The following is a 114,093-nucleotide window of genomic DNA, read 5'->3' as shown; positions in this document are numbered from 1 at the left end:
GCTGGAGGGCTACGCCACCGTCCAGGTCGAGAACACCGGTCCCGTCGTGCCCGCCTACGAGGTGGAGCGGCTGTTCGAGCCGTTCCGGCGGCTGAACGCCGACCGGGTCGAGTCGTCCAAGGGCGCGGGCCTCGGCCTGTCGATCGTCCGCTCGGTGGTCCTGGCGCACCGCGGCGCCGTGTACGCGGCGCCGCGCCCGGGCGGCGGGCTGATCGTCACCGTCCGCCTCCCGCCGGGCTGACCGGCCGCGACCGCCTCCCTTATTTGAGGGCGGCGGTCGCCACGGTCGGGTCGCCGTCGTAGTCCATCCCGAGCCCGGTGTACCTGCCGGGCCGGGCGGCGGCGACACGGCCGTCGTTCAGGAGCGGGATGACGGCCAGGTCGCTCAGCGCCAGCTTCTCGGCCTGCTGGAACGCGACGGTGCGGCCGCCGGGCGACGTGTTCTTGAGGGCGCCGGACATCAGCCCGTCGAAACTGGCGTTCTTCCACTTGCCCAGGTTGTAGAAGGGGTCCGTGCTGCCCGTCGAGCCGCCGCCCAGGAGCGGCCACAGCATCGTGTAAGCCCCCGGGTAGTCGGGGCCGTAGGGGAGGAAGGCCAGCCCGGACGCGTCGCCGGAGGTGACCTCGTCGCGGTACTTCGTGAAGTCGGCGATCGGATACGCCTTCATCTCGACCTGCAGACCGAGCACCGACTTCAGTTGCGCGCTGACGACCTCGGCGAGGCGCTGGTCGACGGGCGACTGCCGGAAGTAGATCCGGATCGCCGTGCCCGTCTTGAGCCCGGCCTGTGTGGCGAGCGTCTTCGCCTTGTCCGGATCCGTCTTGTCGCAGGACGGGCAGGGCCCGGGCTTGCCGAACCCGGGGATCGGCACCGGGACGATCCCGTGCGCCGGCTTGGAGAAGCCGCCGAGCCTCGCGCTGAGCTGGGCACGGTCGATGGCGTAGGAGACGGCCTCCCGCGCCTCCCGCGACTTCATCGGGCCCCTGGCCGTGATCGGGACGAGCATCCTGGTGAACGGCACGGGGCGGGAGACGAGGCCGGTCCTCGAAGTCGACGACAGCAGCTCGGTGCCCACCGTGTACCAGTCCACCTCGCCGGCCGTGTACGCGGCGCGCCCCTTGGCGTCGTCGCTGCTGAGCATGACGGTGACGCCGTCCAGCTTGGCCTTGCCGAACGCCCAGGAGTCGTTGCGGACGAGCGAGACCGACGCGTCCTTGCGGTAGTCCTTCAGCGTGAACGGCCCGTTGCCGACGGGACGGGTGTTGAACGTCGTGTTGTCCGCCCTGCCCGCCTCCCGCGGTACGGGCATGAACACCGGCTCCGACAGCCGCGCCCCGAAGTCGCAGTTGGGCTGGGTCAGGCTCACCTCGAAGGCGGTGCCCGACACCACCTTGACCCCCGGCAGATTTCCGGTCCCGTCGTCCGGCGCCGAGGGGTATCCCTCGATGTCGTTCATCAGGTAGGACGCAGGGCCGTCCTTCGCCGCCGCGCTGCGCGCCCAGCCGCGGGCGAACGCCTGCGCGTCGACGGGCTCGCCGTTGCCGAAGGACGTGCCGCTCTTGATCGTGATGGTCCAGCGCCGGCATTCCGCGTCCGGCTTGATCCCGGTGGCGAGGCGGTTGCGCGCGGCGCCGTCGGGGCCGACCTCGGTGAGGCCGGTGAACAGCTGCTTGGTGAGGAACCGCTCGGTGCCGCCGTAGGCGTGCGACGGGTCGATCTCGCCGTCCGTGGTGGTCGGTGCGGACATCGCCATCGGCAGCGTCCCGCCGATCCGCCCGCGCGCGGTGGTCGTGTCGCCTTCGCCGTTCCCGCGGAACTGGACCCAGGCCAGAGCGGCGGCGAGCGTCAGCACGGCCAGCCCGGCGCCGCCCACGCTCGCGAGCACCCCGATGCCCCGCCCACCGCCCTTGCCTCCGGTCCCGCCCGGGTGGGTGAGGCCGCCGCCCGGACCGGACGGCCAGGTGGACCCGCCGTTTCCGTTGTGCGGCGGGACGGGAGGGGACCACGCGGCCCCGGGCGCCATCCCGGGCATGTTCCCGCCCGGAGGCGGAGGCCCCGGGAGCGGAACGCCGGGCACGGGCCCGCCGGGCATCTGCGGCGGCGTGTTCGGCCCGGGCGGAAACGGCGAGGGCGCCCCCAGGGCGCGCAGCCGTGCGGACTCCATGGCCGCCGTCTGGGCGCCCTGCGTCAGCATCACGGCGGCCTCGCCGTCCTCCGGGGCGCCCGGCTGCGGCAGGCTCCCCGCCAGCTCCAGCAGGTGCGCGAGGACCTGCTGGGACGCGGGACGCAGCGCCGGGTCCTTGCTGAGGCAGTTCGCCACGATCCCGCGCAGCGGCTCGGGAAGGGCGCCGAGATCCGGCGCCATGTTGAGGATGCGGTGCATGACCGCGGGGATCGAGTCCTGCCCGAACGCCGGGCGCGCGGTGGCCGCGTACACCATCGTCGCGCCCCAGGAGAACACGTCCGCCGCCGGCCCGACCCGCGACCCGGAGATCTGCTCGGGCGCCATATAGGCGGGCGTGCCGACGGCCGTGCTCGACATCGTCCCGGTCGCGTCCAGCGCCCGGGCGATGCCGAAGTCGATCACCCGCGGGCCGTCCGGCGCGAGCAGCACGTTGGCGGGCTTGAAGTCGCGGTGCACGACCCCCGCCTGGTGGATCGCGGCGAGCGCCGTCATCGTGCCGATCGCCAGCCGGTCCAGGTCGGCGCCCCGCCGAGGGCCCTCCGCGGACAGCACCTGCGACAGCGGCGGGCCGTCGATGTACTCGCTGACGATGTACGGGCGGTCGCCCTCGACGTCGGAGTCCAGGACGCGGGCCGTGCAGAACGCCGACACGCGCTTGGCGACGTCGACCTCGGCCGCGAACCGGGACCTGGCCTTCGGGTCGCCGCTGAAGCGCGCGTGCAGCAGCTTCACGGCGACCCGGTGGCCCGGCTCGTCCTCCCCGAGGTAGACGGCACCCTGACCGCCCTCCCCGAGGAGGCCGGTCAGCCGGTAAGCGCCCAGCCGGGACGGGTCGCCCTCACGGAGAGGGGCGACGTCCGTCATGACTTGGACACGGTCCCGTACGCCGTCGGGCTCGGGTCGGACTGGACGGTGCGCCACTCCCACCGCATCGAGACGCCGGACGAGGGAATGAACGTCACGTAGCCGGCCGCGCACTCCTTCGGATCCATGCCCGCGAAGGGGGTCTCCCGGTACTCGACCTTCGAGCTGCTCTCGTCACCGGAGATCAGCGAGAGCCGCGTGTAGCACGTCGACTGGGATCCGGACGGGTAGGTGTAGGTCGCGACGCCGCTGGAGTACAGCAGGGAGAACTTGGCGTTGAACGAGGTGTGGCCGGCGCCGGCGCCCGGCTGGTTCCCGGTGCCCGTGAAGTTCCCGAGCAGCCCGCCGGTCGTCGACGTCGTCGGCGTCTCGCTCGGCGTGTAGGTGTTCGGCGGGGTGTAGGGAGGCGTCGGCGGGTCGTCGTCGCTGTTGGCGCCGATGATGGCGAGCACCACGACCACAAGGATCACGATCAGCGCCAGCGCGCCGCAGCCGATCGCGATGATCGGCCCGGCGGAGCTGGACCGCTTCGGCGGCCCGTACCCCGGCCCCGGCGGGATCGGCTGCTGCATCGGCGCCCGCGGCTGCGTCTGCGGCGGGGGCGGCATCGCCGCGCCCTGGTACATCGGCATCGGCGGCGGCGTGATCGGCTGCGGCGGCGGCGTGGCCGGGCCCATCCCGCCCTGGTGCAGCGGCATGGGCGGCGGGGTGACCGGCTGCTGCTGCGGCTGGGGCCGCGGCGCCGGCGGCACCGGGGGCGGCGGCGGAAGCTGCGAGGCGATCCGGGTGCCCTGGTTGAGCAGTTCCTCCTGGCCGCCGCCCTGGCCGGCCGGCGCGGCGCCGACGTGGCCGAGGAGGTTCAGCAGCAGCTGCGGGGCCGGCGGGCGCAGGCCCGCGTCCTTGGACAGGCAGCGTCCGACCAGGTCGCGCAGCGGCCCCGCGGGCAGCGCGGACAGGTCGGGCTCCTCGTTGAGGATCCGGTTGATGATGACCGGCAGCGTGTCGGCCTCGAACGGCGACTGCCCGGTGGCGGCGAACACCATGGTCGCGCCCCAGGCGAAGATGTCCACGGCCGGCGTCAGCGGCGCGCCGGTGAGCTGCTCGGGCGCCAGGTAGCCGGGCGTGCCCACCACCATGCCGGTGGCGGTGACGGCGCTCTCCTGCGAGTTGACCGTCCGGGCGATACCGAAGTCGACGACGCGCGGGCCGTCCGAGGCCAGCATGACGTTGTTCGGCTTGAAGTCGCGGTGCACGATGCCGGCCTCGTGGATGGCCGCGAGCGCGGTCACCGTGCCGATCGCGAGCCGTTCCAGCTCGGCGGCGCCGCGCGGCCCGTCGTGCGCGACCACGTCGTGCAGCGAGGGCCCGTCGATGAACTCGCTGACGACGTAGGGCTGGTCGCCCTGGACGTCGGCCTCCAGCACCCGGGCCGTGCAGAAGGGCTCGACCTTCTGCGCCGCCGCCACCTCGCGGGTGAACCGGGCACGCGCGGCCGGATCGTTGGCCATCTGCGCGTGCAGCAGCTTGACCGCGACGTACTCTCCTCCGGGCGCCTTGCCCAGGAAGACGGCGCCCTGACCGCCGGCCCCCAGCCGTCCGATGACCTCGTACTGTCCGAGTGCCCTAGGATCGCCCGGCTCCAGCGGAGCGGCATCCGGCATCTGACCCTCCAGTGACCCGCAGTGATGTCTGCGACATTGTGCGCGGGACCCGCCCCGGGGTCTCGCGCCGGCGATCGCCGGGCTGCCCCCGCAGGGGGCCCGCCCCCCAACCTCAGGCGGGCACGATATCGCGTTAGTTCAGACGTTTCACCGAAGCGTCTGGTTCGGTGTTCCGGTAGCCGGATCAGGCCGTCCCGCCGCGCCGGGCCGGTCGGCGCGCGGAACGCCCCCGGGACCGATATGATCCCCGCCGCCGCGGGATCCCCGGCAGGCGTCCCGGCCCCCGGACCAGGGCCGTGACATCCGCCGGGTATGTGACGGAAGACACAGTACGAGGAAGGATCCGGGTGATGGGTGTCACTCGTGGGAACGGTCGCGCCTCGTGTGTCGCAGGTCACCAACCGTGACAGAATTTCCGGCCCGGATCGGGCACAAGAACGGTCCCCCGAGCGTTAGATCCGCGCGACGGGGCGCATAAAGCACTGAGGGGGATGGAGATAGAAGATGGCGACCGACTACGACAGCCCACGCAAGACAGACGACGACCTGAGCGAGGACAGCCTCCAGGAGCTCCAGGCCCGGCGGGCCGACAAGGCCGCCAGCATCATCGACGAGGACCTGGACGCCGGTGAGGTCGCCGAGCTGCCCGGCGCCGACCTGTCGAACGAGGAGCTCACCTTCCGGGTGGTTCCGCGGCAGGCCGACGAGTTCACCTGCACGCGCTGCTTCCTGGTGCACCACCGCAGCCAGCTGGCCACCGAGAAGAACGGCCGGCCGATCTGCCGCGAGTGCGCCGCCTGACCGGGAGTGGCCGCGGGGTGACGGGAGATCTGGAGAAACGTGATGACGAGGTGGAGCCGGCGCCCGGCGACGGCTCCACGGAGCTCGGTGAGCTGATCGGCCGGCTCACCGCCGACGAGGACATGGACCGCGAGACCCGCGGCCGCCTGCTCGGGCGACTGGCCAGACTGCTCGGCCAGAGCGCCCGCAGAGTGGGCGCCGCGGGTGTCGGGCGCGGCAGGTGGCTCGCCGACCTGCTCGTGGAGGCCGCCCCGCACATTCCGATCCGCGACCTGGAGACCCTGCAGGCGCACCATCACGGGCTGATGGGCGAGGAGCTCGCCGACCGGATCGTCAAGGTGGCCGGCAACGGCACCACCGCAGTCGGCGCGGCCGGCGGCGCGCTCGCCGCGGTGGAGTTCGCGGCGCCGCCGCTCCTGCTCACGGCGCCCGCCCAGCTCGCCGCCGAGACGCTCGTCGTCGCGGCCATCGAGGTCAAGATGATCGCCGAGCTGCACGAGGTGTACGGCTTGCGCGTCCAGGGCAACGGCACCGCCCGCGGTGCCGCGTTCGTGACGTCCTGGGCCCGGCAGCGCGGTGTCAACCCCCTGGAGACCGGCTCCCTCACCAGTGCTCTCGGGACGGCCGCCAAGTCCGCCCTGCGCAAGCGCATGCTCCGCACCTTCGGCCGCACCCTCGGCACCATGGGCCCCTTCCTCACCGGCGCCGCCGCGGGCGCGGCGCTCAACCGCTCCGCGACCCGGGTCCTGGCGACGAAGGTCCGCAACGACCTGCGTGAGGCCGCCGGCATCCCGCCGCGGCTTCCCGGCGACGACACCCGCGGCCTCACGTCCTAGCCGGAGCCGGGGTCAGACGTCCGCCTTGAGGTGGGACGGCAGCTCTCCGGTGCCCTTGGCCCACTGGCGGGCGGCGGCGCGGGTGGCGAGCAGGCGCGCGATCTCCATGCCGACGCCCATCACCACGGCCCATCCGAGCGCCTCCGTCAGCGCGACGTCCGGGGACTCGGGATTCGTCGGCGGCTCCTTGCCGGTGCTCTTCTTCCAGGCCAGCGTGATCACTTTCTTCGCGACGAAGCCGCCCGCGAATGCCGCCGCGCCGGCCATCACCCGCCAGCCGATGTCGCCCTTGTCCGCCATATTCGTCCTCCACTCGTCCTGTCGTCTCCGACGCTACCGGAACGGCCCGCCCCCGGCGGCGGAGGTGATAGCGCGTCGGCACCGTCCTCCAGCCCCGTTAATCGGCATGCGTCCTGGGTGGATGTCAATACGATTGGTTCATGACAGAGCAGCCGCGTATCCCGAACGTCCCTCCGAAGCCCTCCCTGGACGGCCTGGAGGACAAATGGGTACGCGTCTGGGAGGACAAGGGCGTCTACCGCTTCGACCGGACGCGGCCGCGCGCCGAGGTCTACTCGATCGACACCCCGCCGCCCACCGTGAGCGGGTCCCTCCACGTCGGCCACGTCTTCTCCTACACCCACACCGACACCGTCGCGCGGTTCCACCGCATGCGCGGTCGGGCGGTCTTCTACCCGATGGGCTGGGACGATAACGGGCTGCCCACCGAGCGCCGGGTGCAGAACCATTTCGGAGTCCGCTGCGACCCGTCCCTTCCGTACGACCCGGACTATGAGCCGCCCGCCGAGCCGGACCCGAAACGGCAGCTCCCGGTGTCCCGGCGCAACTTCATCGAACTGTGCGAACGGCTCACGGAGGTCGATGAGAAGGCGTTCGAGGAAATGTGGCGCCAGGTCGGCCTGTCGGTCGACTGGAACCACCTCTACACGACCATCGGGGATGTCTCCCGGGCGGCGTCCCAGCGCGCTTTCCTGCGGAACCTGGCGCGGGGCGAGGCGTACGTCTCCGAGGCGCCGACACTGTGGGACGTCACGTTCCGCACCGCCGTCGCGCAGGCCGAACTGGAGGACCGCGAGCATCCCGGCGCGTTCTACCGGATCCGCTTCCACGGCGACGAGCGTCCCGTCTACATCGAGACGACGCGGCCCGAACTGCTGCCGGCGTGCGTCGCGCTCGTCGCGCATCCCGACGACGAGCGGTACCGGGAGCTGGTCGGGACGACCGTCCGCACGCCGCTCTTCGGCGTGGACGTCCCGGTCGTCGCGCACCGGCTGGCCGAGCCCGACAAGGGCTCCGGCATCGCGATGATCTGCACGTTCGGCGACATCACGGACGTCACGTGGTGGCGGGAGCTGAATCTCCCCACCCGCGCGATCATCGACTGGGACGGCCGGCTCGCCGCCGACCCGCCGCAGGGCGTCCCCGCGCGGCCCTACGGCGAGCTGGCCGGCAAGACGGTCTTCTCCGCCAAGGAGCGCGTGGTCGAACTGCTGCGCGAGTCCGGCGACCTGGACGGCGAGCCCCGCAAGATCAGCCGGCCGGTGAAGTTCTACGAGAAGGGCAACAAGCCCCTGGAGATCGTCACGACCCGGCAGTGGTACATCCGCAACGGCGGCCGTGACGAGGGCGTCCGCGCGGAGCTCCTCGCCCGCGGTCGTGAGCTGGCGTGGCACCCCGGCTACATGCGGGCCCGCTACGAGAACTGGGTCGAGGGCCTGAACGGCGACTGGCTGATCTCGCGGCAGCGGTTCTTCGGCGTGCCGATCCCGGTCTGGTACCGGCTGGACGACTCCGGCGAGCCGGTGTACGGCGAGCCGATCGTCCCGTCCGAGGACGCGCTGCCGGTCGACCCCTCGTCCGACGTCCCGCCGGGCTTCACCGAGGACCGGCGCGGCAGGCCGGGCGGTTTCGCCGGCGACCCCGACGTGATGGACACGTGGGCGACGTCGTCGCTGACTCCGCAGATCGCGGGCGGCTGGGAGCACGACACCGACCTGTTCGCCCGGGTCTTCCCCTACGACCTGCGTCCCCAGGCGCACGACATCATCCGGACGTGGCTGTTCTCCACGGTCGTCCGCTCGCATCTCGAACACGGCTCGCTGCCGTGGAAGGGCACCGCGCTGTCCGGATGGATCCTCGACCCGGACCGCAAGAAGATGTCGAAGTCGAAGGGGAACGTCGTCACGCCGATCGACCTGCTGCGCGAGTACGGCTCCGACGCGGTCCGCTACTGGTCGGCGAGCGGGCGTCCCGGCACCGACACGGCGTTCGACACGGGCCAGATCAAGGTCGGCCGCCGCCTCGCTATCAAGATCCTCAACGCCTCGAAGTTCGTTCTGGGCCTGGGGGAGGTCTCTGTGGACGCGGCGGTCTCCGAGCCGCTGGACCGGGCGATGCTGGCGGCGCTGTCCGGTGTCGTCGACGAGGCGACGGAGGCTTTCGAGGGTTACGACTACGCGCGCGCCCTGGAACGCACAGAGCGGTTCTTCTGGGAGTTCTGCGACGACTACCTGGAACTGGTCAAGGCGCGCGCTTACGGCGACGGCCCGGAGGCGCAGTCCGCGCGGGCGGCGCTGCGCACGGCGCTGTCGGTCCTGCTGCGGCTGTTCGCGCCCGTCCTGCCGTTCGTGACCGAGGAGGTCTGGTCGTGGTGGCGGCGCGGGTCGGTGCACGCGGCGGCCTGGCCGTCCGCCGCCGAGCTGCCGCGGGGCGGCGACCCGGCGGTCCTCACGGCGACGGGCGAGGCGCTCCGGCAGGTCCGCAAGGCCAAGTCGGAGGCGAAGGCGTCGATGCGCGCCGACGTGTCCCGCGCGGTCGTCCGCGGTGCCGAGGTCATGCGGATCGCGCGGCCGGACCTGGCCGCGGCCGGGCGGATCGCCGAGCTCACCCTGGAGGACGCGCCCGCCGCCCTGACCGTCGACGTCGTCCTCGCCCCCGCGACATAGATCACGCCCGGCGGGCCCGGATCGCTCTTGACCCGGGCCTCGGCCGTCAGCATATTGGATCGCAAGTCCAATTGTAGGGGCGGACATGAGCGAGATCGACGAGCGGCACCCCGTCATCACCCCCCGGCGGGTGAAGTTCGACTGGGCGGACACGCCGCTGCACTGGATCCCGGACGAGCCGGTCGCCACGCACTTCATCAACGTGCTGCACCTCCTGCTGCCCGCCGGCGAACGGTGGTTCGTGCACGTCTACAAGCAGGCGCTCCCTCTCGTCGAGGACGACGAGCGCCTGTACCAGGAGGTCAAGGGCTTCATGGGCCAGGAGGCCGTGCACGCCTACTCCCACCAGGGCGTCCTCGACCGGCAGATGCGCGCGCAGGGCCTCGACCCGCGCCCGCTCACCGACCGGATCGAGTGGCTGTTCAAGCGGATCCTCGGCGACCGGCCCCCGCTGCCGCTGATCTCCCGCAGGCACTGGCTGCTCGTCAGGATCGGCACCATCGCCGGGATCGAGCACTACACGGCGGTGCTCGGCCAGTGGATCCTGGACGCCCGCGCGCTGGACGAGGCCGGCGCCGACCCGACGATGATGGACCTGCTCCGCTGGCACGGCGCCGAGGAGGTCGAGCACCGCTCCGTCGCGTTCGACGTGTACGAGCACGTGTCAGGGCTGTACTGGAGGCGGTTCATCGCGTTCTTCGCCGGCGTCCTCGCGCTGCCGCTGACGGTGTACGTCGGGGCGGCGTTCCTGTGCCGGGCCGACCCGACGCTGCACGGCGTCAGCCCGCGCGTCCGCGACTACCGGCGGGCCGTGCGGCGCGGGCTGTTCCCGGGCAACCGCTTCATGCTGGCCGCCGCCCGCGCGTACCTGCGGCGCGACTACCACCCGTCCCGCGAGTGCTCGACTCAGCGCGCCCTCGACTACCTGGCCGTGTCGCCGGCCGCGCGGGCCGCCGGGTACCGGGCGTCCTGAGCCGCTCAGAGCGCGCAGGGCAGGTGCTTGATGCCGTTGATGAAGTTCGAATAGAGCATCTGCGGCTCGCCGCTCGCCCGGATGTCCGGGACGCGGGTGAACAGTTCCCGGAACATCACCGTGATCTCCTGCCGGGCCAGGTTCGCGCCGAGGCAGAAGTGCGGGCCCGGCCCGCCGAACCCGACGTGCGGGTTGGGGGAGCGGGTGATGTCGAAGACGTCCGGGTCCTCGAACACCTCCGCGTCACGGTTGGCGGAGTTGTAGAACAGCAGGACCTTGTCGCCCGCCTTGTACTCCTGGCCGTTCATCTCGTGGTCGCGGGTCACCGTCCGGCGGAACTGGATGACCGGCGTCGCCATCCGGACGATCTCCTCCACCGCGCCCGGGATGTGCGCCTCGAAGTCCTCCATCAGCAGCGCCCGCTGCTCCGGGTTGTCGGTGAACAGCTTCAGCCCGTGCGTCATGGCGTTGCGGGTCGTCTCGTTGCCGGCGACGACGAGCAGGATGAAGAACGAGCCGATCTCCTGGTCGGTCAGCGACTCCCCGTCCACGTTGGCGGAGACGAGTCTCGAAACGAGGTCGTCGCCGGGATGCCGGCGCCGCCTGCGGGCCAGCTTCATCGCCAGATGGTTCAGCTCGTACCCGGCCGTCATCGCCTTGAGCAGCCCGTACAGGACGCCGATCCGGGTGATGCCGTCGCGGTTGAAGTCCTTGCCGCCGGTGTACTCGGGGTCGCCGAGCCCCAGGATGATGTTCGTCCGGTCGTACACCATCGGGCGGACCCGCTCGGGGATGCCCATCATGTCGCAGATGACCTGGACGGGGAGCCGGGCCGCGACGTCGGTGACGAAGTCGGCCGCGCCCCTGCGCTGCAGGTCGTCCACGATCCGCGTGGCGGTCGTCTGCAGGTCGGCGTCCAGCTTGGCGAGGACGCGCGGGGTGAACGCCCGCGACACGATCCGGCGGATCTTGGCGTGCCGCGGATCGTCCATGTTGATCATCGAGCCGAAGTAGCGGGCCATGTACCGGGGCAGGTCGGCGATGCTGTTGGAGCACGGCTCGCTGCTGAAGACCTCCGGCGTCCGGCTGGCCTCCACGACGTCCGCGTGCCGGGCGAGCGCGTAGTAGCCGGGGCCCGTCCTGATGAACGGCAGCTTCAGCTCCGGGAAGAACGCCGGGGTCTCGCGCTCCCGGAGCCGCGCGAACGCCTCCAGCCGCCGGGCCTGGGGCAGGGACCAGAAGGCGAGGTCCGACAGGTCGTCTCCGGCGGTCGCCCGTACCGTCGTCACCGCACACCGTCCTCACGATTCTGAACGCCGTTCGGTTTCTATCGAACCGACCCTTCCGGACATTCGTCAAGGGCGATCAGGCGTTACAAGGTCAGGAGAGCGAGGGCGAGAAGGGACGCCGTCGCCGTGGTGGTCTTCATGTGGGGGATCCGGAGGGCCACTGCAGCGTCCCGGTGGTCGTCCCGGGCCAGGTAGGTGAGGGCGGCGCTCAGGGCGCGGCCGAGGCCGAAGGCGGCACCGGCCAGGAGGGTGACCGGCAGGTCCTCGTGGACGAGGAGCAGGGCCAGGGCCAGGACGTAGGGGGCGGTGGCGGAGACGTAGGTCCGGACGCCGGTGCCCAGTTCGAAGCCGAACTGGAGGGCGCCCCGGCGCAGGTGGGTCTGGAGGACTTCCTGGGGGATCTGGCGGGCGTTCTGGGGGAGGGGCAGGCGGATCAGGCCGAACTCGCGGGCGGCGCCCAGGGCGGCGACGGCCAGGATCGCGGCCGTGCGCGCGGGCGACGGCAGCGGCGCGGAGAGGCCCGAGAGCAGCCAGATGACCGTCGCGCCGAGCGTGCCCCCGAGCAGGAGCCCGAGGGTGAAGACGGCCAGGACCTCGCCCTGCCGTATCGGAGCCCGCCAACCTGGCGAGAACAGCACGGATTCGCTGTTGCGCGTTCAAACGCTGCCCGACAGCGAGAACCCGGCGAGCGCGCCGATCGACGACCAGCACAGGACGGTGGCGTCCAGGGCGGCCGACGCGATCGCGAGCAGTGCGAGGGCGGCCACCGGGATGAGCGGATCGGTCGTGCCCCGCCGCAGCCGTCCCGCGGTCAGTTCTTGCACGCCATCGCTTTGCGGCAGATGGTCTTGTACCAGTTGCCCGCCTTGGACTTCTTCCACCCGTCGTGGCAGCGCCAGGTGACGCCCTTCTCGCAACTGCCGCAACTCTTGGCGTAGGCCCAGATCCAGCCGTCGTATCCGCCGCCGTAGCACTGGTTGGGGCGCAGCTTGTAGCGCCCCGGGTCCGACACGCCGGACTTGTGGAACCCCTTGTACTTTCCGCTCGTCCGGCAGCACACGCTGCACACCAGGCTCGGCCCGCAGCCGGGAGAGCAGTTGTGGTTCGCCGCATACGACGGGCAGCGCGGATAGATGTCGTAGTAGCCGACGAGCTGGAATCCGGACGCGAGCGCCTCCCGCGCGGGCGGGAAGACGCCGAGGGCCTTCAGGCCCGCGGTGGCGCCGGCCGCGGCGAGGCCGGTGAGGACGCTGCGCCGCACCGGGCGGAACCTCGGCTCGTCCGCGGGGGCGGGACGCCGCCGGGCGCGCTCTGCGCCGGCCGGGCGCGGCCCGCGCAGCGGAGGGACGTCTTCGAGCTCGATCATCGTGCCTTCCGGGGTCACCGTGCCGCCTCCAGGGTGAGTTCGCGGAGGGCTTCGGGGGAGCCGACGGGTTCGGTGGCCCGCACCCGCCCGTCGGCGCCGACGAGCACTGCGAACGGGGTGGCCGGGACGCGGTAGTCGGCGAACAGGCCGTCCTGCTCGCCGCCCAGCACCGTCATGCCGGGACGGGACGCGTCGCCGGGCGGCGGGCCCGCGAAGATCGCGTGCAGCGGCCCGTCCAGCGAACCGGCGGCGGCCAGCACGTCGCCGCAGACGCCGCAGTCGCGGTCCAGGAAGAGCAGCAGGCCCGGCCCGAGCCGGTCGAACGCGGGCGCCCGGGCGCCCGGCGCGAGGCCGAGGCCGGCGGGCGGGGACGTTCCCCGGCCGAGCGCGTGGACCTGCCGGACGAGGCCGGCGACGACCAGAGCGAGCAGCAGGATCGCCACCCACGACAGCAGCAGCGCGCTGTTCTGGAAGCTCATCCGGCCGTCCTCCTCTCCTGGGCCATGCTTTCCCGTGCCATGGCGTGCGGGAGCGTCCAGAGGATCGCCGCGAACCCCAGCCCCGCCACCACGGCGATGAACAACTCGTATGCGGTCGAACCAGCAGGAAGGCCGTGGAGGGCGCCGACCACGGCGAGCCCGGAGAAGGCGGCGGCCCGCCCCGCGACCCAGCCGGTCATCGGGGTGCCGGCGCCCGCGCAGCCGCAGGGGGCACCGCGCCGAGTGCGGGACACATACGCCCCGTAGAGCGCGTACAGGCCGAGCAGCACGGCCGCCGCACCACTGGTCACGCGCATGGGGCCGTCGAGCCAGAGCAGCAGCGCCACCGCGCCGGCGAGGCCCGCCACCGCCTCCGCGGCGATCACGGCCGCCGCCACCGCACCGGCGAAGGGGGCCGGGAACACGCGCTGCGCCCGCAGCGCCCCGGCCACCGCCGACGGCCGCCTGACCTGCCCGAACAGCGACGTCAGCAGCACGAGCGGGACCGCGACCGCCGCGATGCCGGCGAGCAGCGCGATCAACGGATCGCCTCCACCTTCAGCCCGCCGAGCCGCCGCGGGACGTCCCGTGCCCGATCCTCTTCGGGCAGGACGGTCACCAGCAGCGACTTCAGCGCGAGCAGGAAGTACGGGCCCTGGCCCTCCACCGTGTCCTGGAACAGCTCGCCGCCCGCGACCGAGGCGCCGCGCCACGGCGGCAGCCGCTTGCGCGTCCCCGACGTCAGCGCGGTGATCTCCAGGAGGCCGAGCCCGGGGATCTCCTTGACCAGCTCGGCGGGTTCGGGACGCCGCGCGCGGCCGCGCGGGACGGCGGTGATCCCGTCGCCGTGCTCGGTCAGCCGCACCTTGTCGAAGAACGCCACGGCGTCCGCCGGGCGCCCGTGGTAGAGGTGCGTGAACACCGCGTGGCGGCGTCCCTCCCACACGGCCCCGAGCACCGGGTCGCTGAGCCCGGTCTCGGCGTCCCGCGTCGCCGTCCGGCCGACCCGCAGCCGTCCGCCCTGGATGCGGAACTCCTGCTCGAAGGGGCCGAGACCGATGTCGTCGGCCCAGCCCAGCGCGTCCTCGCGGGTACCGCTGGAGATCTCGTGCAGCCGTCCGCCGTCGGCGATCCGAGCCACCGAGGTGCACGGACGTCCGAGATCATGGTCGCCGGCGAGCCGGACCCGGACGCCGTCCAGCGACCGATGCGTGACCTCGCGCTCGGGAGTGGCCATGTCGTCCCCTTCCTGCGGGACGCAACTCCCACAGAAGCACCGCGGGTAACAGAAGCGACGCTACGCGTAATCCGTCGGTTCAGGAGCAAACCTTCCGGAAGTGGTCACTCCCGGGAACGGGTAGGGTCAACTGCCGGACTCGCGCGGCGGCGGCGTTTCGGCGGCCGCCGGACACTGTGACCTGGGTAGGGTCGTGTGGTTTTCCGGCAGGTACGCGCGTGAGGTGGAGCCCGTGAGCAAGGTCGATGTGCTGATCCAGCGGCTGGATCCGGAGCTGCCCCTGCCGCGGTACGCCCATCCGGGCGACGCGGGCGCCGATCTGGTCACGGCCGTGGACGTCGAGCTGCCGCCGGGGGAGCGCGCCGTCGTTCCCACCGGGGTGGCCATCGCGCTGCCTGACGGCTACGCGGCTTTCATTCACCCGAGGTCCGGATTGGGCGCTAGGTTGGGAGTGACCATAGTCAATGCACCCGGTACGGTCGACGCCGGCTATCGGGGTGAGATCAAGGTGACCCTGCTGAACACCGACCCCCGCGCCACGGTCACGCTGCGGCGCGGAGACCGCATTGCGCAGATGGTCGTGCAGCGGGTGGAGCAGGCGGTGTTCCACGAGGTCACCGGCCTTCCCGGGTCGGCCCGCGGGACGAACGGCCTCGGCTCCACCGGCGGATTCGGTCCGGCGCCTGGTTTCGGGAACAATGAGCACAGTCGAGAAGGAGTGTGAGTCGTGGCTTTTGGACGTCGCCGGCAGGCCGAGGAGCCCGCGAAGGGCGCCGAGGTGACCGAGGAGCCGGCGGAGACCGCCGAGGAGGCTCCCGCCGAGGCGGAGTCGGCCACGGGCGGCCCGTGGGATTCCGCGGACTCTTTCCCCGAGATGCAGCGGCTTGATTTCGGGTGCATCCGGGTGCCGGTCGCCCCGGGGCTGGGCTTCCAGGTGAACCTGGAGCCGACCCAGGTGGACGACGAGGGCAACGCGCTGGACGCGCGACCCGTCGCCGTGCTGGTGCAGTACGAGGAGAGCGCCATGCAACTCCAGGCGTTCGCCGCGCCGAAGCGCAGCGGCATCTGGGACGACGTGCGCCGTGAGACCGCCAAGGACATCCAGGAGGAGGCGCAGGGGCAGACCCAGGAGGGCGAGGGCCCGTTCGGCCCCGAACTTCTGGCGATGGTCCCCGCGGCGCTGACCGAGGAGGTCCTCGCGGAGATGCCGCCGGAGGTCCGCGAGCAGATCCCGGAGGAGTTCGTCGAGCAGGGCTGGGCGCCGCAGATCATCCGGTTCCTCGGCGTGGACGGCCCCCGCTGGTTCCTGCAGGCCGTGGTGCAGGGCGCCGCGATCGAGGACGAGGAGCAGTGGCAGGTCCTGGAGGACGTGCTGCGCGGCGTGGTCGTGCACCGCGGCGACGCGCCGATGCCGCCGCGCGACCTGCTGGAGCTGCAGATCCCCAAGGAGTTCAGCGAGGCCGGCGAGGAGGAGGAAGAGGAGGCCGTGCAGACCTTCGCCCCCTTCGAACGCGGCCCCGAGATCACCGAGGTCCGCTGACCCGGACCAAGGCTGAGCCGGACTTTCATCCGCCCGCCCGCGCGCCCTTTTCGGACGTGCGGGCGGGCGGGTTTCCGCTGTCTGCGGGCGCACGAACCCTTGCCTCGGACGCCCCGCGGGTGGTCAATCGGGGCATGTCGAAGAAGACGCGCAAACGCCGGGCCCGCAAGCGGAGCAAGCACAACAAGGGCAAGCGGCCCAACGCCCGCCGCTAGCCGCCGATCATCTCGAACGTCATCGCGTGCTCGACGCCGGCGGCGCGCCCGCCCGTCTCGGCCATCCCGGTGAGGAACGCCGCCGCGTCGAACCCTTCGCCCAGGTTCGAGAAGTACACGCGGTGGGCGAGCAGCGAGTCGATGCCCGCCTGCAGGTGATCGCCGACGTCCACGTGGTGGGTGGCCTGCGGTGATCCGCCGAACAGCGCGAACCGGACGCCCTGCCACGGTTCGAGGTCGAGGTCGCGGAACACCCACCGGTTCGCCGCGTCCCGGATCGCGTCCGCGACGGCGAGGCCGAGCACCCGGTGGTCGGCCATGTTGAACCCGCCGCCGGGGAACGTCTCCCGGAAGTTCACCGACAGCACCACCTCGGGCCGGTGCCACCGGATCGCGGCGGCGAGGGCGCGGCGCAGCGGCAGCCCGTACTCTAGCATGCCGTCCGGCATGTCGAGGAACTCGACGGTCTCGACGCCGACGATCCGCGCCGCCTCGATCTGCTCCGCGCTGCGGATCCGGCGCACCTCGTCCGGGTCCATCGAGTCGATCCCGGCCTCGCCGCGGGTGGCGAGCACCTCCGTCACCGTCTTGCCCTGGCCCGTCCACTTGGCGACCGCCGTCGACGTCCCGTACTCCAGGTCGTCGGGGTGCGCCACGATCGCGAGCGCCCGGTCCCAGTCCTCGGGCACCGCCGGCATGTTCGGATTCGCGTCCATGCCGCCATCCTCGCCGATCGGCACGGCCGCCGCGGCCCTATCATCGCGGCATGATCGACGAGCCGCCGGTTCCCGCGCGGATCGTCCGGCTGACGGCGAGGATCGCCGACGATCCCCGGGTGCTGCGGGACGAGCCGGGCGGTGAGCCGCTCTACCAGGCCGTGCACGCCCTCGACGTCCTCGACCTGGAGGAGCCGGAGACACTCGCCCGCGAACTGGCGGAACGCGACGATCCCGCGCTCCGGGCCGAGGCGGTGCGGATCACCCGGGCGGCCCTCCACGCGGGGGTGCTGGCACCGGCCCGTGCGCGGGCGCTTCTCGCCGGGCCGCTCGCCGACGTCCCCGGCGCTCTGCGCGAACTTGCCGAGCCGTGGGCGGCCCTCGATCCGCTGCCGCACGACCGGGTCCGCCGGCTGCTCGGATCCGGGGCGGCGGACGCGGCGGACGCAGCGGTCGAGGCCGCCGCCCGGCACGGTCACCGGGACCTGCTCCTCGGCGTCGCGGCCGATCCGGACCGGCCTCCGAGGCTGCGGCGGCGCGCCCTGGAACTGTTCGGCGACGTGGCGGCCCGCGAGGACGTCGGCGATGTCGTGGCCGTCGCCGCCTCGGACCCGCTGCTGCTCGCGCGGCCCGCCTTCGACTGCCTCGGCGGCCTGCACCGGCGCGGCCACTTTCCGGACGAGCGGCACGTGCCGGACATCGTGCGCCTGGCGCTGGCCGACCACGGCGTTCCCGCCGAGGACGTGGCCGTGCTCCTCTACACCCGGCGGCACGAGACGCTCCGGGAACTGACGGCGGCGGGCTCCGGCACCGCACGACGCCTCGAACTGCTGGTCGCGCTCGACGCGCAGGGCGGTACCGGGCTGGACGCGGGTGCCGCGGTCTGCGATGGGGCGCGGGCCGCCGCCAATCCGGTTCCGTATCTGAGGGCGATCCGCGAACTCCGCCACGAGGCGGGCGAGGAGACCGTCATCGGCCTTATGGAGCGCGCGCCCCGTGCCGCCCTGGACGCGCTCGAAGCCGTCGGCGGGGACCGTACGGTGGCCGTCCTGCGGGAGGGGCTCGGACTGGACGGCGGGGAGATCGCCCCGCACCTGCGCCCCTTCGCGCACCGGGCCCTGGAACTGCTCTGGCACCTCGGCGGCGACCCTGCGGTGCGGCACTCCATCCTGGACCGGCTCGACCCGCGCGATCTGCCCCGGCGGATCGCCGCCGACCTCGGCGGCCCGGATCCGCGGGAACTCGCCCTGCTCCGCGCGCACCTGGACCCGGACGAGCCGGCCGAGTCGCTGTGCAGGCTGGCCCGCAACGGCGACGCCGCCGCGCTTCCCGCCGTCGCCGACCTGCTGCTCCGGGTGGTGTCCGACCTTGCCGGCGGCCCGGACGAGGGCGCGCGGCCGTCCGTTCCCGAGGAGGTGGAGACGGCCCTCCGGGAACTCGGCGGCCGGCTCTTCCGCCGCGGTGCGATCCGGCCGCGCTGCCTGCTGGACGCGGCCGGCGCGGACGAGGCCGGGCACGTCCTCGTCGCGGACATGGCCCTGGATCTCCTGGAACGTCCGGGGCTCGGGGCGCGCGAATCGGCGATCCTGCTGGACCTCGTCCGCCGGAATCCGCACCGCCGGGCCAGGGCGCGCGTTCACCCGCTGCTGCGGCACCGGGACCGGCATGTCCGCGGCGGCGCGATCGCGGTGATCGCCGGGGACGCCGGCGACGCGCGGGCGCTGTCGGCGAGCCTGATACCGCTGACCGCGGCGGGCGACGCGCAGACCGTCCGGCAGGCGCTGCTCGCTCTCGCGGAGGCCGGGGCGGACGGGGCCGCGCCCGCGATCGCGGCCTGTCTCGACCATCCGAACATGAACGTCAAGAAGACGGCGGCGGGCGCGCTCGCCCGGGCCGGCGGGCCGGCCGCGGTCCCGAAGCTGCTGTTCTGGCTCGGCCATCACGACAACCCGGGGTTCCGGGAGGAGTTGACGGCGGCGTTGCGGGCCGTCCTCGGCGGCGCGTTCGCCGCCACGGTCCTCGCGGCGGCGGAGCGCGCCACGGAGGACCGTTCCCGGTCCCTGCTGCTGGAGAGCCTCACCGGCCTGCTCGACGGACGGGCGGCCGCCGCCCTGGCCCGCGACGGCATCGTGGTCGAGCCCGCGGAGCGGGCGGCGGACGCGCTGCTCCTCGCCGGTGGCTGGAACGCCGGAACGGCGCGCCGCGTCCTGGCCGATCATGACGAACGGGGACGCCGCGGACCGGCGGTCGGCCTGGGCCCGCGGTCCCTCCTGCCCCGCTGGCTCGACCTGGCCGGTTCGGACCACCGGGCGCTGCGGCTGGTCGTCGATCTCTGCCCGCCGCCCTGGGCCGACGTCGAACTGGAGATCTTCGCGCGCTCGGCGGAGACGCTGGCCGGCGGGCTCGCGGTCGTCGGACGGCAGCGGCAGGGCCGCCTGCTCGCACTGCTGGAGAAGGTCGTCCCGCGGCTGGAACCGGCGGGCCGATCGCGGGTCGCCGCGCGGGTACGCGGGCTGGATCTGGGCGCGGCGCGGCTCGTCGTCCTGCGGCTGTGCGGGGCCGTCCCGGAACGGGACGACCTCGATCAGGCGCTCGCCGCGGCCCGCCGGGGCCCGGCACCGGCGGACGAGGAGCGGGCCGTCCTGCGTGAGGCGTTCGGCCGGCCACCGGTGGCGGACCCGGCGCCCCTCCGGGAGTCCCTCCTGCGGGTCGTCCATGATCCCGAAGCTCTGCGCGCGTGGTGCGCCCGCACGGACGTGACCTCGCGGGCGCGCATCGACGCGATGATCGACGCCTTCCCGGAGGTGCCGTCCCCCGCACGCGGGGCCCTGCTCGGCCGGATGCTCGAAACGCAGCCGCTCGGTGCCCCGCCGTGGACCCTCGCCGAAGCCTCCCGGCCGGCGCCGCAAGCCCGGGCCCCGCGGCCGGACGATCTCGACCAGCCGCGCTCCGAGGTGCAACGGCGCCGCCTTCTGGCGATGCTGGACGGCGAGCCGGCGGACCGCCGCGAGAAGGCCGCGCGCATTCTGCTCGGCTGGCCGGAGCCCGCCGCCCGGGCCGCGGTCCTGCGCGCCTACCTGCGAGGTCGCGTCGAGGCCGGGCCGGGCGACGCCCCGGCGCTCGCCGCGGCTCTGGCGGACCAGGCCGGCACCGATCCGCCCTGGGCGGATGAACCGGGTGAGCGCTTCGCCCGCCTGGCCGCCCACATCGAGCCGGACGGGCTGGACCGGCTCGTCCCCGCCCTCGTCTCCTGCTGGGAGCACGGGAGCGCCGTGGCGCGGGAGGCGGCCGCGCGGGCGCTGCGCCGGGCCCCCGCCGACCTGGTGGCCGAGGCCGTCGCGGGCCGGCTCGCCGGCGGCGCGTGGGGATTCCTCGACCTGCTCGCGGGACGGCCGTTGCTGCGCACCTCCGCTCTGGCGGCGACGGTCCGGACCCTCCATGACGAGGGACGCGCCGACCTGGCGGAAAGTCTCCATCTGGTCGACGGCCCGCTCCGGGACCCCCGCACGGCCGCGCGCGCCGACGAGGCCGCCCTGCGGTCGCTCCGCGAACGCGACCCCGCCGCCGCCCGGGAGCCGTCGCGGGACGAGTTGTTCGAGCGCGCCCGCACCGGGGGCCCGAAGGAGGTCCGGCGGGCGCTCACCAGGCTGGCCGAACGGCACGAGGAGGGGGCGTCCGGCCGCGACCCGGAACTGGAGGCGCTCATCGGCGAGCTCGCCGGGCATCGTGAGACGGGCATCAGGCTCCTCGCCCACCGCGTCTCTCGGCGGGTCCTGGACCGGACCGCCTACCTGGAGCAGACCACGCGGCTCCTGGACGACCGGGAGCCCGGCGTCGTGCGCTCGGCGATCAGGACGGTGAGCCACGCGCGCTGGGAGCCCGCGATCCCGCGGCTCGTCGAGCTGCTCGGCCACCCGCGCGCGCCCGTCCGGGAGGCCGCCGTGGACGGGCTGGTCCTCTTCGGCGGCGCGGCGGTCTCGGCGTTGCGGCACGCCGAGGGACGGGCCCGCCCGGACCGGCGCCCCCGCTATGCCTCCGTGCTCCAGCGGATCGGCCCGCCCGGTCAGAGGTAGCGCCGCTCAGAGGTAGCGGAGCCAGATGTACGGAGTGCACAGGGCGACCGTGACCAGGGTGACGACGATGCCGTAGCGGGTGAAGTGCCAGAAGCTGATCGGCGTGCCGTTGCGGGCGGCGATGCCGAGGACGACGACGTTGGCGCTGGCGCCGATGGCGGTGGCGTTGCCGCCGAGGTCGGCTCCGAGGGCGAGGGCCCACCACAGGACGTGCCCGTCGCCGCCCGGGTGCCGCTGGACGAGGTCGGACACGATCGGGCTCATCGTCGCGACGTAGGGGATGTTGTCCACGATCGCCGACAGCCCCGCCGACGCCCACAGCAGCAGCATCGCGGCGGTCCCGAGCCGGCCGCCGGTGGCGTCGGCGGCGGCCTCGGAGATCGTGTCGATGACGCCGGTCCGCACGAGCCCGCCGACCATCACGAACAGGCCGGCGAAGAACACCAGCGTGGGCCATTCGACCTCGCTGAGCGCCTCCTCGGTGGTGACCCTGGTGGCGGCCACGAGCAGCCCGGCGCCGAGCAGCGCGACCACGGACGGCTCGTAGTGCAGGACGGGGTGGAGCACGAACGCCGCGATCACGATGCCGAGGACGGCGAGGCCCTGGGCGAGGAGCCGCCGGTCGGTGATGGCCTCCCGTTCCTCCAGGGACATCACCTCGGCGGCGAGATCGGGGTCGTAGGTGAAGGCGGAGCGGAACAGCCACCGGCCCAGCCCGCAGAACACGATCACGAGCAGCACGATGAGCGGCGCCAGGTGGACCAGGAAGTCGTTGAACGACAGGCCGCCGCGGCTGGCGATGATGATGTTCGGGGGGTCGCCGACCAGCGTCGCGGTGCCGCCGATGTTGGACGCCATGATCTCGGCGATCAGGTACGGCTCGGGTCCCAGGCCGAGCCGCTCGCAGACGAGGAACGTGACGGGCGCGATGAGCAGGACGGTGGTGACGTTGTCCAGCAGCGCGGACGCCGCCGCCGTGAGGACGATCAGCATGACCATCAGCCGGTAGGGGCGTCCCCGCGCGCGCTTGGCGGCCCAGATGGCCACGTACTCGAACACGCCGGTGCGCCGCAGCACCGAGACGATCACCATCATGCCGAGCAGCAGGAAGACGACGTTCCAGTCGATCCCGGACTCGGAGGAGAAGAAGGCGCCCTCGGCGTCGGTGATGTGCAGGAGGAGCATCAGGCCCGCGCCGCCGAGCGCCACCGCCGTCCGGTGCACCTTCTCCGACGCGATCATCACGTACGCGCAGACGAAGACGATGACCGCGGCGGTGGCCTGCACGGAACCTCCTGGTCGGCATGCGTGTGACGGGACCTGCCGACCAGACTTCCCGGCGCACCGGCAGCGACTCTAGCGGTCTCCCGGCGTCCCGGCGAAGGCGAAGGCCTGCCGATGGTGGGGTTTTGCCTACCCCGACCGGTGTGCTGGACCCATCCTCGGCGGCCGCCGGCGTCCGTAATTTCGTTCCCGAGGCGCCCCGCGAGGGGGCGCCGGGCGGAGGTGAGGACGATGTTCGGACGCAAGGAGCCGCGGACGGCGCCCCAGGCGCCGGGTGAGGCGCTCCGGCTTGAGAACGTGCGCAGGGTCTACGGCGCCGAGGGCAACCAGGTGGTCGCGCTGGACGGTGTGTCGCTGTCGCTGCCGACCGGGTCGTTCACCGCGGTGATGGGCCCGTCGGGGTCGGGCAAGAGCACGCTGCTGCAGTGCGCGGCGGGCCTGGACCGCCCCACCGGCGGCCGGGTCTTCGTGGACGGCGCGGAACTGGCGGGCGATGGGGAGGCCGCGCTGACGAAATTCCGGCGGCAGCGGATCGGCTTCGTCTTCCAGCAGTTCAACCTGCTCCCGACGCTGACCGTCATGCAGAACGTGGTGCTGCCCCTGAAACTGGCGGGCCGCAGGGTCGACCGGGCACGGGCGCGGGAGGTCCTGGAACGCGTGGGGCTGGGGGAGCGGCTTGACCACCTGCCTTCCGAGCTCTCCGGCGGGCAGCAGCAGCGGGTGGCGATCGCGCGGGCGCTGGTCACCGGCCCGCGGGTGGTGTTCGCGGACGAGCCGACCGGCGCGCTCGACACCCGCAGTGCCCGGGACGTGCTGGGCCTGCTCCGGGAGTCGGTGCGGATGTCCGGGCAGACGGTGGTGATGGTCACGCACGACCCGGTCGCCGCGTCCTACGCGAACGCGGTCCTCTACCTGGCGGACGGGCGGATCGTCGGCCACCAGGCGGCGCCGACCGCCGAGGCCGTCGCGGAGCGGATGACGCACCTGGCCGACGAGGTCGAGCGTCAGCGGACGATGGCGGGGGCGTGACATGTTCGGTCTGGCGATCCGTTCCCTGCGCCGGCGCGCGAGCGCGTTCACGGCGAGCTTCCTCGCGATGTTCCTCGGCTCGGCGATCATCATGGCGTTCGCCTCGATGCTCGACACGGCGTCGGCGAGCGGCGCGACCGGCACCGCCGAGGAGACGCTCACCACGATGGCGACCGTGGTCGGCGGCTGGGGACTGCTGCTGGTGGTCTTCGCGGTCACCTCCATGCTCACCCTGTCGGTCCGCCAGCGGGCGGCGGAGACGGCGCTGCTGAAGAGCGTCGGCGCGACCCCCGGCCAGCTCGCCCGGATGATCGTCGGGGAGGCGGCGGGCCTGGCCGGCGCGGCGGCGCTGCTCGGGATCGTCCCGGCGATGCTGATCGGGCGGGGCCTGCTGGGGCTGCTGCACGACACCGGCCAGGTGCCCGCGGGGATCGGCTACCACTTCGGTCCGGTCGCGCTGTCGATGGGGACCGGCGTCACGCTGGTGTCGGCGGTCGCGGCCGCCCTGATCAGCGCGCGCCGCGCCACCCGCGTCCGGGTGGCGGAGTCGATGACGGCCGCCGCCACCGACCGCGGCCGGCTCGGCCGGAAGCGGATCGTCTTCGCGGTCCTGTTCCTGTTCCTCGCGGTGGGCGAGGCGGTCGTCACCGTCACCGTGATGGACGGCAAGGGCAGCGACGCGATGGCGACGTCCGGGCAGGCCGACATCTTCGCCGGGATCGGCCTGTCCCTGCTGGCCCCGGCGATCGTGCGCCGGGTGACCCGCCTGCTGGGCCGGCCGCTGCGGGCGCTCGGCGGGACGGCCGGGGACCTCGCGATCAGCACCATGCGGCACCGGACCGGCGCGCTGGCCTCGGCGGTCACCCCGATCATCCTGTTCGTCGGCATCGCCGTCGGGACGGTGTTCCTCCAGGCCGCCGAGAACGCGGCGACGGACGCCGCTGGGCTGGCCAAGACGGCGGAGCAGAAGAGCATCGAGACGCTCAACTTCGTCGTCACCGGCATGGTGGTGCTGTTCACCGCGATCATGCTGGTCAACACGCTGATCGCGGCGACCGCGCACCGGCGCCGCGAGTTCGGCCAGACCCGGCTCGCCGGCGCGACCCCGCGCCAGGTGCTCGGCGCGGTGGCGGTGGAGTCGGCGGTGCTGACGGTCACCGGCGTGATCTGCGGGACGGTCGCCGCGGTCTTCACGGTCGTGCCGTTCGGCCTCGCCCGCCGCGACTCGCTCGTCCCGGACGGGAACCTGCCGACCTACCTCGCGGTCGTCGCGCTCGCCGCCGTGCTGACCGGCGTGACGGCGCACGGCGCGACCCGCCGCGCGATCCGGGTCCCGGCCGTGGAGGCGGCGCTCCGTTGACCGGCCGGTTGCGTTCCGGGTGGGTGCTCATCCAAACTGGGTGAGCACCCACTCATTCTTGGAGGCGGACATGGCCGGTACGGCCGAGATCGCGCACGGCGGGTTTCCCGGCGCCGTCCGCGGCCTGCGCACGTTCTGGACGGCCGGACGCCGCGTCGAGCGCGCCGCCTACGCGGTCGGGGCCGCGCTCATGCTGTCCGGCCTGCTGCACCTAGTCGTGTTCGCCGTGGACGGCGGCCCGTGGACCGGACCCGTCTCCTGGCGCAAGCCCGTCACCTTCGGGCTCTCGTTCGGGCTGACGCTCGTCACGATCGCGTGGGTGAGCACCTTCGTCCGGCTCGGCGACCGCGCCCGGAACGCCGTCCTCGGCGTGTTCGCCGCCGACTGCGTCGCCGAGGTCGCCCTCATCACCCTCCAGGCATGGCGGAAGGTGCCGTCCCACTTCAACGAGGAGACGGTCTTCGACACCACCGTCACCCGGATGCTCGCGGCGGGCGGCGGCATCCTCGTCGTCACACTGGTCACGCTCGCCGTCGCGTCGTTCCGGCGGAACGACGGGACCGCGCCCAGCATGCGGCTGGCGGTGCGCGCCGGATTCGTGGCGCTGATGTTCGCGCTGGCCTCGGGCGCCGTGATGATCGCCCGCGGCGTGGCGAAGGTGGAGTCCGGCGACCAGCAGGCCGCCTACCGCGTGGTCGCGGCCCTGAAGCCCGCGCACTTCGTGACCATGCACGCGATCCTCGTCCTGCCGCTGCTGGCCTGGCTGCTCGCCTTCACCGGCCTCGCGGAGGCCCGCCGCGTCCGCGGCGTCGCGCTCGCCTCCGCCGCCTACGGGGTGGTGGCCGCGACGGTCGTCATCGTCTCCGCCATCCGGTTCGCGACCGCCTGAACCGTCCGTTCGGCCGAGGACGGCCACCCGGAACCGCGGGCATACTGACCCGTCCGGGGGTGGTGCCGATGGGCGAGCGCGAAAGACGCCGGATCCTCATGCCGGGCGTTCTCGACGAGGCGGAGCGCGCGGAGCCGCCGGGCGATCCCGAGCCCGGGCTCGTCCCCGTCCGCGACCCCGGCGACGTCGGCGACCCGGGGACCGCCGACCGGCCGGGATCCGAGCGCGACGAGATCGGCGGCGCCGCGCAGGCCGCCCCGCCGGGCGTCGCGCACTCCAGCGCGGTCATGGCGGTCGGGACGGTCTTCGCCCGGCTGACCGGCTTCCTGCGCACCGTGGTGATCGGCGCGGCGCTCGGCACCGCGCTGCTCGGCGACGCCTACCAGGCCGCCGAGATGATCCCCTACACGGTGTACGAGCTGCTCCTCGGCGGGATGCTGGCGAGCGTCTTTGTCCCGTTCCTGGTCAAACGCCGGATGCGGGACGCCGACGGGGGAGCGGCGACCGAGAACCGGCTGCTCGGCGTGGCGCTCGCCGCCCTCGCCGTGCTGACCGTGGTCGCCGTGCTGGCGGCCGACCTGCTGATCTCGCTCTACGCGGGCGAGTACACCGGACGGCAGCGCGAGGTCACGGTGCTGCTCACGCGCCTGCTGCTCGTGCAGATCTTCTTCATCGGCGTCAGCGGCCTCGCGAGCACGCTGCTGAACGTCCGGCACCGGTTCGGCGCGCCGATGTGGGCGCCGGTCGTCAACAACCTGATCACGATGGGCGCCGGGCTGCTGTTCCTGTGGGTCGCCGGACGCGGGCGGACCGCGGAGACCGTGACCGACGGCCAGCTGACCCTTCTCGGGCTCGGCTCGGCGTTCGGCACGGTCGCGCAGAGCGGAGTCCTCGCCTGGACGCTGAGGTCGGCGGGGTTCCGCTGGCGCCCGCGCCTCGACCTGCGCGGCTCCGGCTTCCGCGAGGCCGCCCGGACGGCGACATGGATGCTGCTCTACATCGTCATCGCGCAGGCCGGTGTCCTGGTGACCGCCAACGTCGCGACCCGGGCCGGCGACCGGGCCCACGCCGCCGGGAGCGGGCTCGCCACCTACAAGTTCGCCCTCGTCGTCTTCCAGCTCCCGTACGCGATCATCGCGGTCTCGGTCATCACGGCGCTGCTGCCGAGGATGAGCGCCCATGTCGCTGACGGGCGCCGCGACCTCGTCCGCGACGACTTCTCCCGCGGCCTCCGGCTGGCCTGCGCGCTGCTCGTCCCGCTCTGGCTCGGCATGCTGGTGTTCGCGATCCCGGGCTCCGTCACGTTCTTCGCCTACGGCAGCCTCCCCCCGGACGGGGCGCGCCGCATCGGCGTCGTCCTCATGGTGTTCGCCGTGATGGTGCTGCCGTTCACCCTCCACCAGCTGCTCATGCGCGTCCTCTACGCCCTCGGCGACACCCGCACGCCCGGCCTGATCGCCGTCCCCGCCGGGATCGCGCAGGCGGTCACCGCGTTCGCGCTGCTCTGGTTCGTCCCGGCGCGGCAGGTCGTGCTCGGCCTGCCGGTCGCGTACGGGCTGTTCTACGCGGTCGGCGCCACCGGTGCCGCGCTCGTCCTGCGCAGGCGGCTCGGCGGGATGGACGGCCGCCGTATCCTCCGCGCGCTCATCCGCCTGCACGTGGCCGCCCTGCCAGCCCTCGCCTTCGCGGCGGCGGCCGTCTGGGCGTTCGGCCACCTGCCCGGCGACCGCGTCCCCAGCCTGCTGGCGCTGCTCGTCGGCGGGCTCGGCGGGGGCACGCTCTATCTCCTCACGGCCCGCCTGATGAACGTCCCGGAGATCGGCTACTTCACCGCGATGGCCTCCAATCGACTGCGGCGTTCCTGATCTCGCTCACGGGGCCGTTCGTTCCAGGCCGGGCGGCAGGCCGGCCAGGGCCTCGCCGCCGAGCGCCTCGCGGAGCGCGACGGCCGTCGCCTCCGCGCCCGTCCCGTGCACGGCGACGTGGACGGCCGTCCCGAGCGCCGGGTGCTGGACGATGTGGAGGGCGGCCTCCTCGTCCGTCGTCGTGTAGATGGCCTCCGTCCAGCCCGAGCCGTCGGTGTCCCTGCCGATGACGGCGATGTCCCAGTCCTCCGTGTAGGCCCAGATGGCGGGCTTCTCGGCGTCGTCGGTGGCGAGCCGCAGCCAGGCGACCGGGCGCGGGACGGCCCGGTCCGGGATCCCCGGCCGGACCGTGACCCAGTCCTCCTCACCCTCCACCGGCCGCTCGGGCGCGAGGACGCCCGTCGGCTTCTCCCGGGGCGCATCCCGCATCACCACGGGCGGATGGACCAGTTCCCCCGCGACCTCCCTCGCGTACTCGGCGGCCTCCCGGACGTCATCGTCACCGTGGTCGAGCGCGCGCTGGAGCAGATCCATGGTCTCCGGCTCGGGCGTTGCACCGCCCACGGCCATCATCATCGCGACGAGCGTCCAGGGGGCCTCGGTGAGCGACGACTCCAGTTGGGCGCGCAGCATCTGCTCGGTCCAGACCCTGAACCGCTCGCCCACGACCGAGCGGATCGCGACGGCCCGCTCCGCCGACTCGGACCGGACGAGCATCGCCTTCGCCCCGACCTCGTCGGCCATCACCTCGATCAGCAGGTTCCGGCCGGACGCGTCGGCGTACACGTCCGCGAGCGTCTCGCCGCCGAAACCGCCGTTGCCGTAGTACTCGAAGGTCAGGCCAGTCGCGTCGGCGAGCGCGCCCAGGAGCGCCTCGTCGGCCTCGTCCTCGTAGCGCACCACGAGCGCGCACCGGTAGGGTCCGCCGTCCACAGGAGTGATCATCCGCGCCACGGTAGCGGCGGCCATGATCACCTGTCAGGCGAGCGCCCGCAGCCGTTCCATGAGGCGCAGGCGCTCGGCGGGCTCGATGTCGCTCATCCACAGGACATGCCGGACGTCCAGCTCGTCCAGGGCCGCCAGGTCGCCGGCCACCTGCTCGGGCGATCCGGTCAGGGGCGCCCGCTCGTCCAGCGGCTTGTCGGTGACGTCGCCGTTGACCTGCACGACCACCGGAAGGGCGGACGGGTCGTGCCCGGACTCCTCGGCGGTGCGGCGGAACCGGGCGATGGTCTCGCGCAGCATGTCCCAGTCGAAGATCACCAGGCTCAGGCCGGTGCCGAGCCGCGCCGCCCGCTCGACCGCGGCCGGGGCCACGCAGCCGACCAGGACCGCCGGGCCGTCCGGACGCGCCGGCTTCGGCCCGATCTCGCTCTCCGGGATCCGGTAGAACCTGCCCTCGAAGCGGACCGGGTCGGGGCCCCACACCGCCCGCATGGCCTGGATGTGCTCGCCGAACCCGGCACCGCGCCGGCTCAGCGGCACGCCCGCCGCCTCGAACTCCTGCGACATCCAGCCCTGGCCGAGCCCGGCCAGCAGCCGTCCGCCGCTCAGCCGGTCGAGCGTCGCGATCCGGCGGGCGAGGACGACCGGGTTCTGGAACAGGGCGTCCAGCACGCTCGTCCCCAGCCGGATCCGGCTCGTCCGGGCGGCGACGTACGTGAGCGTCTCCAGCGGGTCGTAGACCGTGCCGAACGCCTCCGGCGGGTCCATCACCGGCCCGCCCGCACCGCCCATCGCGATCGGGACGGTCGGCCGGAGCAGCCGGTCGAACGTCCAGACCGAGCCGAGCCCGATCCGCTCCGCGCCCTCCGCGACCTGCGCGATGGTCTCCGGCGAGGCGTTCCGGCCGGACGTGGGGAGGCCGATCCCGAGTTCCACGCGGCTCATGTCCTTCTCCTTCGTGTAGGGGAGCCTGTGATGGAGACCCGCCGGCCGGGCGGAACTCATCGGCCCCTGAAACGCCGGACTCGCCGTCCGGGCCGGACGGCGAGCCGGGCGCCGCGGGTCAGTGCGCCCGGGCGTGGCGGGGGAGAAGGAAGGCGACGAGGAACGCGGCGGCGGTGAGGCCGGCCGTCAGGACGGTCACCTGCTTCGCGGCGTCCAGCGCGGCCGCCGCGGCGAAGTGCCCGGCCACCGGGGCGCCGATCGCGCCGAAGAAGACGGTGCCGAGGATCGCGATGCCGAGGGACGCGCCGAGCTGCTGGACCGACTCCAGCGCGGCCGAGCCGGACCCGACCTCGTGGTCGGCGATGCCCGCGACGATGATGTCGAACAGCGGGACGAAGATCATGCCCATTCCGGCGCCGAACAGCAGCAGCGGCGCGGCCAGGTGCCAGCCGCCGACGCCCGTCCCGGCCGCCTCGAACACCGCGTAGAGCGCGACCAGCCCGGCGGCCATCAGCGCCAGGCCGAGGTGCAGGATCTTCCGGCCCAGGGTGGTCATCGTCATGCCGCTGAAGGCCGACCCCGCGAACGCGCCGATCGCCCAGGACGACATCGCCAGGCTCGCCGCGAGCGGCGTGTAACCGAGGCCGAGCTGCAGGAACAGGCCGGTGGCGAGGGAGAAGCCGGTGATCGTGCCGAAGAAGACGAGGACGAACACGACGCCGGAGCCGTAGGAGCGGTTCGCGAACACGCTCAGCCGGACCAGCGGCGTGCGGCCGTCGCGGGTGCGGCGGAGCTGGTGCAGCGCGAACAGGGCCAGGACGGGCACCGAGCCGGCGAGCAGCGCCAGGGCCCACGCGGGCCAGCCGAGCTCGCGGCCCTGGACGAGCGGGTAGACCAGCATGCTCATGCCGAGGCCGCCGAGCAGCATCCCGGTGAAGTCCAGTCCGCCGGAACGGTCCGCGGTGACCGGCGCCGGCAGCACCCGGGCGCCCATGACCAGCGCGTACGCGCCGACCGGCAGGTTCACCAGGAAGATCGCGCGCCATCCGGTGCCGAACACGTCCGCGTCGATCAGCAGGCCCGCGACCACCGGGCCGAGGATCGTGGCCAGCCCGATCACCGGCCCGAACAGCGCGAACGCCTTGCCGGTGTCCGCGCCGAACAGGTCCCGGATCAGCCCGAAGCCCTGCGGGATCATCACCGCGGCGAACAGCCCCTGCGCCACCCGGGCGGTGATCAGGCTCTCCGGCGACCAGGCGAGCGCGCAGGCCACCGACATGGCGGTGAACCCGGCCGCGCCCGCGAGCAGGACGGGCCGCCGGCCGAACATGTCGCCGAGCCGCCCGCCGGTCAGCAGCGCGACGGCGAGGGCGAGCGTGTAGCCGGCCGCCGTCCACTGCAGCGCGGAGAAGGACCCGCCGAGGTCCGCGCGGATCGCGGGGGCGGCCACGTTCACAACGGTGGAGTCGAGCAGGTTCAGCAGCGTGGCGGCCAGGATCGCCGACAGGCCGAGCCAGCGGCGGGGGTGCTGCGCGGCCGTGTTGCCCGGGCGCGTCTCCGGGGCGGCCTCGGCCGGAGTCGACGGCGTTTCGAAGGTGGCGGTCACGGCTCTTCCTTTCGATCGGAGCGGAATGCTCTGTTCCCAGAATAGCAGAACGGAACGCTTCATTCCACAGTTGGACCCGCCTCGATTTTCATCGGCGGGGCAAGGGGTCCGGTTCGTCCGGGGATGCCATACGCTTCGAGGTATGGACGAGGTTTCGGCCAGTACGCCACCTGGGGCGGGCCCCGCCGAGCGCCGGCGCGGCAAGGGCGGGCTGCGGCGCTTCCTGCGGCGCATGGCGTCCAGCACGGCCGAGCTCGAGGCCGAGGAACTGCAGAAGACCACCGGTGACGAGGGCGCGACGCCGATCACCGACTGTGCCGCGCGCAAGCGGCACTGCGTGGCGGGTACGCTACGTACCGTGACCCTTCGTCCCCGGGGCGGCGCTCCCGCGCTGGAGGCCGAGCTCTACGACGGCACCGACGTGATCAACCTGGTCTGGCTCGGCCGCCGCAAGATCGCCGGCATCGACCCGGGGCGCCGGCTGCGCGCCGAGGGACTGGTCAGCGAGCAGGACGGACGCAAGGTCATGTTCAATCCGCGATACGAGCTGCGCGGCGGTTCATGAGGCCGCGGCGACCCGCCGGGAGAGCGACGTGAGCGAAGTGAAAGCGGGCGCCGAGCCGGAGAGCACGGCGCACGACACGGTGGAGGCGGCCGTCCGCGCCCAGCTCAACAAGGCGCTCGGCGGCGTCCGCGGCATGGCCGAGGCGGCCGTGCCCACGATCGCCTTCACCGGCACCTACGTCGCCGTCAAGGACGTCAAGACCGCCGTCGCCGCCGGGGTCGGCGCGGCGGTGCTGCTGCTGATCGTCCGGCTCGTGCAGCGCTCCAGCCCCCAGTTCGTCCTGAACAGCCTCATCGGCATCGCGATCGCCGCGTTCTTCGCGCTGCGCTCGGGCAAGGCCGAGAACGCCTTCCTGCCCGGCATCATGCTCAACGCCGGCTACGCCGCCGCGATGATCTTCTCGATCGTGGTCCGCTGGCCGGTCGTCGGCTTCATCATCGGCTCGGTCACCGGCGACCCGACCGCGTGGCGCGCCGACCCCGGGATCGTGCGGCTCTGCTCCCGGCTCACCTGGCTGCTGGTGCTGCCCTGCGTCGTGCGCGTCGCCGTGCAGTACCCGATCTACCTCGCGGACGGCGACCAGAGCGGGCTGCTCGGCCCCGCCAAGATCGTGATGGGCTGGCCGCTGCAGGTGGCGGCGCTGGCCGCGATGGTCTGGCTGCTCGCCCGCGGCCGCACCCCCATCAAACGCGAAGAACCCGCCTGACCGGACGGCCGGGCGGGTTCGCGGCGCCGGCGGTCAGTTGCCGCCGAGGAGCTCGGCGAGCTCGTCCTCCACGTCCTGGCTGGCGACGAACATCAGCTCGTCGCCCGCTTCCAGCGTGTCGTCGGACGAGGGGACCAGCACCCGGCCCTCGCGCAGGATCGCCACCAGCGCGGTGTCGCGCGGCCAGTCCACCGACCCGACCCGCTCGCCGCCGAGCGGGGCGTCCTCCGGCAGCGTCAGCTCCACCAGGTTCGCCTCGCCCTGCCGGAACGTCATCAGCCGGACGAGGTCGCCGACGCTGACGGCCTCCTCCACGAGCGCCGACAGCAGCCGCGGCGTGGACACGGCCACGTCCACGCCCCACGACTCGTTGAACAGCCACTCGTTGTTCGGATGGTTGATCCGCGCCACCACCCGCGGCACCCCGTACTCGGTCTTGGCCAGCAGCGACACCACCAGGTTGACCTTGTCGTCCCCGGACGAGGCGACGACCACCTGGCAGCGCTCCAGCGCCGCGTCGTCCAGCGCGGAGATCTCGCACGCGTCGGCCAGCAGCCACTCCGCGCGCGGCACCATCTCGACCTTGATGGCCTTGGGGTCCTTGTCGATCAGGAGCACCTCATGCCCGTTCTCCAGCAGCTCCTGGGCGATGGAGCGGCCCACCGCGCCCGCCCCGGCGATCGCGACCCGCATCAGGCGTCCTCCCCGTTCCGCGCCGCGACCGCGGCGTTGACGCGCTCCAGATCGTCGGCGCCCGCCATGATGTGCACGATGTCGCCGTCCTGGATCACCGTGTCCCGCTCGGGGACGAGCGCCTCGCCCATCCGGGACAGGAACGCCACCCGCGTCCTCGCGTGCTCCTCCAGCGCCTCGACCTTCTCGCCCACCCACAGGTGGCCGGAGTCCAGCTCGGCGAGGACGACCGCTCCGGTCGGATCGCGCCACAGCGGTTCGGCGCCCTCGGGAAGCAGCCGGCGCATGATCTGGTCGGCCGTCCACCGGACGGTCGCGACCGTGGGGATCCCGAGCCGCTGGTAGACCTCCGCCCGGCGCGGGTCGTAGATCCGGGCCACCACGTTGTCGACGCCGAACGTCTCCCGCGCCACCCGGGCGGAGATGATGTTGGAGTTGTCGCCGCTGCTGACGGCCACGAACGCCGACGCGCGCTCGATGCCCGCCTCGGCGATCACATCGCGGTCGAACCCGAACCCGGTGATGCGGCGGCCCTTGAACCCGCTGCGCAGCCTTCGGAACGCCTCCGGGCTCTGGTCGATGATGGCGACCGAATGGCCCTTGTCCTCCAGGATGTGGGCGAGCGTCGAGCCGACCCGCCCGCATCCCATGATCACGATATGCACGGCCGTTCCTTCTTCCGTCCAGGGGGACGCACCCCCTGTACCCCCGCGCCGTGCACGGCGTTCGCCGCCGACACCGTGCCGCACCCGAGGACCGTTTCCTGTGAATGATCCCTGCCGGGCTGCAAACCTACACATCCCCCCAGGCGAGTACTACCCAACCAGGTGGTCGTGAGGGGTGGCGAGAGGGGAGCATGCCGCCGCCGGCAGGGCGGCGGGCGGCCGTCAGGGGCGTCGTCCGCAGCGGCTAGAGTCTCGTTGCGTGTCAAAGGTTCCGGACCTCGCGAAGCGGCTGCTCCTAGGCCGCGCGCTGAGCAGTTCCCAGCAGCACGAGCAGTTGCTGAAGAAACGCATCGCGCTCCCGGTCTTCGCGAGTGACGCGCTGTCGTCGGTCGCCTACGCCCCGCAGGAGATCCTCCTCGCGCTCGGCGCGGGCGGCCTGGTGATGTACCACTACACCCCCTGGGTCGCCGCGGCCGTGGTGGTGATCCTGCTCACCGTGGTCGCCTCGTACCGGCAGAACGTCCGGGCCTACCAGAGCGGCGGCGGCGACTTCGAGGTCGCCACCACCAACCTCGGGAGCAACTGGGGCGTCGTCGTCGCGAGCGCGCTGCTGGTCGACTACGTCCTCACCGTCGCGGTGTCGGTCTCGTCCGGCGTGGAGAACCTCGGCGCGCTGCTGAAGTTCCTGCAGCCGCACGAGGTCGCCGTCGCGATCGGCATCGTCGTGCTGCTCACGATCGGCAACCTGCGCGGCCTCAAGGAGGCCGGGATCGCCTTCGCGATCCCCACCTACCTGTTCATGTTCGCGGTCATCAGCATGCTGGCTTGGGGCCTGGTCCGGCTGGTCGCGGGCACCGACCTGCAGGCCGAGACGGCGAACTACGAGATCCGCGGCGACGAGATGGGGGTCGGCGGCTTCGCGCTCGTGTTCCTGCTGCTGCGGGCGTTCTCCTCCGGCTGCGCCGCGCTGACCGGAGTCGAGGCGATCAGCAACGGGGTGCCCGCGTTCCGCAAGCCCAAGGGCGAGAACGCCGCCCGCACCCTGCTGATGCTCGGCCTGGTCGCCATGACGATGTTCGGCGGCGTGACCGCGTTCGCCCACATCACCGACGCCAAGTTCGCCGAGCCCGACCAGGGCACCCGGCTGATCGACCCGGCCACCGGGAAGACCGTGACCGACGCCGACCCGGTGATCGCGCAGGTGGCGCACACCGTGTTCAGCAACTTCGGCCTCGGCTTCGCGCTGGTCACCGCGATGACCGCGCTGATCCTGTTCCTCGCCGCCAACACCGCCTTCAACGGGTTCCCGGTGCTCGGCTCGGTCCTCGCGCAGAACCGCTACCTCCCGCGCCAGCTGCACACCCGCGGCGACCGGCTCGCCTTCAGCAACGGCATCATCATCCTCGCCACCATGGCGGGCCTGCTGATCTACGCCTACGACGCGTCCGTCAGCCGGCTGATCCCGCTCTACACCGTCGGCGTCTTCGTGTCGTTCACCGTCAGCCAGGTCGGCATGGTCCGGCACTGGAACCGGCTGCTGGCCGCCGAGACCGACCCGGCGCAGCGGCGCCGGATGATGACCTCGCGGGGGATCAACGCGTTCGGCGCCACCCTCACCGGCATCGTCCTCGTCGTCGTCCTGATCACGAAGTTCGCGCTCGGCGCCTACATCGTCTGCATCGCGATGCCGGTGCTGTTCCTGCTGATGAAGGCGATCAGGCGGCACTACGACCGGATCGCCGCGGAGCTGGTGCCCTCCGGCGAGGACGTCGCGCTGCCCGCCCGCAACCACGGCATCGTGCTGGTCTCCAAGATCCACAAGCCGACGCTGCGGGCCCTCGCCTACGCCCGCGCCACCCGCCCGTCCACGCTGGAGGCGGTGACCGTGGCCGTGGACGCCGAGGAGTCCCAGCGGCTCCAGGACGAGTGGGACGCCCTCGACATACCGGTTCCGCTGAAGATCCTCGACTCCCCGTACCGGGAGATCACCCGCCCGGTCCTGTCCTACGTCAAGAGCGTCCGCCGCAAGAGCCCGCGCGACGTCGTGACCGTGTTCATCCCCGAGTACGTCGTCGGCCACTGGTGGGAGCAGCTGCTGCACAACCAGAGCGCCCTGCGGCTGAAGGGCCGGCTGCTGTTCCAGCCGGGCGTCATGGTGACGAGCGTCGCGTGGCAGCTGCACTCCTCCGACCGGCTCAAGGGACGGGTCGAGCCGCCCGGCCCGGGCGCGTCCCGGCGCCCGCCGCGGGCCGGGACGCGCCCCGGTGCCGGTAGTGTTTCGGACCGTGACTGAACTCGAACCCGACGTCCTCGACCTGGAGGTCGGCAACGTCGCCAACGGCGGTTTCTGCGTCGCCCGGCACGAGGGCCGCGTGGTCTTCGTCCGGCACGCCCTGCCCGGCGAACGGGTGAGGGCCCGCGTCACCGACCGCACCAAGAACTTCCTGCGCGCCGACGCCGTGGAGATCATCGAGGCGTCCCCGGACCGCGTCGAGCCGCCCTGCCCGTTCGCGGGTCCCGGCCGCTGCGGCGGCTGCGACTGGCAGCACGCCTCCCTGCCCGCGCAGCGGGCGCTCAAGGCCGCCGTGGTCGAGGAGCAGCTCCAGCGGCTCGCCGGGATCACCCGCACGGTGACCGTCGAGGAGGTCCCGTACCCGGTGGACGCCGAGGTGGTCCCGCCGCCCGGGCTCGGCTGGCGCACCCGCGTCCAGTTCGCCGTCTCGTCCGGCGCCGTCGGCCTGCGCCGGCACCGCTCCCACGACATCGAACCCATCGACGAATGCCTGATCGCCCACCCGGGCGTCGAGCTGATGGGCATCGAGCGCAAGCGCTGGCCGGGCGCGACCGGCGTGGAGGGCATCGTCTCCGCGACCACCGGTGACCGCCTGGTCGTGCTGCGCGGGCGCGACCGCCGCAAGATCCGGGTGCCGCGCCTGGACGTGCCGGTCCGGCTCGTCCGGGGCAAGCCGGAGCCGGGCGCCGGGCTCCCGTACGTCCGCGAGGAGGTCTCCGGGCGGCTGTTCCAGATCAGCGGCAGCGGCTTCTGGCAGGTGCACCCGGGCGCGGCGCAGCTGCTCGCCGACGCCGTGCTCGACGCCCTCGAACCGAAGCCGGGCGACATCGCCCTCGACCTGTACTGCGGCGTCGGGCTGTTCGCCGGCGTCCTCGCCGACCGGGTCGGGCCGGACGGCCTCGTCGTCGGCGTCGAGTCCGACGGGCAGGCGGTCCGGGACGCCCGGCACAACCTGCGCGGCCTGCCGAACGTCTCCATCGAGCGCGGTCCGGTGGAGGAGGTCGTCGCCGACCTGGAGTTCGGGCGCGCGACCAGTTCGTCCCGCACGCAGAACAAGCGCGGCACCGGCCATCAGGGCGGCTCCCGCGTCCGGCGCGCCGACCTCGTCGTCCTCGACCCGCCCCGCACCGGCGCGGGCCGCGAGGTCGTCGAGCAGATCACCCGGCTGGCCGGCCGCAAGATCGCCTACGTGTCGTGCGATCCCGCGACCCTGGCCCGCGACCTGGCCTACTTCGGCGAGCGCGGCTGGACGCTGGAGACCCTCCGCGCCTTCGACGCGTTCCCCATGACCCAGCACGTGGAGTGCCTCGCGACCCTCGTGCGCGGCTGACCCCCACCTGGGAAAACCGGTTGCGCCGGGGGCATAGCGTGGTCGTGTGATCGAGATCAGGGACGTCCCCGAGGCCGAGATCGGGCGCATGTTCGACCTGGCCGGAACGGTCTTCCACACCCGCATCGAGGAGGGCGACCAGGAGCGGGACGGCTGGCTGCTCCGCCGTGCCGAGCGCGTCGGCGGCTACGACGGCGGCACCCTGGCCGGCCAGCTCGCCGCCCTGCCGATGCGGCTCGCGGTCCCGGGTGCGCTGCTCGACTGCTCCGCGGTCACGTTCGTCGGCGTCCTGCCGACCCACCGCCGCCAAGGGATCCTGACGGCCATGATGGACCGGATGGACGCCGACGCCATCGCGGCGGGCCGTCCGGTGGCCGCGCTGTGGGCGTCCGAAGGCGTCATCTACGGCCGCTACGGTTTCGGGCTGGCCACGCGCGCGATCGTCATGGAAGTGGACTCGTCCCGTCCGCTGGAGCTCCGCACGCCCCCGGACGACCGGCCGCTGCGGCTGGTCGACGCCGCGTCCGCGCCCGAGCTGATCGACCCGATCCACCGCCGCGCGCTGTCGGCCCGCCCGGGCGGCCTGGTCCGCGACACCGAATGGTGGACCCGCGGGATCCTGAGCCCGACGGACCGGGAGGCGCCCCGCTACAGCGCGCCGCGCGTCGTCGTCCACCCCGCCGGCTACGCCGTCTACCGGGCGCACGAGAGGACGATCAGGGTCGCCGACCTCGTCGCCGAGACCCCGCGGGCCGAGGCCGCGCTCTGGCGGTTCCTGGCCTCCGTCGACCTGTCGTCCCGCATCGTGGCGCAGAACCGCCCGGTGGACGATCTGCTCCCGCACATGGTCGCCGACCCGGACCGGGTCGCCGTCACGAAGGACACCGGCGCGCTCTGGCTCCGGCTGATCGACGTGCCGGCCGCCCTCCGGGCCCGTTCCTGGGCCACCGGCGACACCTTCGTCCTGCAGGTCGGCGATGCGCGCATCGCGGGCAACGACGGCCGCTGGCGCCTCACCACCGGCGCCACCGCCTCCTGCGACCCGACGGCCGAGCGGCCCGACCTGAGCCTGACCGCCGCGGACCTCGCCGCCGTCTACCTCGGCGGCCAGAGCCCGGTAACGCTGGCCCGGATCGGCGCCGTCACCGAGCACACGCCCGGCGCCGCCGCCCGGCTGGCCGCGGCCCTGGCCGTCCCGCTGGCCCCCTACCTCAACGACGAGTTCTAGCGCCCTACCGCCAGAAGAAGACCTTGGCGCTGGCCTTGGTGAGGGTGGCGGCGGCGGCTCCGTGCTGGAGCAGCTGGAAGCGCACCCGCCTGCCCGACTCGACGGTGTCGGCGGCGAGGCCGTAGACGATGTTGGTCGTGTCGCCGGAGGACGGGAAGTCCTGGACGGGGCCGACCTGGTACTTGCTCGTGTCCTCGATGTCCACCTCGACCACGCGGGCCTGGATGAGCGTCCCGGCGGGGACGCCGCTGACGGTCGCGCCGACCGACAGGCTGTACCGGGCGGATCCGGTCAGCAGGCTCGGGCCGCCCGGGTCGTTGTGCTGGTGATCCTTGTCGGAGTACTCCTCGTTCCAGGTGACGTTCGTCCATTTCCCGGGGGCGAGCTGCTGCTTCCCGTCGCCGGTGCCGACGGACACGTAGTCGGGCATGTCGTCTCCCTCGGGCGAGGCGCCGACGCGCCACTGCCCGTAGTCGCTCTTGACGCCGCGGTCGTAGTCGACGCCGACGCCGTTGATGGTGTGGTCGTTGGAGTACTGCTGCAGCTGCGCCCGGGCGTCCCAGCTGCCGCCCGACCAGGCATAGGTCTGCCAGCCGTAAGTGATCTTCTTGGCGTCGAAGGCGCGCTTGACCGGCCCGTAGCCGGCGTAGAGCCCGACGCGGCCGCGGCCGATGACGCTCGCCGCGCCGTCCAGGTAGGCGTTGATCTCGTCCTGCTGGCCGGCGGAGGCGTCCCAGTCGGCGGCGAAGTAAATGGGCCGGTCGTCCGGCATTCCGCACGCCTCGGCCTGCGCGGCCGCCGCCCTGGCGTCCGCCACGCCGGCGGACCGTCCGGCCAGCGGGCGCTGCGCGCCCGACTCCCAGACGACCACCAGCCAGATGCCCGCGCCGGACAGCTCGTCGGCTTCGGCGCGGGTGAGGTTCTTGCCGGTGGTGTCGTGCGACAGGTAGCGGCACGCGAACTTCGCCCCGGCGCGTTTCAGCGCGGAGGCACCCGGGCGTCCCCACGCGTAGTCGACGCCGAAGACAGCCATGTCCACTCCATGGGTTGGGAGCCAGGTTCTCGCCGATTTAACAGGCTTTGTCGTTAGCGACGCAGCCTATTTCACAGGATCGCCGGCCCGTAATCGCCGCGCGGGTCAAGAATCACCGTCCGTAGCGACACGCCGACGTAACGTTAGGTGGTCGGGCCGGCACTCGCTACAACGGACGGTGTTCGAAGGAAACCGCAGGCCACGGGGGTTGATAGTGATCCGCACATGGAAGGGGCGCGGCCTCGTGCTGCTGACCACGGCAGCACTGCTTGGGGCCGTGCCGATTGCGGCCGGGGCGTACGCCGCAGGTCCCGGCCAGGCCGCGCCCGACGGCCACCACGACGCCGCGTCCAAGCCGCCGCCCCGGCCCAGGACGCACGCCAAGCCCAAGCCCAAGCCCAAGAAGCTCAGCAAGGCCGCAGCAGTGACGCTGCAAACCCGCAGCCCGGGGAGGAAGGTGATCCCGGGACGGACGTACGAGTGGACGTTCAGGATGACGGCCAAGGGGCCGAAGTGGTCGGGCAAGGCGGTGTTCAGGACGACGCTGCCTGCGTCGCTGGCGTTCGCCCCCGGTGCGAAGGGCTGCGCGTCCAAGGGACGGGCGGTCGAGTGCGACCTCGGCGCGGTCCGGAGGGGCCGGACGGTCACCGGCGCGTTCAGGGCGAAGGTGGTCAGGCACGCCCGGCCAGGGGAGAAGATCCGCGTGCGGGGGGCGGTGACGTGGGGCAGGGCGCTCATCACCTGGGCGTTCCCGGCCGTGCGGGTCGCCAGGGCCGCCGACCTCGTCCTGTCCAAGGCGGCGCCGTCGACGGCGCGGGCCGGGACGAAGATCCTCTATGTCATGAAGGTCCGCAACCTCGGCCCGTCCGACGCCGAGAACGTGACCATCGAGTCTAAGGGGCCGATCAAGATCGTCGGGCGCGACGCCACGTGCATCCCGCGAGGACGCGGCTACGTGTGCTCGGTCGGTCCGCTGCGGAAGGGCGAGTCGCGGACGCTGCACCTGAGGGCGGTGCCGCGCGGGGACGTCCGGGCGGGGACGGTGGTGGAGACGTGGTGGATGGCGGTCTCCGGGACCCTCGACCCGAACGAGGGGAACAACGGCGCGACGGTCCGCACGAAGATCACCAAGCGTGCCGGGGGCGCCGGTCCGCGACCGCGGGCGACCCAGCGGAGCCGGCCCGTGGCGTGACCGCCGCCGGTTCCGTACGAGGATGGGGGCATGCGACTTCGGATCTTCACTGAGCCCCAGCAGGGGGCGAGCTACGAGACACAGCTGGCCGTGGCCAAGGCGACCGAGGACCTCGGCTTCGACGCGTACTTCCGCTCGGACCACTTCGTCAAGATGGGCGACGTGACGGGCGAGCCGGGCCCGACCGACTCCTGGATCACCCTTGGCGCGCTGGCCAGGGAGACCAGCCGGATCAGGCTCGGCACGCTGGTGACGGCCGCGACGTTCCGGTACCCGGGGCCGCTCGCGATCTCCGTCGCGCAGGTCGATCGGATGAGCGGGGGACGCGTCGACCTCGGCCTCGGGACGGGCTGGTTCGAGGAGGAGCACACCGCCTACGGCATTCCGTTCCCGAGCCTCGGCGAGCGGTTCGCCCGGCTGGAGGAGCAGCTCGAGATCCTCACCGGGCTGTGGGGGACGCCGTCCGGCGAGACCTACACGTTCAGCGGCGAGCACTACACCCTGAACGAGTCGCCCGCGCTGCCCAAGCCCGCCCAGGCGGGCGGCCCGCCGATCATCATCGGCGGGATCGGCGCGAAGCGGACGCCGCGCCTCGCCGCCCGCTACGCCGACGAGTACAACGTCCCGTTCCACCAGGTCGAGGACACGGGCGCCGCGTTCGACCGGGTCCGCGCCGCGTGCTCCGAGGCCGGCCGGACGAAGCCGCTCGTCTGCTCCGCCGCCCAGGTCGTCTGCTGCGGCCGGGACGAGGCCGAGCTGCGGCGCCGCGCCGACGCCATCGGGCGGCAGGTCCCGGAGCTGCGCGAGAACGGCCTGGCCGGCACGCCCGGCGAGCTGGTCGACAAGATCGGCCGGTTCGCCGAGCTGGGTGCGGAGCGGATCTACCTGCAGGTTCTCGACATGCATGATCTGGAGCACCTGGAACTGCTGGCCGCGGAGGTGCTGAGCAAGGTGTGACACGGCGGAAGGCCCGCGGCGGGGAGCACCTCGCCGCGGGCCTTCTCCGTCCCGTCAGGCGGCTTCCGCCGCCTCCTCCTCGGGGCGCGCGTGCATCGGCAGCAGGAACGTCACCAGGAAGGTCAGGCCGAGCAGCCCCACCTCGACCCACAGCGTGATCTTCATGGCGTCGCCGAACCCGACCTTGGCCGAGTGCTCGCCGGCCCGCGCGACCGCCTTCTGGACGGCGGGCGCCGACCGGGGCGCGGCGGCGACGGCGGCCTTGACGTCGTCCTGGAGCCGGCGGCAGGACGCGGGCACGGCGGCGGCGTCCTTGGCGGTGGCGCGGTCGTGGCCGCAGTCGCGCAGGCCGTCGACGATGCGGTCCTGCTGCACCGCCGTGACGGACGCGGCGGCGAGGTCCCGGCGCAGCCCGGCGGCGCCGTCGTCGGCCGCGCCGGCGACATGCCCGCCCAGCAGGCCGAAGAAGATCGTCCCGAGGACCGCGGCGCCGAGCGCGCTGCCGAGCTGCTGGACGGCGGTGAGCGTGCCGCCCGCCGAGCCGGTCTCCTCCGGCTCGACGCCCGCCAGCACGGTGTCGAAGAACGGCCCCATCAGCAGGCCCATGCCGAGGCCGGTCACCGTCAGGGCGGGGACGAGCTGCCAGGGCGTGACGTCGATCCCCGTGTACTGGAGCGTGGCGTAGAGCCCGGCGATGCCGGCGGCCATGATGAGGGCGCCCGCGTGGATCACCGTGCGGCCGAAGCGCTGCACGGCCTGCATCACGCCGAACCCGATGATGATGCCGACCGACCAGGGGATCTGCGCGAGTCCCGCCTTCAGCGGGGAGTAGCCGAGCCCCAGCTGGAAGAACAGCGACAGCACCAGTCCGAGGCCCGCGACGCCGGAGAAGAACACCAGGCCGACGACGAGGCCGCCGGTGAAGCCGCGCTTGCGGAACAGGCTCGGGACGATCAGCGGGTCGCCGCCGGTGCGCTGCTTGCGGGTCTCGTACCAGGTGAAGACGCCCCAGACGACGAGGGACGCGGCCATCATGGCGAACGTCCAGGCGGGCCAGTCGTGCTCGCGGCCCTGGACGAGCGGGTAGATCAGCAGGCCGGCGCCGAGGGAGGCCAGGGCCGCGCCGACCAGGTCGAGCCTGGACGCGTGCTCGGCGCGTCCGGCGGGCAGGTACTTCATCCCGGCCAGCAGGGCGGCGGCGCCGAGCGGCAGGTTGATCAGGAAGATCATCCGCCATCCGGTGCCGAAGAGGTCGGCGTCGATCAGCCAGCCGGCCAGCACCGGGCCGCCGACCGACGACAGGCCCATCACCGGCCCGAACATGGCGAACGCGGCGCCCATCTCCTTCGCCGAGAACATCTGCTTGATCATCCCGATGCCCTGCGGGAGCATCAGCGCACCGAACAGCCCCTGCATGCCGCGGGCGCCGATGAGCATCCCCGGGGAGGCGGCGACGCCGCACAGCAGCGAGCCGAGCGTGAAGCCGGCGGCGCCGATGAGGAACATCCGCTTGCGTCCGTAGAGGTCGCCGAGGCGTCCGCCGGTGATGAGGCCGACGGCCATGGCGAGGGTGTAGCCGGCGGCGAGCCACTGGATGGTGGCGGCCGAGCCGCCGAGCTCGGCGCGGATCGTGGGGGCCGCGATGTTGGTGATCAGCGCGTCCAGCATGTCCATGATCTCGCCGGCGAGGATCACGAACAGGGCGACCCAGCGCCAGCGGTAGCCGGCCTCCGCGGTGCCCCGCGCGGGGGACGTCAGTGTGTCGGTCATGGTCATCTCCGAAGGGGGGAACGCTGTTCGTTCGCAACGAACACTGTTCTAAGGCCGAACGCTGTTCGTGTCAAGTACGATGTTCGTGTTACGCCGAAATTTCTCTCTCTGGTAGAGAAGATATATCGCGATTCGCGATAGTCAAGATGTATCGCGAGATTGGGAGGTCGCGACATGGCCACCGCACGCCCGGACGGCCCGCCGCCGGAGATGCCGACACCGCCCGGACGCAAGCCGCGCAAGGCCGCGCCGCCGAAGCGGCCGCTCACCCAGGAGCTCGTCGTCGACATGGCGATCCGCGTCCTGGACGCCGACGGGCTGGAGGCGGTCACCATGCGCCGTGTCGCGCAGGAGCTCGGGACCGGTCCGGCGTCGCTCTACGCCCACGTCTCGGGCAAGGACGAGCTGCGCGAGCTGATGCTGGACCGGGTCGCCGCCGAGATCGAGATTCCCGTCCCGGACCCGGAGCGGTGGCAGGACCAGCTGAAGGAGCTGGCGCGCGAGATCCGCCGCGTCTACACCTCGCACCGCGACATCGCCATGGTGTCCATGGGGCTCGTCCCCACCGGTCCCCATCTGCTGGACATCGCCGAGGCGCAGCTCGCCCTCATGCGGGCCGGCGGCGTCCCGAAGAGAGTCGCCGGCATCGCCGTCGACACGCTCGGCATGTTCCTCGACGCCGACGCCATCGAGGACACCATCTACATCGGGAACACGCCCGCCGGCGAGGATCCGTGGGCGCACTTCCAGCAGTACTTCGGACAGATCCGCGAGTACTTCTCCGCCTTGCCCGTGGACCGCTACCCGACGATCGCCGGGATGGTGGACGAACTCCTGGACGAGAGCGGCGACGGGAGGTTCGAGTTCGGCCTCGACCTCCTCGTCCGGGGCATAGCCTCCTTCGTCGAGGAGCCGCCCTCGTCTTGAAGGGGCGGCTAGGCGAAGACGTCCTGGAAGGCGACGTGCCTGGGGGAGCCCTTGGCGGTGTCCCAGACGGCGAAGGCGACGTGCTCGAAGCGGTCGGCGAATTCCCCGCCCGGAAGCAGGGACTCCGCGAACGCCTCGGCGACCTCGACCGGATCGTTGCGGAACACACCGCAGCCCCAGGCGCCGAGAACGAGCCGGCGGTGTCCGTTGGCCAGCGCCACGGCGAGGACCTTGCGGGCACGCCGGCGCAGGACGGCGGGAATCTGCTCGGCTTTGGCGTCGTCCCGGATCGCACCCCGGTTGGGGGCGGGGGACGTCAGGAACGCGATGTCGTAGGGCTCTTCCAGCAGCCGTCCCGCGTCGTCCCGGAAGACCGGTACGTCGGGCGAGTAGATCATGTGGTCGCTGTAGAGGAGATCTCCCTGCGCGCGATGGAAGTCGTAGAACTCCCTGGCCGAACGCAGCGACTCGTACAGGCCGGACGAGCGCGCCAGTCCCTCCTCCTGAGCGTGTGCTCCGTTCAGGAACCCGCCCCCGGGGTTCTTCGCGGAGGCGAAGTTGAGGGCGAACGGAACCGTGCCCGGGGCGCACAGCCGGTGTGCCGCGGCGAGCGTGGTCTCGCCGGTGACCTCGATGCGCGTCCCGGCGCCGTGGTCCGCCGCTGGCGGGTTCTTGAGGAGCGTGTCCAGCTCGCCCGGCCGGTAGAGGACAGTGCGCCGGACGGCGCCGGCGAGGCCGTCGGCGATCGAGACGGTGCGGCCGGACGGGGCCGTGTAGTCGCCGCGTTCGAGGATGGCCACGGTCTCCTGCGCGGTCATCCGGCGGGGATGTCTGCTCATGTCGCCTCGGATTCTGCTGGTCCGGGAATCCCGGTCGCAAACCCTTTTAAGATCATTTCTGGCATGCTGGCGCAACATGCAGTCGACAAGAGCGCGTACCGGACGGTCCGGACGGTCCGGCGGGAGCAGGCTCGGCGACCTCGACGCGGAGTTCGAGCGGGCCCGGCGGGCACGGAAGCGCGGGGTGGTCGCCGGAGCCGTCACTCTCGCCCTGGTGCTCGTGTTAGGCGGGGCGCTCGCCTGGTTCCTCGCGCCGGGATCCCGGCCGTCGCGCGGCACGTCCGCCACGACCGGCAAGGGCGGTGCGGACGATGGGGGCGGCCGAGGGAACGGCAACAGGGTCGAGGCTGAGCCGTCAGACCCGCCTCTCCTCAAGCCCAAGCGGGCCCCGTACATCCCCGCTAAGGGAACCGGGAAATTCTCCCGTCCGACCTCAAGCGGCAAGGTCCACGGGCAAGGCAAGCTCATGCGCTACATGGTCGAGGTAGAGGGCGGCCTGCGGCAGGACCCCGTCGCCTTTGCGCAGAGCGTGGACGAGATCCTTGCGGACCCCAGGGGGTGGACGGCCGGCGGCAAGTGGTCGTTCAAGCGCGTCACCTCGGGCTCGTACGACTTCGTCGTGAAGCTCGCCTCGCCAGGCACCGTCGACAGGATCTGCGGCGCCTACGGGATGACGACCGAGGGCAAGGTGAACTGCAGCGCGGGCAAGCAGGTCGTGGTCAACCTGAAGCGCTGGCTGCTGCTCACCACCTACTACCGGGGTCAGGCGGAGCACTATCACGCGCTGACCATCAACCACGAGGTCGGTCACCGGCTCGGGTTCGGGCACATGACGTGCTCTGGACGCGGCCGCCTCGCGCCCGTCATGCAGCAACAGATCTTCGGGCTCAAGGGCTGCCGGATCAACGGCTGGCCGTACGACCGGAACGGCCGGTTCGTGAAGGGCCCGTCCGTGCCCTGACCGCGGATTCCGGAAAACCAATGGGGGACGTTAGGTACGTTCGGCCAGACTTGGGACGTGCTTCTGACGATTACCACGACGATGAGCCAGGCGACCGACCTGGGGTTCCTCCTGCACAAGCATCCCGGCCGGGTGCAGAGCTTCGAGCAGTCCTTCGGCACGGCGCACGTTTTCTACCCGGACGCGGACGAAGGGCATTGCACGGCGGCACTGCTGCTGGACGTCGACCCGGTCAAGCTCGTGCGCACGCGTGGCAGAGGCACGCCGGACTTCTCGCTCGGCCAGTACGTCAACGACCGGCCGTATGCGGCGTCCTCCCTTCTGGCCTCGGCCATGGCGAACGTCTTCCGCACTGCCATGCGCGGTCGGTGCGACCTGCGTCCTGACCTGGCGGAGACGCCGATCCCGCTGGAAATCGTCCTTCCGGCACTTCCGTGCAGGGGCGGGCCCGGGCAGGCCGAGCGGTTCTTCGGGCCACTCGGCTGGGACGTGTCGGCCGTGCCGGTCCCGCTCGATCCGGAGTTCGCCGAGTGGGGTGACTCCCGGTACGTGACGCTCACGCTGACCGGGACGCTGCGGCTCGCCGACGCGCTCAACCAGCTGTACGTGCTCCTGCCCGTCTTGGACGACGCCAAGCACTACTGGATGGCGCCGGACGAGGTCGACAAGCTCATCCGGGCGGGCGAGGGCTGGCTGGCCGCGCATCCCGACCGCGGAGCCATCACGCGCCGCTACCTGGCCAACCGGCGTGCTCTCGTCCGTACCGCGCTGGGTCGCCTCGCCGACGCGGAGGACGCGCCGGAAGAGGAACTCGACCCTGTGGAGGTCGAGGAGGAGGCGTCCGCCACCGAGGACGAGCAGGAGCAGGCGCCCTCGGAGCAGCCCGTTTCGCTCGCGGAACGCCGTGTCCAGTCGGTTGTGCAAGCGCTGCACGACGAGAACGCCCGCCGGGTCATCGACCTTGGCTGCGGCTCCGGGAAACTGCTCGCGCGACTGGTCAAGGACGACTTCTTCAGCGAGATCTCCGGAACGGACGTCTCGTACCGGGCGCTGGGTCACGCCTGGCGCCGGCTCCGCTGGGACAAGCAGCCGAGCCGCGAGAACAACCGCGTCCAGGACGTCTTCCAGGGCGCCCTCACCTACGCGGACGAACGGTTCCGCGGCTATGAGGCGGCCGTGCTGATGGAGGTCATCGAGCACATCGACCCGCCCCGCCTTGGGGCGGTCGAGCGGGTCGTGTTCGGGCACGCCTCGCCCCGCGTGGTGGTCGTGACGACGCCGAACGCCGAGCACAACGTCCGCTACGAGGGGCTGGCGCCGGGGGCGATGCGCCACCCCGACCACCGTTTCGAATGGACGCGGGACGAGTTCCGCGCCTGGGCTGACCGGGTCGCCGCCGCGCACGGCTACCGCGTCCGCCACGTGCCCGTAGGCGACGACGACCCCGAGGTCGGCGCGCCCACCCAGATGGGGGTGTTCACCCGATGACCGAGATCCGGATCCCGGAGATGGGCCTGGTCGTGCTGGTCGGCGTGTCCGGGTCGGGCAAGTCGCACTTCGCGCGCAAGCACTTCAAGCCGACCCAGGTGGTGTCGTCGGACTTCTGCCGCGGGGTCGTGTCGGACGACGAGAACGACCAGGCGGCCACCGGCGACGCGTTCGACCTCCTGCACTACATCGTGGGCAAGCGGCTGCGGCGCGGCCTGCTGACCGTGGTGGACGCGACCAACGTGCAGAAGAAGGCGCGCGAGTCGCTGCTCCGGGTCGCCAAGGAGCACGACGTCCTGTCGGTCGCCATCGTCCTGGACGTCCCTGAGAGCCTCGCAGCCGAGCGGAACGCGGCCCGGCCGGAGCGGGACCTGGCCCCGCACGTCATCCCGCGCCAGCGGCGCGAGCTGAGGCGCGGCATGCGGTCGCTCGGGAACGAGTTCCGCCGCGTCCACGTCCTGAACGGCCCCGACGAGATCGACGCCGCGACCATCACGTACGAGAAGGCGTGGACCGACAAGCGGGAGCTGACCGGTCCGTTCGACGTCATCGGCGACGTGCACGGCTGCCGCACCGAGCTGGAGGAACTCCTCACCAGCCTGGGCTACGAGATCGACAGGGACGCGCAGGGGCGTGCCGTTGGAGCGAACCACCCGGGTGGACGCAGCGTCCTCTTCGTCGGCGACCTGGTCGACCGCGGGCCCGACACCCCCGGCGTGCTGCGTCTGGTCATGGGAATGGTGGCCGCCGGCGACGCGCTGTGCGTCTCGGGCAACCATGAGGCGAAACTCGTCCGTGCTCTGCGCGGACGCAAGGTGCGCGTCGCGCACGGCCTCGCCGAGTCGATGGAACAGCTCGCCGCCGAGGACGAGGAGTTCCGCGCCGACGCGGTGCGTTTCATGGACGGTCTCATCAGCCACTACGTCCTGGACCGCGGCCGCCTCGTCGTGGCGCACGCCGGCCTCAAGGAGGACTACCACGGCCGCGCATCCGGACGAGTCCGCTCGTTCGCGCTCTACGGTGACACCACGGGGGAGACCGACGAGTACGGCCTGCCCGTGCGTTACCCGTGGGCCCGTGACTACCGGGGCAAGGCCATGGTCGTCTATGGGCACACCCCCGTCCCCAGGGCGGAGTGGGTCAACAACACCATCTGCCTGGACACCGGTGCCGTGTTCGGCGGGAAGCTGACCGCCCTGCGTTACCCGGAACGTGAGATCGTGTCGGTTCCGGCCCACCAGGTCTGGTACGAGCCGACGCGTCCGCTGGAGACGCCGCAGGGTGCGAGTGCGGGCGGTCACCGGGAGGACGACCTCCTCAACATCGACGACGTCCTCGGCAACCAGGGTGTCGAGACCCGCCTGATGGGCCGTGTCTCCGTCCGCGAGGAGAACGCGTTGGCCGCGCTGGAGGTGATGAGCCGGTTCGCCGTGGACCCGCGCTGGCTCGTCTATCTGCCGCCCACCATGGCCCCTGCCGAGACGTCGTCGCTACCGGGATACCTGGAGCATCCCGCCGAGGCCCTCGCCGCCTACCGGGACAAGGGCGTCGTCCGTGCGGTGTGCGAGGAGAAGCACATGGGCTCGCGCGCCGTGGCGGTCGTCTGCCGTGACGCCTCCGTCGCCGAGGAGCGCTTCGGCGTCACCGACGGGACGACCGGTGCCGTCTACACGCGCACCGGACGCTCCTTCTTCCGCGACCCGTCCCGCACGGCCGAGGTCCTGGACCGGCTCCGCACCGCGATCGGCGCCGCCGGGCTCTGGGACGAGCTCGAAACCGGATGGCTCGTCATCGACGGCGAACTGATGCCGTGGTCGGCGAAGGCCATGGACCTCATCCGCACGCAGTACGCAGCGACCGGCGCGGCCGCGCGCGCCGTCCTCCCGATGGCGGCCGGCGTTCTCGGGCGCGCGGAGGCACGCGGCCTCGACCTCGGCGGGCTGCGCGAGCGCGTCGACCGGCGCGCCGCCAACGCGTCCCTGTTCCGCGACGCCTACGCGCGCTACTGCTGGACGGTGGACGGGCTGGCCGGGCTGCGGTTCGCCCCGTTCCAGATCCTCGCCGGGGAAGGCCGCTCCTGGGCGGACGCACGCGACCACGAGTGGCACATGGCCGCCGCCGAGCGGCTCGCGGAGAACGATCCGAGCGGGCTCGTCCAGCGGACGGGGTCGGTGACCGTCGACCTCGGATCGCCTCAGTCGGAGGCCGCCGCCATCGAGTGGTGGGAGAAGCTCACCGCGGCCGGCGGCGAGGGCATGGTCGTCAAGCCGCTGGGGCCGCTCCCGGAGGACAGGAAGGTTCAGCCCGGCATCAAGTGCCGCGGGCCGGAGTATCTGCGGATCATCTACGGCCCCGACTACCGCGAGCCGGACCATCTCGACCGGCTTCGCCGCAGGTCGCTCGGCCGCAAGAGGTCCCTGGCCATGCGGGAGCACGCGCTCGGCATCGAGGCCCTCGGCCGGCTCGCCGGCGGGGAACCGCTGTGGCGCGTCCACCAGGCGGTGTTCGCCGTCCTGGCGCTGGAGTCCGAACCCGTGGACCCGCGCCTGTGACCCCTGCCCGTACGCCGCGGCCCGCCTCCCGTCGGGGGGCGGGCCGCGGCGCTCTGGTCAGGTCGAGAAGAGCATGTGGAACACGCTGCCGTGATGAGGGCGGTGGTGTCCGTGGTGATGATGGTGGACCGCTCCCGCGGGGGCTCCCCATCCCGGCGCCGCGGCGGGCGGAGGGGCCGCCCGGTACTGCGACTCCATCTGGGCCAGGGCCTCGAGCTCCCCGTAGTCGAGGAAGACGCCCCGGCAGCTGTCACATTGCTCGATGTGGACGCCGCTGCGGGTGTAGGTCCGCATCACGCCACGACACTTTGGGCAGTGCATCGCCTTGTCATCCTTCCGGTATGGATCCCCAGGTAGAGGCTAAATGTAGGACAGGTTCCGCGCCACGTCATGCCGCGTCCCCCGCCGTGGATATTCTCGCGCAGGCGTCGATCATCGCCTGCTCCGCCCCGTCGAGTGGTCGATCTTCCCTTTCCGCGGATATGACGCACGTGGCGGCGATCTGGATCGCCAGACTTCGGGCGGGAACGTCCAGCGTGGTCCAGGGGCTGCCTTGCGCGGGGACGGCCGGACCGCCCGCCTCCCTGTACGCGTCCAGGAAACGCTCCCACTCGTCCGGGGAGAGAACCCCGGCGGAGTAGAGCGCGGCAGGGCGGGCGAGGTCCCAGGCGGGGTCGCCCTTGCCGAGGTCCTCGATGTCGATGAGCCGCCATCGCCCGCCCGGTGCGCGGACCATCTGGCCCAGGTGCCAGTCGCCGTGGATGAGTGATCCGGCCTTTCCCTGCGGTTCCTGCTCGTCGCCGCGTATCCAGGCGGGCAGGGTGGTGAACGCGGTTCGCACCACGTCCTGGGCGGGGCCGTCCGTGAGACGTGAAACCAGACGCGCAACCCGTGTCGGACGCCCCCATGGCGGCGCGTCGGCCGGAACAGCCGTGGCGTGAAGGGCGGCCAGAAGCCGGGCGCCTTCCTCCCAGGGGAGTTCCTGGGAAGGATCCACAGGCTCACCGAAGGTCGAGAGCGTGACCGTACGGCCGTCCACGGTGAGCGGCGGACCCAGCGGCCCGATCACGACATCCGGCAGCGTGCCCGCCAGCCGGATCCGGTCGAGGAACAGAGGTCCGTGGTCCCGATCGGCCTGATGGGCCTTCACGACCACGTCACCGACCCGCACCACGAGCACACCGTGCCGGTCGTAAAGGGTCTCCGGGCCTGCGGCGCCGTGGGCCTTCGCTTGGCCGATCTCAACGAGCCGGGTGAAGAGCCCGGACTGGACGGTCTCCGTGTGCACCCGACCAGTCAACCACTCTGCGCGGACCTCATCCTCTGCGCAGGCGAGGCGACGAACTCCTCCCGCAGCCGTTGCCGGCTGACCTTCCCCAGCATGTTCCGGGGCAGATCCGTCCGGGGAAGGAACTCGGCCGGCACCTTGTAGTGCGACAGGTAGCGCTCACAGTGCCGCCGCAGTTCGTCCGCCGAGAACAGGTACGCGGGGTGCTCGACCACGTGCGCGATGATGCGCTCGCCGCGCCGGACGTCCGGCACACCGACGACGGCGCAGTCGTAGACGGCGGGATGGCGGCGCAGCACCTTCTCCACCTCGGACGGGAACACGGTGAAGCCGTTCACCTTGATCATGTCCCGCTGGCGTTCCAGGATGGTGATGAAACCGTTCTCGTCCATCACCGCTATGTCACCTGTGCGGAGCCAGCCCTTCGACAGTGTCTGCGCGGTGGCGAGAGGGGCGTTCCAGTAGCCGGCGAACACCTGCGGCCCCCGCACGACGAGCTCGCCCGTCTCGCCCGGGGAGAGGACCCTCGTCGGCTCCTCCGGGTCGACGATGACGGCGTCGGTCATGGGCAGGGGCAGCCCGACCGTGAGGTTCCGTGCTCCGCCTCCCAGCGGGTTCCCGGTGACGGCCGGGGACGCCTCCGTGAGCCCGTAACAGTTGATCAGGCCCCTCGCCCCGACCTGGTCGAGCCGGTCGATCGTGGCCTGCGTCAGCCCCATCGCCCCGGAGATGTGGATGCGCAGCGAGCGCAGGTCGTCCGGCCGGAGACGCGGGCTGTCGAGGACCTGCTCGTACAGGGTCGGCACGCCGGGGAAGATGGTCGGGCGGTACTTGCGGATGGCACGGATCACGCGATCGCCGTCGAAACGCGGGAGCAGCACCACCGCCCCGCCCGTCATCACGGGTGCGACGAGGCAGCTCATCAACCCGAACGAGTGGAACAGCGGCAGGACCGCCAGCGTGACGTCCTCACCGGGACGGGTGTTCAGGTCCCACGCGTGCTGCTGGCAGGCGTTCGCGACGAGGTTGCGGTGCGTCAGCATCGCGCCTTTCGGACGTCCTTCCGTCCCGCCCGTGTACTGGATGGCGGCCAGGTGCCGCGCGGGGTCCAGCGGGAGCTGCCGCACCTTCCGGCGGGGCGCCCTCTGCAACTCCTTGAAGCGGACGACGCCGGGATCGTCCGGCACGTCCGCGGTGATGGCCGCGCGCCGCCGCTGCGTCTGCACGAGCGGCAGCCGCAGGGCGACGCGCCTGGAGGCCGGCAGGAAGTCGACCAGCGACGTCACCACGATGTGGTCGAGCCGCAGCCGGGAACGCACCGCCTTCACCGTCGCGTAGGAACGATCCAGGACCACCGCGACACGCGCGCCGCAGTCCGCGAGCTGCCGGAGCATCTCCTCCTCGGTGTACAGCGGGTTGTGCTGGACCGCGATCGCGCCCCTGCGCAGGACGCCGTAGAACGCGATGACCTGCTGCGGGCAGTTCGGCAGGATCAGCGCCACGCGGTCGCCCGGCTGCACCCCGAGCCGGTGCAGCCCGTCGGCGAACCGGTCCACGGCCTCGCGCAGGTCGCGGTAGCCGATCCGGCGGCCGAAGAAGATCAGCGCGGGCCGGCGCGGGTACCGCTCCGCGGCGTCGTCGAGCAGCCGCGTGACGGGGACGTCCGGGATGTCGATCTCGCTGGGGACCCCGGGCTCATACCGCCGCCGCCAGGGCGAGGAACGTAGTGACGAGTGCCACATAGCGCCCGATTCAATCATCTTCGGGGTGTCCATGCCGCTTGGAGACCGCCGAAATCGGGTGGAACGTTTCCCGGACGCGGCCCCTCCTTACCTCACGAAGGACCATCCGAACGGGGAGGAACAATGCCGCGGCCCATGCCCATGGTCGAGGGAGTCGAGCACCGATTCATGGAGGTGCGCGGCGTCCGTTTCCACGTCGCCGAGGCGGGCGAGGGGCCGCCGCTGCTGTTCCTGCACGGGTTCCCCCAGAACTGGTACGCCTGGCGGCATCTGATCCCCCTCCTGGCCGGGCGGTACCGTCTGCTGATGCCCGACCTGCGCGGAGCCGGATGGTCCGGCGCGCCCCATCGCGGCTACGCCACCCGTGACCGCGCGGCCGACGTCCTCGCCCTCATGGACGCGCTCGGCCTCGAACGGGCCGGCCTGGTCGCGCACGAATGGGGCGCCTGGACCGCCTTCCGGCTGTGCCTCGACGCGCCCGCCCGCTTCAGCGGGCTGCTGGCGATCAACATGATCCACCCGTGGCCGCGCCAGCGCGCGGTCCTCCGCAACGCCTGGCGCATGTGGCACACCGCGCTGTGGGAGTACCCCCTGCTCGGCGGCGCCGTCCTGCGGCACTGGCCGGGCTTCACCCGCTATCATCTGCGCCGCGGCGTCACCGATCCCTCCGCCTGGAGCCCACAGGACCTCGACGAGTTCGTGGAGGCCGTCCGGTCCCGCCGCCACGCCCACGCCGGCCGCGCCCTGCACTGGCAGTACGTAATGCGCGACATCCCGGCGCTGGCGACGGGCCGGTTCAGGCGCAGGCACCTCAGCGTCCCCACCACGATCCTTTTCGGCCTCGACGACTTCATGGCGGCCCCCGAGATGCTGGCCGGCGGCGCCGACCACGCCGACGCCCTGGAGTGCCGGACCGTCCCAGGAGGTCACTACCTGCCCAACGACCGTCCTGACCTCGTCGCCGAAACGATCCACTCCACCTTTCCGGTGAGGGACGCGTTCGCTTCTACGGTCGGGGAACCTGCCGGATGACGATGACGCGACGAGGGAGCGTGGTGATGGCCGAACCCGAGCGGGTCGCGGCGCTGGTGCGCGGTGCGCAGAAGGGCGACAGCCTGGCCATGCAGGAACTGCTCGACCTGCTGACCCCCTACGTCGGCAGGCTCTGCGGTCCGATCGCCCTGCAGGACGGCCCGGACGCCGCGCAGGAGACCCTCATCGCCGTCTTCCGCGGCATCTCCCGGTTGCGCGATCCCGCCGCCCTGTTCGGCTGGGTGAGGGCCATCGCGGTCCGCGAGTCCGTGCGGGTCGCCCGCCGTCAGGGCGGCCCGCCCCCGCCGCTCGACCTGGAGGCGGTGCCGCAGCGCGGCGACCCCCAGCTGGCCGCGGACGTCCGCGACGTCCTCGACCGGCTGTCGCCCGAGCATCGCGCCGTGCTGGTGCTGCGCGACGTCGAGGGTCTCGACGAGCGGACCGTCGGTCACCTGCTCGACATCTCCACCGGAACGGTGAAGTCGCGCCTGCACCGGGCGCGGCGGGGCTTCCGAAAGGCGTGGGAACGATGAACCAGCCCGACTGGCCGGTGACCGGCCTCGACCCCGTCAGGCGGCTGCGCATCATGGCGGCGTCCATTCCCGGTGCCTCGTACGCGGAGCAGACGCTCGCCAACACGCTCGCGGAGGTATGGGCGGTGGCGAGCGACCTGGAGGCCGAGTTCCCCATGCTCCTCACCGATGTCCGCACGATGCGGATCACCCGGTCCGACGGCGAGAACCTGGAAGCCGTCGCCATCGGCCGCCTGGGGCAACGCGCCCGCTTCGACATCGTCATGCGCCCCGGCTGGTGCTGGATGCAGAGCAGATTCCTCCACGGCGGCATCGCCGCGTCCCCCACTCCCGAAGGCACCCGCGTCGCCTTCACCGGTGCCCTGCGACTTCCCGGCATGCGCCTGGTCGACCCGGTGATCCGCAGAACGGCCCTCAGCCGGCGAGTCCTGACCCGCCTGCAATCCCGCCTCCCACCCCCGGCCTCATGACGAGAGGACCCGGCCCTGGGCCCGTTGCCCGCGAGGTGCGTGTCAGGCGACGGTGTAGGGGGTGGTGCTGCGGGCTTCGCGGAGGGTCGTGGCCCACCAGCCGAGCTGGTTCAGGAGGGTCTTCGCGGCGGCTTCTGCGCCCTCGGCGTCCAGCACGCGGCCGTCCTCGTCGAGGCGGGACCAGTGCTGGTCGAAGCTGACCTGGTCGCGGACGGGGACGGAGTGCGTCTCGGTGAACACCTGCCGGAGGTGCTCGACGGCGCGCAGGCCGCCGCCCATGCCGCCGTACGAGACGAACCCGACCGGCTTCGCGTGCCACTCGGACCCGTGCCAGTCGATGAGGTGCTTGATGGACGCCGGGTAGCTGTGGTTGTACTCGGGTGTCACGACGACGAACCCGTCGGCTTCGTCCAGCCGCCGGGCGAGGGCCGCGAGCGCGGCGAAACGGCCGCCGGTGAACTGGTCCGGTCCCGCCGGGAGGGCCGCCGGCAGCGGATGGTCGGCCAGATCGATCACGTCCGCGTCGAAGGCGCCGTGGTCCCGTGTCCGATCGGCGAACCAGTTCGCGAAGTGGTGGCCGTACCTGCCCTCCCGGACGCTCCCGAGGATGATGACGAGTTTCAGTGCCATGAGTGCTCCTTCGTTGTCGGCCACTCCAGGCTGGCGGGGCGGGCGGCGGGCAAGGAGGCCGCGCTTAGACGGGCCCTGACAGGGCCACGATCCGGGGCCGCGCCGTTGGTAGGTTCCGGGTGTGAGCGACAACGAACTGGGCGCCTTCCTGCGCGCCCGCCGCGAGGCCGTCACGCCGTCGCAGGCAGGGCTGCCCGAGGGCGCTCGGCGAAGGACGCCGGGGCTGCGCCGTTCGGAACTCGCCACGCTGGCCGGCGTCAGCGTCGAGTACCTGGCGCGGCTCGAGCAGGGACGCGACCGTCACCCTTCGGCGGCCGTCCTGGGGGCGCTCGCCGACGCGCTGCAGATGTCCCCCGACGAGCGCCTCCACCTGCGCATCCTTTCGAAGGGCGGCGACGGGGGCCTGTGCCGAGCGGCGCCGAACGAGGTCGTGCGGCCCACCGTCCGAGCGTTGCTCGAACGTCTGGAACCTGCTCCGACGATCCTCGTCAACAGGCTCGGCGACATCCTCGCCTGGACGGACGGTTACGAACTGCTGGCAGGCCCGGTCGGGCTTCTGGACGGCGACCCGCCCAACGTCGTCCGCTTCGCATTCACCGATGTGCGGGCCAAGACCGTCTATCCCGACTGGAACCACGTCGCGGACGAGCGCGTCGCAGCTCTCCGTAGTGCGTTCGTAGGCGGCGACCCGTACTACAAGCACCTCGTGGACGAGCTGACCGTCACCGCCGGTGCGCCGTTCAGCGAACGCGTCGGCGCCCTGCCGAGCCTGCCGAGGAAGTCGGGCGTCGAACGGTTCGTCCACCCGGACGTCGGCGAGCTCCGGCTGGCCTACGAGACCCTCGAACTTCCGGTGGGTGATGACCAGCGGCTGGTCGCGTACCTGCCCGCCGACGAAGCCACGTCCGACGCCCTCGCCCGCCTGCGCCGGGGCAGACTGCGCGCGGTGCGCTAGCGGGTCCAGCCGTCGGACGCTGTGACGGTGCGGGCGTCCGGGGCGGGCGGCTCGACGGCGCGTCCCTCGTAGGCGGTCGACAGGACGATGTGCGAGTTCATCTCCCCGTGTTCGCCGAGCCGTTCCAGCAGCCCTTCGAGGTGCGGCATCGAGGCCACCCGGACCTTCAGCATCGAGCACCAGCTGCCGCTGAGCTTGTGCACCTCGGTGACCTCGGGCAGGTCCTCGGCCGCGGTGGTCTTCAGCAGGCAGCGGCCGAGGGCGCAGCGCATCTGGACGAACGCCGTCAGCGGCTGCCCGACCCGCGCCGGGTCGATCCGTGCCTGGTAGCCCGTGATCACCCCCGACTCCTCAAGCCGCCGCACCCGTTCGGCCACCGCCGGGGACGACAGGTTGACGAGGCCCGCGAGCCTGTTGAACGACAGGCGCCCGTCCCGCTGCAGCTCGGCGACGATGCGCCAGTCCGTCTGATCCAGCTCCCGGTCCATCTCGAAGGTCCTTCCCGCGAAATACCTTCCAAAGTAGAGGTGGAACCGGTCGAACGCCAGGGATCATCCATTCCCGGAGCGGATCAGCGTTTCTAGCGTTAAAGCATGGAAAACCGATCCCGTCCCATGGCCGCCCTGTGCTCGGGCACCGCACTGATGAACGCGTCCATGGCGGTGGCGAGCGCGACCGGCACCCTCGTCGCCGCGGACCGGCTCGGCGCCGGCTGGGGAGGCGTCCCGAGCACGGCCGGCATCGTCGGGACGGGCGCCGGCGCGGTCGCCCTGACCCGGCTGGCGCGGCGGACGAGCCGGCACCGCACCTTCGTCCTCGGGTACGCCGGCGCGGCGGCGGGCGCGTGCCTGGCGGCCGCCGCGGTCGCGAACGGCGACGTCATCGGCCTGTGCCTCGGGATGCTGCTGCTCGGCCTCGGCAACGCGGGAGCCCAGCTGTCGCGGTACGCGGCGGCCGACCTCCACCCGCCCGGGCGGCGCGGCCACGCGATCGGGCTCGTCGTGTGGTGCGCGGCCGCCGGCGCGGTCGGCGGGCCGCTGCTGCTCGACCCGGCCGGCGCGGCCGCCGCCGGGATCGGCCTCCCGGCGTTCACCGGACCGTTCCTCCTGGCCGTTCTCACCTGCGCGGCCGCCGCGCTCGCCGCGACCGGCGGACCGGGCGGCGGGGCGGGAACCGGCAGCCCGCCGCCGCTGCGCAGGCTGGTGAGCACGCCGGTCGCGCGCTCCGCGCTGGCGGTGATGGTGACCGCGCAGGTCGTGATGGTCGCCGTCATGACCGCCGCGCCGCTGGAGATGCACATGCACGGCGACGGCCTCGCGGCGGTCGGTATGGTGCTGTCGGCGCACACCCTCGGCATGTTCGCCCTGTCACCGGTGACCGGCCGCCTGGTCGACCGTCTCGGCCCCCGCCCGGTGATCCTCGGCGGACTCCTCACCCTGGCCCTGTCCACGGCGCTCGCGGCCGTCGCGACCGGCTCGACGGGACGTCCCGCGGCGCTCTTCCTGCTCGGCTACGGATGGAACCTCTGCTTCGTCGGCGGCAGCGGCCTCCTCGCCCGCGACCTGCCGGAGGCGGAGCGCCCGCACGCCGAGGGCGCCGTCGACGCCGCCGTCTGGACGATCGCGGCCGCCGCGAGCCTGCTGTCGACCGTCGTGCTGTCGGCGGGCGGCTACGCCGTGCTGGCCTGGACGTCGTGCGTCGCGGCGCTCGCCGTCGCGCTCACCCAGTCCCGGCGCCGCGAGCCGGTGCGGGGGACGCGCGAGAAGGCCGCCGAACCGGAGATCGGACGCACCTGACCGGTGGGTCAGATACGGCCCGTGCCGCGGCAGACGTTGCACTGCTCGCGGGTGGCGGTGCTGGTGCCGGTGCCTCTACAACCGGGGCACGCCCGCGTCGCCGGCTTGTTGTGCTTGCCCACGTCCACCACCCCCAGGTCGCCTCATCTTAGGGGCTCGGCCGATCGAACGCCGTGCCCGCTTATCAGTTCGCCGACCGGACCCCGGAGGTTCACCCGGACCGCCGCTGAACCCGCACCGTAACGGGCACCGTGCAGGGAGGTAGGGCAGCTGCGATCGGAGGGCGGCGCATGATCGACACGGTGCGGGCGGCGGACGCCAGGGTGCGGGACGTCGCGGACGGCGCGGCGGGACGGCTCCGGCTCGCCGCCGAGTTCTACGTCGGCGACCGGGCCCGCTACGGCCGTGCCGAGCTGAGCTTCCTGCGCTGGGAGATCGCCCGGGGCGTGCTGAACCCGCCCGGCGGCGATCCGCCGGGCAGCCCGTGGTGGCGCGCCGTCAACGACCGGCTGTTGCGCGACAAGGCGGAAGCCGCCCTGCTGGACGACGGTCACCGCGGCGAGCCGTCGTCCAATGGCGTGCGCCTGTGGGGCGAGTTCCTCCGCGGACCGTCCCCGGCGGCGTGGTACCGCGCCCACAACGCGAGCGTCGTCGCCGGGTACCTGGACGGCGAGGCGCTCGCCCTCGCCGAGCTGCCCGCCGAACGCTTCATGATGAACGTCGCGCTCGTCCGCGTCCTGTACGCGCACGCGCTGGTGGCGCGGCCCCGGCTGGCGCTCGGCGCGTTCGCGCCGCTCGGCGGTCTCCTCGGCGACCCGCGCGGCGGCTCGGTCGGGTTCTTCCTCGACCTGCGCCGCGCGTTCCCCGAGCGGTATCCGCTGGGGGACCTGCTGGCCGGGGACCTCGTCGCGGCGGAGGGGCTGCTGCCGCGCGTCCTCGACTACGGCGTGATCGTGCCGCGGCTCGTCCCGCTGTACGAGTTCGCCGCCGAGTCGCTCGGCCTCCCCGGCGTGGAAGGGCTGATCAGCGACGGCGCCCCCTGCTACGCGTGGCCTGCCCGCCGCGCGGACTGGCACGGCCCGAGCGCGCTGCGGCTCACGACCCGCCTCACCGCGTACGCCGTACGGATGAGGGCCTGACCCGGGGCGCGGCCCGGCGCTTGTACGCTGTCCTCACGAGCGCCGACTCCCGTTGTGGCGCCCCGAGTGAGGAGATCGCGCAGGTTGGTGCCACTGCCGCTGACCACGGCGATCCGGCCCTACGAGTGGGGTTCGCGAACCGCGCTGGCCGAACTGCTCGGAGTCGAGCCGACCGGGCGCCCGCAGGCCGAACTGTGGGCGGGCGCGCATCCCGCCGCCCCTTCCGCCGTGGACGGGACGCCCCTCGACGCGCTCATCGAACGCGACCCGTCCGAGATGCTGGGCGCGCGGTCGATCGACCGTTTCGGTCCGACGCTGCCGTACCTGCTCAAGGTACTGGCGGTAGAGAAACCGCTCTCCCTCCAGGTGCACCCGACCACGGCGCAGGCCCGGGCCGGATTCGCCCGTGAAGAGGCGAGCGGCATCCCGATCGACCATTACACGCGCACCTACAAAGACCCCTTCCACAAGCCGGAAATGGTCTGCGCCCTCACCGACTTCCACGGCCTCTGCGGTTTCCGTGACCCGGCGGAGACCGCCGATCTGCTCGAAGACCTGTCGGTCGCCGAACTGCGCCCGTGGATACGGACACTCCGCACCGAGCCGCCCGCCGGAGCGCTCCGGAGCGTCCTCACCCAGATGCTGGACGAGGCGTCCGAGCCCGTCCAGAAGGCGGTCGAACCGGCCCTGACCGGCGTCTACGCCGACATCGCCCGCGCTTACCCCGGCGACCGCGGAATCCTCGCCGCGCTTCTGCTCAACCATGTCGAACTCAGCCCCGGCCAGGCCCTCTTCCTGGACGCCGGAGTGCCCCACTCATATCTGGGCGGCCTCGCGATCGAGGTCATGGCGAACTCCGACAACGTCCTGCGCTGCGGCCTCACCGGCAAGCACATCGACGTCCCGGAACTGATGCGCGTGGTCGAATTCGCTCCGACCGCCCCCCACCGCATCGAACCGACGGCCGGCCACGACTACCGCACACCCGCCGAGGAATTCGTCCTCACCCGCCACGACCTAACACCCACCAGCGAGAACCTGCCCACAGGCCTTCCGCAGACACTCCTCTGCCTGAAAGGCGAAGCCCACCTAACGGCAGCCCGGACCTTGACCCTCACCCGAGGCGAAGCCGCCTTCATCCCCGCCGCAGCCCCCACAATCCACCTAACCGGAACAGGCACCCTCTACCGCGTGCTCCCAGCGATCGGCCCATAACCGCCCTGGCCCTGGACATCGGCGGCACCAATCCCGCGCTCGTCCTGCACCTGCGCAGGGCGACGACGGCGACATGGCGAGCAGGTACCTGGAGAGCTATGAGCGCATGTGGTCCGGAGTGTCCGCGATGGCCTAGTTCGTGACTCGCACCCAGCGCGATGGGACGATCGTCATGTGTGAGGGCGATCCTCACACCCGGGCGAAGTCCGGAACCGCAAAGGAGAGCGACATGGCACAGGAATCGGAGGGCACGGACTGGAGAGACGCGGTGCCAACCGTCGTCAACGCGCTTGGCGATCAGTTCGTCGCGGGAGCGATGTTCCCGGCTGAGGAGTACACACCCGAGGAGATCGCGGCCTTCAAGGCCGTGGGTGTGAAGCGCCCCGATGAGAACGACCAGCGGGACCAGGGGGCTGGCGAGTCGCACTGACATCGCCAGTCCCCCAGCATGAACGACGGCCTTCGCCCCCCGATGGGGGGCGAAGGCCCATTTGTTTCATTCATCCACCAGGCAACTGGGACGGACCGTGCGCCGTGTCCAGCTCCGCCCACGTCCGGGCATGGACCTCGGCGAGCGCTTCGTGCCGAGGGAAGGGCGAGGAGCCACCTCGATACCCAGTACTGCCGGTGCTCCACCATCGTGGCGACGAGTCGCAGTGAGCCGGGCGTCAGTCGCCACCGTCCGCGCCGCACGACGACTACACCAAGGCTCCACTTGGCCAACGGTGGCGGACGAGGGGCGGATAAGTCCTCCTCATTCCTTCCTTAACGCGGGCATAAGGGGGGAGCCGGGAGGGGTGGGGGGTGCGAGGTTTCTTGTGTGGCACTGCGAGTGGGCAAAGACACCGGTTCGTTCCTCCCCGGTTCGCCGGGGGAGCGGATGCGCCCCGCGGTGGTCGCCCGGGCCTTCCAGGCGCTGCCGTCCGCGCACCGCGAGATCCTCACCGAGACGGTCTTCCGGGACCGGTCGGTCAATGAGGCCGCCGCCTCGCTGGGGGTGCCGGTGGACGTGGTGAAAGTCCGCGTCTACCAGGCGCTCCGGGCGCTCAGCGCGGCCGTGGAGGCGCCGCGGCCGATCGTCTGACGGTCACGCCGGGGAACCGGCGAGGTCGCGGACGATCGCGGCGAACGCCTGGACGAGCGCGCCGCCGCCATGCCAGGCGAGGGCGACGCGCAAGGGCTCCACGTCCGTCAGCGGGACCCAGGCGAGGCCGGGGCGCGTGTAGTAGAGCGCCATGCTGGACGGCGCGAAGCAGATGGCCGTGCCCTCGGCGACCTGTTCGAGCATTTCCTCGACGTTGTCGTTGGTGGGGCCCCAGCGCGGCTCGGAGCCGTCCGGCCGCGGGTTGACCGCCCACCAGTCCACCCAGGCGCGGGGTGCGCGCTCGGTCCACATGAGCGGCTCGTCCTTGACGTCCATGATGGAGACGCCCGCGGCCGTGGCGAGCGGGTGATCGGTGGGGAGGCCCACGACGCGGGGTTCGGTGTGGACGATCTCGGAGTGCAGGCCGGTGAGGTCGGCGGGGAGCCACACGAACGCCACGTCCACCTGGCCGGCGTGGAGCGCGGCGGCTTCGCCGCCCCAGTCGTAGCGCTTGGGTTCGACGCGGACGCCGGGGTGGGTGCGGGCGAACTCGGCGCGGGCGCGGGTGGTCAGCTCTCCGGCGCCGCTGGCCTCGAAGCCGACGCGCAGGACGCCGGTCTGGCCGCGGCGGTGCCGTTCGGCGACGGCGGCGACCCGGTCGGCCTGCCGGACCGTCCGGCGGGCTTCGGCGATCACGTCCCGGCCGGCCGGGGTGGGGGCCACACCGCCGGCGTGCCGGTCGAACAGCCGGACGCCGAGTTCGGCTTCGAGGTTCTTGAGCGCGTAGGAGAGCGCGGGCTGGCTCACGTAGAGGGTCGCCGCGGCCCGGCCGAGGTTGCCCTCGTCGGCGATGGCGATCAGGTAGCGCAGCTGGCGCAACTCCATGCGAGGATCATAAAGGCCCTTTATCGAGCGCGTTGATTTCCGTCTTGGACGCGGGGCCGGGTGTGCTGCGATAACTGCGGCATGACGAACACCACTGAGAACGGCCGGGTCTGGCTGATCACCGGGGCGAACTCGGGCTTCGGACGGGCGATCGCGGAGGCGGCGCTGGCGGCCGGTGACACGGTCGTCGCCGCGGCCCGCCGTCCCGGGGAGCTGGACGACCTGGTGGCGCGGCACGAGGGCCGGGTGCACGCGGTCGCGCTGGACGTCACCGACCAGTCGAAGATCGCGGACGTGGTCGCGGACGCGGTGCTGTGGCACGGCCGCGTCGACGTGCTGGTCAACAACGCCGGCCGCGGCGTCGTCGGGGCCGTGGAGGAGACCACCGACCGGGAGCTCCGGGAGTTGATGGACCTGCACTTCTTCGGTCCGGCCGCGCTGACCCGCGCCGTGCTGCCGCACATGCGGCGGCAGGGGAGCGGCGCGATTGTGCAGATGTCGAGCATGGGCGGCCGGTTCTCCTTCCCCGGCGTGGGCGCCTACTCGGCGACCAAGTTCGCGCTGGAGGGCCTGTCGGAGGCGCTGGCCCAGGAGGTCGCGCCGTTCGGCATCAAGGTGCTGGTGGTCGAGCCGGGCGCGTTCCGGACGTCCTTCGCCGGCGGCGGCCTCTACCAGACCGCCGCGATGCCGGAGTACGCCGACACCGTCGGCCCGGTCCGCGCCGGCCTGCCGAGCAGCGACGGCAAGCAGCCGGGCGATCCGGCCAAGGCCGCGGCGGCGATCCTGAAGGCGCTGGACGCGGACGACACCCCGCTCCGGCTGCCGCTGGGCAACGACGCCGCCGACGCGGTGGCCGCCTCCCTTGCAGGTGCGCAGAAGGAGTTCGAAAGCTGGGAATCCACGTCCCGCGGAACCGATTTCGAGGAGTGAGCCGATAAATGGGTTGCCGGGGCGGGAACCGCCCCGGCACCATGAACGTCGTAGGCAATGAGACCGGAAGGAGAGGGAAGATGCGACGCCATCGAATGCACAGCAGCAGCCTTTCCGGTCTCGGGAGCCGCCGACGGACGTGACCTGCACGTCCTGACGCCGACCGCCCGCAGGCCACGGGCGGTCTTTTTGTTTCCGGAGGGTTGGCCGAGCGGAAAGGCAGCGGCTTGCTAAGCCGTCGTCAGGGTCACCCCTGCGCGAGTTCGAATCTCGCACCCTCCGCGCCGAGTGAGGATGCTGGTGTGTCCGGCGGATTCATATCCCGCTGCAGGTAGGTTCGATTCCTGCACTCGGTACGCAAGAGAACATCGGTACGGCAAGTGAACAATGTCTTCGTGGCGCAGTGGAGAGCGCGCCGGGTTGCGGACCCGGAGGTCGCAGGTTCGATTCCTGCCGGAGACGCGGCCTTCGTGGTGTAGTGGTCTGCACGCCAGGTTGTGGTCCTGGAGGTGTCGGTTCGATCCCGATCGAGGGCCCTTTGCGCCGTTTGTCCGGTGGTGACCGTCAGATATTGCCCAGTCGCTGGTGTCCGGTTGCGTTGTGTTTGATCGACGCTGGAGAAACCTTCCGGCATGGACAGCTCCTGGGTGCGGGCGATGCGGTCACGCCTTCTGGCCTTCGGCACGCTGACCGCGCTCGCACTCGTCGCCCACGGCGGTCCCGTCCGGGCGGAGTCGGGCCCGGCCCCCTATCTCGACCCGCGGCTGTCGGTCGGGGACCGGGTCGAGGACCTGCTCGACCGGATGGGCCTGGACGACAAGCTGGGCCAGATGACGCAGCCGGAGCGCAAGTACGTCACCCCCGAGGAGGTCACCCGGTACGGGATCGGGTCGGTGCTGTCCAGCGGCGGGTCGGCGCCCACCCCGAACACCCCGGCGAACTGGGCGAACATGTACGACGAGCTCCAGCGGGCGGCGCTCGCCGGCACCCCGCGCATCCCGATCCTGTACGGGGTGGACGCGGTGCACGGCCACAACAACGTGGTCGGCGCGACGATCTTCCCGCACAACATCGGGCTCGGCGCGGCCCGCGACCCGGCCCTGGTCCGCAGGATCGGCGCCGCGACCGCTGAGGAGATGGCCGGGACGGGCGTGGACTGGGACTTCGCGCCCTGCCTGTGCGTCGCCCGCGACGACCGCTGGGGCCGGACGTACGAGTCGTTCGGCGAGGTGCCCGGACTGCCCATGATCATGACGACGCTCATCGACGGGCTGCAGGGGCACGAGCTGGGCGGCCCCGCGTCCGTCCTGGCCACGGCGAAGCACTACGTCGGGGACGGCGGCACGGAGGGCGGCGACGACCGCGGCGACACCCGGATCCCGGAGAAGGCCCTGCGCGAGATCCACCTGCCGCCGTTCCAGGAGGCGGTGAAGCGCGGCGTCGGCTCGGTGATGATCTCCTACAGCTCGTGGAACGGGCTGAAGATGCACCAGAACAGGTACCTCATCACCGACGTCCTCAAGAACGAGTTCGGCTTCAAGGGTTTCGTGGTCTCGGACTACAACGGGATCGACGGGATCGACGGGAAGCCCGGGTTCACCAAGGACGAGGTCGCCGCCGCGGTCAACGCCGGGATCGACATGGCCATGGTCCCCGCCGAATGGCGCAGGTTCATCGACTACCTGCGGGACGCGGTGAAGAACGGTGAAATCCCGATGTCCCGCATCGACGACGCGAACCGCCGCATCCTGACCAGGAAGTTCCAGCTCGGCGTGTTCGAGCGTCCGATGGCGGACCGGTCCTACCTGAAGACGGTCGGCAGTGCGGCGCACCGCAGGCTCGCCAGGCGGGCGGTCGCCGAGTCGCAAGTGCTGCTGAAGAACAAGGGCGATGTCCTCCCGCTGGACGACGGCGACAAGGTCTTCGTCGCGGGCCGCAGCGCGAACGACATCGGCATGCAGTCCGGCGGCTGGACGATCACGTGGCAGGGCGGGCCGGGCCCGACCACTCCGGGCACGACGATCCTGGAAGGCATCCGCAAGGCCGCGAACCGGTCCGCCACCGTGACCTACAGCAGGGACGGCGCGGGCGTCGACAAGTCCTACGACGCGGCGATCGCGGTCGTGGGGGAGAAGCCGTACGCCGAGTACCACGGCGACCTCACCGGCGGCATGGGCCTCGACGACGCCGACCTGAATACGATCCACCGGCTGCGCGCCGCCGGCGTCCCGGTGGTCGTGGTGCTTGTGTCGGGACGTCCACTGGACATCGCCCGCGAACTGCCCAGGTGGGACGCGCTCGTCGCCTCCTGGCTGCCCGGCACCCAGGGGGAGGGTGTCGCCGACGTCCTCTATGGCGACACCGCTCCCACCGGACGGCTCCCGGTGACGTGGATGCGCGACGCCTCCCAGGAGCCCATCAACAAGGACGACGGCAAGAAGCCCCTGTTCCCCTTCGGCTACGGCCTCACATACGACTGAGCGACTCCTTGAGGACGTCGTCCAGCGGGGACGCGCCCACTCCGAACGTCGTCTCGATCGCCGCGGAGTCGACCGTGAACGGCCGGTGCGACATGTGCTGCGTCTCCCACATCTCGTCCCAGAACGGGTCGCCGAGGCCGAGCAGGGTGAGCTCACGGTCGGTCATCGTGTCCAGGTGCGGCTCGGGGACGCCGGCCAGCGCGGCGAGGCGCCCGGCGACCTCGCGCACCGACGCGGTGATCGTCGGCGCGTGCCAGGGCCGGCCCCATCCGCGCTCGTCGCGGGCGACGGCGACGAGCGCGCGGGCGGTGTCGCCGATCGCCGAGTACGCGTGCGGGACGTCGAGGGCCGCCGGGACGAGCGCCGGACGTCCCGCGAGCACCTTCGGCTGGACCAGGAGCGTGAAGATGGAGTAGGCCCCGGCGCCGAGGAACTGGCCGGCGCGCACCTCGGTGGCCCGCACCCGTCCGGCGTCGTGCGCCTCCTTGGCCTGGAGCCACATCTCGGCGCGCACCCGCCCCTTGGACCCGGTCGCCTCAAGCGGGTGCTCCTCGGTGACCGGGCCGTCCACGGGCCCGTACCCGTAGAGGTTGCCCAGCATGACGTACCCCGCGCCGGACCGCTCGGCGGCCGTCAGGATCGAGCCGAACAGCGTGGGCAGCAGTTCCGGCCAGGTGTTGTACGCGGGCGCCGCCGCGTTGAACACGGTCGTGGCGCCCTCGGCGAGCCGGCTGAGCGCATCGGTGTCGGTGGCGTCGATCTCGGTCCGCTCGACGAGCGGGTGCGAAGGCCCGGCCCCGCTCCGGGACACCATCCGGACGCGGTCGCCCGCGTCGGCGAGGAGAAGTGCGGTCGCGGTGGCGGTGGCTCCCCTGCCGACGACGACATGAAACGGCATGATTCACTCCAGTGAGATAGTGGCCGGGAATCCCGGCCGTCGCCCGATCCACTCTGCGGTCCGCCGCGCCCGGACGGCAGGGGCCCGATCGCCAACCGCCCGGAGGTTCTGGCCAGATGCACACGGTCGCGGTCGTCGTCGTCCCGCCGGTGATGACCTTCGACGTCACGATCCCGGAGATGGTGCTGGGCGCCGCCGAGACGGACGGCGGACCCGCCTACGAGCTGCGGCTCTGCGCCGCCGAGCCGGGGCGTCCGCTGGAGACCGTCGGCGGCCTGGACGTCGTCGCCCCGCACGGGCTGGACGCCGTGGAGGGCGCGGACAGCGTCATCGTCATGGGCAGCGGGGGCCGCACCGGCATCGAGCGGCCCGTCCTGGAGGCGTTGCGCGCCGCGGCGGGCATGGGGAAGCGCATCGCGGCCATCTGCACGGGCGCCTTCGTGCTCGGTGAGGCGGGTCTGCTGGACGGCCGCCGCGCCACGACCCACTGGGGCCTCACCGGTGACCTGGCCCGCCGCTTCCCCGCCGCGGAGGTCGTCCCCGACGTCCTGTACGTCACGGACGGAACGGTGCTGACCTCGGCCGGAGCCGCCGCCGGGATCGAACTGTGCCTGCACCTGATCCGCGAGGACCACGGCGCCGCGGTGGCGGCCGGGGCTGCGCGCCTGACGATTGCGGCGCCGCCGCGTCCCGCCGACCAGGTCCAGCGCGTCCAGGATCCGCTGCCCGCCGAACCGGACGCGTCGCTCGCGAAGACCCGCGCCTGGGCCGTGCGGCGCCTGGGCGAGCCGCTCACCCTCGCCGACCTGGCCCGGCACGCGCGCGTCAGCACCCGCACGCTGACCCGCCGGTTCCACGCGGAGACGGGGCACAGCCCACTGCAATGGCTGCTGCACCAGCGGATCGACCGGGCCCGCGAGCTGCTGGAGGGCACCGCCCTCCCGATGGACCAGGTCGCTCGCCGCAGCGGCCTCGGCAGCGCCGACTCCCTGCGTCTGCACTTCGTCCGCAGGCTCGGCATGACCCCGAGCGCCTACCGCTCGGCTAGTCGGCCAAGGCCGCCAGTGCCTTCTGGAGGTCCTCCGCCGCTTGGTCGACCGGCTTCTTTCCGGTGACGGCCGCGGTGACGTGCTCCTGGACGGCGGTGCTGACCTCGTTGTACCGGACGACGACCGGGCGCGGCTTCGCCTTGTCCATGCCCTGCTTCAGCGCGGGCAGGTACGGGTACAACTTGATCATTTCGGGGTCGGTGTAGAGGGCCGCCAGGGAGAGCGGGAACGACTGGGCGCGGCCGTACTCGTGCTGGATCTGCGGGCCGACGATGTGGGCGATGAAGCCGCGGGCGGTCGCCTGGTGCTTGGAGAACGCGGACACGGCGAGGTTGTTGCCGCCGAGCGTGCCCGAGCCGAGCCCGTCCTCGCCGGGGATCGGCGCGACGCCGAACTTGCCGGCGACCTTCGAGCCGTCCTTCTCGGACGCGAGCGCGTACACGTACGCCCAGTTCCGGTGGAAGACGAGGTGGCCCTCCTGGAAGGCGCGCCGGCCTTCCTCCTCCTTGTACGTGATGGCCTTCTCGGGGATGGTGCCGTTCTTGAAGCCGTCCACGAGGAACCGGAGCCCGGCCTTGGCCTGCGGTGTGTTCACCTGCGGCTTGCCTGAGGCGTCGAAGACCTCGCCGCCCGCGGACTGGACGGCCTCCGAGTAATTGACCGTGAGGCCCTCGTACTTGCCGTACTGGCCCGCGTAGCAGTCGACGCTCCTCCCCTCCGGTGTCTTCTGGACCTTGGCGCAGGCGTCGCGCAACTCGTCCCACGTCTTCGGCGGGTTCTTGATGCCGGCCTTGGCGAGGAGGTCCTCGCGGTAGTAGAGGACGCCGGTGCCGGTCAGCCACGGCGCCGCGTACAGCCTGCCCCGGTACTTGCCGGTCTCCAGCGCCGCCGGGACGAAGGAGGAGGTGTTCACCAGGCCGTCCGGCAGGGGCAGAACCCAGCGGCGCGCGGCGAACTCCGCCGTCCACACCGCGTCCAGCCGGACGACGTCGTAGGCGTCCGACTTGATCTGCATGTTCTGGATGAGCTGCTGCCGCGCCTGGTCGCCGTCCTCGGGCAGCTCGACGAGCCGGACCTTCTCCTTGGGATGCCCCTCGTTCCACTTGGCGACGAGCTTCTGGACGGTCTGGGTGAGGTCCTTGCCGGTGGCGACGGTGATGGGACCGCGTCCGTCGTTGCCCGACGGCGCCGCCGGATCGGACGAGCCGCAGCCGCTCAGCGCGAGGGTCAGGGACAGCGCCGCCGCGGCGCCGCCCCACAGGGGCCTGATCGTCATGGGCGCACCGTGCCTTTCGCGGGGGGTGATTCCGGGGCGAGGTCGATGACCGCGCCGTCCAGCCTGGCCCGTTCGGCGGCCCAGACGACACGGTGTGAGGCGAGGCTTTCCCGGGGGCCGGAGCTGAGCGGTGCCGGGTCGCCGCCGGCCAGCGCCGCGACGAACGCGTCGGCCAGCGCGTCGTCGGCGCGGTCGTGCCGGCCGTCGGGGGACGCGTCGCCCGGCTCGACGGTCTCCACCTCACCGGTGACGAAGTCGCGGACCGAGATGCGCGCACCGTCCCCCTCCAGGCAGCCGGACGTCCCGAAGACGCGCGTCTGGCGCTGGGCGGCGGGGGAGAACGCCGTCATGGTGAACACCCCCGTCGCACCGGACGGGAACTCCATGTTCACCACCTGGTGGTCGACCACGTCGTTGTCGCAGGCGTAGACGCAGCGCCCGTACGGTCCTTCCCGCAGCGCCCGCAGCACACCCTCCTCGGTGCGGTCGTCGGTGACCGCGCCGAGCGGCCACGTCTCCCGGTCGGGGTCGCCCAGGCACGACAGGTACAGCCGGGTCGCCGAGTAGGGGCAGCGTGACTCCACCGCGCAGTCGAGGCAGCGGGCCGCGGCGCCGGACGGGCGGTTCTCCGGACGGAAGTGCGACAGCCGCCCGAACGAGGACACGCGCGCCGGGATCTCGCCCATCACGTGGATGAGCCAGTCGATGTCGTGGCACGACTTCGTCATCAGCATGGGCCCGGACTCGTCCGCGCGCCGCCAGTTGCCGCGCACGTAGGAGTGGGCGTGGTGCCACCAGCCGACGGGTTCGAGATGCTGGACGCTGATCGGGGTGCCGATCCGGCCGTCCGCGATCAGCGTCCGGAGGGCGCGGGTGTATCCGGTGTAGCGCAGGACGTGGCAGACGGCCAGCGTCACCCCGGCGCGCTCGACGGCGTCCACGATCCGCAGCGCGTCGGCCTCGGAGGTGGCCATCGGCTTCTCCAGCAGGATGTGGCAGCCGAGCCCGGCGAACCGGACCGCGGGTTCGGCGTGCTCGGCGTCCTGCGTCGCGATGATCACGCCGTCGGCGACGCGGCCCGCGGCGGCCAGTTCGCGCCAGCCGGGGAACGTCCGCTCCGGCGGGAGGCCGTGCTCGGCCGCGAACCGGGCGCGCCGCACCGGGTCGGGCTCGGCGACCGCGGCGATCCGGCCGGCCCCCGTCTCCCGGATCCGCGCGGCGTAGCCGCGGCCGCGCAGTCCGGCTCCGGCCACGGCGATCGCGGGTCCCGTCTTCTCCATCGAGCAAACCCCCTGACCTGGGTATCCTTGGCGCCGCCGGGCGGAAACCGCCGTTATGCAAGGTTCTTTCATAAGTAGATTGGCAATAATGTCGTCCGTCCGCCGATCGCTGTCAAGGGGTGCCGTGCCGCAACACTCTCTCCACGGGGGCGACCCGTCGGTGCTCCGCCGGCTCAACTCCGCCGCGACGCTGCGGGCGCTGCGCGACGGCGGTGAGGCCACGCTGTCGGAGCTGGCCCGCCGCGTCGGGCTGTCCCGGCCCACCACCGAAGGCGTGCTCGGCGAGCTGATCGACCGCGGCCTGGCCGCCGAGAACGCGCCGCGCCCGGGCGGCGGGCTCGGCCGTCCCGCCCGCCGGTACCGGTTCCGCGCCGAGGCCGGGCACGCCCTCGGCATCGACATCGACGCGCACCGGGTGCGGCTGGTCGTCGCCGACCTCACCGGCGAGGTCGTCGGCGGACACCGCGCCGCCCTGGACGCCGAGGCCCCGCCCGGCGAGCGGATCGCGGTGGTGCGCGCCGCGGTCAAGGCGTGCCTCGCCGAGCTGCGCGTCGACCGGCAGTCCCTCTGGGCGGTCGCCGCCGGCACGCCCGGCGTCGTCGCCCCGGACGGGACGGTCACGTCCTGCACGGTCGTGCCCGGCTGGGAGGGCGTCCACCTGGCGCGCGAGCTGGGACGCTCGTTCCCCTGCCCCGTCGTGGTCGAGAACGACGCGAACCTCGCCGCGATGGCGGAACGTTGGCGCGGCGCCGCCCGCGCCGCCGACGACGTCGTCTGCGTCTACGCGGCCCTGCACACCGGCATGGGGGCGCTCATCGGCGGGCGCCTGCACCGGGGCCGCTGGGGAGCCGCCGGAGAGATCGGCATGCTGGACGAGCTCGGCCTGCGCGACACGACCGCCGCCCTGGCGGGCGCCGGTCCCGGCCCGGCCTCCGAGGAGGCGGAGAAGGTCCTCGACGCGGCCGTGGAGGGCGTCCCCGAGGCGAAGGCCGTGCTCGAGCGGCTCGCCGCCCGGATGGCGCGCGGCGTCGCGGCGATGGCGCTCGCCCTCGATCCCGAGACGATCGTGGTCGGCGGGCCGCTGGTCGGGGCCGGTGACGCGCTCGTCGCCGAGCTCCGCCGGCAGGTCCGGCCGCTGTGCCTGAGCCCGGTCCGGATCGAGGCGTCCGAGCTGGGGGACGAGTCGGTGGGGCTCGGCGCCGTCCGGCTCGCCCTCGACCGGATCGACGAGGACCTTTTCCGCCTCGACCGCCCGTCCGACCGGGACGGCGGGTCCGGAACAGGCGAGGAACGCCAAGCGCGGCCGTCTCCGCTGGCATGAAGCGCCACTCCTGACTCCATGCGTTGACCATCGTGTGATGCGCACCTAGCGTCCCAGGTGTACTTGATCTAGACGGGTGTACTTGATCCAGCTCGGGCGTCAGGGGGCCTGCCCGCGAGGAGGCGCCGCGCCGATGACCGCGTTCCCCCGATTCCGTGCCCGCGGCAACGATGATCGATACGTGCACCGCGTCCTGGTCTCGTGCCTCGCGGCGTTCGCGCTGGTCGCGTCGGCGCTGCCGGGCCTGGCCGCCGCTCAGCCCGGGGCCGCGCCGCCCTCGGACGTCTACACCTATCTGGACGATCCTGAGATGGTGGGGGAGGGGCAGGAGACCCCGCACTCCGTCCTACGCCCCTATGAGAACGCCCCCCAGGCGATGGCCGGGAAGCCCTCACGATGGACAAAGTCACTGGACGGCGACTGGAGTTTCGCACTCGCGGACCGTCCCACCGAGGTGCCGCAGGGCTTCTACGAGCAGGGCTACGACACGTCCGGCTGGCGCCATGTGAAGGTGCCGCACACGTGGCAGAGCGACCGGCTCGACCATCCGATGTTCCGCAACATCCCCACCGAGGTATGGCCGGACACCCCGCCCAAGACGCCGCATGACGTCAACCCGACCGGCGCCTACGTGAAGACGCTCGACGTGCCGGTCTCCTGGGACGGCCGCCGCACGCTCCTGCGCTTCGAAGGCGTCGTCAGCGCGTACTTCGTGTGGGTGAACGGGAAGTACGCCGGCTACGACCAGGGCGGTTACACCCCGGCCGAGTTCGATATCACCGGCCTCGTGCACAAGGGCGCCAACAAGGTCGCCGTCCAGGTGCACCGCTGGAGCTCCGGCTCCTACATGGAGGACTACGACCAGTGGCGGTACAGCGGCATCTTCCGCTCCGTCTGGGCCTACTCCACTCCGAAGACGTATCTCCGTGACGCGACCATCACCACTGACCTGGACGACGCCTATCGCAACGCCACCCTGAACGTGGGTCTGGTCGTGGGCCGCAAGGACGGACCGCAAGGCGAGCACAGCGTTCGCGCCACGCTCATGGACCCCCAGGGGCAGACGGTGCAGCGCTTCTCCCGAAAGACGTCCGTCACAGGTGACAGCACGTCCGTGCGGTTGACGGCACCTGTGACGAACCCTGCGAAGTGGTCGGATGAGACACCGAACGTCTACACGCTCGTCCTCGAACTGGCCGACGCGCAGGGACACGTCGTCCACACCACCGCAGAGACGCTCGGCTTCCGCGAGATCGAGGTGAAGGACAAGCAGGTCCTCGTCAACGGGAAACGCATCCTCGTCAAGGGCGTGAACCGTCCCGAGACCGACCCCGACACCGGACGGCACCAGACCCGCGCCCGCATGGAGTCGGACGTGGCGCTGATGAAGTCGCTCAACCTGAACGCCCTCCGGACCGCGCACTACCCGTCCGACCCCTACCTGTACGAACTGGCAGACCGGCGCGGCCTGTGGATCGACGACGAGGTCGACATCGAGACCCACAACTGGGAGGACTGCAACCGGGCGGGCGACCGGGACTGCCTCGCCGACCGTCCCGAATGGCAGAAGGCGTTCCTCGACCGGTTCCAGGCGATGATGGCTCGCGACAAGAACCACCCGAGCGTCCTCATGTGGGACACCGGGAATGAGGCGGGGCTGGGCGCCGCGCACTACAAGATGGCCGACTACGCCGACGCCACCGACCCCCCCCGGCCGCTGTACCACCAGTCGAACAGCCCGGACGGCGACGCCCCGTTCGCGGACGTGTGGGGCCCGCGCTATCCGACCCCGGCGCGGCTGGAGGCGCAGGCGGTCGCCACCCAGAAACCGATCATCATGGGCGAGTACGCCCACGCGATGGGCAACAGCCTCGGCAACTTCCGGGAGTTCTGGGAGGTGATCCGGCGGCATCCGCAGACGCAGGGCGGGTTCATCTGGGACTGGGCCGAGGCCAACCTGCGGCAGCCCGTCGTCACGACGCCGGACGGCTCCGGCAACGGCGTCCTCGCCTGGTTGCAGGGTCTGCCGAAGACCGTGGACGGCCATCGCGGGAAGGCCCTGTACTTCTCCGGCCTTGACGACTTCGTCGAGGTCTACCGCGACCGTCGCTTCGACCTGACCGGGACGTCCGTCACGCTGGACTCGTGGGTGAAGCCCGCCCGCCCGTGGACGGGCGACTTCACGATCGTGGGGAAGGGCGACCACTCGTACGCGCTGAAGATGTCGAACGAGAACACGCTGGAGTTCTTCGTCCACAGCGGCACATGGCGGACGGTCCGGGCACCCGTTCCGGCGAACTGGCACGACACGTGGCATCGGGTCACCGGTACCTACGATGGGACGGCCATCCGGCTGTACGTCGACGGTCGCGAGGCCGCGTCCGTGCCGTTCACCGGGAAGATCGACCGGTCGTCCGGGGACGTCAACGTCGCCCGCAACTCCGAGACCATGCAGGACGGCTACCGGGGCCGCATGGCGCACGGCACCATCGACGACGTCCGCATCTACGGCCGCGCGCTGACCCCGGACGAGCTGGGCGCGGGTGCCGACCCGAAGACGGACGCCGTCCTCGCGCTCGACTTCGACCGCTTCGACACCAAGGGCACGTTCCTGTCGAACGGCGAGAGCCTGTCGGGCGATGACGGGCTCGTCGGTTCCGACCGGTACGTCCAGCCGGAGACGGCCCAGCTGTCGTGGGTGCAGTCGCCTCTGCGGGTGACCCGGGCCGATGACGGGACGGTGTCCGTCGCCAGCGAGCGGGTCTTCGCCACCAGCCCGGTCGAGATGCGGTGGCGGTACACCGAAGGCGCCCTGACGCTTTCCTCCGGCAAATCAGCAGTGAACTTGCCGCCGGGCGGGACGAATGAAGTGCGAATTCCTTCACCGCCCGCCAACCCGTCCAATGCTGAACGATGGCTGACCGTGGAAGCCGTGGAGAACGGCCGCGTGGTGGGCTTCGGTCAATTCTCCGCCGGTGGCACGGAAGTCCCTGGAATCAAGAAGAAGGGCACCGGCGTAGTCAGGAGCGAGGATAAAGGGAAGGAAATCATCGTCACCGGCAGGGGATTCCGGTACGTCTTCGACAAGTCCAAAGGCACGATGACGTCCATGCGCGCCGGCGGGCGGGAACTGCTCCGCACCGGCCCGGAACTCGACGTGTGGCGTCCCCCGATCAGCAACGAGACCTACACCTGGGGGCGTGCAGAGGGCGAGGACTGGCGCGGGCTCGGTTTGGACCGCCTCGCCACCACGCCGACCGGCGTCAACGTCACCGGCGGCGACCGCGTGACGGTCGAGATCACCGCGAAGAGCGCGGCGCCCGACCATCCCGACGCCTGGTTCGACCAGACCGCCACCTACGTCGTCGACGGCGCCGGCCGGATCGAACTGACCCACCAGGTCGTCCCGCAAGGCCAGGTCAGAAGCCTTCCCTACCTGGCCCGCGTCGGATACACGCTCAAGGTGCCCGACCGGTACAAGCAGTTCGCCTGGTACGGGCGCGGCCCGGTAGGCAACTACAACGACCGCAAGAACGGCACGCCCATGGGCGTCTGGTCGTCCACGGTCGACGAGCAGTACGTGTCGTATTACCGGCCCCAGGATCACGGCAACCACGACGACGTCCGCTGGACGATGCTGACCGACGGCCATACCGGACTCCTGGCCGCCGGCCTGGACGGAACCATCGAGGCGAGCGTCACCCCGTACGACGACCTGGACCGCGCCCTCTATCCGTTCGCCCGCGTCCGCAACCCGGGCTGGAACACCCTCCACATCGACCATTCGGTCACCGGAGTGGGTGACACGCCCAATCCCGTCCGGGCCGAATACCAAACCCGTCCGGATCGCACCTATACCTACAAAACGCTTTTGTGTCCTCTTACACCGGCAGAGGTCAATACGCTGCGTTTCTCGAAATGACCCTCCGTCCTGTCGGTGGGAGGTTGTAGGGTCCCCGATGTACGGGTGAGCGGGGACCGAACAAGACGGACAGGAGCGACATGAGCGCACAACCGGTAGAGCCCCTCCTTCCGGGGCAGGTTCACCGAGTCCCGCGGACGATCAGGGGCATCAGCGACTGGCTGCCCGAGCAGAAGCGCGACCAGTTCATCGAGGAGGTCATGGCCGCCAAAGAGGAGGACGACTACAACAACGTCATGGACGGCTGGTGGGCCGAGGTCCACCTGGACCAGATCCCCGATCGCGCGGAGCGTCGCGCCAGGGCGATCAAAGAGATGGAACAGGGCAGGAAGGTCTCGATCGACGAACTCCGGGCCCGATGGCAGCTCCGAAACGACGATGCGGAGTGACCACTGCCAAGAGTGGATGGACCGTCTTCTGCTCGGAATCGGTATGCGAGGTCATGGAGTCGATGCCCTCGTTGAGGGAGTTCTTCGTCGAGTTCTTCTGTGACTTCGCTGCGAAGGCAGGAACTGCGGTCAACCTTGGGCATGCCCCACCGGGGAAACCCCAGGATGACACCGGTGTCGCCTACAGCCTCCTTCTGGGGCGCTCCGAGATCTTCATCGAATACGTGATGATGGCGGACATCAAAGAGTTCTTCGTTACTCGGATGCTCTGCCGCTGGTGAGGGAGCGGCCAAGGGCTAGGGCTTCAGTGGGGTGTTGAAGGTCCAGCCCTTGGCCAGCAAGGCGTCGGTCGCCGCTACGGCGGTGGCCAGGCGGTGTTCGTGGGGGCCTGTCACGGTGATGTGCGGCAGGTCCTGTTTCTCAAGTTCTTCCTCGAAGCGGCCCGACATCCACGATCGGATCGACTCGCCGTCGCGCCAGCCGTCCTGCTCGAATGGGACGCCCTCCGGATCGGTCAGGATCCACAGGTGATGCGGGGTCCGTTCGTGGACGGCCTCGACCTCGGGCGCCGGAGCGCCGAGGTAGCGCTCGTGCCAGATGGCCGTGGCGAACGCGTCGGTGTCGCAGACCAGCAGCGGTGACCCCGACCGGGCCGCCGCATCCTCCAAAGCCGCGTGGTGTTCCGCGATCTCCGTGAACTCGGCTGATTCCCACACCAGGTCGTCCAGCCACAGCGACGGGTCGCCCGCCCGCCGGCGCGCAGCGGCCAGCTTCTCCTCGGTGAACGTCCGGCCGTACTCGGGCACCCAGCGGGTCGCGGCCCAGACGCCGCCCCGCCCGGCGTAGTGCGCGGCGAGCGCACGAGCCAGCGTCGTCGTGCCGGTCGACTCGGCGCCCACGACCACGACCCGGCGCGCCAGATACGCCTGGACGGGCGGCGATAGGAACTCCCAGTTCCCCGCGGGATCGTCCCGCACGGCGGTGCCGCTGACCGGAAAGCGGTCACGCGGCGGGTCGACCGGGACATGGACGGCGGAGAAGCGCTCCGCCAGCTCCGGGCCGTACGCCTCCGAGCTGAACACCGCGTCCACCGGAGGCACGTGCACCCCGAGACCCGACCGCATCGCGAGCCCTGCCCGGAACGCCATGACATGCGCCGACCAGATCTCGTCGGAGTCATAGTCGATCTCCACGTCGTCCACCACCGGGAAGATCTCCACATGCGGCTGCCGGTGGATCTCGCGCAGCCAGGCCGCCCGCAGCGCGAGCGGGATGCTCTCGACGGTGGACGCCGCGACGACCACGCTCACCCGGGCGCAGGTCGCGGCGGCCGTGTCAACCAGGTGCCGGTGGCCGGCGTGCGGCGGATAGAACTTGCCGATGACGAGGCCGTGCGCGTACGTCATGCGGGCGCCGCCGCCGGGCTCACCGCCTGCGCGCGCAGGTCGCGGCGCCAGGCCAGCAGGCCGAACACGCACAGGGTCAGGAAGATGACGTACAGGGCGCTCGTGAGCTTCAGGTCCTTGTAGAAGTAGAGCGGGATGTACACGAGGTCGGCCGTGATCCACAGCCACCACGACTCCAGCAGCTTCCGCGACTGGCCGTAGGTCGCCATGAGGGAGATGGCGGTCGTCAGGGCGTCCCAGAACGGCACGGTCGAGTCCGTCCAGGTGGAGAGCGCCCAGGTCAGGAACGCGGTGCCCGCCGCGCCGGCCGCGACGAGCATCGCCCACTCCTCGCGCCGGGTGCTCCTCACCGGCAGCTGGTCGCGGCCGTCTCCGCCGTACAGCCACACCCACCACCCGTAGACCTGCAGCGCGACGTAGACGACCTGTAGGCCGGCGTCCGCGTAGAGGCCGCCGTCCAGGAACACGAGGCCGAGCAGGATCACGTTGGCGATGCCGATCGGCCAGTTGAGGATGTTCTGCCGGACGACGAGCCACACGTTGACCGCGCCCGTCGCGAAACCGAGCAGCTCCGCCCACGTGGTGGGGACCGACCCGAGATGGAAGGCGGGATCGAGCAGCGGGCCCAGGGGAACGTTCACCGACATGCCGCAATGATCACATATCGTCAGAGAGACGACAAGTGGTCAGAGGGCGCTGAGCAGGACGAGCGGCGTCGTGGTCGGCTGCGCGGAGCCGCCCGCGGGCTCGACGGTGACGCCCAGCTTGTCGGACGGGCGCCACGTCCCGGCGACGACCGGGCGGCTCCGGTCCGCGGGGAGCAGGCCCGCCGAGCGGGGACCGGCCGCGTCGATCAGCCACAGCTGGTACGCCTGCGAGGACGGCAGCGTCCGCAGCCCCGCCGACGCCACGACGACCCGGCCGCGCGACGCGGACGCGACGATCGTCACCGTCCCGCCGCCGGCGGCGCGGCCCGTCGCCGAGCGCGCGTCCGGTGCCGACAGGACCGAAGCCACGTCCTGGTAGGCGGCCTCCGACCGTTCCACCCGCTGCCGTTCGTTGATCGCCACCCCGACGGACGCGGCCGTCACCAGGCACGCCGCCGCTGCGAGCCCGGCGGCCACGCCGCGGCGCCACCGTCTCGGCCGCATCGGCCGCACCGTGGCCGCCCGGCGCGGGGAGACCGGAGGCAGCTGCCTGACGTTCCGGATGTCCGCCATGACCTGGGCGCGCAGCCGCGCCGGCGGGGCCTCGGCGACCGCCGTGCCCAGCCGGGCCGTCGTCGCCCGGAACTCGCGCAGCTCGGTCACGCAGGTCTCGCACCCGGCCAGATGCGATTCGAACAGCCGCCGCTCGTCGGCGTCGTCGATCGCGTCCAGCGCGTACGCGCCGGCGAGGGCGTGCAGATCGTTCGTCGTCATCGTTCGACCCCCAGGCAGTCGCGCAGGCGGATGATGCCGTCGCGCATCCGGGTCCGTATCGTGTTCGGAGGCGCCCCCACCAGTTCGGCGACCTCCCGGTAGGAGTGCCCGCCGTAGTAGGCGAGCGTCACCGACTCGCGCTGCAGGTGCGTCAGCGTCCGCAGGCAGCGCCGCACCCGCTCGTGTTCCAGCCGGGCCTCCACCCGCTCGCCCACCGGGTCGTGCGCGGCGCCCGTCCCCTGGTGGGCGGCGGGGTGGGCGGCCCGCGCCTCGCGTTCGCCCGCGCTCTGCTCGCGCCGCACCCGGTCCACGGCCCGGCGGTGCGCGATCGTCATGATCCACGCCATCGCGCCGCCGCGGTCCGGGTCGTACCGGGTCGCGGTCCGCCACACCTCGATCATCACTTCCTGCGTCACCTCCTCGGCCATCGCCGGATCGCGGACGACCCGCCGTATCAGCCCGTGCACGGGCGCCGCCACCACGTCGTACAGCATCTCGAACGCACGCTCGTCGCCGCGCGCCGTCCGGCCGAGCAGCGCCTCGGCGTCATGCCCGGACACCGTCCCGTTCTCCGGCGGTCTCGTTTCCGCTGGCATGCCGCGCTCCCCTCGGTAGGCCGTCCCTCCGGCACTACGCATCCGGGGCCGCCTCGGATCGGACGTCACACGACCAGGCTGCGCAGCGTGAGCCCGAGCCCGAGCACGACGACCGTGGCGGACGTCCCTATCGGCATCATTCCGCCTGGGAGCCGCAGCCGCTTGGCCGGAATGCGCCGCGCGAGGGCGCGCCCGGAACCGAGGACGAGAAGACCGACCGACACCAGCGCGGCGGCCAGGCCGAGCCCGTACGCCAGGACGAGGACGACCCCGAACCACGCCCGCCCGATCGCAGCCCCGCCGACCAGCACAACCACCGCGGACGGGCTCGGCACCATGCCCCCCGCCAGCCCCATCAGCACGACCCCGCCCCGCCGCGAAGCCCCGTGCCCATGTCCGTGCCCATGTCCGTGCCCATGTCCGTGCCCATGTCCGTGCCCATGTCCGTGCCCATGTCCGTGCCCATGTCCGTGGCCGTGGCCGTGGGTGTGGTGGCGGTTGTGGAGGGCGCGGCGCAGCAGCAGGGCTCCCGCCGCCGTGACGAGGACGCCGCCCGCCGCGCCGAGCCAGGGGAACAGCGTGTCCGGTGCGAGCAGCGAACCGGTCGTCACGAGCAGGCCGAGGGCGAGCACACCCGCCGTGTGGGTGAGCGTGACCGTCAGCCCCAGTGTGAGGACGTCCCGCGTCCGCCGCCGCCCGTTCCCGATCGCGTGCGCCGCCATGATCGTCTTGCCGTGGCCGGGGGCGAGCGCGTGCAGGGCGCCGAGCAGCAGCGCGATGAGGAACGCGAGCGCGGCGAACCCCGGAGTGAGGTCGTGCCGGGCGACGAGGGAGGTGAACCGCTGCGTGAGCCCGTCCGTGCCGCGCGGCAGCAGCCGCTCGGGCCCGGCGCCGGACGCGGGCGCGGCCAGCGGCGGCCCGCCCTCCCGCACGTCCAGGGTCGCCGACCGCTGGTCGAGCGGCGAGGCGAGCATGTCCTCCGGGTAGGCGGTGAGGCGCCGGCTGCGCGACGACTCCGGCACATCGGACGCGGCGAGCGTCATCCGGTCGCCCCGTGCGGTGATCTCCCGCCAGCCGATCCGGCCGGCCGTCCCGCCGTCCCGGAAGGAGATCGCCCCCGGTCCGGCGGGCGCGGTGATGCGGCATTCGAGCCGCAGCGTCGGCAGCCCGGCCTGCCCGGGAGGGGCGGTGGCGGCCGCCGACGCGACGGACGCGGTCACGGCGCGTCCGCCCACCGTGATGCGGAAGGACGACGCCGCCCTCCGGCACGACCCGTCCGCCCAGGCGGCCAGCTCGCCGGCGGACTGACGTCCGTCATCGTCGGCGTCGACCTCCGGCATCGCCTGCGCGGCGGGGATCTCGGCGAGGTCCTCGACATGGTCGATCCGCAGTTCGTGCGGGGCCACGACGAGCCCGTCATAGCGGTTCACGGTGAAGTTGCCGAGCGGATGCGCGGCGAGCATGCCGGCGGCGAGGGCGAGCGCGATCACGGCGCACCTCCCAGATCGTCCAGGGCCGCCTTGGCGCGAGGCGCCCACAGCGGCGCGAAATTCGGGTTGCGGCGCAGCGACTCGGCCAGGTCACGGCGGGCCTCGGCGCGCTTTCCGAGGGCCTTCTCGATGGCGCCGAGGTGGTAGCGGAACTGCGCGCGGCGGTATCCGGTCGCCGTCGCCTGGCGGGCGTAGCGCAGCGCCTCCCCGTCCCGCCCGTTGACGTGCAGCGCCCAGGCCAGCGCGTCCGCCGAGTGGACGCTGCACTGGCGGACGTCCGCGCCCGGGCAGCGCCGCTCGTACTCGGCGCGCGCCGCCCGCAGCGCCTCCTTCGGATCGCCGTGGTCGCTCTCGAACAGCGCGGTCTCCAGGTCGGCGTCGACCCCGTTCGCCTTGGCGATCCGCGCCCACGCGGTGCCGACCGCGTACTGCCCCTTCGCCTCGTCCCGGCGGCCCTCCGACTCCAGCAGCTCCCCGTACTCGGTCAGGTACTGCGGCAACGGCAGCCGCCGGACGATCTCCGCCCGGTCCTTGAGCGCGGCCGCCGTGTCGCCCTGCGCGGCGCGGACGCGGGCCCGTCCGTCCAAGGCGGGCATGGAGCCGGGGGAGAGGCGCAGCGCCTCGGCGTACTCGCGTCCCGCCCGGCCGAGGTCGCCGTCGTTCCAGGCAAGCTCGCCCAGCTGTGTCGCGATGTAGGCGAGGTCGCCGCGATCGGTGGCGGAATCACGGGCCAGCTCCAGGACCCGGCGTGCTTCGGCGACCTCCCCGCGCAGCTCCCGCACGTACGCGAGCCGCGTGAAGATCGGGATGCCCGGTCGTGTCGTGTCGGCGCGCCGGGCGGCGGCCAGGGCGTCGTCGTAGCGTCCGAGCTCGACCAGCGCGTCCACCCGGACGGCCGCGGCCCGCTGCCCGTAAGGGTTCGCCTTGAGGGCGCCGTCCGCGTACCGCAGCGCCCCGTGGAAGTCGTGCCGCGCCGCCGCGAGCGCGCCGAGCCCGGCCAGCGCGCCGTCGTTGCCGGGCGCCTCGCGCAGCGAACGGCGCAGCACCTCGTCGGCCTTCGGGTAGTAGGTCGGGTCGGCGGTCAGCCGGGCCTGCTCCACGTACGCGGCCCCGAGCGACGCCCAGCCCGCGGCGTCATGGGGCTGCTCGCGCAGCCGCTTCTGCAGGCCGGCGATGCCGGAGCCCGGGACCCCGGCCGGGCTCGCCGCGGCGGGCGCGCCGGACGTGCGGCCGAACAGGACCGCCGATCCGAGCGTGAGCGCCGCGACGAGCCCCGCCACCGAGGCCCCGGTGAGGAGGGGACGCATCAGTTCTCGTGCCGTCCCGTCGCGGGGCGCCTGCGCCGCCACCACAGCAGCCCGCCGGTCAGCACGAACGTCCCCGCGCCGGCCAGCGCCGCGGTGGGCAGCAGCGGGATCATCCCGCCGTCGTCGTCCGACCCGGACGTGCTCTCGGTCGCGCCGGCGTTGAGGAAGTTCACGGTCTCGCCGTCCTTCTTCTTCGACGCGCCGGACGCCTTCGCCCCGGACTGCTTCGCCCCGGGCTTCTGCGCGCCGCGCACGTCCGACCCCGAATGGGGCTGCGCCACGTACGGGAAGGACTTCTCGAACCCGACGTCGTTGGCGTTGACCGCGTCGCCGAGGTCGTTCTTCTTGCCGAGCAGTTCGCCCTCGACGGCCTGCAGCGAGATGTCGATGACGTCGTCGGTGAGCCGCCGCCCGTTCGGGAAGCCCGCCTTGTCGCCGCCGAGCACGCCCAGCCGGTTCGGCTTCGCGACCGGCTTGATCGAGGTGTTCAGCCGCAGCAGCTCGGCCGGCCGCACCTTCGCCGGCTGGTTCAGGCCCGGCACGCCGGTGAGGAACGCCTGGACGAGGTCGTTGCGCGGCCCGGGCGGTGCCGGGATCTTGTAGATCTTCTCGATCAGCTTCGGCAGCTCGGGGTCGGTGACGAACCCGGCGAACTGGGCGTCCCCCCACGGGGTGGAGGCGTTGAACGTGTCCTTCTTGCCGCGCGGGATGACCACCTCGTTGACCAGCGGGCTCCCGAGCCGCGACACCTGCGTGTACTGACCGGACGCGCCCAGCCGCTGCACCGTCGAGTTGACCCCGATCACCGGGTCCTTGCCCTTGACGAGATGACTGGTCGGCACCTGCAGCGCGACCGTGTTGACGTTGTAGCCGCTCAGGGTGTCGTTGCCGACCTCCTTCAGGTTCGCCCCGTACAGCAGGTCGAAGACCCGCAGGTCGAGGAAGAACGAGTCGTCGGCCTGCCCGGCGAACGACGTGATCCCGTTGCCCGCCGCCTTGACGGCCTGGGAGCGCAGCTTCGCGTAGTCGGGCATGGACGCCTTGCCCACGTTGGACGGCGCGACCGGTGCGTTGTCGACGAGCTTGTGGATGCTGTGCAGCCGGCCGTCCACGCGCCGGACCAGCGTCAGGTCGTAGGTCTGCGTGAAGTTGAGGTCGGGGTCGTCCAGGCTCGTCACCGGACCGGTGTTGTAGAGGAACGTGTTCCCGTTCTTCAGCCGGTCGTGGAACTCGAACCGGAACGTCAGGTCGGGGAGCGAGTCGCCGTCGTTGTCGACGTTCAGGTCGTAGCGGGCGTCCCGTGCGAACTTGTAGAAGTTGGGCCCGCCCGCGGGGTCCTCGAACGGGATGAAGTTCGCGATCAGCGTGGTGGTGTCCGGCTTGTCCGGACTGACGAACGCGTAGACGTCGGTGTTGTCGTACTGCGGCTGCCCCGAGATGAGCGGCGCCTCGCGGTGGCTGGACGCGGTGCCCTGCCTCGGTGCGAGCCCCGCGAGCCCGCCCGCGAGCAGCATGCCCCCGGCGGCGACCATCGCGACGACCCGTGCCCTGGACGTTCCCCCGGCTGGATGGAGTGTCGGCATCGTGGAACCCTCGCCGGTCTCCGGGTGCCCGCCGCGGCGGCGCCGTTCCGTGGCGCTGGGCTACGTTGCCGCGACGCCGGATCGACCGGTTTCTTCGCCATGCCCGCGGATACTTCGCGCGCCGCGCCGGATCTGATTGGTCGGTCCCGCCGGCTGGCCGGATACGGCCACCATCGAACCCCGGCCTCACGGTCGACGTCGCCGGAGGCCGGGTCGTGCTCTGCCCCCGTCAGGCCACGATGAGCAGCGGGTTCTGGAGCAGCTCGGCGAGGCGGGCCAGGAACTTCGCGCCCGTCGCGCCGTCGGTGGCGCGGTGGTCGACCGAGAGGGTCACCGCCATGCGCTTGCCGGGGACCACCTGGCCGTCGCGGACGACCGGCTCGTCCCGGACGGCTCCCACGGCGAGGATCGCCGCCTCCGGCGGGTTGATCACCGCGGAGAAGGAGTCGACGCCGAACATGCCGAGGTTGCTGACGCTGAACGTCCCGCCGCTCATCTCCTGCGCGGAGAGCCTGCCTTCGCGGGCCTTGCCGGCGAGCTCGCGGGTCTCCTGGCCGATCTGCGAGACGCTCTTGCGGTCGGCGTCCCGGATGACGGGGACGACCAGGCCGTCCGCGACCGCCACCGCGATGCCCACATGGACGCGCTTGTGGAAGAGCAGGTTCTCCTCGGTGTAGGAGACGTTCACCGCCGGGTGCTCGCGCAGCGCGGTCGCCACGGCCTTCACGACCAGGTCGTTCACGCTGACCTTCGCCGGGGCGAGAGCCTCGTTCAGCGTGGCGCGGAACGCCAGCAGCGCCTCGGCGTCCACCTCGCGGTTCAGGTAGAAGTGGGGTGCCTCGCGCTTGCTCTGGGTGAGCCGCTTGGCCGCCACCTTGCGGAACCGGTTCAGCGGGACGGCCTCGACGTCCGGGTCGTCGGTCTTCGCCTGGACGGGCTGAGCCTGAACGGGCCGGCCCTGGACGGGTGGGGCGGACGGCGCGGGAGCCGGGGCGGGGGCCTGGACGCCGGCGCGCACCGCGGCCTCGATGTCGGCGCGGACGATGCGCCCGCCCGGCCCCGATCCGTTCAGCGTCGCCAGCTCGATGCCGTGGTCCCGGGCCAGCCGGCGCGCCAGCGGCGACGACGGCGGCCGGGACGCGGCCGGACGCTGCGGCGCCGGCGCAGGGGCCGCAGCGGGCGCGGGAGCCTCGGCGACCACCGGCGCGGGCTCCGGCTCCGGTTCGGCGGCCGGTGCCGGTTCGGCGGCGGGCTCGGCCGCGGGCGCGGCGGCGCCGCCGACCGGCGCGATCACGGCGATCGGGGCGCCGATCGCGGCGGACTCGCCCTCGGCCACGAGGATCTTCTCGAGCACGCCGGCCTCGTAGGCCTCGTACTCCATGACCGCCTTGTCGGTCTCGATGTCGACGATCACGTCGCCGACCGCGACCTCGTCCCCCGGCTGCTTCTGCCAGGAGCTGATGACGCCCTCCTCCATCGTGTCGGAGAGGCGGGGCATGAGGATCTCGGTCATCGGGCGGGCTCCAGGACGGGACGGCCGGTCGCGCGGAGCGTGGCGCGGACGGCGGTGAGCAGGGATTCGGCCGACGGCAGCGCGGCCGTCTCCAGGGACTTGGCGTAGGGGAGCGGCACCTCGGCCATCGCGACCCGGCGGACCGGGGCGTCCAGCCAGTCGAACGCGCCCTCCTGAATCGTCGCGGCGATCTCGGCGCCGATCCCGTAGGTGAGCCAGTCGTCCTCGGCCACCACGGCGGAGCCGGTCTTGCGGACCGAGTCCACGATGGTCCGCCGGTCCAGCGGACGCAGGCTGCGCAGGTCGACGACCTCGGCGGAGATCCCCTCGGCGGCGAGGGTCTCGGCGACCTCCGCGGCGACCCGAGCCATCCGGGAGTAGCCGATGATCGTGATGTCGGTGCCCGGCCGGGTGACGGCGGCGCGGCCGATCTCCGCGGGCTCGATGTCCTCGACCGGCGCGGGCAGCTCGCCCTTGCTGTTGTAGAGGGCGAGGTTCTCCAGGAACAGCACCGGGTCGTCGTCGCGGATCGCGGCCTTCAGCATCGCGGACGCCTCCGCGGGCGTGCTCGGCGCGACGACCTTCAGCCCCGGGATGAACGAGTAGAACAGCTCGACGTTCTGCGAGTGGGTGGCGCCGAGCTGCTGACCGCCGCCGCCGGGCGTGCGGATCACCATCGGCACGCTGGCCTGCCCGCCGAACATGCCGTAGATCTTCGCGGCGTGGTTGACGATCTGGTCCAGCGCGAGCAGCGAGAAGTTGATCGTCATGATCTCCACGACCGGCCGGAGGCCGAGCATGGCGGCGCCGATCGCGGCGCCGACGAAGCCCTCCTCGGCGATCGGGGTGTCCCGGACGCGGCGCGGCCCGAACTCCTTCAGCAGGCCCTCGGTGATCTTGTAGGAGCCCTCGAAGAGGCCGATCTCCTCGCCCATGAGGAAGACGTTCTCGTCCCGGAGCATCTCGGCGCGGAGCGTGTCCCGGAGGGCCTGGCGGTAGGTCGCGGTTGCCATGGGGGTGCCTCTCAGGAACCGAATACGGGGTCGGCGGGGAGCCGGCGGAGCTCGCCCTGAACGGGGGTGGCGTAGGTGTAGTCGAACAGCGTGGACACCTCGGGCGCGGGGCTCTCGTCGGCGAAGGCGGCGGCCGCGTCGACCTCGGCCTTGATCTCGGCGTCCAGCCGGTCGCGGTCGTCGTGGGAGAGGATCCCGGCCTCTTCCAGGTCCAGCGCCATCCGGGCGAGGGGGTCGGCGGTCTTCAGCGACTCCTTCTCCTCCTTGGACCGGTAGCGGGCCGGGTCGACGACCGAGTGGCCCTTCAGCCGGGGGCTGACGGTCTCCAGCAGGTAGGGCCTGCTCTCCGCGCGGGCGCGCTCGACGGCGACGCGCGCGGCGTCCCGCACCGCGACCACGTCGGTGCCGTCCACCCGGGCGCTCTCCATCCGGTAGGCGGCGCCGCGCCGGTACAGCTCGGGCTCGGCGGAGGAGTTCTCCACGGTCGTGCCCATGCCGAGGCCGTTGTTGATCACGACGAAGACGACCGGGAGGTTCCAGAGGCCGGCGATGTTCAGCGACTCGTGGAACGCGCCGATCGCGGTCGTCCCGTCGCCCATGTGGCACATGACGACCTCGTCGCCGCCCTTGTAGGACACGGCGAGCGCCGCGCCGGCCGCGAGGGGCACCTGGCCGCCGACGATCCCGTACCCGCCGAGCAGCCGGGCCTCGGCGTCGAACAGGTGCATCGACCCGCCCCAGCCCTTGGACACGCCCGTGGACCGGCCGTACAGCTCGGCCATGACACGGTCCGCGCCGATGCCCTTGGCGATGGCGTAGCCGTGCTCGCGGTAGTTCGTGAACAGGTAGTCGGTGGGACGCAGCGCCGCCATCAGCCCGACGACGGTGGCCTCCTCGCCGAGGTTCAGGTGGCAGTAGCCGCCGATCTTGGCCTCGGTGTAGGCGCGGGCCGCCCGCTCCTCGAACCGCCGGATCAGCAGCATCTGCCGGTAGTAGCCGACGAGCGTCTCGGCGTCGGCCGCCGGGGCGGGCGTCGCCGGCGTCGCGGCGGTCTTCGACCGGGGGGCCTTGGCGCCGCGCGTCCTCCGGGCGCGGGCCGGGGCGGCCCTGTTGGCCGACTGGACGGTCTCAGCCATCGGCGACCTTCCTCTGTCCGGGGCAGCGCCGTAGGATCGCCACGACACTCCCGATCATCTTTGATCTATGATCGATCATATTCGAGTCTACTCGCCGATCCGTCAAGAGTTACTTACCGACGCTCCGTCTAACATGTGATCCCGTGAACGCGCCGATCCCCGCCCAGCTGCTCCGCACCGGACTCGCCGACCAGATCCGCGAGTTCATCGTGGAGGGCATCAGCTCCGGCCGGTGGGAGCCGGGCGAGCGCATCGTCGAGCGCCGCATCGCCACCGAGCTCGGCGTCAGCCAGGGCCCGGTCCGCGAGGCGCTGCGCCAGCTGGAGGCGCAGCGGCTGATCGAGTCGCTGCCGAACCGCGGCGCCCGCGTCCGGGACTTCACCGAGCGGGACCTCGCCGAGATCTTCCCCGTCCGCGCCGGGCTGGAGCGGACGGCCGTGGAGCTGGCCCTGCCCCGGCTCGCCGGCTGCCTGGACGAGCTGGAGGAGCACAACCGCAGGCTGGGTGAGGCCGCGCAGACCGGCGACCTGCACGAGCAGATGCGGCTCAGCATCGCCTTCCACCGTCAGATCGTCGAGACGGCCGGGAACCGGCTGCTGGTCTCGGTGTGGGAAGGGCTCGGGATCGAGCTGTGGACGACCCTGTCCCTCCGCCTGCACCACACGGAGATCTACTCCAAGTCGGCCGAGCACGCCGAGCTGATCGAGGCGTTCCGCCGCTCCGACCCGCAGGCCCCGCAACTGCTCCACGACCACGTCATGAACTACGCGCCCTAGCGCTCACCGCCGAGTCGGTGCCGGCTGGCCACTGTCGGCCCATGATTCGCGCCCGTCTCTCCAAAATGCGCAGGTAATCTGCTTTGCGGCGGACGAGCCGCCGAAAAGTAGGTCTCAAAGTAGGACGGAGGTCGATCTGACATGACCTGCGACGAATGCGGGAGCAACCTCTCTCCCCGCGAAGGGAGAGGGCCCCGCGGAGGCGTGATCGAGGTCTGGGTCTGCACGAAGGACACGTGCCCCAAGAAAGGCCAGCCACAGTAGGGCCGCCTGTGCGGCCCACCTGGAGTGAGGCGGACGGAGAGGTTCGCTGATCCGTGGCCTCGGCTCCAGCCCAACACACTTGGCCGCGGTCGCCGTGACCGGTCTTCGGATCGTTCACCGGCGGCCGCGGCCTCCTTTGTTCAGGTTTGAAAAGAGCCCTGATCACTCCTTCTCGCGGTAGGCCTTCGTGAGCTGTGACTCCGCGTCGTCGAGGTAGGAGCGCAGTTCCCGTTCGGCCCCCGCCAGGTCGCCCCGCGCCATCAGGTCGTAGATGCGCCGGTTGCGGGCGAGGTACGGCTCGTGGAACTCGCGCGGCGAGCCCATTTCGTGGAACACGAGCCGCATCTCGGCCAGCAGGTGCCGGGTCATCTCGTCCACTCGGGGGCTGCCCACCAGCGCGGCGAGGGCCTGGTGGAAGCGGATGTCGGCGGTCCCCACGTCCGGCCAGCGCCCGGCCGCGGCGGCACGCTCGCCGTCCAGGACCGCGGCCTCGACCCGGCCGAGCGCCGCGCGGGTGGTGTCCGCGGCGCACCGCACGCCCTCGCACTCCAGGATCCGCCGGACCCGGTACAGGTCGGCGAGGCCGTCGGCGGTGACACGGCGCACGAACACGCCGCGGTTGAACTCGTGGACGAGCAGCCGCTCCTGCGCGAGCAGCCGGAACGCCTCGCGTACGGTGTTGCGCGAAACCTTCAGAGCCTCGCCCAGCTCCTCCTCGCGGACCCGCTCCCCGGGCGCGAGGCGCCCGTCGGTGATGTTCTCGCGCAGCAGGTCGGCGATCCGCGCGGCGGTGCTGGTCCGGTCGAGATCGTGCCGGGCGGCCGCGATGTCGGTCAGCCACGAACCCTGCGCCGGCACGGGCATCAGCCACCTTCCCCGGGGTCGGCGCGGGACGCCGCGCGCGATGGTGTGCCCGTCAGCCTAGCGGCAGTGGCAGGAGAATGCATCAACATGTCTCTTGATGGATTGTTGAACAATCTCTACCCTGGCGGAAAGCTCACCCCCTGGAAGGGGCCCGCCCATGACGGACCGGACCACCCTGGACAAGCAACCCGCGACCGCCTCCCCCTCGCGCCGCAGCGCGCTCCTCGGCGCCATGTTCCTGATGGCCACCAGCGCCATCGGGCCCGGCTTCATCACCCAGACCACCGTGTTCACCGCCAAGCTCGGCGCCGCGTTCGCGTTCGCGATCGTCGTGTCCGTCCTGGTGGACATCGCGATCCAGTTGAACGTGTGGCGCGTCGTGGGCGTCTCCGGCATGCGCGCGCAGGAACTCGGCAACCGGGTGCTGCCCGGCGCCGGCTACGGCCTCGCCGCGCTGGACGTCTTCGGCGGCCTGGTCTTCAACATCGGCAACATCGCCGGCACGGCTCTCGGGCTGAACGCGCTGCTCGGCCTGGACGTCAAGATCGGCGGGGCGCTCTCCGCGCTGGCCGCCATCGCGATCTTCCTGATCCGGCGGGCGGGCGTCGCCATGGACCGGATCGTGGTCGTGCTCGGCGCCCTGATGATCCTGCTGACCCTGTACGTCGCGTTCGTGTCCGAGCCGCCCATCGGGGAAGCGCTGAAGCAGAGCGTCGCCCCCGGGACGGTCGACTTCCTCGTCATCACCACCCTCATCGGCGGGACGGTCGGCGGCTACATCACCTACGCGGGCGCGCACCGCATGATCGAGTCCGGGCTGACCGGGAGCGAGAACGTCAAGGAGATCAACCGCAGCGCCGTCACCGGCATCCTCGTCACCGGCCTGATGCGGGTGCTGCTGTTCCTCGCCGTCCTCGGCGTCGTCGCCGGCGGCGTCACCCTCGCCAAGGACAACGCCCCGGCGTCCGCCTTCGAGCACGCGGCGGGCGAGGCCGGGCTGCGCCTCTTCGGGCTCATCATGTGGTCGGCGGCGATCACCTCGGTGATCGGCGCGTCCTACACCTCGGTGTCGTTCCTGGTGTCGTTCTCGTCGTTCGTCGAGCGGTACCGCAACCGCCTCGTCGTGGCGTTCATCCTCGTCTCCACGGTCATCTACCTCGCGATCGGGACGGCCCCGGCCAAGCTGCTCATCCTCGCGGGGGCGCTGAACGGGCTGATCCTGCCGTTCGGGCTCGCCGTGCTGCTGTGGGCGGCGGGCCGCCGCCGCGACCTGCTCGGCGGCTACCGGTACCCGGTCTGGCTCCTCGCCCTCGGCGCCGCCGCCTGGCTGCTCTCCCTCTACCTCGGCTGGAACAGCCTGTCCGAGCTCGACAACCTGTGGAAGTGAGGGGCGGGGTGCGGATCCTCCCGAGCGGCGACGCGGCGCTGCTGGTCGAGCTGCCCGGCCTGGCGGACATGCTCGGCCTGTACGCGGCCCTGTCCGCGTCCCCGCCGCCCGGCGTCGCCGACCTCGTCCCGGCGGCCCGCACCCTGACCCTGCTGCTCGATCCGTCCGCCGACCAGGCCGCGGTCGCCGCCGCGGTGCGCGCCACCCGGCCCGGCACGGCGGACGGCGGCGCCGGCACCGCCGAGATCCCCGTCGTCTACGACGGCGCGGACCTCGGCGAGGTCGCCCGCCGCACCGGCCTCAGCCCGGCCGAGGTCGTCGCCGCGCACACCGGTACCCCGTGGCGGGTCGCGTTCACCGGGTTCGCGCCCGGATTCGGCTACCTGGAGGGCGGCGACCCGCGGCTGGACGTCCCGCGCCGCGCGACGCCCCGCGTCCGCGTCCCGGCGGGCGCGGTCGGCCTCGCCGGACGCTTCAGCGGCGTCTACCCGGTCGAGTCCCCGGGCGGCTGGCAGCTCATAGGACGCACGGAGGCCGTGCTATGGGACCTCGACCGCGACCCGCCCGCCCTGCTCCGCCCGGGGGTCCGGGTCCGTTTCGTCCAGCGGGAACCATGAAGCGGGGACTGGACGTTCTCGGGACAGGGCCGCTGGCGACAGTCCAGGACCTGGGCCGCCCGGGTCACGCGGCGCTCGGCGTGGGGGTGTCGGGCGCCGCGGACCCGGGCTCGTTCCGCCTCGCCAACCGGCTGCTCGGCAACGCCGAGGGCGACGCCGCGATCGAGGTCACCTTCGGCGGCCTGCGCGTCCGCTGCCGGGGCGGGGTGTTCGCCGCGGTGACCGGCGCACCCGCGCCGCTGCTGGTGGGCGGCCGTCCCGAGGCGCCCTACTCGGTCTTCCACCTCCCGGACGGGGCCGAGCTCCGGCTGGGCTCCCCGCCCGCCGGGCTCCGCAGCTACCTGGCCGTCCGCGGGGGCATCGACGTCCCGCCCGTGCTCGGGTCCCGGTCCACCGACACGCTCGCCGGGCTCGGCCCCGCCCCGCTCGGGCCCGGCGACCTGCTCCCGGTGGGCCCGCCGCCCGCCGGCGCCCCGCTCCTGGACGTCCTGCCCGTCCGCCCGCCGCCCGCCGGTGACATCGAGCTGCGCGCGATGCCCGGGCCCCGCGACGACTGGTTCGCCCCGGGCGCGTTGGACGTCCTCTTCACCGCCGCCTACACGGTGACCAGCGAGATCGACCGCGTCGGCATGCGGCTGGACGGACCCGGTTTGCCGCACGCCGGCTGCGGTGAACTACCCAGCGAGGGGACCGTCACCGGGGCGCTGCAGGTCCCGCCGTCCGGGCTGCCGGTGCTGTTCCTCGCCGACCACCCGCTGACGGGCGGCTACCCCGTCATCGCGGTGGTCGCCTCCGCCGACATCGGACGCGCCGCGCAGGCCCGTCCGGGACAGCGGCTCCGCTTCGTGCCGCATCCCGCGCCACCGCTCGGAAAGGAGAGACCATGACCGCCCCCATCGACCCGGGCGCACTGTCGCCCGGCCAGGCCAGGGCGCTGTTCCGCGCCGGTCTCCGCGTGCCCACCTCGGGCTGGTGCGCGGGCTGGACGCAGGCGAACCTCATCGCCGTCCCCCGGGAGCAGGCGTTCGACCTGCTGCTGTTCGCGCAGCGCAACCCCAAGCCGTGCCCCGTCCTGGACGTCACCGAACCCGGCGAGGTGTCCGCCTCCCTGTTCGCCGGCGACCTGCGCACGGACCTGCCCGGTTACGTCGTCTACGAGCACGGCGAACCGGTCGCCGAGGTGTCCGACGTGACCGGGTACTGGCGGGGCGACCTGGTGTCGTTCCTGATCGGGTGCAGCTTCACCTTCGAGGACGCGCTCCGCGAGGCCGGCGTCCCCGTCCGGCACATCGAGCAGAACCGCAACGTGCCGATGTACCGGACGAACCGGATGTGCCGCCGCGCCGGCGAGTTCGGCGGCCCGCTGGTCGTGTCGATGCGCCCGGTCCCGGCCGCGCAGGTGGCCGACGCGGTGCGGGTGACGGCACGGTACCCGTCCGTCCACGGCGCGCCGGTGCACGTCGGCGACCCGCTCGAACTCGGCATCGACGACCTCGGCGCCCCCGACTTCGGCGACCCGGTCGAGGTCCGGGTGGACGAGATCCCCGTGTTCTGGGCGTGCGGCGTGACGCCGCAGGCCGCCGTGATGGCGTCCCGCCCGAAGCTCGCGATCGGGCACGCCCCCGGCCACATGGCGATCACCGACGTCCGCGACAACCGGTACCTCGTGCCTTGATCCGGCATAGGCTGCGTCCATGCCGGACATCGTCGCCCCGGGCGACCGCCTCGGGGAGCGCTACCGCCTGGAACGGCCCCTCGGCGCGGGCGGCATGGCGACCGTCTGGCGCGCGGTCGACCTCGTCCTCGACCGCGCCGTCGCGGTCAAGGTGCCGCTGGAGGGCCGGCCCGAGGAGTTCACGCGGCGGCTCCGCCGGGAGGCTCAGGCCGCCGCGGCGCTCACCCACCCGAACATCACCGGCGTCTTCGATTACGGCGAACACGAAACCGGCCTGGTAGGCCGGCGGGGCCGTATCCCCTACGTGGTCATGGAACTGCTGGACGGAGAGACCCTGTCGGCGCGGCTGGCCCGCGGCCCGCTGCCGTGGCGCGAGGCGGCGGGGATCTGCGCCCGTGTCGCGGACGCCTTGGCCGCCGCCCACGCCGCCGACGTCGTCCACCGCGACATCAAGCCCGCGAACGTCTTCCTCACCCCGCTCGGCGTGAAGGTCCTGGACTTCGGCATCGCGTTCACGGGCACGTCCGGCGGTGAGGTCCTGGGCACCCCCGCCTACGTGGCCCCCGAACTGCTGACCGGCACGGCCCCGACCTCTGCGGCCGACATCTACTCCCTGGGCGTCGTCCTCCACGAGTGCCTGACCGGCGCCCCGCCCACCCCCGCGTCGACCTTCCGGAAGGACACTCCGGACGAGGTCGCCGACCTCTGCCACGAGTGCATGGCCCCCGACCCGGGGGCCCGGCCGTCCGCCGCCGACGTCGCCCGCCTGCTGGCCGGCGCCGCCGGCATCCAGCTGGCCAGTCTCCCGTCGGACGAGGCGGCCCCACCCGCCGACCACGGCCGCTGGCTTCCGGATCCGCCGGAGGATCCGACAGAGGAGCCGACGGTCGTCCTGGACGATCCGGCCCCACCCGCAGAACCCCAAGAGACCGCGGGTGAGCCGGTGTCCCCCGGCGGGGCGGCCGCTCCCGGCGAGTCACCTCCGTCCGAGAGGCCGGCACCGGCGTCCGCGCGGAAACCGCTGGTGATCGCCGGGGCCGCGGTGGGTGCGGCGGCGGTGGTGGCCGCGCTCCTCGCGGCGCTGGCGCCCGATTCCTCCGACCGCGCGGGGGCGGGGCCGCCCGCGCCGCCGTCCGCGACCAGGACGGCGGCGATCGCGTGCTCGGTCTCGTACCGGGTGGACGGGGCCTGGCCGCAGGGTTTCCAGGCGACCGTGCGGATCACCAACCTCGGGGAGGCCGCGATCGACGGCTGGAAGCTGGGCTTCGCGTTCCCGGACGGTCAGGCCATCACCCAGATCTGGAACGGCGCCCAGCAGCAGGACGGGGCGTCCGTCACGGTGACGGCGGCGGACTGGAACCGGTCGATCCCGCCGCGCGGGACCGCGGAGTTCGGGTTCCTCGGCCGGCAGGACGGCGACAACGGCACGCCCTCGCGGTTCACCCTGAACGGCGGGGAGTGCCGGGGCTGATCCCGATCATGGGAGCGCTCCCAGCATGTCGTCGCAGGTCAGTGCGGCCGTGCCCGAATTGATGCGGGTCCGCCTATTGTGTCGCGGCTCACCCAGGGCTTAACATCCCGGCAATCGAAGCGCTTCGACAGGCACTCGGTCCCACCCCCGGAGGAAGACCATGATCAAGGCAGGCAGGAGCGCGGCGGTGCTCGCCGCCCTTGCCGCGGCGGCGCTGTCGCTCACCGCGTGCGGCGGCGACGACGGCGGCTCCGGCGGCAAGGAGCTGAAGCTCTGGCACTACGAGGCCCCCGACAGCGCCATGGGCAAGGCCTGGAACGAGGCGATCAAGGAGTTCGAGGCCACCCACCCCGGCGTGAAGGTGAAGTTCGAGGAGAAGGGCTTCGAGCAGATCCAGAAGACCGCGCCGATGGTCCTGAACTCCAAGGACGCCCCCGACGTCATGGAGTACAACAAGGGCAACGCGACCGCCGGCCTGCTGTCCAAGCAGGGACTGCTCACCGATCTCACCCCCGAGGTCACCAAGCGCGGCTGGGACAAGCTGATCAGCCCGAACGTCCAGGTCACCGCCAAGTACGACGCCAAGGGCACGATGGGCGGCGACAAATGGTACGGCGTGCCGAACTATGCCGAGTACCTGCAGGTCTACTACAACAAGGACCTGTTCAAGAAGTACGACGTCGAGATCCCGACGACCTACGCCGAGCTCACCGCCGCGATGGACAAGTTCGTGGCGAAGGGCGTCACGCCGCTGACCAACGCGGGCGCCGAGTACATGGCGCACCAGTTCGTCTACCAGCTCGCCCTCGACAAGGCCGACCGCTCCTGGGTGGACGCCTTCCAGCGCTACACCGGCAAGACGAACTTCAACGACGCCGCCTGGACGGCCGGGGCGACGACCTTCGCCGACTGGGTGAAGAAGGGCTACGTCGCCAAGAACTCCGTCAGCCTCAAGGCGGAGGACGCCGGTGTCGCGTTCATGAGCGGCAAGTTCCCGATGATGTTCTCCGGATCCTGGTGGTTCGGGCGGGTCGCCGCGGAGGCGAAGTTCGATTGGGAGACCGCCGTCTGGCCGGGCGCCAAGATGACGCTCGGCTCGGGCGGGAACCTGTGGGTCGTCCCGAAGGGCTCGGAGAACAAGCAGCTCGCCTATGACTTCATCGACATCACGATGAAGAAGAAGGTGCAGAACATCCTCGGCAACGCGGGCGGCGTCCCGGTGGCGGCGGACCAGTCCGCGATCACCGACGCCAAGGCCAAGAAGCTCATCGCCGACTTCGACAAGCTGACGCAGACCGACGGGCTGGCCTACTACCCGGACTGGCCGGTCGCCGGCTTCTACGACGCCTGGGTGTCGCAGATCCAGAAGCTGATGAACGGCACCGCGCCGGGCGAGGTCCTGGGCAACATCCAGAAGACCTACGACGGCGGCCTGCCCAAGTGATGCAACAGGTCCGTGGCCGGTCGCGGGAGCAGCTGGCGTACCTGCCGTATCTGCTCCCCGGCCTGCTCCTCTTCATCGCCGTCATCGGCGTGCCGTTCCTGATGAACCTGGGGACGAGCTTCACCGAGTGGACGGGCGTCGGCACCCCGAAGTGGATCGGGCTCGGCAACTACCGGGAGCTGGTGCAGGACGGCGAGTTCTGGGCCTCGTTCCGGCACAACATCCTGATCATCGTCGGGATGGCGATCGCCCCGACGATGATCGGGCTGGTGCTGGCCTCGGCCCTGACCGACCTCGTGGACCGGCACTTCGGGCCGCGCACCGCGAGCGTCCTGCGCGCCTGCCTCTACCTCCCGCAGGTGCTGCCGGTCGTCATCGCGGGCGTGGTGTGGAGCTGGCTGCTGGCCCCCGAGAACGGCGCGGTCAACTCGCTGCTGGACGCGGTGGGCCTCGGCTCGCTCGCGCACGACTGGCTCGGCGACCCGGCCACGGCCCTGTGGAGCGTCGTCGGCGTCATGGTCTGGATGCAGATCGGATTCCCGCTGGTGATCTTCATGTCGGGACTGCAGCGGGTCGACCCGTCGCTCTACGAGGCGGCGGAGATCGACGGCGCCACCTGGGCCCGCCGGTTCCGGCACATCACGATCCCGCAGATCCGGCCCGAGATCTTCGTGGTCCTGCTGTGGACGACGATCGCCGCGCTCAAGGCGTTCCCGCAGATCTTCGTGCTCACCAAGGGCGGCCCGGGCGGGGCGACGAACGTGCCGTCCTACTACTCCTGGGTCAACTTCTTCGAGAAGTCGGACGTGGGCTACGGCTCGGCGATCTCGACCGTGCTGACGCTGGTCATCATCGCGCTGACCGTCGTCTTCCTGCGCGTGCAGGGCCGTGATCTGGAGGAGTCCCGATGACGGCGACGCTGACCAAGAAGGCCGGAACGCCGCCGCGCGGCCGGCCTGGCACGGCGCGCCGCCCGCGCCGCCGGGGACCGTCCGCCTACGCGGTGCTGGTGGCACTGGTCGCGCTGGCCGGCGTGATGCTGATCCCGTTCGTCGTGGTCGTCTTCAACGCGCTGAAGACGCCGCAGGAGTACTCCTCGAAGGGTCCGCTGTCGCCGCCGGACGGCTTCAACCTGGACGCCGTCCAGCAGTTCTGGGAGCGCGTCGGGTTCGGGCACGTCCTGCTGAACAGCGTGATCATCAGCGGGTCCGTCGCGATCCTCGCCGTGCTGCTGTCGGTGCTGAACGCGTACGCGCTCGGCATCGGGCGGATCAAGGGACGGATGTGGGTGCTCGTCCTGCTGCTGATGGCGAACACGCTGCCGCAGGAGGCGCTCGTCTACCCGCTGTACTACATGTCGAAGCAGGTCGGCCTGTACGACACCAGGATCAGCGTGATCATCGTGTTCACGGTCATCCAGAGCGCGTTCGGCACCTACCTGCTGTCGTCGGTGATGACGGCGTTCCCACGCCCGCTGCTGGAGGCGGCGCGGATCGACGGCGCCGGGCGCCGGCAGGTGCTGTGGCGGGTGGTCGTCCCGGTCGTCCGGCCGACGCTGTCGGTGCTGCTCGTGTTCTTCTTCGTGTGGACCTGGAACGAGTTCCTGATCCCCATGGTCTTCCTCATCTCCAACGAGAACCAGACGGTCTCGGTCGCGCTCGGCGTGCTGCAGGGGCAGCGCCTCATGGACGCCACGATGTCCAGCGCCGCGTCGCTGCTCGGCCTCCTCCCGACCGTCGTCTTCTTCCTCATCTTCCAGCGCACTCTCTCGCGCGGACTGACAGCGGGGGCCATCAAATAATGAAGTTCAGCGACGGCTACTGGATGATGCGCGAGGGTGTGCGGGCGTCTCATCCGGTGGAGGTCCTCGACGTCGACGCCGGGCCGGGCTCTTTCAAGGTCTATGCGCCCGTGGAGCGGATCCGGCATCGGGGCGACCTGCTCAAAGGGCCGGTGGTGACGGTGACCTGCGAGTCGCCGATGCCAGATGTCATCGGCGTCACCCTCACCCATTTCGCGGGGGAGCGGCGGCGCGGCCCCGATTTCGAGCTGGCCACCGACCCGACCGGCGAAGTGACCGTGGACGACGACGCGGCGACGCTGACGTCCGGTGCGTTGTCGGTGCGGGTCGGGCGCAGTGAGGAATGGGGCATCGATTTCCTCGCGGGCGGACGCCGGCTGACCGGAAGCGCGCCGAAGGCGCAGGCCGTCATCGACACCGACGACGGACGCCATTACGTGCGGGAACAGCTCGATCTCGGGGTCGACCACTTCGTCTACGGGCTCGGTGAACGGTTCGGGCCGCTGGTGAAGAACGGCCAGGCCGTGGACGTGTGGAACGCCGACGGCGGCACGGCGAGCGAGCAGGCGTACAAGAACGTGCCGTTCTTCCTGACGAACGCGGGCTACGGCGTGTTCGTCGACCATCCCGGGCGCGTGTCGTTCGAGGTGGCTTCGGAGGCCGTCGCGCGGACGCAGTTCAGCGTCGAAGGCCAGTCGATGCGGTACTTCGTCATCTACGGTCCCTCTCCCAAGGAGATCCTGCGCAAGTACACGGCGCTCACCGGACGGCCCGCCCGGCTGCCGGAATGGTCGTTCGGGCTGTGGCTGTCCACCTCGTTCACCACGTCTTACGACGAGGAGACGGTCACCTCGTTCATCGAGGGGATGGCGTCCCGCGACCTGCCGCTCAGCGTCTTCCATTTCGACTGCTTCTGGATGCGCGAGTTCCAGTGGTGCGACTTCGAATGGGACCCGCGCGTCTTCCCGGATCCCGAGGGGATGCTGCGACGGCTGCGGGAACGTGGGCTGCGCGTTTGCGTCTGGATCAATCCCTACATCGGGCAGCGCTCACCTCTGTTCGAGGAGGGACGCTCCCACGGCTATCTGCTGAAGCGCCCCAACGGGGACGTATGGCAGTGGGACAAGTGGCAGCCCGGCCTGGCCGTGGTCGACTTCACCAACCCCGAGGCGCGGGAATGGTACGCCGGGAAGCTGGAAGCGCTGCTCGACATGGGCGTGGACTGCTTCAAGACCGACTTCGGCGAGCGCATCCCGACGGACGTCGTCTACCACGACGGCTCCGACCCGGAGCGGGCTCACAATTACTACACCTACCTCTACAACCAGACGGTTTTCGACCTGCTCCGCAAGAAGCGCGGCGAGGGCGAGGCGGTGGTCTTCGCCCGCTCCGCCACGACCGGCGGGCAGCGGTTTCCCGTGCACTGGGGCGGTGACTCCGAATCGACGTTCGAGGCCATGGGGGAGAGCCTTCGCGGAGGTCTTTCCCTGGGCATGTCGGGGTTCGGCTACTGGAGTCACGACATCGGCGGTTTCGAGGGCACGCCCGACCCGGCGCTGTTCAAGCGGTGGATCGCGTTCGGTCTGCTGTCCTCGCACAGCCGCCTGCACGGAAGCCATTCCTACCGGGTGCCGTGGCTTTTCGACGAGGAGTCGGTGGACGTCCTCCGGGGGTTCACGCATCTGAAGATGCGGCTCATGCCCTACCTCGCCGGAGCCGCCCGCCAGGCGTACGGCGAAGGGCTGCCGATGATGCGGGCGATGGTCGTCGAGTTCCCGGACGACCCCGCCTGCACGCACCTGGAACGCCAGTACATGCTCGGTGACGACCTCCTCGTCGCGCCCGTGTTCTCGTCCGATGGTCAGGTCTCGTACTACGTACCGGAAGGTGTGTGGACGCACTACCTCACCGGCGAACGCATCCAAGGCGGACGCTGGGTTCGGGAGCGGCACGGGTTCGACAGCGTGCCGTTGCTCGTCCGTCCTGGGGCCGTCCTCCCCGAGGGCGCGGTGGAGGATCGCCCCGACTACGACCATGCCGACGACGTCACGTTGCGTGTGTACGAGCCGTCCGACGGGAGCACGGTCGTCACTCAGGTAGGCGACACCACGTTCACCACGACGAGAGACGGTGAAAGCCTGCGCGTGACGGGCGAGGGAGCCTGGAACGTGCTTCTCGTCAACGCACGGGTGACCGCGGTAGAGGGCGGCGAGCGCTCCGACCATCCGCACGGTGTTCTCGTCAGGTCGATCAGCGGCGAAGTGCTCATCACCCTGGAAGAGGAGAGCTGATGGGGTTCCCGGAAGGCTTCCTGTGGGGAGCGGCCACCGCCGCCTACCAGATCGAGGGGGCGGCCCAGGAGGACGGCCGCGCACCGTCCATCTGGGACACGTTCAGTCATACTCCCGGCAAGGTCCTCAACGGCGACACGGGAGACGTCGCCACGGACCACTACCACCGCCGGCAAGAGGACGTGGCGACGATGTCCGAACTCGGCATCGGCGCCTACCGGTTCTCCATCTCGTGGTCGCGTGTCCTCCCGGACGGGACGCCCAACCAGAAGGGCATGGACTTCTACTCCCGACTGGTCGACGAGCTCCTCGAACACGGCATCGCCCCCGTCGCGACCCTCTACCACTGGGACCTGCCGCAGGTGCTGGAGGACGCGGGCGGCTGGCCCGAGCGCGACACGGCCCGCCGGTTCGCCGACTACGCCGAACGGATCGGACGCGTCCTCGGCGACCGCGTCCACACGTGGACGACGCTGAACGAGCCGTGGTGCTCGGCGTTCCTCGGCTACGGGTCCGGCGTCCACGCCCCGGGCCGCACCGACCCGGTGGACGCACTCCGGGCCGCCCACCACCTCAACCTCGCGCATGGGCTGGCCGTCCGGGCGCTGCGCGGCGTGGTCTCGCCGTCCGCGCAGCATTCGGTCACGCTCAACCTGCACCATCTGCGCGGTGACGCGGAGGCTGTCCGCCGGGTGGACGCCGTCTCCAACCGCGTGTTCCTCGACCCGATGCTCGGCAGCGGCTACCCCGCCGACCTGCTGGACGACACGGCGCACCTGACCGACTGGAGCTTCCTGCACGACGGCGACGCGGAGATCATCGCCGCGCCGCTCGACGTCCTGGGCGTCAACTACTACTCGCCCACCCTCGTCCGAGAGTGGGACGGCGTGTCCCCCCGGGCAAACGCGGACGGTCACCGCCCAGGCGCCGCGACCCCGTTCGTCGGCTGCGACGACGTCGAGTTCGCCGAACAGCCAGGCCCCCACACGGCGATGGACTGGCCGATCGACGCGACCGGCATGGAGGAGCTTCTCCTGCGGCTGCACCGCGAGTACCCGCACACGCCGCTGATGATCACCGAGAACGGCGCCGCGTTCGACGACGTCGTGGACGGCGACGGCCGCGTCCGCGACGACCGGCGCGTCGCCTACCTGCGCGATCACATCGCCGCCGTCGAGAGGGCATGCCGGGCCGGGGCCGACGTCCGCGGCTACTTCGCCTGGTCGCTGCTGGACAACTTCGAATGGGCCTACGGCTACTCCAAGCGCTTCGGCCTCGTCCACGTCGACTACACCACCGGCGAGCGCACCTGGAAGGACAGCGCCTCCTGGTACCGCGACACCATCGCCCGCGGGCCGTCGTGAGCGGGGCGCGCGCGGGAGCGGCGGTCGCGGCCCTGGCCCTGGCCGCGTTCGCCTTCGGCACGACCGAGAACCTGCCGATCGGCCTGCTCCGGCTCATCGCGGAGGACCTGGACGTCTCCCCGTCGGCGGTCGGCCTGCTCGTCACCGGCTACGGGATCGTGGTCGCGGTCGTCTCCGTCCCGCTCGTCCGGATCACGGTCCGGATGGGCCGCCGCCGGCTGCTGACCGGCGTGATGGCCGTGTTCGTCGTCATGACGTTCGCGGCCTCGGCCGCCCCCGGCTACGGCACCCTGTTCGGCGCGCGGCTCGTGACCGCGCTCGCGCAGGCGGTGTTCTGGCCGGTGGCCGTGGTCGCGGCGGCCGGCCTGCTGCCGCCGGAGTCGCGGGGCCGGGCCGCCGCCTACGTGTTCGCGGGCGGGTCGCTGGCCATCGTCCTCGGGGTCCCCGCCGGGACCTGGATCGGACGGGTCGCCGGCTGGCGCACGTCCTTCGCCGTCCTCGGCGTCCTGTGCCTGGTCTCCTTCGCGGCGATCGCCGCCCTGCTGCCCGGCGGCAGGGCGGACGGCCCGAACCCGGTCGCGGCGACCGATCCGGACGCGCGGCGCTTCCGGCTGCTGGTCGTCACGATCATGCTGGTCGTCGGCGGGGTCTTCACCGCCTACACCTACATCGCCGAGTTCCTGACCCGCGTCAGCGGCTTCCCGGAATCGGCGCTCAGTCCGCTCCTGCTGGCGAACGGCGTCGCCGACATCGCCGGGGTGGTCATCGCCGGCATCGTGGTGGACCGCGGCCCGCGCGCCCTGCTCGCCGGGTCCACCGCGGTGCTGGCGCTCGCGCTGCTCGGCCTGTTCGCGTTCGGCGCCGCGGCCATCCCCGCGGTCGTCCTGCTCGTGCTGCTCGGGATCGGGCTGCCGGGCGCCGCGACCGCCATGCAGGCCAGGGTGCTGGAGTCGGCGCCGGGCGACACCGACATCGCCTCGGCGTGGACGTCGGCCGGTTTCAACGTCGGCATCGCCGGCGGCGCCCTGCTCGGCGGCGCTCTGCTGCCGTTGACCGGGGTGCGCGGCACCGCCCTCGCGGGCGCGGCGGTGGCCGGCTCGGCCCTCGCGGTCATCGGGCTGGAGCGGCCGTCCCGCGCCCGCGCCCCGACCGGGTCGGGCGGGGCTACGATCATTCGCACTCTCCACTCCTTCGAGGACGACGGGACGGTCCGTGGTCAAGATCACTGATGTGGCGCGGCACGCGGGAGTGTCGCCGAGCACGGTCTCCTACGTGCTGAGCGGCAAGCGCTCGATCTCCGAGGAGACCCGGCGGCGCGTCCGGGACAGCATCCGCGAGCTCGGGTACCGGCCGCACGCGGGCGCCCGCGCCCTCGCCAGCAGCCGGTCCAACGTGCTCGCGCTGATGATCCCGCTGCGCTCCGGCATCGCGGTGCCCGTCGTCATGCAGTTCGCCGTCTCGGTCGTCACCGCCGCCCGCCGCCACGACCACGACGTCCTGCTGCTCACCCAGGAGGAGGGCGAGGACGGGCTGCGCCGCGTCGCCGACAGCGCCCTCGTCGACGCGCTGATCGTGATGGACGTCCAGATGAAGGACCCGCGGCTGCCGCTGCTGCGCTCCCTGGACCGGCCGAGCGTGCTCATCGGCTTCCCCGCCGACGCCGACGACCTGACCTGCATCGACCTCGACTTCCATGCCGCCGGCGCGGTCTGCGTCGAGCACCTCGCCGAGCTCGGGCACCGGGAGATCGCGCTGATCGGCTCCCCGCCCGAGGTGTACGCGCGGCAGACCGGCTACGCCCAGCGGGTCGCCGACGGTTTCGCCGCGGCGGTGCGCGAGCACGGCCTGACCGGGGCCGTCCACCCGTGCGAGGCCACCGCGGACGCCGCCCGCGAGCTGGTCGCGCGGCTGCTCGCCGAGCGTCCCGGCCTCACCGGTGTCCTCGTCCACAACGAGCCCGTGGTCGGCCCGGTCGTGCGGGCGCTGCGCGCCGCGGGCCGCCGCGTCCCCGAGGACGTGTCCGTCGTCGCGCTGTGCCCGGACGAGATGGCCGAGCACGCCGAGCCGCCGCTGTCGTCCGTCGCGATCCCCGCCGAGGAGGTCGGCGGCCGCGCCGTGGAGCTGCTGATGTCCAAGCTCGACGGCGTGCCCGTCCCGGCCGCCACCCTGCTCCCGCCCACCCTGACCAGGCGCGCCAGCAGCGCGCCCGTTGCCCGCTGACAAGCCGACAAGGAGGAGCAGGGCCCCGCTCGGCCTTATCGAAGCGCTTCGATAGTCATTTTTCGGGGGCTAGCCCAAGAGGAGAATCGATGTACAGACCCCATCGAAACCCCCGTTCCCCCGGCCGGCGCAGCCGGTCGCTGACCCTCGTCCTGGCCGCCGCGCTGGTGGCCCCCGTCGCGTGGGCGGCGCCCGCCGCCGCCCGCGACACCTACCCGTTCCGCGACCCGCGCCTCTCGGTGGACGCGCGGGTGGACGACCTGCTCGGACGGCTCACGCTGGACGAGAAGGTCTCGCTGCTCCACCAGTACCAGCCGGCGATCCCGCGGCTCGGCATCGGCCGGTTCAAGACCGGCACCGAGGCGCTGCACGGTGTCGCGTGGTCCACCGACGTCCACAACAACGGCGCGGTCGTGACCGCCAAGGGCACCGTGTTCCCGCAGGCGGTCGGGCTCGGCGCGACCTGGGACCCGGCGCTGGTGAAGAAGATCGGCTCGGCCGTCGGCGACGAGGCCCGCGGCTACAACAGCGAGAACCCGGACGTCTGGGGCCTGCAGTTGTGGGCGCCCGTCGTCAACCTGCTCCGCGACCCCCGCTGGGGCCGCAACGAGGAGGGCTACTCCGAGGACCCGCAGCTCACCGGGCTGCTCGCTTCCGCCTACGGCCGCGGCATCGAGGGCGACGACCCCGCCCACCTCAGGGCGGCGCCCGTCCTCAAGCACTACATGGCCAACAACAACGAGATCCGCCGCGACCAGACGTCCTCCAGCCTGCGGCCCCGGGTGAAGAAGGAGTTCGACGAGGTCCCGTTCAAGATCCCGCTGACGAACGACGCCGCGACCGGGATCATGACGTCCTACAACCTGGTCAACGGGCGTCCCGCGACTGTCACCCCCGACGCCGGCGGCCTGGTCCGCTCCTGGAGCGACCGGACGCTCTTCAACGTCACCGACGCGGGCGCCCCCAACGGCCTGGTCAACTCCCAGAAGTACTACCCGGACCTGCCCACCGCCGACGCGGCCGTCGTCAAGGCGGGCGTGGACAGTTTCACCACCGACGACACCAACTCGTCCATCACGGTCAACGCGGTCAAGGAGGCGCTGTCGCGCGGGCTGCTCGCCGAGTCCGACGTCGACCGCGCGGTCGGGCACATCCTGAGCATCCGGGTGCGGCTCGGCGAGTTCGACCCGGGCGGCGGCCCCTACGGCAAGATCACCAAGGACGTGGTGGACAGCCCAGCCCATCGCGCCCTCGCCCGCAAGGCCGCGGCCGAGCAGATGGTGCTGCTGAAGAACCAGGGCGGGGCGCTGCCGCTCTCGGCCGGGAAGGTCGCGGTCGTCGGACCCCTCTCGAACACCCTCTACACCGACTGGTACTCGGGCTCGCTGCCGTACAAGGTCACGCCGCTGGACGGCATCAGGAAGCGGGCCGGTTCGGTGGCGTCCAGTGAGGGCGTCGACCGGATCGCGCTCAAGGACGTCAAGACCGGGAAGTACATCGCGGGCGGGACGGGCTCCGGGGCGGTCCTGAAGACCGGCCCGACGTCGGCCACCGACGCCACGACCCAGTTCGATGTGTTCGACTGGGGCCAGGGAATCGTCACCTTGCGCAGCGCCGCAAACGGCAAGACCGTCGGCCGCTACAACTGGGGCGACACGTTCGCCAACGACCAGGACCAGCCGAACAACTGGTTCGTCCAGCAGATGTTCAAGCTGGAGAAGCAGGACAACGGCGACTACCTGCTTCGCTACGCCGGTTACGAGAAGGCCTATGACTGGGCCGACCCGGCGAAGACCTACGTGAAGACGCAGGACGACGGGACGCTCGCCCTCACCACCAAGAATGACGCCTCCACCTTCTCCAAGGACGTCATCAGCAGCGGTATCGACTCGGCGGTGAAGGCCGTGACCGGCGCCGGCGCCGCCGTCGTCGTGGTCGGCAGCATGCCGTTCATCAACGGCCGCGAGGACCACGACCGCACAACGATGGCGCTCGCCGAAGGGCAGTCGGAGCTCATCAAGGCCGTCCGCAAGGCCAACCCGAACACGGTGGTCGTCGTGGAGAACAGCTACCCGACGACGCTGAACTGGGAGCAGGAGAACGTCCCGGCGATCCTGTGGACGACCCACGCCGGAGCCGAAACGGGCAACGCCCTGGCGTCCATCCTGTTCGGCGACGAAAGCCCCTCGGGCAAGCTTCCGCAAACCTGGTACCGCTCCGAGAGCGACCTGCCCGACATCCTTGAGTACGACATCATCAAGTCGGACAGGACGTACCAGTACTTCCAAGGAAAGCCGCTCTACCCGTTCGGCTACGGACTTTCCTACACCACGTTCCGGTACGGCAAGCCGCGGCTCAGCAGCAATTCCGTGGGACGCAACGGGACGGTGACCGTCACGGTGCCCGTGACCAACACGGGCAAGAAGGCCGGGGACGAGGTCGTCCAGCTCTACACGCACCAGCAGAACTCCAAGGTGAAGCAGCCGGTGAAGAAGCTGCGCGCCTTCGACAAGGTTCACGTCGCCCCCGGTCGCACGGTGACGGCGAAGCTGACGTTGCGCGCTTCGGACCTCGCCATCTGGGACGTCACGCGCAACAAGTGGACGGTCGAGAAGTCGAAGCAGGACCTGCTGATCGGCTCCTCGTCCGCCGACATCCGGCAGCAGACCACCCTCGACGTGCGCGGCGAGACGATCCCCGACCGCGACCTGTCGAAGACCACCCGCGCCGCCGACTTCGACGACCAGAACGGCATCCAACTGGTCGACGAGACGAAGGTCGAGGGCGACGCGGTGGCCGGCGCCGCGAACTCCTGGCTGAAGTTCGGTGACGCCGACCTCGGCGCCTCGGCCGGCAAGATCACCGCCCGGGTCGCGGGCACGTCCGCCACCACGATCCAGGTCCGTCTGGACGGCCCGAACGGTCCCGTGGCGGGGACGCTGAACGTTCCGTCCACCGGCGACGAGTACACCTACAAGGAGATCACCGCACAGCTCGGCAACGCCGCCGGAAAGCACGACGTCTACCTGGTCTTCACCGGCGCGACGCGTTTGAGCACCTTCTCCCTCACCCGATGAACTCCCCGGCCCGCCCCGGCTCGTCCGGGGCGGGCCGGCCGCTGCAAAGGACGCCATCCATGCGTGCCAACAGCAAACTCGCCGCCCTCGCCGCACTTCTCACCGCCGCCGCTCTCCTGTTCGCTCCTGCTCCCGCCAGTCCCGCACAGGCGGAGGCGCACCGGGTCGGCTACGACCGCTACTCGCTCACCGTGGACGGACAGCGCGTCCTGCTGTGGGCGGGCGAATTCCATTACTTCCGGCTCCCGAGCCCGGCTCTCTGGCGGGACGTCCTGGAGAAGATCAAGGCCGCCGGATTCAACGGCGTGTCGCTGTACTTCGACTGGGCCTACCATTCGCCGAACCCCGGAGAATACGACTTCAGCGGGGTACGGGACGTCGACCGCCTCCTCCGCATGACCGAAGACCTCGGCCTGTACGTCGTCGCGCGACCCGGCCCGTACATCAACGCCGAGACGACCGGCGGCGGTCTTCCCGCATGGCTGAAGACCGTTCCGGGCCGCGCCCGCTCCAGCGACCCGAACTACACCCGCGCCTACCGGGAATGGCTCGCCCACATCGACCCGATCATCGCCCGGCACCAGGTCACGCGCGGCGGATCGGTCATCGTCTACAACGCCGAGAACGAGTACGCCGCCAACACAGACCCCGCCTACATGGAGGACGTCCAGCGCCAGGCCCGCGCCCACGGGATCGACGTCCCCATCACCCACAACCAGTGCTGTGACGCGTCCTGGACGCCCACGTGGGCGTCCGGCCAAGGCGCCGTACAGATTCCCGGGGTGGACGACTATCCGCAGGCGTTCGAATGCCGGGACCCCGACACGTGGGGAACCTGGGGTGAAGGCGTGACCGAACGCCTCAGCCCCGACGCTCCCGTCTACGCCGCCGAATACCAGGCCGGCGCCATCGACGCGAACCGCGCGGGCTACGAGAAGTGCCGCGGACTCACCGGCCCGAAGTACATGAAGGTCTACTACAAGTCGAACCTCGTCACCTCGGGTGCCACGATGTTCGGCTATTACATGGCCTTCGGCGGCACGAACTGGGGACGTCTCGCTCAGCCCAACGACGTCTACACGTCCTACGACTATGGCGCGCCCATCACCGAGAACCGGCAACTCACCACCAAGTACGACGAGTTCAAGCGGCAGGGCCTCTTCGTCACCACCGTGGCGCCGCTGACGAAGACCGACCCGGCCGCCGCCCCGGCGTCCGGCAACCCCGCCGTTCACACCGAAGCCCGTGCCAATCCCGACACCGGAACACAGTTCGTCCTCGTCCGGCACGCGGACCGGAAGACCAATGACGACCAATCCGCGAACCTCACCTGGAACACCCCGGACGGCACCTACAACCTCCCGGTGCAGCTGAAAGGCCGCGACGCGAAAATCCTGGTGGCCGGCTACGACATGGGCGGTCAGCGCCTGGCCGCGACGACCTCGGAACTTCTCACCCACACAACGGCCAACGACCGGGACGTCGCCGTCCTCTACGGCACCGAAGGCATCGCAGGGACAACCGTCCTCCGCTACAACTCGCGACCCGACGTCAAGGTCCTGAGCGGCTCGGTGAAGCCGACCTACTCCAACGGCAACCTGAAACTCGACTACGAACACCACGGCTTGGCGCGCGTCCAGATAACGGGCGGCGGCCGCAAGCCCCTCCTGCTCCTCATCGGCACGGACGAAGAGGCCGCCAAGTTCTGGCGTTCAGGCGACACTCTCGTCCGGGGCACCGACCTCGTCCGCTCCGCGGAAACGAGGAACGGCACCGCGGTGATACGCGCCGACCTGGCCAAGCCGGGCGACATCGAGGTCTTCACCTCCGCTCGCCGCCTGACCCTCAACGGCAAGGACACTTACGCCCGCACAACCCGCAGCGGCACGCTCCTGGCCCACGCCAACGGACCGCGCTCCGTCGAACTCCCGGCCCTGGAGAACTGGCGCGGCAAGCAAGGCGCACCGGAAACGGCTTCGGACTTCGACGACTCCTCCTGGAAAATCGCCGACAACACCACCACGGTCAGCCCCATCAAGCCGAAGAGTCCACCCGTCCTCTACGCCGACGACTACGGCTTCCACCACGGCCATGTCTGGTACCGCGGCCACTTCACCGCGACCGGCTCCGAGCGGAACGTCGACCTGAACGCCATCACCGGCAAGAACGGCATCTACCAGGTCTGGCTGAACGGCCGCTACCTGGGATCGGCGGCCGGGGGAGAGCAGAAGGACGCCGACGCCCCCATCAACGAGAATCCGGGCCCCGGCAGCTTCGAAATACCCGCCGGCCTCCTCCACGAGGGACAGAAAGCGGTCCTCTCCGTCCTGGTCGAGAACATGGGACACAACGACGACTGGACCGCCGACGACTACCGGCAGAAGCAACCGCGCGGCCTCGTCAACGCCGAATTCACGACGAACCCGGTGACCTGGCGAATCCAAGGCACCCGTACAAACGACCCGATCCGGGGCCCCTTGAACACAGGCGGCCTCTATGGCGAGCGGGAAGGCTGGCACCTGCCGTCCGCGCCCACCAGGACCTGGCCGTCCATGTCCCCGGCCGACCCCGTGAAGCCAGGCGTCCACTGGTACACCACGAACGCCGATCTGGCCCTGCCGAAGGACCAGGACGTCCCCGTGACCCTTCACTTCGACAACGGCACCGGCCGCTACAGGGCCCTCATCTTCATCAACGGCTGGAACATGGGCGAATACGTGAACGGTGAAATCCAACACGATTTCACCCTCCCCAACGGCATCTTGCAGGCCCGCGGCCGCAACACCATCACTCTCGCCGTGGTCGCAGAAGACCAGTCGAAACCAGGCGCCGTCTCCCTGAAGGCCGCCGCCAACGTACGAGGAGGAGCCCAAACCCACTGAGTCAACGACCCCGGCCCTCCGGGGCCGGGGTCACCGGCTCGCGCTCACACCTCTCAGCGCCCGAAGCGCCTCGGACGTCGTGGACCCGGGCGCCGCCACGTAGAAGACGGTCCACTGGTCACGGGCCGGGTCGTGCAACGCCTCGCACTGGAGATCGAGCCACCCCGCCACCGGATGCCGGATCCGCTTACGCGCCGAGCGCCGGACCTGGACATCCCCCTCGGCCCACAGCCTCCGGAACTCGGGGCTCGTGGTCAGGAGCCGATCGATCAGCGAACGGACACCGGGATCGCGCGGGTAGCGGGCCGCCACCGCGCGCAGGTCGGCCACCGTCTCGCGGGCGAACCGCCCGGCGTCGCCGGGGTCGATGCGCTCACGCGACTGCGGCCGGGCGAAGAACCGCCAGACGACGTTGCGCTCGTCTTCCGGCACGGCGGAGAAGTCTCCGAGCAACGCGGTGGCCATCGGGTTCCACGCGAGGATGTCGTACTTGGCGTCGCAGACGAGCGCCGGCGTGTCGTCCAGCCGTTCCAGCAGATGCAGCAGGCTCGGCCGAACCTCGCGCACCGGCGTGGGCGGCGGTGCGGGCATCTCGCCCGCGAGGTGGTGCAGGTGGGACCGCTCGTCGTAGGTCAGCCGCAGCGCCCGCCCGAGCGCGGCGAGCATCTGCCGCGACGGCCGGGGCCCGCGGCCCTGTTCGAGCCGCACGTAGTAGTCCACCGACATGCCCGCGAGGTTCGCGACCTCCTGCCGCCGGAGGCCGGGCGTACGGCGGCGCCCCCGCTCCAGCCCGACGTCGGACGGCTGCACTCGCGCCCGCCATCGCCGCAGGAAGGCGGCGAGTTCCGCCCGGTCCCCGTGCTCCACTCCTCCAGTGTGGCCGCTCGCCCCCGCGGTCACCATGGGACTCCCGATACCAGCCTCGACGGTGCTCTCCCGGTTCCGCCGCCCGGCGGCCAGGGTGGCCCTCATGACAACGACCAGCAAGATCGTCCTCATCACCGGCGCCAACAAGGGCATCGGCCTCGCGACGGCCGGCGCGCTCGCGCGAGCGGGGCACACGGTGCTGCTCGGCGCCCGTGACCCGGACCGCGGGGCCGCTGCCGCCGCCGGTCTGTCGGAACAGGGGCTGGACGCCCGGTTCGTCCGGCTGGACGTGACCGATGCCGCGACGATCATCGCCGCCGCCGGGTTGATCGACGCCGAGTACGGCCGCCTGGACGTGCTCGTCAACAACGCCGCGATCACCCGGGACAGGTCGCGGCCGCCTTCCGAACTGCCCGTCCCCGCTCTGCGCGAGGTCTACGAGACCAACGTGATCGGCGTCGTCGCCGTCACGAACGCCATGCTCCCGCTTCTCCGCAGGTCGTCGTCCGGGTACATCGGCAACGTCTCCAGCGGCCTCGGCACCTTCGCGTTCCTGAGCGAGCCGGACGAAGCACTCGCCCAATACGCCAACCTGCTCGGCTACAACTCGTCGAAGGCGGCCCTCAACGCGATCACACTCATCTACGCCAACGCCCTGCGGGACTCCGGCATCAGGGTCAACGCGCTGTCACCCGGCTTCTGTGCCACCGATCTCAACGACCACACGGGCGTCCTGAGCGCGGACGAGGGCGGAGCCCACATCGCCCGGCAGATCGCGCGGCCGGAAACCGGTGCCTTCCTCAACGAGAACGGCGGCGCCTACCCCTGGTGAGTCCAGGGCCCCGCATCCGCGGTAGCACAGGATCGGGCCAATTTGTGTTCAAATGGCATTGCACAAATGGGCAGACTTGATTTAAGTGTGAACCGGTGGCCAGGTTGGGACGAGAATTGGCCTTGTTCGGGGGAGTTTGCGGCACCTAATGTCTGGATGCGGCGGGACGACCACCACAATTCGGGCGTCCTGCCGGCCAATGCCGCAGATCGCGGTGGGCGAATCCAGGGAGGAAGACATGCACATGTCGCGTGCCCGTTTCCGGTGGGCGGCCGTGCTGGCGGGAATGGCGGTCCTCGCGCCGGCGGTGCCGGCGCGGGCCGGCGGACCGGCCGGCGAGTATCTGCTCACGCTGGCACCGCAGCACGGCCCCGCAAGTACGTGGCGCCTGTGGTGCGACCCGGACGGAGGGACGCTGGACGCCGCGTCCCAAGCCTGCGACCAGCTCGCGGCCGCCGACGGTGAGGTGGCGCGCATCCCGGCGCGGCCGGGGCCGTGCACGCTGGAGTACGCGCCCGTCAGGGTCACCGCGGACGGCGCCTGGCACGGCCGGCCCCGGCATTTCGCGCGGACTTTCCCGAACCGGTGCGTCGCGGTGCGCGAGACCGGCGGAATCCTTTTCGGCGAATAACCCACGGACCGCGGGCCGCCGGAATGGGGAGCGGGGTGCTGTCCGGCGGCCCGCATGAAAAGGAGGCGTCCATGCTCGCGACGACCGGGCCGGATGTGCTGGTCACCTACGAGCGTTCCGGCGGTTTCGCCGGAATTCACGAAAAGGTCACCGTGGATGGCACGGGAACGGCTCTCGTCAATGACGAGAAGGTCGTGCTCGACGACGCGCAGATGCGCGGCCTGCGCCGCGCCCTGCGCCGCGTCGTCACCACGGAGTCCTCGCCCGCCGGGTGCCAGGTGGCCGACCACTTCACCTACACGCTCACCTACCGGGGGCAAAGCGCCACGCGGTGCCTCCTGCCGTCCGACTGGCGGGCGGCCGTCGAGCGGCTGGAGGCGCTGACCAGGCGCTGAGCGCGGAGGTCGCCGCCCTCAAGCGCAGGCGCGGGTGTGCAGCTCGCGCATGGCGGCTTCGAGGGCGGCGACCGGGCCGTCCACCCGCAGGCCCGGCACGACCTCCTGGATCGGGATGGCGCTGACCGGCCCGGGCGGCACTCCCAGCTCGGTGCGCAGCGCCGTGAGCCACGCGGACGACATGACGTACACGATGCGGCCGAGGCCGACCCAGCCGTGCGCGGCCGAGCACATCGGGCAGTGCTCGCCGGACGTGAACACGGTGGCGGCCTCCCGCTCGCCGGGGGTCATGTTGGCCGCCGCCCAGCGGGCGATCTCGAACTCGGGGTGGCGGGTCTGGTCGCCGTCCGCGGTCCGGTTGCGGTCCTCGAACAGGACCTCGCCGGACGCCGACACGAGGACCGAGCCGAACGGCTCGTCGGCCGAGTCGAGCGCCTCGGCGGCGAGCTCCACGCAACGGTTCAGGAAGACGAGCTCGTCGGCGGTCGGTTCGTAGGCCATTTCACAGCTCCTTGCCGCGTGAAGTCGTAAATGATCTTAAACTGGGGGCATGAGCGACGAGATCGCACCGCCCGGCATCGATGTGGAAACCCCCAGTCCGGCGAGGATCTACGACGTCTTCCTCGGTGGCAAGGACAATTTCGCCGTCGACCGCGAGGCCGCGAAGGTCGCGACGGACGCGGGCCCCGACATCCCGAAGGCGGCGCGCGAGAACCGCGCCTATCTCGGACGGGCCGTCCGGTTCGCCATCGAGTCCGGCATCCGGCAGTTCGTCGACCTCGGCACCGGGCTGCCCACGCAGGGCAACGTGCACGAGGTCGCCCAGGCCCATGCGCCCGGCGCACGCGTTGTCTACGTCGACAACGACCCGATCGTCCTCGTGCACGCGCGGGCGCTGCTCGCGCCGTCCGAGACCACCGCCGTCATCCAGGCGGACATGCGGGAGCCCGAGAAGATCCTCGCCGATGGCAAGGTCCGCGACCTCATCGACTTCGACGAGCCGGTGGCCGTCCTGATGCTCGCGGTCCTGCACTTCGCCGAGGACGACCAGGTCCGGCACACGATCGGCACGTTCCGGGACGTGATGGCCCCCGGCAGCCTGCTGATCGTCTCGCACAGCACCACCGAGGGG

General features: G+C 71.8%; 100 protein-coding genes and 4 tRNA genes (2 of these 104 running past the window's edge). 62 read left to right on the top strand and 42 right to left on the bottom strand.

What is annotated here, in order from left to right; all coding sequences use genetic code 11:
* Nucleotides 1–241 carry the end of a sensor histidine kinase gene (locus ACQPZP_RS30915; RefSeq protein WP_433473236.1) on the top strand. It extends 1,133 nt beyond the left edge of the window, so 241 of the gene's 1,374 nt are visible here — the last part of the coding sequence; the start codon falls outside the window, past its left edge; its stop codon occupies nt 239–241.
* A gap of 19 nt (nt 242–260) precedes the next feature.
* On the opposite strand, the gene ACQPZP_RS30910 is transcribed toward ACQPZP_RS30915, so the two are convergent.
* Complete coding sequence (locus ACQPZP_RS30910) at nt 261–3,050, bottom strand: ABC transporter substrate-binding protein (protein ID WP_433473235.1); 2,790 nt, start codon at nt 3,048–3,050, stop codon at nt 261–263.
* Entirely contained in the window at nt 3,047–4,711 is a 1,665-nt protein-coding gene (locus ACQPZP_RS30905) for a serine/threonine protein kinase (protein ID WP_433473234.1), read from the bottom strand. The genes ACQPZP_RS30910 and ACQPZP_RS30905 overlap by 4 nt, the downstream gene beginning before the upstream one ends.
* 504 nt (nt 4,712–5,215) lie before the next feature.
* Between ACQPZP_RS30905 and ACQPZP_RS30900 the strand changes: the two genes are divergently transcribed.
* Nucleotides 5,216–5,512, top strand: coding sequence for a DUF4193 domain-containing protein (locus tag ACQPZP_RS30900; protein ID WP_021593594.1), 297 nt, complete (start codon nt 5,216–5,218; stop codon nt 5,510–5,512).
* A 17-nt stretch (nt 5,513–5,529) separates the two neighbouring features.
* Entirely contained in the window at nt 5,530–6,348 is an 819-nt protein-coding gene (locus ACQPZP_RS30895; protein ID WP_433473233.1) for a hypothetical protein, read from the top strand.
* 12 nt (nt 6,349–6,360) lie between these two features.
* Here the strand turns inward: ACQPZP_RS30895 and ACQPZP_RS30890 are convergent, their stop codons facing one another.
* The gene (locus tag ACQPZP_RS30890; RefSeq protein WP_433462894.1) at nt 6,361–6,648 is read right to left on the bottom strand and encodes a DUF4235 domain-containing protein; all 288 of its coding nucleotides are present in this window, start codon (nt 6,646–6,648) and stop codon (nt 6,361–6,363) included.
* A gap of 140 nt (nt 6,649–6,788) precedes the next feature.
* Here ACQPZP_RS30890 and valS point away from each other — a divergent pair, with 140 nt between their 5' ends.
* Nucleotides 6,789–9,314 carry a valine--tRNA ligase gene (valS, locus tag ACQPZP_RS30885; protein ID WP_433473232.1) on the top strand — a complete coding sequence of 842 codons (2,526 nt, stop codon included), beginning with the start codon at nt 6,789–6,791 and terminating at the stop codon, nt 9,312–9,314.
* A gap of 85 nt (nt 9,315–9,399) precedes the next feature.
* Nucleotides 9,400–10,287, top strand: a complete 888-nt coding sequence (locus ACQPZP_RS30880) for a metal-dependent hydrolase (protein WP_433473231.1) — start codon at nt 9,400–9,402, stop codon at nt 10,285–10,287.
* 5 nt (nt 10,288–10,292) lie between these two features.
* Here the strand turns inward: ACQPZP_RS30880 and ACQPZP_RS30875 are convergent, their stop codons facing one another.
* From ACQPZP_RS30875 to ACQPZP_RS30845, 7 genes are all read right to left on the bottom strand, one after another.
* Nucleotides 10,293–11,576 carry a cytochrome P450 gene (locus tag ACQPZP_RS30875; RefSeq protein ID WP_433473230.1) on the bottom strand — a complete coding sequence of 428 codons (1,284 nt, stop codon included), beginning with the start codon at nt 11,574–11,576 and terminating at the stop codon, nt 10,293–10,295.
* A gap of 83 nt (nt 11,577–11,659) precedes the next feature.
* The gene (locus ACQPZP_RS30870; RefSeq protein WP_433473229.1) at nt 11,660–12,214 is read right to left on the bottom strand and encodes a hypothetical protein; all 555 of its coding nucleotides are present in this window, start codon (nt 12,212–12,214) and stop codon (nt 11,660–11,662) included.
* 18 nt (nt 12,215–12,232) lie between these two features.
* On the bottom strand, nt 12,233–12,400 hold the full coding sequence (locus ACQPZP_RS30865) for a hypothetical protein (RefSeq protein ID WP_433473228.1): 168 nt from the start codon (nt 12,398–12,400) through the stop codon (nt 12,233–12,235).
* Entirely contained in the window at nt 12,388–12,942 is a 555-nt protein-coding gene (locus ACQPZP_RS30860; protein ID WP_433473227.1) for a hypothetical protein, read from the bottom strand. Before ACQPZP_RS30860 ends, ACQPZP_RS30865 begins: the two co-directional genes overlap by 13 nt.
* Before the next feature lie 14 nt (nt 12,943–12,956).
* Nucleotides 12,957–13,421 carry a hypothetical protein gene (locus tag ACQPZP_RS30855; protein ID WP_433473226.1) on the bottom strand — a complete coding sequence of 155 codons (465 nt, stop codon included), beginning with the start codon at nt 13,419–13,421 and terminating at the stop codon, nt 12,957–12,959.
* Entirely contained in the window at nt 13,418–13,963 is a 546-nt protein-coding gene (locus tag ACQPZP_RS30850) for a MauE/DoxX family redox-associated membrane protein (protein WP_433473225.1), read from the bottom strand. Before ACQPZP_RS30850 ends, ACQPZP_RS30855 begins: the two co-directional genes overlap by 4 nt.
* Entirely contained in the window at nt 13,960–14,658 is a 699-nt protein-coding gene (locus ACQPZP_RS30845) for a hypothetical protein (RefSeq protein WP_433473224.1), read from the bottom strand. The genes ACQPZP_RS30850 and ACQPZP_RS30845 overlap by 4 nt, the downstream gene beginning before the upstream one ends.
* 232 nt (nt 14,659–14,890) lie before the next feature.
* Between ACQPZP_RS30845 and dut the strand changes: the two genes are divergently transcribed.
* Nucleotides 14,891–15,382 carry a dUTP diphosphatase gene (gene dut / locus ACQPZP_RS30840; RefSeq protein ID WP_433473223.1) on the top strand — a complete coding sequence of 164 codons (492 nt, stop codon included), beginning with the start codon at nt 14,891–14,893 and terminating at the stop codon, nt 15,380–15,382.
* Between the two features lie 3 nt (nt 15,383–15,385).
* Nucleotides 15,386–16,198, top strand: coding sequence for a DUF3710 domain-containing protein (locus tag ACQPZP_RS30835; RefSeq protein WP_433473222.1), 813 nt, complete (start codon nt 15,386–15,388; stop codon nt 16,196–16,198).
* Between the two features lie 211 nt (nt 16,199–16,409).
* On the opposite strand, the gene ACQPZP_RS30830 is transcribed toward ACQPZP_RS30835, so the two are convergent.
* Nucleotides 16,410–17,129: a PIG-L deacetylase family protein gene (locus ACQPZP_RS30830; RefSeq protein ID WP_433473221.1), complete on the bottom strand. Its 720-nt coding sequence runs from the start codon at nt 17,127–17,129 to the stop codon at nt 16,410–16,412.
* A 50-nt stretch (nt 17,130–17,179) separates the two neighbouring features.
* On the opposite strand from ACQPZP_RS30830, the gene ACQPZP_RS30825 reads away from it, so the two are divergent.
* Nucleotides 17,180–21,202, top strand: coding sequence for a HEAT repeat domain-containing protein (locus ACQPZP_RS30825; RefSeq protein WP_433473220.1), 4,023 nt, complete (start codon nt 17,180–17,182; stop codon nt 21,200–21,202).
* Nucleotides 21,203–21,208: 6 nt separating this feature from the next.
* On the opposite strand, the gene ACQPZP_RS30820 is transcribed toward ACQPZP_RS30825, so the two are convergent.
* Nucleotides 21,209–22,489, bottom strand: a complete 1,281-nt coding sequence (locus ACQPZP_RS30820) for an ArsB/NhaD family transporter (protein ID WP_433473219.1) — start codon at nt 22,487–22,489, stop codon at nt 21,209–21,211.
* A 228-nt stretch (nt 22,490–22,717) separates the two neighbouring features.
* On the opposite strand from ACQPZP_RS30820, the gene ACQPZP_RS30815 reads away from it, so the two are divergent.
* The 4 genes from ACQPZP_RS30815 (at nt 22,718) to murJ (ending at nt 27,629) form a co-directional block, all read left to right on the top strand.
* Nucleotides 22,718–23,515 carry an ABC transporter ATP-binding protein gene (locus tag ACQPZP_RS30815; RefSeq protein ID WP_433473218.1) on the top strand — a complete coding sequence of 266 codons (798 nt, stop codon included), beginning with the start codon at nt 22,718–22,720 and terminating at the stop codon, nt 23,513–23,515.
* 1 nt (nt 23,516) lies between these two features.
* Nucleotides 23,517–24,875, top strand: a complete 1,359-nt coding sequence (locus tag ACQPZP_RS30810; protein ID WP_433473217.1) for an FtsX-like permease family protein — start codon at nt 23,517–23,519, stop codon at nt 24,873–24,875.
* 70 nt (nt 24,876–24,945) lie between these two features.
* Nucleotides 24,946–25,764: a hypothetical protein gene (locus ACQPZP_RS30805; RefSeq protein ID WP_433473216.1), complete on the top strand. Its 819-nt coding sequence runs from the start codon at nt 24,946–24,948 to the stop codon at nt 25,762–25,764.
* A gap of 68 nt (nt 25,765–25,832) precedes the next feature.
* Nucleotides 25,833–27,629 carry a murein biosynthesis integral membrane protein MurJ gene (gene murJ / locus ACQPZP_RS30800; protein WP_433473215.1) on the top strand — a complete coding sequence of 599 codons (1,797 nt, stop codon included), beginning with the start codon at nt 25,833–25,835 and terminating at the stop codon, nt 27,627–27,629.
* A 6-nt stretch (nt 27,630–27,635) separates the two neighbouring features.
* Here murJ and ACQPZP_RS30795 read toward each other — a convergent pair whose 3' ends face one another.
* From ACQPZP_RS30795 to ACQPZP_RS30785, 3 genes are all read right to left on the bottom strand, one after another.
* Complete coding sequence (locus tag ACQPZP_RS30795; protein WP_433473214.1) at nt 27,636–28,574, bottom strand: hypothetical protein; 939 nt, start codon at nt 28,572–28,574, stop codon at nt 27,636–27,638.
* 33 nt (nt 28,575–28,607) lie between these two features.
* Entirely contained in the window at nt 28,608–29,519 is a 912-nt protein-coding gene (locus tag ACQPZP_RS30790) for a TIGR03619 family F420-dependent LLM class oxidoreductase (RefSeq protein WP_433473213.1), read from the bottom strand.
* Between the two features lie 118 nt (nt 29,520–29,637).
* Entirely contained in the window at nt 29,638–31,125 is a 1,488-nt protein-coding gene (locus ACQPZP_RS30785; protein WP_433473212.1) for an MFS transporter, read from the bottom strand.
* Nucleotides 31,126–31,267: 142 nt separating this feature from the next.
* Here ACQPZP_RS30785 and ACQPZP_RS30780 point away from each other — a divergent pair, with 142 nt between their 5' ends.
* Both ACQPZP_RS30780 and ACQPZP_RS30775 read left to right on the top strand, forming a co-directional pair.
* The gene (locus ACQPZP_RS30780; RefSeq protein ID WP_433473211.1) at nt 31,268–31,690 is read left to right on the top strand and encodes an OB-fold nucleic acid binding domain-containing protein; all 423 of its coding nucleotides are present in this window, start codon (nt 31,268–31,270) and stop codon (nt 31,688–31,690) included.
* Between the two features lie 28 nt (nt 31,691–31,718).
* Complete coding sequence (locus tag ACQPZP_RS30775; protein WP_433473210.1) at nt 31,719–32,396, top strand: DUF3159 domain-containing protein; 678 nt, start codon at nt 31,719–31,721, stop codon at nt 32,394–32,396.
* Nucleotides 32,397–32,429: 33 nt separating this feature from the next.
* Here ACQPZP_RS30775 and ACQPZP_RS30770 read toward each other — a convergent pair whose 3' ends face one another.
* Nucleotides 32,430–33,089, bottom strand: coding sequence for a potassium channel family protein (locus tag ACQPZP_RS30770; protein ID WP_433462869.1), 660 nt, complete (start codon nt 33,087–33,089; stop codon nt 32,430–32,432).
* On the bottom strand, nt 33,089–33,754 hold the full coding sequence (locus ACQPZP_RS30765) for a potassium channel family protein (RefSeq protein WP_433462868.1): 666 nt from the start codon (nt 33,752–33,754) through the stop codon (nt 33,089–33,091). The genes ACQPZP_RS30770 and ACQPZP_RS30765 overlap by 1 nt, the downstream gene beginning before the upstream one ends.
* Before the next feature lie 259 nt (nt 33,755–34,013).
* On the opposite strand from ACQPZP_RS30765, the gene ACQPZP_RS30760 reads away from it, so the two are divergent.
* From ACQPZP_RS30760 to ACQPZP_RS30750, 3 genes are read left to right on the top strand one after another with little or no spacing between them, the layout of a single operon-like run.
* Nucleotides 34,014–36,047, top strand: coding sequence for an APC family permease (locus ACQPZP_RS30760; protein WP_433473209.1), 2,034 nt, complete (start codon nt 34,014–34,016; stop codon nt 36,045–36,047).
* The gene (locus tag ACQPZP_RS30755; protein ID WP_433473208.1) at nt 36,040–37,377 is read left to right on the top strand and encodes a class I SAM-dependent RNA methyltransferase; all 1,338 of its coding nucleotides are present in this window, start codon (nt 36,040–36,042) and stop codon (nt 37,375–37,377) included. Before ACQPZP_RS30760 ends, ACQPZP_RS30755 begins: the two co-directional genes overlap by 8 nt.
* A gap of 46 nt (nt 37,378–37,423) precedes the next feature.
* Nucleotides 37,424–38,605 (top strand): GNAT family N-acetyltransferase, encoded by a 1,182-nt coding sequence (locus ACQPZP_RS30750; RefSeq protein ID WP_433473207.1) that lies wholly within the window; start codon nt 37,424–37,426, stop codon nt 38,603–38,605.
* A gap of 4 nt (nt 38,606–38,609) precedes the next feature.
* On the opposite strand, the gene ACQPZP_RS30745 is transcribed toward ACQPZP_RS30750, so the two are convergent.
* Entirely contained in the window at nt 38,610–39,638 is a 1,029-nt protein-coding gene (locus ACQPZP_RS30745) for a glycoside hydrolase domain-containing protein (protein ID WP_433473206.1), read from the bottom strand.
* A 214-nt stretch (nt 39,639–39,852) separates the two neighbouring features.
* Between ACQPZP_RS30745 and ACQPZP_RS30740 the strand changes: the two genes are divergently transcribed.
* Nucleotides 39,853–40,830: a DUF11 domain-containing protein gene (locus ACQPZP_RS30740; protein WP_433473205.1), complete on the top strand. Its 978-nt coding sequence runs from the start codon at nt 39,853–39,855 to the stop codon at nt 40,828–40,830.
* 30 nt (nt 40,831–40,860) lie between these two features.
* Nucleotides 40,861–41,787 carry an LLM class F420-dependent oxidoreductase gene (locus tag ACQPZP_RS30735; protein ID WP_433473204.1) on the top strand — a complete coding sequence of 309 codons (927 nt, stop codon included), beginning with the start codon at nt 40,861–40,863 and terminating at the stop codon, nt 41,785–41,787.
* Nucleotides 41,788–41,841: 54 nt separating this feature from the next.
* On the opposite strand, the gene ACQPZP_RS30730 is transcribed toward ACQPZP_RS30735, so the two are convergent.
* A complete protein-coding gene (locus ACQPZP_RS30730) occupies nt 41,842–43,557 on the bottom strand; it encodes an MFS transporter (protein ID WP_433473203.1) in 1,716 nt (571 codons plus the stop codon).
* A gap of 174 nt (nt 43,558–43,731) precedes the next feature.
* Here ACQPZP_RS30730 and ACQPZP_RS30725 point away from each other — a divergent pair, with 174 nt between their 5' ends.
* A complete protein-coding gene (locus ACQPZP_RS30725) occupies nt 43,732–44,484 on the top strand; it encodes a TetR/AcrR family transcriptional regulator C-terminal domain-containing protein (protein WP_433473202.1) in 753 nt (250 codons plus the stop codon).
* Nucleotides 44,485–44,492: 8 nt separating this feature from the next.
* On the opposite strand, the gene ACQPZP_RS30720 is transcribed toward ACQPZP_RS30725, so the two are convergent.
* Nucleotides 44,493–45,323, bottom strand: a complete 831-nt coding sequence (locus ACQPZP_RS30720) for a TIGR02452 family protein (protein WP_433473201.1) — start codon at nt 45,321–45,323, stop codon at nt 44,493–44,495.
* 76 nt (nt 45,324–45,399) lie between these two features.
* On the opposite strand from ACQPZP_RS30720, the gene ACQPZP_RS30715 reads away from it, so the two are divergent.
* The 3 genes from ACQPZP_RS30715 to ACQPZP_RS30705 are packed head-to-tail and all read left to right on the top strand — an operon-like array spanning nt 45,400 to nt 50,324.
* Nucleotides 45,400–46,284, top strand: coding sequence for a DUF3152 domain-containing protein (locus ACQPZP_RS30715; protein ID WP_433473200.1), 885 nt, complete (start codon nt 45,400–45,402; stop codon nt 46,282–46,284).
* Between the two features lie 57 nt (nt 46,285–46,341).
* Nucleotides 46,342–47,772, top strand: a complete 1,431-nt coding sequence (locus ACQPZP_RS30710) for a 3' terminal RNA ribose 2'-O-methyltransferase Hen1 (RefSeq protein ID WP_433473199.1) — start codon at nt 46,342–46,344, stop codon at nt 47,770–47,772.
* A complete protein-coding gene (locus ACQPZP_RS30705) occupies nt 47,769–50,324 on the top strand; it encodes a polynucleotide kinase-phosphatase (protein WP_433473198.1) in 2,556 nt (851 codons plus the stop codon). Before ACQPZP_RS30710 ends, ACQPZP_RS30705 begins: the two co-directional genes overlap by 4 nt.
* A gap of 57 nt (nt 50,325–50,381) precedes the next feature.
* On the opposite strand, the gene ACQPZP_RS30700 is transcribed toward ACQPZP_RS30705, so the two are convergent.
* The 3 genes from ACQPZP_RS30700 to ACQPZP_RS30690 form a co-directional block, all read right to left on the bottom strand.
* Complete coding sequence (locus ACQPZP_RS30700) at nt 50,382–50,645, bottom strand: zf-TFIIB domain-containing protein (RefSeq protein ID WP_433473197.1); 264 nt, start codon at nt 50,643–50,645, stop codon at nt 50,382–50,384.
* A gap of 67 nt (nt 50,646–50,712) precedes the next feature.
* Nucleotides 50,713–51,612: a phosphotransferase family protein gene (locus ACQPZP_RS30695; protein WP_433473196.1), complete on the bottom strand. Its 900-nt coding sequence runs from the start codon at nt 51,610–51,612 to the stop codon at nt 50,713–50,715.
* A gap of 8 nt (nt 51,613–51,620) precedes the next feature.
* On the bottom strand, nt 51,621–53,354 hold the full coding sequence (locus ACQPZP_RS30690) for an AMP-binding protein (RefSeq protein WP_433473195.1): 1,734 nt from the start codon (nt 53,352–53,354) through the stop codon (nt 51,621–51,623).
* 123 nt (nt 53,355–53,477) lie between these two features.
* On the opposite strand from ACQPZP_RS30690, the gene ACQPZP_RS30685 reads away from it, so the two are divergent.
* The 3 genes from ACQPZP_RS30685 to ACQPZP_RS30675 are packed head-to-tail and all read left to right on the top strand — an operon-like array spanning nt 53,478 to nt 55,389.
* Entirely contained in the window at nt 53,478–54,386 is a 909-nt protein-coding gene (locus ACQPZP_RS30685) for an alpha/beta fold hydrolase (RefSeq protein ID WP_433473194.1), read from the top strand.
* 26 nt (nt 54,387–54,412) lie between these two features.
* The gene (locus ACQPZP_RS30680; RefSeq protein WP_433473193.1) at nt 54,413–54,919 is read left to right on the top strand and encodes an RNA polymerase sigma factor; all 507 of its coding nucleotides are present in this window, start codon (nt 54,413–54,415) and stop codon (nt 54,917–54,919) included.
* Nucleotides 54,916–55,389, top strand: coding sequence for a hypothetical protein (locus ACQPZP_RS30675; protein WP_433473192.1), 474 nt, complete (start codon nt 54,916–54,918; stop codon nt 55,387–55,389). The genes ACQPZP_RS30680 and ACQPZP_RS30675 overlap by 4 nt, the downstream gene beginning before the upstream one ends.
* A 42-nt stretch (nt 55,390–55,431) precedes the next feature.
* Here ACQPZP_RS30675 and ACQPZP_RS30670 read toward each other — a convergent pair whose 3' ends face one another.
* Nucleotides 55,432–56,019 (bottom strand): NADPH-dependent FMN reductase, encoded by a 588-nt coding sequence (locus ACQPZP_RS30670; protein ID WP_433473191.1) that lies wholly within the window; start codon nt 56,017–56,019, stop codon nt 55,432–55,434.
* A 121-nt stretch (nt 56,020–56,140) separates the two neighbouring features.
* Between ACQPZP_RS30670 and ACQPZP_RS30665 the strand changes: the two genes are divergently transcribed.
* Nucleotides 56,141–56,974 (top strand): helix-turn-helix domain-containing protein, encoded by an 834-nt coding sequence (locus ACQPZP_RS30665; RefSeq protein WP_433473190.1) that lies wholly within the window; start codon nt 56,141–56,143, stop codon nt 56,972–56,974.
* Here the strand turns inward: ACQPZP_RS30665 and ACQPZP_RS30660 are convergent.
* Entirely contained in the window at nt 56,971–57,462 is a 492-nt protein-coding gene (locus tag ACQPZP_RS30660; protein ID WP_433473189.1) for an Lrp/AsnC family transcriptional regulator, read from the bottom strand. The genes ACQPZP_RS30665 and ACQPZP_RS30660 overlap by 4 nt on opposite strands.
* 105 nt (nt 57,463–57,567) lie before the next feature.
* On the opposite strand from ACQPZP_RS30660, the gene ACQPZP_RS30655 reads away from it, so the two are divergent.
* The 5 genes from ACQPZP_RS30655 to ACQPZP_RS30635 all read left to right on the top strand — a co-directional run bounded on the left by ACQPZP_RS30655 (nt 57,568) and on the right by ACQPZP_RS30635 (nt 62,208).
* Nucleotides 57,568–58,770: an MFS transporter gene (locus tag ACQPZP_RS30655; protein ID WP_433473188.1), complete on the top strand. Its 1,203-nt coding sequence runs from the start codon at nt 57,568–57,570 to the stop codon at nt 58,768–58,770.
* Nucleotides 58,771–59,060: 290 nt separating this feature from the next.
* Nucleotides 59,061–59,909 (top strand): hypothetical protein, encoded by an 849-nt coding sequence (locus ACQPZP_RS30650; RefSeq protein WP_433473187.1) that lies wholly within the window; start codon nt 59,061–59,063, stop codon nt 59,907–59,909.
* 87 nt (nt 59,910–59,996) lie between these two features.
* Nucleotides 59,997–61,124: a mannose-6-phosphate isomerase, class I gene (manA, locus tag ACQPZP_RS30645; RefSeq protein WP_433473186.1), complete on the top strand. Its 1,128-nt coding sequence runs from the start codon at nt 59,997–59,999 to the stop codon at nt 61,122–61,124.
* Between the two features lie 229 nt (nt 61,125–61,353).
* Complete coding sequence (locus ACQPZP_RS30640; RefSeq protein ID WP_433473185.1) at nt 61,354–61,554, top strand: hypothetical protein; 201 nt, start codon at nt 61,354–61,356, stop codon at nt 61,552–61,554.
* Nucleotides 61,555–61,944: 390 nt separating this feature from the next.
* Entirely contained in the window at nt 61,945–62,208 is a 264-nt protein-coding gene (locus ACQPZP_RS30635; protein ID WP_433473184.1) for a sigma factor-like helix-turn-helix DNA-binding protein, read from the top strand.
* A gap of 3 nt (nt 62,209–62,211) precedes the next feature.
* On the opposite strand, the gene ACQPZP_RS30630 is transcribed toward ACQPZP_RS30635, so the two are convergent.
* Nucleotides 62,212–63,093: a LysR family transcriptional regulator gene (locus ACQPZP_RS30630; protein WP_433473183.1), complete on the bottom strand. Its 882-nt coding sequence runs from the start codon at nt 63,091–63,093 to the stop codon at nt 62,212–62,214.
* Between the two features lie 81 nt (nt 63,094–63,174).
* Between ACQPZP_RS30630 and ACQPZP_RS30625 the strand changes: the two genes are divergently transcribed.
* From ACQPZP_RS30625 to ACQPZP_RS30600, 6 genes are all read left to right on the top strand, one after another.
* Nucleotides 63,175–64,023 carry an oxidoreductase gene (locus ACQPZP_RS30625; RefSeq protein WP_433473182.1) on the top strand — a complete coding sequence of 283 codons (849 nt, stop codon included), beginning with the start codon at nt 63,175–63,177 and terminating at the stop codon, nt 64,021–64,023.
* 197 nt (nt 64,024–64,220) lie between these two features.
* Nucleotides 64,221–64,305, top strand: a tRNA-Ser gene (locus ACQPZP_RS30620).
* 1 nt (nt 64,306) lies between these two features.
* A tRNA-Met gene (locus tag ACQPZP_RS30615) sits at nt 64,307–64,379 on the top strand.
* A 33-nt stretch (nt 64,380–64,412) separates the two neighbouring features.
* Nucleotides 64,413–64,485 (top strand) — tRNA-Arg (locus tag ACQPZP_RS30610).
* A 2-nt stretch (nt 64,486–64,487) separates the two neighbouring features.
* Nucleotides 64,488–64,559 (top strand) — tRNA-His (locus ACQPZP_RS30605).
* Between the two features lie 96 nt (nt 64,560–64,655).
* Nucleotides 64,656–66,503 (top strand): glycoside hydrolase family 3 protein, encoded by a 1,848-nt coding sequence (locus ACQPZP_RS30600; RefSeq protein WP_433473181.1) that lies wholly within the window; start codon nt 64,656–64,658, stop codon nt 66,501–66,503.
* On the opposite strand, the gene ACQPZP_RS30595 is transcribed toward ACQPZP_RS30600, so the two are convergent.
* Complete coding sequence (locus ACQPZP_RS30595; protein ID WP_433473180.1) at nt 66,490–67,401, bottom strand: NAD-dependent epimerase; 912 nt, start codon at nt 67,399–67,401, stop codon at nt 66,490–66,492. The genes ACQPZP_RS30600 and ACQPZP_RS30595 overlap by 14 nt on opposite strands.
* 116 nt (nt 67,402–67,517) lie before the next feature.
* On the opposite strand from ACQPZP_RS30595, the gene ACQPZP_RS30590 reads away from it, so the two are divergent.
* Nucleotides 67,518–68,516: a GlxA family transcriptional regulator gene (locus tag ACQPZP_RS30590; RefSeq protein ID WP_433473179.1), complete on the top strand. Its 999-nt coding sequence runs from the start codon at nt 67,518–67,520 to the stop codon at nt 68,514–68,516.
* On the opposite strand, the gene ACQPZP_RS30585 is transcribed toward ACQPZP_RS30590, so the two are convergent.
* Both ACQPZP_RS30585 and ACQPZP_RS30580 read right to left on the bottom strand, forming a co-directional pair.
* A complete protein-coding gene (locus ACQPZP_RS30585; protein ID WP_433473178.1) occupies nt 68,446–69,726 on the bottom strand; it encodes an ABC transporter substrate-binding protein in 1,281 nt (426 codons plus the stop codon). The two genes, ACQPZP_RS30590 and ACQPZP_RS30585, sit on opposite strands and share 71 nt — an antisense overlap.
* Entirely contained in the window at nt 69,723–71,006 is a 1,284-nt protein-coding gene (locus ACQPZP_RS30580) for a Gfo/Idh/MocA family protein (RefSeq protein ID WP_433473177.1), read from the bottom strand. The genes ACQPZP_RS30585 and ACQPZP_RS30580 overlap by 4 nt, the downstream gene beginning before the upstream one ends.
* 124 nt (nt 71,007–71,130) lie before the next feature.
* Here ACQPZP_RS30580 and ACQPZP_RS30575 point away from each other — a divergent pair, with 124 nt between their 5' ends.
* The 4 genes from ACQPZP_RS30575 (at nt 71,131) to ACQPZP_RS30560 (ending at nt 76,919) form a co-directional block, all read left to right on the top strand.
* Entirely contained in the window at nt 71,131–72,327 is a 1,197-nt protein-coding gene (locus ACQPZP_RS30575; protein WP_433473176.1) for an ROK family protein, read from the top strand.
* Nucleotides 72,328–72,460: 133 nt separating this feature from the next.
* On the top strand, nt 72,461–76,249 hold the full coding sequence (locus ACQPZP_RS30570) for a glycoside hydrolase family 2 TIM barrel-domain containing protein (protein WP_433473175.1): 3,789 nt from the start codon (nt 72,461–72,463) through the stop codon (nt 76,247–76,249).
* An 80-nt stretch (nt 76,250–76,329) separates the two neighbouring features.
* Nucleotides 76,330–76,638: a hypothetical protein gene (locus ACQPZP_RS30565; RefSeq protein ID WP_433473174.1), complete on the top strand. Its 309-nt coding sequence runs from the start codon at nt 76,330–76,332 to the stop codon at nt 76,636–76,638.
* On the top strand, nt 76,635–76,919 hold the full coding sequence (locus ACQPZP_RS30560; protein ID WP_433473173.1) for a hypothetical protein: 285 nt from the start codon (nt 76,635–76,637) through the stop codon (nt 76,917–76,919). The genes ACQPZP_RS30565 and ACQPZP_RS30560 overlap by 4 nt, the downstream gene beginning before the upstream one ends.
* 15 nt (nt 76,920–76,934) lie before the next feature.
* On the opposite strand, the gene ACQPZP_RS30555 is transcribed toward ACQPZP_RS30560, so the two are convergent.
* The 10 genes from ACQPZP_RS30555 to pdhA all read right to left on the bottom strand — a co-directional run bounded on the left by ACQPZP_RS30555 (nt 76,935) and on the right by pdhA (nt 88,103).
* Nucleotides 76,935–78,044 carry an AAA family ATPase gene (locus ACQPZP_RS30555; protein ID WP_433473172.1) on the bottom strand — a complete coding sequence of 370 codons (1,110 nt, stop codon included), beginning with the start codon at nt 78,042–78,044 and terminating at the stop codon, nt 76,935–76,937.
* Nucleotides 78,041–78,691, bottom strand: coding sequence for a nicotinamide riboside transporter PnuC (gene pnuC / locus ACQPZP_RS30550; protein WP_433473171.1), 651 nt, complete (start codon nt 78,689–78,691; stop codon nt 78,041–78,043). Before pnuC ends, ACQPZP_RS30555 begins: the two co-directional genes overlap by 4 nt.
* A 39-nt stretch (nt 78,692–78,730) precedes the next feature.
* Entirely contained in the window at nt 78,731–79,465 is a 735-nt protein-coding gene (locus ACQPZP_RS30545) for an anti-sigma factor (RefSeq protein WP_433473170.1), read from the bottom strand.
* Nucleotides 79,462–80,061 carry an ECF RNA polymerase sigma factor SigK gene (gene sigK / locus ACQPZP_RS30540; RefSeq protein WP_433473169.1) on the bottom strand — a complete coding sequence of 200 codons (600 nt, stop codon included), beginning with the start codon at nt 80,059–80,061 and terminating at the stop codon, nt 79,462–79,464. The genes ACQPZP_RS30545 and sigK overlap by 4 nt, the downstream gene beginning before the upstream one ends.
* Nucleotides 80,062–80,126: 65 nt before the next feature.
* Nucleotides 80,127–81,551: a High-affinity nickel-transporter gene (locus ACQPZP_RS30535; protein ID WP_433473168.1), complete on the bottom strand. Its 1,425-nt coding sequence runs from the start codon at nt 81,549–81,551 to the stop codon at nt 80,127–80,129.
* Nucleotides 81,548–82,858: a tetratricopeptide repeat protein gene (locus ACQPZP_RS30530; protein WP_433473167.1), complete on the bottom strand. Its 1,311-nt coding sequence runs from the start codon at nt 82,856–82,858 to the stop codon at nt 81,548–81,550. The genes ACQPZP_RS30535 and ACQPZP_RS30530 overlap by 4 nt, the downstream gene beginning before the upstream one ends.
* Nucleotides 82,858–84,441 (bottom strand): DUF4331 domain-containing protein, encoded by a 1,584-nt coding sequence (locus tag ACQPZP_RS30525; protein WP_433473166.1) that lies wholly within the window; start codon nt 84,439–84,441, stop codon nt 82,858–82,860. The genes ACQPZP_RS30530 and ACQPZP_RS30525 overlap by 1 nt, the downstream gene beginning before the upstream one ends.
* Nucleotides 84,442–84,670: 229 nt before the next feature.
* The gene (locus tag ACQPZP_RS30520) at nt 84,671–85,954 is read right to left on the bottom strand and encodes a dihydrolipoamide acetyltransferase family protein (protein WP_433473165.1); all 1,284 of its coding nucleotides are present in this window, start codon (nt 85,952–85,954) and stop codon (nt 84,671–84,673) included.
* Entirely contained in the window at nt 85,951–86,967 is a 1,017-nt protein-coding gene (locus ACQPZP_RS30515) for an alpha-ketoacid dehydrogenase subunit beta (protein ID WP_433473164.1), read from the bottom strand. The genes ACQPZP_RS30520 and ACQPZP_RS30515 overlap by 4 nt, the downstream gene beginning before the upstream one ends.
* An 11-nt stretch (nt 86,968–86,978) precedes the next feature.
* Nucleotides 86,979–88,103, bottom strand: a complete 1,125-nt coding sequence (gene pdhA / locus ACQPZP_RS30510; RefSeq protein WP_433473163.1) for a pyruvate dehydrogenase (acetyl-transferring) E1 component subunit alpha — start codon at nt 88,101–88,103, stop codon at nt 86,979–86,981.
* A 143-nt stretch (nt 88,104–88,246) separates the two neighbouring features.
* On the opposite strand from pdhA, the gene ACQPZP_RS30505 reads away from it, so the two are divergent.
* Complete coding sequence (locus ACQPZP_RS30505) at nt 88,247–88,879, top strand: GntR family transcriptional regulator (protein WP_433473162.1); 633 nt, start codon at nt 88,247–88,249, stop codon at nt 88,877–88,879.
* A gap of 426 nt (nt 88,880–89,305) precedes the next feature.
* Here the strand turns inward: ACQPZP_RS30505 and ACQPZP_RS30500 are convergent, their stop codons facing one another.
* Nucleotides 89,306–90,007 (bottom strand): GntR family transcriptional regulator, encoded by a 702-nt coding sequence (locus ACQPZP_RS30500; RefSeq protein ID WP_433473161.1) that lies wholly within the window; start codon nt 90,005–90,007, stop codon nt 89,306–89,308.
* Between the two features lie 157 nt (nt 90,008–90,164).
* On the opposite strand from ACQPZP_RS30500, the gene ACQPZP_RS30495 reads away from it, so the two are divergent.
* From ACQPZP_RS30495 to ACQPZP_RS30430, 14 genes are all read left to right on the top strand, one after another.
* Nucleotides 90,165–91,394, top strand: a complete 1,230-nt coding sequence (locus ACQPZP_RS30495; RefSeq protein WP_433473160.1) for an NRAMP family divalent metal transporter — start codon at nt 90,165–90,167, stop codon at nt 91,392–91,394.
* Between the two features lie 8 nt (nt 91,395–91,402).
* Complete coding sequence (locus tag ACQPZP_RS30490) at nt 91,403–92,011, top strand: 5-oxoprolinase subunit B family protein (RefSeq protein WP_433473159.1); 609 nt, start codon at nt 91,403–91,405, stop codon at nt 92,009–92,011.
* Nucleotides 92,008–92,898 (top strand): biotin-dependent carboxyltransferase family protein, encoded by an 891-nt coding sequence (locus ACQPZP_RS30485; RefSeq protein ID WP_433473158.1) that lies wholly within the window; start codon nt 92,008–92,010, stop codon nt 92,896–92,898. The genes ACQPZP_RS30490 and ACQPZP_RS30485 overlap by 4 nt, the downstream gene beginning before the upstream one ends.
* Nucleotides 92,895–93,686: a putative hydro-lyase gene (locus tag ACQPZP_RS30480; protein ID WP_433473157.1), complete on the top strand. Its 792-nt coding sequence runs from the start codon at nt 92,895–92,897 to the stop codon at nt 93,684–93,686. The genes ACQPZP_RS30485 and ACQPZP_RS30480 overlap by 4 nt, the downstream gene beginning before the upstream one ends.
* Before the next feature lie 19 nt (nt 93,687–93,705).
* A complete protein-coding gene (locus ACQPZP_RS30475; protein ID WP_433473156.1) occupies nt 93,706–95,157 on the top strand; it encodes a protein kinase domain-containing protein in 1,452 nt (483 codons plus the stop codon).
* Between the two features lie 160 nt (nt 95,158–95,317).
* The gene (locus ACQPZP_RS30470) at nt 95,318–96,601 is read left to right on the top strand and encodes an ABC transporter substrate-binding protein (protein ID WP_433462816.1); all 1,284 of its coding nucleotides are present in this window, start codon (nt 95,318–95,320) and stop codon (nt 96,599–96,601) included.
* Nucleotides 96,601–97,512 carry a carbohydrate ABC transporter permease gene (locus tag ACQPZP_RS30465; protein ID WP_433479702.1) on the top strand — a complete coding sequence of 304 codons (912 nt, stop codon included), beginning with the start codon at nt 96,601–96,603 and terminating at the stop codon, nt 97,510–97,512. The genes ACQPZP_RS30470 and ACQPZP_RS30465 overlap by 1 nt, the downstream gene beginning before the upstream one ends.
* Nucleotides 97,509–98,402 (top strand): carbohydrate ABC transporter permease, encoded by an 894-nt coding sequence (locus tag ACQPZP_RS30460; RefSeq protein ID WP_433473155.1) that lies wholly within the window; start codon nt 97,509–97,511, stop codon nt 98,400–98,402. The genes ACQPZP_RS30465 and ACQPZP_RS30460 overlap by 4 nt, the downstream gene beginning before the upstream one ends.
* Nucleotides 98,402–100,693 (top strand): alpha-xylosidase, encoded by a 2,292-nt coding sequence (yicI, locus tag ACQPZP_RS30455; protein WP_433473154.1) that lies wholly within the window; start codon nt 98,402–98,404, stop codon nt 100,691–100,693. Before ACQPZP_RS30460 ends, yicI begins: the two co-directional genes overlap by 1 nt.
* Entirely contained in the window at nt 100,693–102,057 is a 1,365-nt protein-coding gene (locus ACQPZP_RS30450) for a GH1 family beta-glucosidase (RefSeq protein WP_433473153.1), read from the top strand. Before yicI ends, ACQPZP_RS30450 begins: the two co-directional genes overlap by 1 nt.
* On the top strand, nt 102,054–103,286 hold the full coding sequence (locus ACQPZP_RS30445; RefSeq protein WP_433473152.1) for an MFS transporter: 1,233 nt from the start codon (nt 102,054–102,056) through the stop codon (nt 103,284–103,286). The genes ACQPZP_RS30450 and ACQPZP_RS30445 overlap by 4 nt, the downstream gene beginning before the upstream one ends.
* A complete protein-coding gene (locus tag ACQPZP_RS30440; protein WP_433473151.1) occupies nt 103,270–104,277 on the top strand; it encodes a LacI family DNA-binding transcriptional regulator in 1,008 nt (335 codons plus the stop codon). Before ACQPZP_RS30445 ends, ACQPZP_RS30440 begins: the two co-directional genes overlap by 17 nt.
* An 89-nt stretch (nt 104,278–104,366) precedes the next feature.
* Entirely contained in the window at nt 104,367–107,354 is a 2,988-nt protein-coding gene (locus tag ACQPZP_RS30435; RefSeq protein WP_433473150.1) for a glycoside hydrolase family 3 C-terminal domain-containing protein, read from the top strand.
* Nucleotides 107,355–107,413: 59 nt separating this feature from the next.
* On the top strand, nt 107,414–110,236 hold the full coding sequence (locus ACQPZP_RS30430; RefSeq protein WP_433473149.1) for a beta-galactosidase: 2,823 nt from the start codon (nt 107,414–107,416) through the stop codon (nt 110,234–110,236).
* A 30-nt stretch (nt 110,237–110,266) separates the two neighbouring features.
* Here ACQPZP_RS30430 and ACQPZP_RS30425 read toward each other — a convergent pair whose 3' ends face one another.
* Nucleotides 110,267–111,208 carry a helix-turn-helix transcriptional regulator gene (locus ACQPZP_RS30425; RefSeq protein ID WP_433473148.1) on the bottom strand — a complete coding sequence of 314 codons (942 nt, stop codon included), beginning with the start codon at nt 111,206–111,208 and terminating at the stop codon, nt 110,267–110,269.
* Between ACQPZP_RS30425 and ACQPZP_RS30420 the strand changes: the two genes are divergently transcribed.
* The 3 genes from ACQPZP_RS30420 (at nt 111,207) to ACQPZP_RS30410 (ending at nt 112,961) form a co-directional block, all read left to right on the top strand.
* Nucleotides 111,207–111,935, top strand: a complete 729-nt coding sequence (locus ACQPZP_RS30420) for an SDR family NAD(P)-dependent oxidoreductase (protein ID WP_433473147.1) — start codon at nt 111,207–111,209, stop codon at nt 111,933–111,935. The two genes, ACQPZP_RS30425 and ACQPZP_RS30420, sit on opposite strands and share 2 nt — an antisense overlap.
* Before the next feature lie 238 nt (nt 111,936–112,173).
* Nucleotides 112,174–112,566 carry an SSI family serine proteinase inhibitor gene (locus tag ACQPZP_RS30415; RefSeq protein WP_433473146.1) on the top strand — a complete coding sequence of 131 codons (393 nt, stop codon included), beginning with the start codon at nt 112,174–112,176 and terminating at the stop codon, nt 112,564–112,566.
* Between the two features lie 71 nt (nt 112,567–112,637).
* Nucleotides 112,638–112,961 carry a hypothetical protein gene (locus ACQPZP_RS30410; protein ID WP_433473145.1) on the top strand — a complete coding sequence of 108 codons (324 nt, stop codon included), beginning with the start codon at nt 112,638–112,640 and terminating at the stop codon, nt 112,959–112,961.
* Nucleotides 112,962–112,979: 18 nt separating this feature from the next.
* On the opposite strand, the gene ACQPZP_RS30405 is transcribed toward ACQPZP_RS30410, so the two are convergent.
* The gene (locus ACQPZP_RS30405) at nt 112,980–113,462 is read right to left on the bottom strand and encodes a nucleoside deaminase (protein ID WP_433473144.1); all 483 of its coding nucleotides are present in this window, start codon (nt 113,460–113,462) and stop codon (nt 112,980–112,982) included.
* 49 nt (nt 113,463–113,511) lie between these two features.
* On the opposite strand from ACQPZP_RS30405, the gene ACQPZP_RS30400 reads away from it, so the two are divergent.
* Nucleotides 113,512–114,093 carry the 5' portion of an SAM-dependent methyltransferase gene (locus ACQPZP_RS30400; RefSeq protein ID WP_433462802.1) on the top strand. Its footprint extends 201 nt past the window's final position, so only the first 582 of its 783 coding nucleotides appear in the window; it begins with the start codon at nt 113,512–113,514; its stop codon lies beyond the right edge, outside the window.

Source organism: Spirillospora sp. CA-142024 (assembly GCF_050942325.1).
Lineage (GTDB): Bacteria > Actinomycetota > Actinomycetes > Streptosporangiales > Streptosporangiaceae > Spirillospora.
This window is presented reverse-complemented; position numbering and strand designations above follow the sequence as displayed.

Coding starts and splice junctions, on each gene's coding strand:
- ACQPZP_RS30640 (WP_433473185.1), top strand. CDS start 61,354: ATGGCACAGGAATCGGAGGGCACGGACTGGAGAGACGCGGTGCCAACC.
- ACQPZP_RS30690 (WP_433473195.1), bottom strand. CDS start 53,354: ATGTGGCACTCGTCACTACGTTCCTCGCCCTGGCGGCGGCGGTATGAG.
- sigK (WP_433473169.1), bottom strand. CDS start 80,061: ATGCCAGCGGAAACGAGACCGCCGGAGAACGGGACGGTGTCCGGGCAT.
- ACQPZP_RS30730 (WP_433473203.1), bottom strand. CDS start 43,557: ATGACCGACACACTGACGTCCCCCGCGCGGGGCACCGCGGAGGCCGGC.
- ACQPZP_RS30905 (WP_433473234.1), bottom strand. CDS start 4,711: ATGCCGGATGCCGCTCCGCTGGAGCCGGGCGATCCTAGGGCACTCGGA.
- ACQPZP_RS30430 (WP_433473149.1), top strand. CDS start 107,414: ATGCGTGCCAACAGCAAACTCGCCGCCCTCGCCGCACTTCTCACCGCC.
- ACQPZP_RS30715 (WP_433473200.1), top strand. CDS start 45,400: ATGCAGTCGACAAGAGCGCGTACCGGACGGTCCGGACGGTCCGGCGGG.
- ACQPZP_RS30470 (WP_433462816.1), top strand. CDS start 95,318: ATGATCAAGGCAGGCAGGAGCGCGGCGGTGCTCGCCGCCCTTGCCGCG.
- ACQPZP_RS30675 (WP_433473192.1), top strand. CDS start 54,916: ATGAACCAGCCCGACTGGCCGGTGACCGGCCTCGACCCCGTCAGGCGG.
- ACQPZP_RS30410 (WP_433473145.1), top strand. CDS start 112,638: ATGCTCGCGACGACCGGGCCGGATGTGCTGGTCACCTACGAGCGTTCC.
- ACQPZP_RS30525 (WP_433473166.1), bottom strand. CDS start 84,441: ATGCCGACACTCCATCCAGCCGGGGGAACGTCCAGGGCACGGGTCGTC.
- ACQPZP_RS30660 (WP_433473189.1), bottom strand. CDS start 57,462: ATGGACCGGGAGCTGGATCAGACGGACTGGCGCATCGTCGCCGAGCTG.
- ACQPZP_RS30650 (WP_433473187.1), top strand. CDS start 59,061: ATGATCGACACGGTGCGGGCGGCGGACGCCAGGGTGCGGGACGTCGCG.
- ACQPZP_RS30845 (WP_433473224.1), bottom strand. CDS start 14,658: ATGGCCACTCCCGAGCGCGAGGTCACGCATCGGTCGCTGGACGGCGTC.
- ACQPZP_RS30790 (WP_433473213.1), bottom strand. CDS start 29,519: ATGAGCCGCGTGGAACTCGGGATCGGCCTCCCCACGTCCGGCCGGAAC.
- ACQPZP_RS30700 (WP_433473197.1), bottom strand. CDS start 50,645: ATGCACTGCCCAAAGTGTCGTGGCGTGATGCGGACCTACACCCGCAGC.
- ACQPZP_RS30480 (WP_433473157.1), top strand. CDS start 92,895: ATGACCGCCCCCATCGACCCGGGCGCACTGTCGCCCGGCCAGGCCAGG.
- ACQPZP_RS30705 (WP_433473198.1), top strand. CDS start 47,769: ATGACCGAGATCCGGATCCCGGAGATGGGCCTGGTCGTGCTGGTCGGC.
- ACQPZP_RS30910 (WP_433473235.1), bottom strand. CDS start 3,050: ATGACGGACGTCGCCCCTCTCCGTGAGGGCGACCCGTCCCGGCTGGGC.
- ACQPZP_RS30900 (WP_021593594.1), top strand. CDS start 5,216: ATGGCGACCGACTACGACAGCCCACGCAAGACAGACGACGACCTGAGC.
- ACQPZP_RS30520 (WP_433473165.1), bottom strand. CDS start 85,954: ATGACCGAGATCCTCATGCCCCGCCTCTCCGACACGATGGAGGAGGGC.
- ACQPZP_RS30625 (WP_433473182.1), top strand. CDS start 63,175: ATGACGAACACCACTGAGAACGGCCGGGTCTGGCTGATCACCGGGGCG.
- ACQPZP_RS30855 (WP_433473226.1), bottom strand. CDS start 13,421: ATGAGCTTCCAGAACAGCGCGCTGCTGCTGTCGTGGGTGGCGATCCTG.
- yicI (WP_433473154.1), top strand. CDS start 98,402: ATGAAGTTCAGCGACGGCTACTGGATGATGCGCGAGGGTGTGCGGGCG.
- ACQPZP_RS30475 (WP_433473156.1), top strand. CDS start 93,706: ATGCCGGACATCGTCGCCCCGGGCGACCGCCTCGGGGAGCGCTACCGC.
- ACQPZP_RS30595 (WP_433473180.1), bottom strand. CDS start 67,401: ATGCCGTTTCATGTCGTCGTCGGCAGGGGAGCCACCGCCACCGCGACC.
- ACQPZP_RS30795 (WP_433473214.1), bottom strand. CDS start 28,574: ATGATCACTCCTGTGGACGGCGGACCCTACCGGTGCGCGCTCGTGGTG.
- ACQPZP_RS30500 (WP_433473161.1), bottom strand. CDS start 90,007: ATGCCCGTGCCGGCGCAGGGTTCGTGGCTGACCGACATCGCGGCCGCC.
- ACQPZP_RS30425 (WP_433473148.1), bottom strand. CDS start 111,208: ATGAGGGCCACCCTGGCCGCCGGGCGGCGGAACCGGGAGAGCACCGTC.
- ACQPZP_RS30890 (WP_433462894.1), bottom strand. CDS start 6,648: ATGGCGGACAAGGGCGACATCGGCTGGCGGGTGATGGCCGGCGCGGCG.
- ACQPZP_RS30515 (WP_433473164.1), bottom strand. CDS start 86,967: ATGGCAACCGCGACCTACCGCCAGGCCCTCCGGGACACGCTCCGCGCC.
- ACQPZP_RS30580 (WP_433473177.1), bottom strand. CDS start 71,006: ATGGAGAAGACGGGACCCGCGATCGCCGTGGCCGGAGCCGGACTGCGC.
- valS (WP_433473232.1), top strand. CDS start 6,789: ATGACAGAGCAGCCGCGTATCCCGAACGTCCCTCCGAAGCCCTCCCTG.
- ACQPZP_RS30420 (WP_433473147.1), top strand. CDS start 111,207: ATGACAACGACCAGCAAGATCGTCCTCATCACCGGCGCCAACAAGGGC.
- ACQPZP_RS30880 (WP_433473231.1), top strand. CDS start 9,400: ATGAGCGAGATCGACGAGCGGCACCCCGTCATCACCCCCCGGCGGGTG.
- ACQPZP_RS30600 (WP_433473181.1), top strand. CDS start 64,656: ATGGACAGCTCCTGGGTGCGGGCGATGCGGTCACGCCTTCTGGCCTTC.
- ACQPZP_RS30465 (WP_433479702.1), top strand. CDS start 96,601: ATGCAACAGGTCCGTGGCCGGTCGCGGGAGCAGCTGGCGTACCTGCCG.
- ACQPZP_RS30780 (WP_433473211.1), top strand. CDS start 31,268: ATGGACGAGGTTTCGGCCAGTACGCCACCTGGGGCGGGCCCCGCCGAG.
- ACQPZP_RS30815 (WP_433473218.1), top strand. CDS start 22,718: ATGTTCGGACGCAAGGAGCCGCGGACGGCGCCCCAGGCGCCGGGTGAG.
- ACQPZP_RS30530 (WP_433473167.1), bottom strand. CDS start 82,858: ATGCGTCCCCTCCTCACCGGGGCCTCGGTGGCGGGGCTCGTCGCGGCG.
- ACQPZP_RS30670 (WP_433473191.1), bottom strand. CDS start 56,019: ATGGCACTGAAACTCGTCATCATCCTCGGGAGCGTCCGGGAGGGCAGG.
- ACQPZP_RS30720 (WP_433473201.1), bottom strand. CDS start 45,323: ATGAGCAGACATCCCCGCCGGATGACCGCGCAGGAGACCGTGGCCATC.
- ACQPZP_RS30590 (WP_433473179.1), top strand. CDS start 67,518: ATGCACACGGTCGCGGTCGTCGTCGTCCCGCCGGTGATGACCTTCGAC.
- ACQPZP_RS30460 (WP_433473155.1), top strand. CDS start 97,509: ATGACGGCGACGCTGACCAAGAAGGCCGGAACGCCGCCGCGCGGCCGG.
- ACQPZP_RS30735 (WP_433473204.1), top strand. CDS start 40,861: ATGCGACTTCGGATCTTCACTGAGCCCCAGCAGGGGGCGAGCTACGAG.
- pnuC (WP_433473171.1), bottom strand. CDS start 78,691: ATGTCGGTGAACGTTCCCCTGGGCCCGCTGCTCGATCCCGCCTTCCAT.
- ACQPZP_RS30435 (WP_433473150.1), top strand. CDS start 104,367: ATGTACAGACCCCATCGAAACCCCCGTTCCCCCGGCCGGCGCAGCCGG.
- ACQPZP_RS30565 (WP_433473174.1), top strand. CDS start 76,330: ATGAGCGCACAACCGGTAGAGCCCCTCCTTCCGGGGCAGGTTCACCGA.
- ACQPZP_RS30545 (WP_433473170.1), bottom strand. CDS start 79,465: ATGACGACGAACGATCTGCACGCCCTCGCCGGCGCGTACGCGCTGGAC.
- murJ (WP_433473215.1), top strand. CDS start 25,833: ATGGGCGAGCGCGAAAGACGCCGGATCCTCATGCCGGGCGTTCTCGAC.
- ACQPZP_RS30680 (WP_433473193.1), top strand. CDS start 54,413: ATGGCCGAACCCGAGCGGGTCGCGGCGCTGGTGCGCGGTGCGCAGAAG.
- ACQPZP_RS30810 (WP_433473217.1), top strand. CDS start 23,517: ATGTTCGGTCTGGCGATCCGTTCCCTGCGCCGGCGCGCGAGCGCGTTC.
- ACQPZP_RS30805 (WP_433473216.1), top strand. CDS start 24,946: ATGGCCGGTACGGCCGAGATCGCGCACGGCGGGTTTCCCGGCGCCGTC.
- ACQPZP_RS30770 (WP_433462869.1), bottom strand. CDS start 33,089: ATGCGGGTCGCGATCGCCGGGGCGGGCGCGGTGGGCCGCTCCATCGCC.
- ACQPZP_RS30495 (WP_433473160.1), top strand. CDS start 90,165: ATGACGGACCGGACCACCCTGGACAAGCAACCCGCGACCGCCTCCCCC.
- ACQPZP_RS30725 (WP_433473202.1), top strand. CDS start 43,732: ATGGCCACCGCACGCCCGGACGGCCCGCCGCCGGAGATGCCGACACCG.
- ACQPZP_RS30860 (WP_433473227.1), bottom strand. CDS start 12,942: ATGATCGAGCTCGAAGACGTCCCTCCGCTGCGCGGGCCGCGCCCGGCC.
- ACQPZP_RS30630 (WP_433473183.1), bottom strand. CDS start 63,093: ATGGAGTTGCGCCAGCTGCGCTACCTGATCGCCATCGCCGACGAGGGC.
- ACQPZP_RS30555 (WP_433473172.1), bottom strand. CDS start 78,044: ATGACGTACGCGCACGGCCTCGTCATCGGCAAGTTCTATCCGCCGCAC.
- ACQPZP_RS30830 (WP_433473221.1), bottom strand. CDS start 17,129: ATGGACGCGAATCCGAACATGCCGGCGGTGCCCGAGGACTGGGACCGG.
- ACQPZP_RS30685 (WP_433473194.1), top strand. CDS start 53,478: ATGCCGCGGCCCATGCCCATGGTCGAGGGAGTCGAGCACCGATTCATG.
- pdhA (WP_433473163.1), bottom strand. CDS start 88,103: ATGGCTGAGACCGTCCAGTCGGCCAACAGGGCCGCCCCGGCCCGCGCC.
- ACQPZP_RS30450 (WP_433473153.1), top strand. CDS start 100,693: ATGGGGTTCCCGGAAGGCTTCCTGTGGGGAGCGGCCACCGCCGCCTAC.
- ACQPZP_RS30585 (WP_433473178.1), bottom strand. CDS start 69,726: ATGACGATCAGGCCCCTGTGGGGCGGCGCCGCGGCGGCGCTGTCCCTG.
- ACQPZP_RS30405 (WP_433473144.1), bottom strand. CDS start 113,462: ATGGCCTACGAACCGACCGCCGACGAGCTCGTCTTCCTGAACCGTTGC.
- ACQPZP_RS30485 (WP_433473158.1), top strand. CDS start 92,008: ATGAAGCGGGGACTGGACGTTCTCGGGACAGGGCCGCTGGCGACAGTC.
- ACQPZP_RS30825 (WP_433473220.1), top strand. CDS start 17,180: ATGATCGACGAGCCGCCGGTTCCCGCGCGGATCGTCCGGCTGACGGCG.
- ACQPZP_RS30415 (WP_433473146.1), top strand. CDS start 112,174: ATGCACATGTCGCGTGCCCGTTTCCGGTGGGCGGCCGTGCTGGCGGGA.
- ACQPZP_RS30745 (WP_433473206.1), bottom strand. CDS start 39,638: ATGGCTGTCTTCGGCGTCGACTACGCGTGGGGACGCCCGGGTGCCTCC.
- ACQPZP_RS30655 (WP_433473188.1), top strand. CDS start 57,568: ATGGAAAACCGATCCCGTCCCATGGCCGCCCTGTGCTCGGGCACCGCA.
- ACQPZP_RS30570 (WP_433473175.1), top strand. CDS start 72,461: ATGACCGCGTTCCCCCGATTCCGTGCCCGCGGCAACGATGATCGATAC.